The organism is Chryseobacterium sp. AC405b, assembly GCF_979258685.1.
On sequence record NZ_OZ409877.1, the window covers coordinates 2,998,039 to 3,113,381 of the forward strand.

A 115,343-nucleotide genomic window follows, 5' to 3' on the forward strand; every position below is an offset into this window, starting at 1 on the left:
AGGTCTGAATTCTCGCATATTCACGAACTGTAAAAGGTCTGGTTTCATCTGGATGACATCTTTCGGTTTGCTTCTGAGCAGGGCTGCATGTTAATGTCAAACTAGGCTCATCCCAACCAATTCTTCTTGCCATTCCTGTTTTTCCTCCGCCCAAAAAGAAACTTCCGCCCATATATTCTTTTTGAATTTCTAAAGGTAAATCTCTCCAATAGCCTTTGGGAGGAACTAAATCTAAAACAGCTTTTTTGCTTTGAGGATATTTTGCACCTCCGGAAATCGGGACATCGGTATCAAATAATTCTCCTTTTTTCAAAGCGTCTTTTAAATTATAAATTTTATTGAAAGGTTTTGGATAACTAAATTGAATATTGATGTCTTTTCTAATTCCGACCAAAATTAATCGTTCTCGTTTCTGAGGAACTTTAAAGTTAATAGCTTTCAGAACTTCTACTGGAACTACGTTATATCCAATTTCATCTAAAATAGAAATCATTCCTTTCAACGTGTTTCCATTTTCGTGGCTTAAAAGTCCTTTTACATTTTCACCGATACAAATTGGAGGATTGACTTCTTGCACAACTCTGGCAAATTCATAGAAAAGTGTTCCTCTGGCATCTTCCAAACCTAATCTTTTGCCTGCATAACTAAAAGCCTGACAAGGGAAACCACCAGTAACAACATCAATTTTATCTTTAAATTCTGAAAAACCAAAATTTTTAATATCGCCTTCAAAAACTTTCCAATGAGGTCTGTTTATTCTTAAAGTTTGACATGCGAATTTATCAATTTCATTCAATGCTTCACATTTCAAACCTGCTTTTTCAAGACCAATTGCCAAACCACCTGCACCAGCAAAAAGTTCTAAAACCTTATAATCATTATATGGTTTTACATAGTTACTCACTTCATTTTTCTTTTCAACTAATAAATCTGGAAATAAATTCTGAATATCATTTTTGTTGTACACACGGTAATTGCTCATTGGTTCTCGCACAGCAACCAATTTCCCATCTTCATCCCATCTTCTAAGTGTTTTTGTGCTTTTATTTAAAAGTTCAGCAGCTTCAGAAATTGTGTAATATTCTTTCATAACCAAGTTGTACAACATTAGACATTGGTTACAAATTTACATGAAATTTTATTATTTCGCAATGATTAATTCTGACATTTTTTTTGTATAATCATAGTAAAAATCATGATTATTATTAATATTTTAATTCAAACAAATTAATAATCAAAAACTTACGATTTTCTCAATTAAAAAGCCTAATTTTGCATCCCGTAAAAAGGATCATCCATTATGAAAAGAATAGGCGAACACAGAAAGCTTCTCGGCGTTGATAAAACGGCTACTTTAAAAGATTTAAAAACAATTTACAGAAATACAATGAAGGATACACATCCTGATAAATTTGTAAATGATGAAGAAGGGAAACTGGCGGCTGAAGAAAAAAGCAAATCAATCATTGAAGCCTATCACTTTTTGGTAAGCATCAACCCAGAAACGCAGGAAAAATATAAAGAAGAATACACGGAAACAATCACGAAATCTAATATTCAGGATTTTTATCTTGAAAAATCGATTTTGAAAGTTCAGCATCTGAACGGGAAAATGTTTGAATACATCGGAGTTCCAAGAAATACCTATATTAAAATGGTGAATGCAGATTCTCCAAGCCGTTTTGCAAGAAGACATATCTATGGAAATTTTATCTTTAGAAAGTCTGGTGAAGTGATGGCAGACTAATTTTTCCAAATAAAAATAAGTGAAAGCTTTCGGTTGATTCCGGAAGCTTTTTTTATTGATCTTTAGTTTTAATTTTTAAAGCATAGGCGTAAAGTTTATTTAAATTAATTGAATATATTTTCGTTCGAAAAGAGGGATCTAAACAATGTTTTTAGAGAATTGTTGGAAGATTCGTGTCTAGATACGGGATGATAGAGATCCTGCTTATCTTTGAGATTGCTTCTTCGCTTTGCTCATCGCAATGACAAAAAAAGCGCATCAATAAATCGATGCGCTTTGAGGTTAATTAAGGTTATTATCTTAGTCTGTGTGTTTCGGGGTGTAACCGTCTTCACTCAGTTCTTTTTCTTCATAATCGGCTCTCATTTCAGCGTCATAATCAACTGTTTCATGTTTACCCATTCTTCTCAACAGTGAGTCGAACAGTGAATAAACCGTGGGAACAATAATTAAGGTAAGGAATAACGATGAAGTTAAACCACCGATGATTACCCAAGCCAATCCGTTGTTCATCTCCGCTCCTGCCCCTTTTGCAATCGCAATCGGAATCATACCGAAGATCATCGCAATCGTTGTCATCAAAATCGGACGCAGACGGGCGTGGTTTGCCTGAATCAAAGCATCATGCGTACTTGCGCCGGCAGCTTTTCTCATATTGGCAAAATCGACAATCATAATCGCATTTTTCGCCACTAAACCAATCAGCATGATCATCCCCAACATTGTAAAGATATTAATCGTATTTCCTGTAATAGCAAGAATCAACATTACTCCGATCAATGCCAAAGGAATTGAGAACAATACTACAAAAGGATACACAAACGAATCATAAAGAGAAACCATTACCAGATAAACCAGTACAATAGCCGCCAGTAAAGCGATTCCTAACGTACCCATCCCTTCTGTCTGGTTTTCCATATCTCCACTCCAGAGGTAATTTACTCCGGCTGGTTTTGTTTTTTCGTTGTTCATAAACTGGTCTGCCCATTCGTTGGCAACATCAGCCATTGCACGTCCTACCACTTTAGATTTCACTTTTACTGAAGCTGTTTTATCTCTACGCTCAAGCAAACTTGGTCCTGATCCCATTTTCACATCAGCAAACTGACTTAGTCTTATTTGCTCGCCTGATGGGTTGGTGAACATTAAGTTTCTTACGTCATCAATCGACTGTCTGTTGGCATCTCCAAAACGGATGTTGATATCATATTCGTATTCTCCGGCTCTGAATTTTCCGTCCGTATTTCCTGAGAATGCAGTCTGCATGGTCTGACCTACACTTGAAAGATTTAAACCTAAAGAAGACATTTTATCTCTGTCGATATTCACCTGCACTTCAGGATTTCCTGAGTCGGAAGATAATTCTGCATCTACAGCTCCCGGAACTTTTTTAAGCAAAGCAAGAATTCTGTTGGCTTCTTTGTTTGCCGTTGCATTATCAGGAGCGGTAACTACCATTTCGATTGGTGCAGCATCTGCTCCCATTAATCCGATTGGTGCTGTTTTGAACTCAACTCCGGTGAATTTTTCTTCTAAAGCTCTTTTAATTTTCGCAGATTTAATATCTGTACTTTCGTTACGTTCAGATTTATCAACTAAAATAACCTGAATTTCTGATTGGTATAAAGTTGCCTGCGCTCCACCAAAACCTGATGACTGCTGACCAACCGTTGTAATCATATCGACTACATCTTTATCATTTCTCAGGTATTTCTCAACCTGTAAAGTCAATTGGTTTGTTTTTTCAACGGAAGCATCTTTAGGTAATTCCATCTGAACAAGGAACTGACCTCTGTCCATTTTCGGGAAGAATTCTCCACCGATAAATCCGCCCCCCATTAATCCCACTGATACTACAATCAGAAGTACAAACGTAAGAACGACCGTCATTACCCTTCTTAAACCAGTTTTTAAAACCCATTCCAGAATTCCCGTAATCCATTGAGTGAATTTATCTAATTGCTTTTCGAACCAAAGAATAAATTTCTCGAAAGGATTTTTACCCGTTAAATGCACCAATTTTCCAAATCTAGAAGACAGCCAAGGAATGATGGTAAATGATGCCAGTAATGAGAACAATGTTGCAATAACTACCGTGACACAGAACTGCGCCAAGATGTCTGAAACCAAACCTGAACTCATCGCAATCGGCAAGAATACCACCACGATTACCATTGTGATTGCTGTTACGGTAAAGCCAATTTCTGAAGCTCCATCGTAGGCTGCACGGATTCTGCTTTTTCCCATCTCCATGTGACGGTAAACGTTCTCCAATACCACAATTGCATCATCCACAAGAATACCTACAACCAGTGAAAGTCCCAGTAAACTCATCAGGTTTAAAGTATATCCCATCAAATACATTCCAATTACCGTTGCAATCAACGATACCGGAATGGAAACCATTACAATAAATGCGTTTCTGATGTTGTGAAGGAATAATAGCATAACTACAGCAACCAAAATAATCGCCAAGAATAAATCGAAAATTACGTGGTCTGCCGCTTCAAGCGTAAAGTCTGTATTGTCATCTACAATCGTAACTTTTAATCCCTGAACTGTATAATTGGTCTGAACCTGCTCGATTGTCTTCTTTACTGCTTCAGAAACTGATACTGCATTGGCATCAGACTGTTTTTTCACCTGAAGTAAAATGGTAGGATTTTGATTAAATCTCGCTACTTTTTCAATATCTTTCTGAGTATCGAAAACTGTTGCAATATCAGATAAACGAACCTGAGCTCCGTTTTTATTGGAAACTACAAGACTGTTCATTTCAGCAATATTTCTGTATTTCCCTGAAAGTCTGATGGTAGATCTTGAAGTTCTCGTCTTCAAAGCTCCTGTTGGGAAATCTAAGTTAGAAGAAAGAATTGCCTGCTGTACGTCTGCAATCGCAACACCATAACCCTGCATTTTCTTTTCATCTAAATTCACCTGAATTTCTCTCTCCTGTCCACCCACAAGGTCAACCTGAGCAACACCGTTTACACGGGAGAAAACCGGCTCTACTTTTTTATCTAAAAGATCGTAAAGTTCTTTATTATTTAACTTATTACTTGAAATACTCAACGTCATGATCGGTAAATCATCCAGCGAGAATTTCTGTAACGATGGCGGATCTGCATCCTCAGGAAGGTCTGCCAAAATAGCATTTACCTTTCTCTGTGCATCATTCAAAGCGTAGTTTACATCGGCACCGGTGTTCAGCTGAACCATGATTACCGATAAACTTTCATAAGAAGAGGACTCTACTTTTTTTACGTTTTCCAAAGAACCAACAGCGTCTTCAATCTTTCGGGTTACCGAAGTTTCCACCTCAGAAGGCGAAGCTCCCGGATAAACCGTAGAAATTGTTACCATATTGGTTTCAAATTTCGGAATCAACTCGTACCCCATCATGGAGTAACTTAATAAACCTCCCAACGTCAGGATCGTAAATAATACGATGACAAGGGACGGTCTTTTAATGGATATTTCTGCTAACTTCATTCTTCTGTTACTTTACGATGTTGATTTTTGAACCGTTATCAAGGTTGATCTGTCCGCTGGTAATTACCTGCTCACCACCGTTCAGTCCGCTGATGATCTGTACTTTGTCACCATATACTTTTCCTGTTTTCACAGTGATCATTTTTGCAGTACCATTCTGAACGATGAAGATTTGTCCTGAGCTCACTCCATTTGCGAAAGCTTCTGCAGGAACCGTCAGCATATTCTGAGTTTCAGCGCCGTTATTTGTTTTAAATAAAGCCGTTGCGTACATACCGGCTTTCAACTTTCCGTTATTTGAAACTTCGATTTCGACTGGGAAGTTTAAAGAAGAATCACTTTTTGGAGCGATAAAGGTAATTCTTCCGCTGAAAGATTCTTCTGGCAAAACATTTACATTGATAGAAACATTTTGACCCAATTGAATTCTTCCAATCTGGCTTTCGTCTACCAAAACTGAAAGTTTTAAGCTGTTGATATTAACGATTTCAAACAAGGCTGTTCCCGGTGCAACCACCATTCCCGGTTCTACCATTTTTTTGTTGATAATACCGCTGATTCCTGCTCTGATGCTTGTATCATTTACTTTTACACCTTGAGCTCTTACTGCAGCCTGCATATTTTTCAACTGTAATCTGGAATTGTCTAGCTGTTGTTTGGTAACACCTCCTGTTTTGAAAGCATTTTCGTAACGCTGGTTGTCTGCAATTGCATTCTGTAGATTGTTCCGAGCCTGAGTAACATCTACTTCAATCGCATCTCTTTTTATGGTTGCTAAAACCTGACCTGCTCCTACTCTAGAACCTTCTTTCACCAAAACGCTCACGATACGTCCTGAAATTTCAGAAGACTGATTGGATTCCTGTTTTGGGATAAAAGTTCCGTTTGCAGAATAATCTGTGTTAATATTTTCTCTTGAAACAGTCACTACATTCACATTGATCTTGTCAACCTGCTTCGCTACTTCTTTTACTTCGGTTTCCTGTTTCTTTTTGTTGTCCGTAATTTTCCAGGCTGCTAAACCAATAAGCACTGCAGCTACGATGATATATATTAAAGTTTTTTTCATTTGAAGTTATTTATTATTTTAAAAGTAAAATGCAATCGCCACATTTTCATAAGTTTTTGTACTGTAGTTCATAGCGATTTCATTTCTATTATGGGTTTTGTAAAGTATTAAGTTCTCCTTTAGCTTTAATTAATTTAATTTCAGCCTGTTTGTAATCTAATAATGCCGTTGTATAGTTTTGTTTTGCATCGGTTAAAGCATTTTCAGAATCTAAAACTTCCGTCAATGTTGCCAAACCATATTGATAATTAGCCTGTGTATCTCTCTGAACTTTTTCAGCCAATGTTACGTTATTTTTCATGCTTTCTATATTGATCAGAGAATTTTCAATATTGGTGATGGCATTTTTATAATCTAAGCTTAAAGTCAACTGAGTATTCTGAATATCCTGATCTAAATCTAAAATATCAATCTCAGCCTGCTGAATCTTTGATTTCGTAGCTCCACCCGTAAAAATCGGAATATTAATATTTAAACCAATCGCAGAATAATCGCTCCAAAGAACACCATTATTGATACCGTTTGTTAAAGGAAATTTAGAACCCTGACCGGCCCAACCGTAGTTTGCCTGCAAACCAACCGTAGGATATAAATAAGCTTCTGTTGCTTTTTTATTAAATTGCAGAAGTTCTCTGTTTTTCTGCAAAACTTTCACTTCAGTTCTTGTATCTAAGTCTACATTTCCTGCAATCAATTCAGGTTTTGGCTCAATTGTTTTTTCCTCCAGATCAATTGGTGTATCAATAGGAATTCCCATGTAGAACTTCAAAGAGTTTTTAGATAACTCAACAGCGTTCACCAATTGTTGTCTGTTTGCGCTGATATTGGTCAACTGTACATTGGTACGGTCAAGATCAATACCTTTTGCCAAACCGTTTTCAACTAAACTTTTGATTACGTTTCTTACTTTTTCAGTATTCGTATAGCTTACATTTAATGTTTTAAGATTTTCTTCCTGCACAAAAACCTGATAATAGGCAGTTGCCACATTTTCTATAATCTGCTCATTAGAAAGCTGAGCGTTCAAAACGTAAAATTCTCTTGTAGATTTCGCAGCTTTAAGACCTGTAAAAACTCTTTGGTCAAAAATAGCCTGATTCACTGTTACGACAGCGCTTGAGCTCCATGGCTGTCCCAATTGAGCACGAATTCTTTCTCCGCCGAATTCTAAAAGTGATTCCTGAATGATCGGGTTATACGTCAAACCCGCAGTAGCACTGATTTGTGGCAATGCACCCGCTCTCGCTTCGGCAATCTTGTATTCGGCTTTTTTGATCTGCAAAGCCGCTTTTTTGGCTTCAGCTTTATTTTGCAAAGCCTGTTTGATGGCTTCCTGTAAAGATACCTCTTGCTGGGCAAAGGCAGATGTAGAGCCGAAAATCATAAATGCTGCAGCTATCCCAATTTTTAGCTTTTTTGCAGTTACAAGTTTTCTATTCATAATATATTACTTCGTTTATTTTTTTTAATAGTTTTGATTATTTAGCTTTTATTGCTAAAGGACGATTCAGTTTTATAAATACTTTAACACTTTTTGATTAATTTTTAAAAAGAATATTCATAATGATTTCTTTTCTGTCAGCAATGAGTAAATCAAATTCCTCTTCACTGATCATCATATTTTCTAAGAACAAAGGACGAACAGCACTTGGAAAAACCAGCAATGAGATCATGTTGAGTACAAACTGCACAGGTGCCATTTTTTCTATATTCCCCAAATCCATTTCTATTTCTATCTCTCGATACATTTTTTTCAGATCTTCTTCTTCCACATCTTTTTTGTGGCAGCTTCCCTTATTGATTTGTGAAACAATATAAGTTTCCAGATAAGGATATTGAAGACTTGTTTGTAAACTTCCGTCTATGAAATTGGATATTTTCTCTTTAAAAGGCAGATCAGAATTCATAATCAATTCAGATTTTTCTTTTTCTACTCTGTGCGCTTCATCAAAAATAATCTGAATCAAGTTATCTCGAGAGCGAAAATAATAGTTGATGAGCGTTCTGTTGACGCCGGCTTCGTCTGCGATCTCCTGTGTTGTTGCATTAAATTTCCCCTGCACGAAAAACAAATTCTTCGCAGTCTCTTTGATTAATTCTTGTGTTTGATCTTTTTTTGTTTGATTTGACATTATTGTTAAACAATTTTGTGCAAATATAGATCAAACAATTGTTTTGACAAAATTGTTAAACAAAATAATTAAGAGAATTTTGATGATTTGTATCATATTATTTATCAGCTCACTTATGATATTTCAGAAATTTCTGTGATAAAACTACATCGAATACAATAATTAATTATATTTGACACAATAAAAACACATTTATGGAAAGCGAAAACCTCGACCCCTCTATATTCGGCACTTGCCGTTCTTTTCAAGACTGGCTTCACGACAAAACCAACTCTATGGTCTATTGTCTTTTGACCATAGACGGAAAAGAATTTCTGAGAAAAAACAGCTATGAAGTAGAGCTTCACCAGAAAACCAATGACCACGATACCTTTACCATTACTGTTCCGGATGATGCTTTAGACACGTTCAAAGGGTATGTGATGGAAAATTCCAGGAAATTACCCGGAAAAGAAATAGGAATTACCTATTGGCGTTTTGGCGAAGCCCGCTATTATTTTAGAGGCATCGTCGGGAAAATCCGCAACAAAAAAGACGAAGGTGGCGGTTACGGAGATTTGCACATTACAGGATTTGCACCAGGCATTTTGTTAGAAAGCGGTAAGGATTGTCAAAGTTTTGAAGACAAAACACTGGAGCAGATCATCAAACAAATTAACGAAGAATATCCGGAGGAAGCACAGGTAGAGATTACTGCCAATCACCTGAATGCTTACAACAAAAAATCCCTTCCCTACACCGTTCAATACAAAGAATCTGATTATCAGTTTATCCGGAGACTCGCCATTCGTCACGGAGAATATTTGTATTACAACGGTGAAAAACTGGTTTTTGGAGGTCAGGTACAGCCTGTTTTGAAGCTTAGGGAAAATATGGATCTGATCGATGTTGAATTTGAGATGCGGATGCAGGCACAGGAATTTACCTTCACTGGTTATGACTCGCAGAGCGGAGCCAAAATAGAGAAACACAGCAATGGTGTACAAAGCGAGTTCAAGGAAAGTCCTTTTCAGGCAATTGCGGTCATTGCTTCGAAAACCATTTTTAATAAAAAACCAAAAATGCACTTCAACCATACAGGAATCCAAAAAGGGTCAGAAGGGCAATTGGCAGAAGCTGTCCGTCTGGAAAAAGAAAAGCGGGAGAACCTGATGCAGGTAAAAGGCAGAAGTAAAACTCCCGAACTGAAAATAGGCGGGAGAACCCAGCTTTCGGATATCAACGGTAAAGCAATGGAAACCTACCGCATTATAGAAATCAAGCACGTTTATGAGCCGGGTGAATATTACAACGAGTTTGTCGGAATTCCCGATTTATTCAATGCCTCTCCTTACATCGATACCGAAGCCGTACCGAAAGGCGAAGAGCAGCCTGCAAGAGTGATGGATAACAACGACCCGATGGGAATGGGAAGAGTGCGGGTACAATTCCCGTGGCAGGAAGATAAAGGACAGAAAACCCCGTGGATAAGACTGATACAACCCCACTCAGGATCAGGCAAAGGTTTTCATTTTATTCCTGAGATTGGCGAGGAAGTTTTGGTAAGCCACGAATCTCAAAATGCAGAAAAGCCTTTTGTGATGGGAACTCATTATAATGGGAGTGAAACGAGTTCGTACCACACTTCTGGCAATGATAAGAAAGTAATTCACACAAGATCTGGAACCAAGATTATTCTGAATGATGCTGAAGGAAGTGTTTTCATTGAAGATCCGAGCGGGAATACGTATTTGATGGATGGACAGGGAAATATTAATGTGAATGCACCCAAGAATATGAGTTTTACGGCGGGTGAAAACGTAACAATTACGGCAGGCATGAATATTACATCCAATGCAGGGATGAACATTTCTGAAACTGCTGGTGTAAACCATTCTAGTTTTGCAGGAGCCATGATGATGCAGAATGCGGTTGCAGATTATTCTCTGATGGCGGCGAATATTATGGAAGTTGCGCAGGGAGAAAGGAAATCAAAAGCAAAAGAAGTTACAGATCAATCCCAAGAAAAGAAAGTTATTTCAGAAAATAAAAATGAAGTGCATACAAAAGGAACTTTTGACAATAACAGTGGAGAAAAATCTAAAATGCATTAATTATGGCAGGAGGAAAAATAACTCGCATTATTGGTGGAACCAATAGTATAGAGTGTGAAACCTGGAAGGTTTATACGGATCAATTTTCAGTCTTTGGAGAAAAAGGTAGTCATTTTACGGCAGATGAAGGAACTATTATCGGAGAGCCGAAGGAAGCTCCTCTTTCATATCGTTATTTTGAAAAAGGTTGGTGGACTGATAAAGATGATAAAGAAATAAAGGAAGCACAAATAGGAGATCGGGTAAAATTTCATTTAAAAATGAAGAACATAAAATCTCCTAAAGGAAAAAAAGTTAATCTTGAATTAAGAGAATGGGATGATTTTAATTTTCTAATGTATATTTTGGCACTTAGCAACAAAGAACTTATAGGGCATGATAATACTAAAGGATATGAAACGATAAACATCATAACCAACACACCGGATGGTAATCAAATATTAACCGACTGGGAGCTTAATGAAAACTCTGAAATAACAGTAAGTTTACTGCTGGATGATGATAGTTTATCAAAAATGATTGCCAATGATGATGCAAGAAATATAGAATTATACTTTCGTTGCAGATACATTGATGAAAATAATCAACCTGAAATTGCTGAATTTCCAGATGAATCATGGAATTATTTAAAAGTAAAACCAAAACCTGTAGTTGAGCCTATCATTTTTGTGCATGCTTCAAAAGAACATTTATTACCGGCAATTTACTCGGCGGTGGATGGAAGCCCTTGGTATATTTCAGCTTTTAAAAACGCAATGTATACCATAAAGATAGATGGTTTTATGAAACCATACGAACTGGCTGGAAAAAAAGAACTGACTTTTTTTGAGAAAAAAGCTTATAAAATAGCAATTAGGAAATTAGAAAAAGGAGAACTTATTTTTAATACAGGAAGAAAGGGTACAACTTCAAGGTTTCATGAATATGATATTGTGTATATTGATGGTAAATACAAAGACAAAATAAAGATGGGTGTCAACCGCGGAACAGGAATAGCAGGTGAAACTTCCAAAGGAATCAACCAAATCGAAGCACAATCTCAACGTGGAATTTCAGGTACCATAAAAACAGTAGGTGAAATCGCTGGTATTTTCGGTGTTCTTTCAGATTTAACTGCTCTATTACGAGGTGTTGCGGATCATCAAATTCCAATGCCGTCTATTGTACCGCCTTTTATAACAATGGAAGTTGATCGAATGATGAAAGAAAACGATGAGTTTATCATTGAAAATTGGAATATAGATCTTGAAAAAGCAATTAGAGAAGGTAGAGATTTTACTAAAGACTTTTTTGAAACAAATAATATAAATAAAGAAAAAAATCTAGGTTTCAAAATCATTGATATGTCAGAAGAAGGGATCAGAAAAGTTTTGAATAAAGAAATTAATGCTATTAATGATCCAACAAATTCTGATTCTCCAAAAATGTTAGAATCATTATGTAATATAGGAGAAGGTAACCGAGACTCAGGATTGTTAATTCAATCAATGGAAAGTTTAGATAAATATAACAGACTAACGGTTTTCCATTATATTCATGCCATATTTGTAAATGATTTAAAAATTTAACAATGAAGTTTTTGCAATACATATTTTTTATATTTCCACTACTTATATCATGTCAACAATATAATAAACAGCCCTATGACAAATCTGAAGAAACTTTAAGAGCGTTTCCTACTTCTACCACTCAAATTATTTTTGATAGTCTTTGGAAAAAGAGAGATTCGCTCACATATTTAAGACTTGAAAACGTTCGTAGTATATATCTTTCAGATACTGATTCTATTCCAATTTGGATTTCAAATTTTCAGCAATTAAAAAGTATCCAATCTTTTTCTGGAAGTAAAAAGATAACTGATATTCCGGAAGAGATTGGAAAAATTGTTAATTTAACTCATATTGAGCTCCCAAATAATAGTATCACTAAAATACCACAATCTTTATATAGCTTAAAAAAATTGGAAAGGCTAAACTTGAGTGATAATGATATTAAAAATATTGATGTACAAATAGGAAATTTAAAAACTCTAAAAATTGTTTTCCTCTCAAACAATCATTTTTTATTAAATCTTCCTAAAGAAATCTGTAACCTTTCAGGTTTAGTTAGTTTACCCATTAATGACACGAGTATATCAAATCTCCCTAAGTGTTTGAAAAACATGAAAAATCTTGAAAGGATAAATATATCAAACACTCGGATAAAAGAATTTCCTATCGAAATTTTAAATGCTCCAAAACTTGAAACCATTCATGCGAAAGGCCTAAAGCTTAAAAACTACAAAGAAGTAAAATCTATCTGCGAAAAAAGAAACATTGATTTTTATTATGATGAAGAATAATTTAAAGAGCTGGTATTTTCGGTGTTCTTTCAGATTTAACTGCTCTATTACGAGGTGTTGCGGATCATCAAATCCCAATGCCGTCTATTGTACCACCTTTTATAACAATGGAAGTTGATCGAATGATGAAAGAAAACGATGAGTTTATTAGTGAACAGTGGAATATACTTTTAAAAAAAGCTATTGCAGTAGGAAAAGATGAAGTAAAAAAAGCAATTGATAATCCAATTAACAAGGACTATAATTTAGGTTTTACCCTTACAGACATCTCTGAAAATTTACTTATAAAGTTATTAAAAAAAGAAATATCTGAATATGATAAGAAGTCTCTGAATTTTGAAACTTATTTGATAAATAAAAGCCAAGGAAAAAAAGATGCATCAATATTAATTCAAAGCATTGAAGAAAATGACAAATATAATCGTGTGACAATTAATCATTATATTCATGCATTGTATATAAAAGATTTGAAAATATGACAAACATTATAGCTATTTTATTATTAGTTCCATTATTATTTTCATGTCAAAAATATAATAAAGAGCCTTATGATAAATTTGAAGAAAATTATAGAAAGATATCTGCCTCAAATCCTAATAAGATTTACTTAGATAGTTTGTGGTCTAAAAGAGATTCTTTAACCTATTTAAACATGAAAAAAGTAGAGCTTGTTTTACTTAATGAAACGGATTCAATTCCCGATTGGCTATTTAGTTTTCGGAATCTTAGAATTGTATTTACAAATAATGAATTGAAAAAAATAAAAAAAATACCCAATAATATTGGTAATTCTCAAGGATTAGTACAATTTGACATTCCAAACAATGAAATAAATGATATACCAAAGTCATTTTATAAACTTAAAAATTTAGAAACAACAGATTTTTCACACAATCCAATAAAAGAGTTATCCCCGGATATTAAAAATTTGATTAAGCTTAGAAGTTTAACATTAAGAAATACTCTCATCCATAATTTGCCAAGAGAAATTTGTGAGTTAAGGTTGATGAAATTTCTTATTTTAGAAAATACTAAAATTTCAAAATTGCCAAAATGCTTAGGGAATTTACAAAATTTAGAATGGATAAATGTTTCAGGTACAAAACTTACAGAATTCCCCATTAAAATTTTAAATGCTCCAAAACTGGAAACCATTCATGCGAAAGGGCTAAAGCTTAAAAATTACAAAGAAGTAAAATCTATCTGCGAAAAAAGAAATATTGATTTTTATTATGATGAAGAATGAATGAAGGATATTATCGATTTTTTGCACGAGCAATTGATAGAATATGGCCAAGTACTGCGGTATGGGTCGCAAGTGTAGGAAGAAAAGATTTGGCAGTAAAAGATTATTTAATGATAGCAGACTCAACGTGGAGAAACTTAATTAGCCATGTGTCAGATTTTATAGTTAAAAACGGAGGTGCAACGACGATAATGACAACTGAAATGGATAGAATTACGTTCAAAAATTTCAATGATAAATACTATAAAACTACTGTTTGTCATGTAGGAAATATCCCTCAGTACAAAAAAATTAGTGAAGATGAAATATAGATTGCTCATAATTAATGTTTTGTCTTACATAGTTTTATTTCATTTAATATTTGAATCTTTGGTTACCTGTTATGATTTTGATGAAAAGAATAGAAATATACTCACGCCTATCGGCCGTGTTATTAGAAAATATCTTCTTTGTCAAAATAATATATTTTCAACATATTCCTTAGGTGACTTTTTATTTTTATTTTTTAATTTATTCATTAGTGCTATTTTATTTTATGTTGCAAATAGATGGTATGGTAAAGAAAATGTTATTAAAACCATTGTTAGATTAATAGTCTCTTTTATAATCATAAATATAATTATTATTGGATATACTTTTATAGATAACAGATTGGCATTAATTTTTGGATATGTCGTTTATTTCTTTTTCCAATGTCAATTATGTTAATATTATTGCTGCCTCTTTTTTGGTTAAATAAGAAAATTGCCGAGAAAATTTTCATTAAAAATAAAAATTCTAACATATGAAAATAACTAAACTTGTTATCCTTTTCAATTATCAAAAAATATTGCTTGGGATTTTTGTTTCTATAATTGTTTTTGTGGTTTCAACTCAAATAAACTCTACAACTTTTAGTCTTTTGCTGAAGACTTTAAGTGCATTAATATTAATAAATATAATGGCATCAATTTTAGCTTCGTACATTCTTTACGATAAGTCGGATTTGTATACGTTAAATAATTTAAGAGGGATTTTAGATTTTGAAAAAATCGAGAATGTAGTTTTAATTCATGCAAGTTTTGACCCATTGTCTAGACAATTAGAAGATGAATATCCAAATTTGAATTTAAGTGTTTGTGATATTTTTGAGAACAGACACGAACAAGACAGAGGAATTATAACATCTAAGAAAGTATTTCCACCAAATCCAAAAGAAATTAAGATAATTCCCAGCGAATTACCCTTTGAAGATAAATCTCAAGATGTAATCCTTGCAATTACAGCTCTTCATGAAATTTTAGACCATAAAGAAAGAGTTTTATTTTTTAAAGAAGCAAAAAGAATTGTGAAAAAGGGCGGTTTAATAATGGTTTCAGAACAATTTAGAGATATTACCAATTTTATTTTTTTCAATATTGGAGCATTTCATTTTTTAAGCCAAAAGAAATGGGAAAAAGCAATCTCAGAAGCAGGTTTAAAAATTGTTAAAAATGAAAAAATTACACCGTTTGCAAATATGTTAATTGTAAAAGAATAAACAGATAACAAAAAAGTTTGGGAGATTACCTTTTTAATTACTCAGGGAAAAGAAGATAAAACAGAGCAAGTGATTTTGGATGGAAAACAGGTCAAGTTTTGAAAAAGCTACAAGGGATTTATACAGGGACTTAGATATTCATGATCTATTTTACTCTGAAAATTTTAATTAAGAAATCATTTGAATGGGACGGAAAATACAACTCTGCTCCACTCGCCACAGGAAATTATTGGTATACGATAAAAGTTTCAGATGGAAGGGTTTATAATGGTTGGCTATTGATCAAAAACAGGAACTAAAAATAAAAGAGCAGAAATTTCTGCTCTTTTTTATTTTACACCAATCTTATCTTATTATCCAAAATATCAATAATTTTATCTTTGTACAAACCACCGAGTGCTTTTTTGAAATTCTTTTTACTCATCTGGAGTTCATCTTTGATTTCTTCAGGTGAAGATTTGTCTGATAAATGAAGTAAGCCAAAATTTTCTTCAAGCTTGTTAAGAATTTTTTGTCTGAACTCATCAATATTTTCAAAACCTTCCGGCTGAAGTGAAACATCTATTTTCCCGTCTTCCCGGATGGCTTTAATAAATCCTTCCTCTTCAGAAAGAGGATATAATTTTTTGTAAACATCTGAAACATAAATCAGCCCAATGTACTTTTTGTTGATCACCACATTCCACCCCAATTCACTTTCATTCATCATGATCAATTCTACTTTATCACCTTTTTTAAGCGGTAAATCTTCGTATTGTGGGTTTCTTTTAAATTTCGTAGTTCCTGTAATCAATCCCAAATCTTCATCTACATAAAGATTAACCAAATATCTTTTGCCTTCAAGGATTTTTGATTTCTGCTGTTTGTACGGAATAAAAAGATCTTTAATAATTCCCCAATCCATAAACGCTCCGCTTGGAAGACTTTGCACACAGCTCATCACAGCAAATTCACCTACTTCTGCCAAAGGAGTTTCTGTAGTCGCTTTCAGTTTGTGGTCATCCTGATAAACAAAAACTTCTATTTCGTCACCCAGTTCTTTTTCTTCATGAACGAAAACTTTAGACAAAAAAGCGGTTTCGCCGGTTTCTGATTCAAGCATCCAACCTGAACTATTTTTTTCTGAAATTTTTAAAGTCTGGGTTTTTCCGAGTTGCATGTAATGATAAATTTAATGGGCAAAGGTACGGAAATTAGTTGGAGAGTTTCAGGATTTGGAGGGTTGGAGTTTTATAATAAGTTACCAGAAGATGAGATTAGCTTTTCCTTTCTGTAATAATATCTGGATTCTGAAAGCTTTTTAGGAATTTTTAAAATAACCATTTCATCGATAATCTGATTTTTTTACAAAAAAAGAGAGACAAAAGCCTCTCTTCTATTTATATTAAGTTGATGATCTTACATATGCAATGCTCTCTTTCCTGTAGCATCCAAAGCAGCTTCTTTTATGGCTTCTGCATAAGTTGGGTGAGCATGTGAACTTCTTGCGATGTCTTCTGCACTTGCACGGAATTCCATAGCAATCACACCTTCAGCAATTAGATCTGCTGCTCTTGCACCAATCATGTGGAAACCTAGAACCTCATCAGTTTTTTCATCAGCGATAATTTTCACAAGACCGTCGATGTCACCACTTGCACGGCTTCTTCCTAATGCTCTCATTGGGAAAGTTCCGATTTTGTAAGCTACACCTTCTTCTTTTAACTGCTCTTCAGTTTTACCCACTCCTGCAACTTCAGGCCATGTATAAACTACTCCAGGAATTAAGTTATAAATGATGTGAGGTTTTTGTCCGGCTAAAGTTTCGGCAACGAAAACGCCTTCTTCTTCAGCTTTATGAGCCAACATTGCACCTTTGATTACATCACCGATTGCATAAATATTTGCAACATTAGTTTGTAAGTGGTCATTTGTTTTCACTCGTCCTCTTTCGTCAAGCTCTACACCTGCTTTTTCCAATCCAAGTCCGTCAGTAAAAGGTCTTCTTCCTACAGAAACCAAACAGTAATCACCTTCTACCGTAACTTCTTCTCCTTTTTTGTCTTTTGCAGTAATTTTTACAGTGTCTCCATTTCTTTCAACTGCTGAAACTGCTGTAGAAAGCATGAACTTCATCCCTTGCTTTTTAAGAACCTTAGTCAATTCTTTGCTTAAAGCTCCATCCATGGTAGGAATGATTTTATCCATAAATTCAACCACAGTAACCTGAGCTCCTAATCTTAGATAAACTGAGCCCAATTCCAGACCAATCACTCCACCACCGATTACCACTAAATGCTTAGGAATTTCTTTTAAATTCAAAGCTTCTGTAGAAGTGATCACTCTTTCTTTATCTAAAGTGATAAAAGGCAGAGATGAAGGTTTAGAACCTGTTGCAATGATTGTATATTTAGAATCGATCGTTTCCGTAGAACCGTCGTTTTTAGTTACTTTAACCTGAGTAGCAGATTCAAAACTTCCAAGACCTTCAAAAACAGTGATCTTGTTTTTGTCCATCAAAAAGTTGATTCCCTTTGTTGTCTGATCTACCACTTCATTTTTTCTCGCAATCATTCTTGCGATATCCGCTTTTGGCTCATTAATGATAATTCCGTGGTTTTCAAAATTGTGTTTTGCGTTTTCGAAATGCTCAGAACTGTCAAGAAGCGCTTTTGATGGAATACATCCCACGTTAAGACAAGTTCCGCCTAAAGTTGAATATTTTTCAATAATTGCTGTTTTGAAACCCAGTTGTGCAGCGCGAATTGCAGCTACATAACCTCCAGGACCAGAACCTATTACGGTAACATCGAATTGACTCATTTTATTATTATGATTTATTTATTATTCTGATTAATTAATTCTTACAAATTTACTGATTAATTGCTAAGCGACAAAGTGAGTTTTGTCAAGTTTAAATATGAATTTGAAGCTATAAAAATAATTTTACTAAGTGTTGTTTTGGTAAATTTTCAAGTGGAACTCTATAATCTTCAATATCTTTCCAATTAATTACATTCCTTTGTCCACTTTTTCTATTTTTAGTTAATGCTATGGTCCAAGGCAACTTATAAAATCTTTTTAACTTATAATCTTCATAAAATACAACAATTATTAATTCGTCTACATTTGCATCAACATTATTCTTTACTGCAGACCAACTTGCAGAATTTGTCGAAGCTTTTGAATGGCTTTTAACTTGTATTTTTTTCTCACCAATTTTAATATCCCAATCCTTTTCAATTCCATTTGTTGAACGTTGTCCGTTATATAAGTTTGCAATTAACCATTCTCCTATTTGACAGGTAAAATCCTTTTTATTAATCAAAACATCTAATTCTCTAAGATCCGTAAAAGATTTATATAAATTCTTCAATGCAATTTCTACATTCTTAAATTCATCCATATTTAAAATTGATTTTTTAACTGAAAACTTTTTTTTTTTATAAACTGAAGGAAAATAAATATTATAATTCTAAATTAAATTTGCCTTGCCCAAAGACTTCTTTGTTTCCGAAAAATTCTCCTCCGCAAATATACCATTCAAGATTTTCAAGATAATCTGCTGCGTTTTCAGATTTCATTCCTGCAACTTCTTTTTTTACAATAATTCCTTTAAACCACCTGTTTAAGTTTTGAGAATCTTCAGATTCAACAGAATATTTCAACCAGATTCTCTGACAAAGTCTGCATTGAATTATGCTTACTTCTGCATTTCTGCCATTGGTTTTGTCGGTTCCTATTTTTGAAGTTCTAAAGTCTGAGGAACTTTGGGAAGGTTGTTCGCAGCCACATCCTAACTTTGGGATTTTTTTCATGAATGAAAATTGATTTTAAAAGAATTTAAGGCTCAAATGTAAGGAAATATAAGCTATTTTTTAATGAAAGAAAAATGATTATCTCTTCATCAAATCCAACAAAATCTTTTCATATCTGTCTAAAATAATCTCTTTTGAAAATCTTGATTTAATAGAATTGATAATCCATTCTTCATCATAATTCTGTAATAAAAGTGTTTTGATTTTCTGAGCAAAATCTTCATGATTTTCAATATTTCCTATTTCTCCGTTGATGTCATTCTGAATGATTTCATTGATTCCTCCCGGACAATTATTGGCTAAAGAATACGTTCCGCACGCTCCGGCTTCAAGTAAAACGTTTGGAAATCCTTCGTATCTTGAAGAAAGTATAAACAAATCTGCATATTTTAAAAACTGATAAGGATTGTCTTGTCTTCCATGAAAAACTACATTTTTCAAGCCTAAAAAATCTTTCATCTGATGAAGAATTTCTTTGTCTCTGCCGTCTCCTAAAATATGAAGGATAATTTTCTCGTTTTTTAGTCTGGAAAAAACTTTCAGTAAATTATCAAATCCTTTTCTTGCAGATAAATTACCAATGGCAACCACGTTTTTGTAGTTGTATTTAAAGCAGTCAGGTTTTCGGGCAAAAAGTAATTTTTCATCAATAAATTCAAAATCAACAGGATTATTGATTTTAATAATTTTTGACCGGTCAATTTTAAAATTTGTAACCAGATCATTCATCATATCATCGCTTTGTGCAATAATCTGCTGGTAATTATTATAAAAATTATAGAAAAATTTAATTTCTTTTTTTGTAACGTGCTGTGAAACTACATTCGTTTCTCTTGCAATGAATTTAACCTTCGGAAAAAGCTTAATAAACATTGATAAATAGGCATTAACTTCTCCAAATCCGGAAAATACGATATCCGGTTTTCTTCTGTAAATTTCTTTTAAAATAGGCTTCAGAGAATGTCTTATTCTTTCAGTATTAATGTCTATAATTTCTACATCATCTTTCAATACATTGAGATAACCGCCTTGTTTGCGCAAAAGCAAAATCTTAGGCTCAAACCGATCACGGGAAAGATGATTTGCAATGGTGGTAATGATTCTTTCTGCACCTCCGGTTTCTAAATCCGGCAGAATAAACATGACAGAAATTTTCTTTTTCATGAGTAAAAAAATGCTAATCTATTCCTTCAGCACTAATAATTATTTTTTAATTGGCAACATCACTGATGAACTTAATTCTCAGCATTCTCACTTCTTCGTCTGAAAGTTCGTCTCCAAACTCATCAAGCAGAACTTTCATGCTGTCACTTTCAGATTCGGTCATAAATTCCATGAACTCATCAACCATATCTTCATCAAAATTTTCTTCAATATAATAATCGATATTCAGCTTGGTACCTTGGTAAACGATACGTTCCATTTCTTTTAACAAATCGTTCATTGAAAGGTTTTTGGCTCTTGCAATATCTTCAAGATCAATTTTTTTGTCGGTGCTTTGAATAATGAAAACCTTATGGCTGGATTTATTCGCCACATTTTTCAGCACCATATCCTGAGTACGTTCTATATGATTGTCATCAACATATTTTGAAATAAAATCTGCGAATTCTTTTCCGTATTTTTTAGCCTTTCCTTCTCCGACTCCATAGATTTTTGCAATTTCTTCAACGGTGATCGGATATTGGACGGTCATATCCTCCAAACTCGGATCCATAAAAACCGTATATGGGGGAATTCCGTATTTTTTGGCTACTTTTTTTCTTAATTCTTTAAGCTCACCAAACAAATTCTGATCTAGACATCCGCTTGCCTGCATCTGAACCTGATCACTGTCTGCTTTGGTTTGTGATAAATCAAATTCTCGGTCTTCGGCAATTAAAAAAGACTCTTTAAATTTACCGTTGATCATCTCATGACCTTTTGGAGAAATTTTTAAAACACCGTACGTCTCAATATCTTTCAGTAAAAAATTTTGTACCGTTGCCTGTCTTAGGATCGTTTTCCAGTAATTGTCTTTCTCATGTTTTCCAAAACCGAAAAATGAAGTCTGCTCAAGTTTGTAAGATTTTGTAACTGCATTTTCTTTTCCTGCAATGACGGAAATAAGATCTTTAGATTTGAATTTTTCTTTTGTTTCATTAATAAGCTCAAGCACTTTTTCCAGATCTTTTGTTGCATCTTTCAGCTTCGGCGGGTTCGATGCATTGTCGCACATATTGGCTCCTTCACCCGTGACAGGGTCAAAAATTTCACCAAAATAATATAAAATATATTGTCTGCGGCTCATAGAAGTTTCGGCATAACCCACGACTTCATTTAATAACTGTAATCCTATTTCTCTTTCTGATACAGGCTTCTGAGCTAAGAATTTTTCTAATTTTTCAATATCTTTCGGGTCATAAAATGCCAGACAGTGACCTTCTCCTCCATCACGACCTGCACGACCGGTCTCCTGGTAATAACTTTCCAGAGATTTGGGAAAATCGTAGTGAATGACAAAACGAACGTCCGGCTTATCAATTCCCATCCCAAATGCGATGGTAGCAACAATAACATCTGCTTCTTCCATCAGAAATTTATCCTGATTGGTTACTCTCACTTTCTGATCTAAACCAGCGTGATAAGGAAGTGCGTTAACGCCATTTACCTGTAAAAGCTGGGAGAACTCCTCCACTTTTCTTCTGCTGAGACAATAAACGATACCCGATTTTCCTTTGTGCTTGTTGATAAACTTTACAATTTCTTTATCTACATTCACTTTTGGACGGACTTCATAATACAAATTGGCTCTGTTAAAACTTTCTTTAAAAACCAAAGCATCCGTCATCCCAAGAGTTTTCTGAATATCATCCTGAACTTTCGGCGTTGCCGTTGCTGTAAGAGCAATAACAGGAACATCTGCAATCTTGTCGATAATTGATTTTAAGTTTCTGTATTCAGGTCTGAAATCATGACCCCATTCGGAAATACAATGCGCCTCGTCAATCGCAACAAATGAAATTTTTACCTCTCTGAAAAATTCAAGATAATCTTCCTTTATCAGAGATTCCGGAGCTACATAGAGAAGTTTTGTTTTTCCGCTTTTTATATCGTCAAATACCTGTTTGGTTTGAGTTTTGTTTAGAGATGAATTAAGAACATGGGCTACCCCGTTTTCAGATGAAAGACCGTTGACGGCATCTACCTGATTTTTCATTAAAGCAATCAATGGGGAAACCACAATAGCAGTTCCTTCTGAAATAAGGGCGGGAAGTTGGTAACACAAAGATTTTCCGCCTCCGGTAGGCATCAAGACAAATATGTCTTTCCCTTCTAACAGCTCTTGTATAATAAGCTCCTGCTGACCTTTAAAAGTAGAAAACCCGAAGTATTTCTTTAACTCGCCTGATAAATTGGCTTTTTTTGCGCTCATCTAATTTTGTATTGCTAAATTTGCATCCTACCCAAAGTTATAACAATTTTACTGAAAATAAAAGTAAACCGTTTTATAAAAAATAAAACCCGCATTAAAGATTCTTAAATAATGCAGTTTCACTTTGGAATATTTAAGATATAAATTATACCGGAAAAATGGAGTTATCAAATATTATTTCAATCGCTAAGAGTACGCTAGCCATAGAAATTGCTGAATTAGAAAAACTAAAAAACAGAATCGATGATGACTTTGTAAAGGCAGTAAAAATCATCAATTCTGCAAAAGGAAAATTAATTGTCGTAGGAATCGGAAAATCTGCTCATGTCGGGAATAAAATCGTTGCTACGTTAAATTCTACAGGAACCCCTTCTCAATTTTTACACGCTTCAGAAGCAATTCATGGTGATTTGGGAGTTATTCAGAAACAAGATGTTGTATTGTGTATTTCCAATTCAGGAAATTCTCCTGAAATCATTAATCTGGTTGCCTATCTTAAAGATTACTCTTCCGCTTTAATAGGAATGACCGGAAACAGGAAAAGCAAACTGGCAGAATATTCTGATGTGATTCTGGATACTCATGTAGACTTGGAGGCTTGTCCGAATAAATTGGCTCCAACAAGTTCTACCACTTTACAAATGGCATTGGGTGATGCTTTAGCGATTTGTTTAATGGAATTAAATGATTTTAGAGAAAATGATTTTGCAAAATTTCATCCCGGTGGAAGTTTAGGGAAAAATTTAACGGCGAGAGTTGAGCAGTTTGTTTCGTCCCAAAAACCACAGGTTGCTGAAGAATCTTCAATAAGAGATGTCATCATTTCTATCAGCGCATCAAGCCATGGAATTACGGTTGTCACCAACGAAGAAAAAATTCTTGGCGTGATTACGGACGGCGATTTGCGAAGAATGTTATTGAACGGTGACGACATTTCTAAAGTTCTGGCTAAAGATATCATGTCCGGAAATCCTAAAACTATCGAAAAAGATTCTTTGGCAAAAGAAGCCATGAAAATTTTGAAAGACAATAATATCGGGCAATTGATCGTCACTGAACACGGTCAGTATTTCGGTATTATTGATATTCATAAATTATTAGATGAGGGAATCAACTAAGAGATTCTGAAATTGAGAGAAGTGAAATGTTTTTGTAGCAATTTTTAATTTAGATTATTAATTTAATTAACTTTAAGTTTGATGCTAAACTTCGCTTTTCAGCTTCCAACTCCCCGCTTTTTTTCTTACATTTGAAACCATTAAAAAAAAATCTGTGAGTGAAGGTAAAGAAATGTCCTTTTTTGGGCATATTGGTGAACTGAGAGGTCATCTTATCCGTTCAATTATTGCTATCATTATTGCTGCTTTTGTAGTTGGATTCAATATCAACTGGATCATGGATCACGTTTTCTTCGGACCTACAAGAAATGATTTCCCCACTTTTAAAGCGGTTAATCACTTTTCGAGAATGATTTTGGGTGAAGACAGCATAACTTTGCCAGCAGAATTTCCTGTGCGTGTGCAGAGATTGTATCAGCAATTTAATGTGATGATGGCGGTTTCTATTTTTGGCGGTTTGGTGATTGGTTTTCCTTACATTGTTTGGGAGTTATGGCGTTTCATCGGTCCGGCTCTGCATCCTAACGAAAGAAAAAATTCTATATTCATCATCAATTCAGTATGGATTCTGTTTATAATGGGAGTTTTGTGCGGTTACTTTTTGATATTGCCGTTCGCCGTTAATTTTGGAGTTATTTTCAAAATTTCTGACATCATTATACCGCTATACGATTTAAGTGATTATACTACTTTATTTTTACAGGTAGTTTTGGGAATGGGAGTTGTATTTTTATTTCCGGTGCTTATTTATTTTCTTACAACAATCGGAATTCTGAATCCTGCTTTCATGAAAAAATACCGCAGACACGCCATTGTTTTGATTATGGTGATTGCAGCAATTATTACTCCAGCAGATGTTTTAAGTATGATGATGGCAGCTTTACCTTTGTTGTTCCTTTACGAAGTAAGTATTTTGATGTGCGGTTATACATTTAAAAAAGTACAGAAAAGAGAAGCTAAATTGCCGGTTGTACAGAAATAAATTAAGGTTAAGAGCAAAATAAAATAACCAAAAAAGAGGCGGGAAAATCTTCGATTTTCCCGCCTCTTTTTTCTTTAAATTGTAAAAAAAATACCCTAAAATCTATTTTAAATTACATTTTTCGCACACTTTTTCATACAATTCATATTAATTTTATATTTTTGGTAACATCAAATTTCACATAGTATATTATGAAAAGAATTTCATGTTCGATATTGTTGATATCCGGATTAGCTTTCGGACAATTTTTTGAAAAAAATAAATCGTTCACCAGACAAGATACCTTAAAAGGTTCTAATACCGAATTCCGAAATTTTTGGGATGTAAAAAAATATGAATTGTCTGTTGAACCCAATTTCGAACAAAAAAGCATTCAGGGAAATAATAAAATCAGTTTTGAAATTCTGAAAGACATTACAAACCCTGTTTTTCAGATTGACCTTCAAAATCCTATGAAAGCTGATAAAATTGAATGCAGTTTTCCCACAAAAAATAATTTTAAAAGAGACGGCGACTTTATATTTGTAACCGCTAATAAAACATTTAAAAAAGGAGAAAAATATACCATCGACATTTCATATTCCGGAAATCCGGTGATTGCAAAAAATGCACCTTGGGACGGCGGTTGGGTTTTCACGAAAGACGAAAAAGGAAATCCCTGGATGAGCGTTGCAGATGAAGGGATTGGCGCATCTGTTTGGCTTCCCACAAAAGATATCTGGAGTGATGAACCGGAAAGCGGAATTGTGATGAAGATTATTACTCCATCAGATTTAGTAGGTATCGGGAACGGAAAGTTAATTGATAAAAAGACTGAAAACGGAAAAAATATTTTCACATGGGAAGTAAAAAACCCTATTAATGCATATTCTATCATCCCAAATATCGGGAAATATATAAATTTTAAAGATTCTTATAATGGAGAAAAAGGAAAACTGGTGCTTGATTATTGGGTGCTTGATTATAATTTAAATAAAGCAAAAAAACAATTCCAGCAAGTAAAACCAATGCTTAAAGCCTTTGAATACTGGTTCGGACCGTATCCTTTTTACGAAGATTCTTATAAACTGGTTGATTCTCCTTATTTAGGAATGGAACATCAGAGTAATATTGCCTACGGAAATCAATACGTGAACGGATATTTGGGAAATGATCTCTCAGGAACCGGAGTTGGATTAAACTGGGATTACATTATCATTCACGAAAGTGGTCACGAATGGTTTGCCAACAATATCACAGCAAAAGACCAAGCGGATATGTGGATTCATGAGAGTTTTACGATGTATTCTGAAGTGCTTTTTACCGAAAATTACATAGATAAAAAATCTGCAGATATTTATGCTCAGGGAATTCAGAATAATATTGAAAATGATATTCCAATTATTGGAAAATATGGCGTGAGAAATGAAGGCAGTGGCGATATGTATCCGAAAGGTGCAAGCATGATTCACACAATGCGCCAAGTTATTAATGATGATGTGAAATTCAGACAGATTTTAAGAGGCTTAAATAAAGATTTTTACCATCAAACCGTTACTACCGAACAGATTGAGAAATACATTTCTGAGAAATCAGGAATTGATTTTTCAACAGTTTTTAATCAATATCTTAGAACCACAAACGTTCCGGTTTTAGAATATTCGCAGAATGGAACAGAGCTTAAATACCGTTTTGCAAACGTAGTTAAAAACCTAAATCTTCCTGTTAAATTTAATAACGAGACGATTTCTCCGACAGAATCTTGGCAGAAAATCACTTTAAAAAACGGAACTCCTGTTGAGTTTAATAAAAACTATTACATTCGATATAAAAAGGTTCAATAATCATAATTAAGACAAAACTATCCAGAAGTTTTGTCTTTTTAATTTCAAAATTAATTGCATATCAATTTTCAATTAATTTTTAATGAACCTGTAACAAAACCAATTTTCCATCAACTACTTATCTATAAAATAAACCTAATGAAAAAAACAGCACTTAGCTTAGGAATTCTTGCCGCAGCTTTTGTAAATGCACAGTCGATTAAAACTAATATCGACCTGGTGAATGTAAAAGACGATAAAGTAGCCGTAACCCTGGAATTCCCGAAAATGAAATCGGGAGATGTGAAATTTCACTTTCCGAAAACCGTTCCGGGAACATATTCTGTGGATGATTACGGAAGATTCATTGAAGGAATCAAGTTTTTAGACAACAAAGGAAAAGAATTGGCCTTCACAAAAGTCGGTGACAATACTTATTCTCTAAAAAATGCGCAGGCTTTAACTAAAGTCTCGTATTTGGTGAATGACAGTTTCGATGAAGAAAATGAAACAGGGAAACATAAAGCAGTATTTTCACCTTCAGGAACAGATATTGAGCAAGGCAAACTGTACTTAATCAATACTCACGGGTTCGTAGGATACATCGATAATATGCAGGATGTTCCTTATCAGTTGATTATTCAAAAACCAAACGATTTCTACGGAACAACAGCTTTGGTAGATCAGGATAAATCTGAAGCAACAGATACGTTCACTTTAGCCAACTATGCTAAACTGACAGATTCTCCGCTTATGTATTCAAAACCTGATTATATCACTTTCAACGCTGGCGGAATGGACTTGGTTTTAGGTGTTTATTCTCCGACAGGAAAATACAAAGCTGCAGATTTTAAAGAAAATTTAGAAAAAATGGTCGTTGCTCAGAAGAAATTCCTGGGCGATATGAATACCAATAAAAAATACGCCATCATGCTTTATCTTGGTGGAACTGAAGGTCCTCAGATCAAAGGTTTCGGTGCTTTGGAACACCATGAATCTACGAGCGTTGTGCTTCATGAGATGATGCCTAAAGAAGCGATTGATGAAGCGATTGTAGATGTAGTTTCTCATGAATTTTTCCATACAGTAAATCCTTTAAAGACGCATTCTGAAGAAATACATTATTTCGATTATGCTAATCCTAAAATGTCTCAGCATCTTTGGATGTATGAAGGCGGAACGGAATATTTTGCCAATTTATTCCAGATTCAGGAAGGTCTGATCACTAAAGATCAGTTTCTGCAGCGAATGAGTGACAAAATCAAAAACTCAAAAAGCTACAATGACACGATGCCATTCACAGTAATGAGTAAAAATATTCTCCTGGATGAGTACAAAGATCAGTACAGAAACGTTTATGAAAAAGGAACTCTTTTGACGATGTGTCTTGATATTGAACTGAGAAAATTGTCAAACGGTGAAATGGGTTACCGTGATATGATCAGAAAGCTCTCTCAAAGATTTGGAGAAAACAAACCTTTCAAAGATGACAAATTAATCGATGAACTTGTAACGATTACAGGATTTCCTCAGGTGAAAGATTTTTACAACAAATACATTGCAGGAAGCCAGCCAACACCTTATGCAGAATATCTGAACATGGCGGGTGTAGAGATCAACAAGCAGGAAACGCCGCCAATTTTCTGGATGATAAAAGATCCTAACCAGACAGGATATAATGATAAAAACAATACTTTTGTGTTTGACGAAAGCTCAGCTTTGTCACCATTCGCTAAAAGTATCGGATTTAAAATTACTGATGAGGTAGTTGCTTTGGATGGTAAAACTATTAACATTCAAAACGTGCAAGAATTCATCAATTATTCTAAAACCATCAAAGACGGACAAAACGTTACAGTAACGGTTCTGAGAAAAAATGGTGATAAAACTGATAAGATAGATCTTAAAGGAAAAGCGATTTTAGATAAAATGACGATTGAAACGCTTCAATTTAAGGCCAATCCTACACCAGCTGAACTGAAACTTCAAAGCCAATGGCTAACAGGTAAAAAGTAAAATTAAAAATGCGGGGAAAATTTTTCCTCGCATTTTTTTATGAATGTATCGAAAATTTCATCAAAATGAATTTCCCAATCCCTGAAAGATGTAATTTTTATTTATACAAATCCGGCTCGATCTGGTTGTTGTTCTTTTTAAATCCTTCTTTTGTTTTTTTCTCCATTTCTCTGAAAACCTGATTAGGATCTGAAATTTCCTTTCCGTCTGCAGTTCTTGTTCTGAAAGTAACTTTGTTTGACTCTGAATTTTTCATCATCATTTCACGCATATTTTTTGTGGGATCATTCACGTAAGATTTCCAGACCTTTTTAAATTGGTTTTTGTTCACTTCAATATCTTTTCCTCCCATTCCGAAAATCTGGATTCCCTGTGGAAGTTCGGTTTCTTTTTCAGATAAAATCTGAATTGTTTTATTGCCGACCAAAGTCATAGAATGCGAACCCGTTTTATCTTCTAATTTTACAATTAAACCGGGAAGTCCGTAGAATTTATACGGTCCGTCCTGAAACGGAAGATCTGTAGAAAACCAGGCCGTCCATTCTCTTCCACCGAAACTTGTTGTAGCCTTTTGAGTATTGTATTCTCCGATTTTTTGCTTCTCCTGAAGAATTTTCCATTCCGGTTTCTGATCTTCAGAAATTTTGTAACTATCTGTAGAAACCCGAGTGAAAAGATAGGTTGTAAAATCAGGATATTGTTTGGTTACTTTATAAGAAACTTGCCCGCTTTTCTCAGTCCTGTTGATACTGATATTGCCTGAGCTTGATTTAAGCTGCTTTTCTAAATCTGCTTTTGAGGTAGAATCTGAAACAAATTTATCATGACTGTAATAAGTAGAACCATTTTTATCAATATCCAAAAGCATCATTTCTTTGATCACTTTTGCTTTATCTGTAGAATCCGGGATGAATTTATATTCGTAGAAAAAACGGTTTTGTGCAGAAGCTCCAAATCCTGCTATTAAGAGAAAGGAAAGAAATATTTTTTTCATGCTATTTATTATTATTAATTTCTATTTTGTTGTTGTCTTTTTTCATTTTAGCTTTTATGCGTTCTTCCTGATCTTTCATGTGATTGTTTTGTCCGTCGATCATTTTCATGACGATACCACCCATTTGAATCTGCTTAAGACCTTTTGTGGGATCATTTTCATACTCTTTCAACAACCTGTTGTATTGTTTTAAACTGACTGATATTTCTTGAGCATCAAAAACATCTTCAGGAATAGCATTCATATTTTTAATTCCCTGTAAAGTAAAAGTATGAGATTTTGTTTTGTCCTCCAGTTTTACAATTAAGCCGGGAAGTCCGTGAAATTTATACGGACCGTCCTGAATGGGTATATCAGTGGTAAACCATGCAAACCAATGTCTTCCACCAAAATCGGTTTCTGCTTTTTGCGTTGACCATTCACCGATCTTCTGTTTTTCAGAAGATATTTTCCAGACAAACGGTCTTTCTTCTGCAACTTTATATTTGTCTGCTAAAATTCTGGAATGCAGATCAACTTCATACTTAGGATATTTTTTTGTAACCGAATATTTGACCAGACCTTTTTGCATATCAGATCGAATATTGATCGCACCCGTAGCAGCAAGTTGCTTATCTAAATCTACTTTCATCACAGAATCTGAATGATAAACGGCGTAGCTGTAAAATTTTGATCCAAATTCTGTAACATCCAGATTCATCATTTCGTTTTTCACATCAGAAATATTCGTAGAATCGGGAATGAATTGATAGTTATAGGTAAAACGTTTATTCTGCGCGTGAATAGAAATTGCAGATAAAAGAAAAGCCAGGATGAATATTTTCATTTTGTTTAGATATGATCTTTTTAAAAATGCTTTCTAGTTTTTTGTTTTGATGTGAATTTCCCCTGCTTCTTTCCCATCAGAATTCGATTTGTTGACATTTATTGATGCTATTTCGTTCGGATTCAGATCATTCATATCATTTTTAGAAGCAGATTTACCGTTGATGTAAATTTTTGTATTTTCATTAAAATCGGTTTTAACAAGATTTTTAAAAGCATCTTTTTGATAACTTTTGGCAATTGCAATAGCATTTTTATTACTTTTATCACTATTCCTATAAGTTCTTGTACCTATAATTTTAACATCGGGTTTCGCATGAGCATCAACTGAAATGATCCAAGGATTTCCCTGCACTTTGATCTGTTCTTTTGTAATTTCCGCTTTCTTTCTTGCAATTTCTGCTTGTTTTCTGGTAAGTTCAGCTTTTTCTTTGGCTAATTTTTCAAGCTTACGAATTTCTTTTTTAGAAAGTTTTGAAGTGTCTTTTAAGAAAGATTCAATTTCAACCTTTGGAAAATTACTATCTGCAAGCATGTCTTTTCCATTGAGATACAATTGATTGATTTTGCTTAATTCTTTCAAGTCAGTATTTTTAAATTTTTCCTTCAAAGCTTTTATTTTTTCTTCGCTCATTCCGGAATTATTTCTAAACTCTTTTGAATCGAATAATTTTTCAATATCCTTATTATTATTATTCATTCTGATTTTATATTGATCCCCATCAGGAAAAACTCTTCTCAGCTCCAGGTTTTCTAATTTTATTTTAGGATGATCAGAAAGGATATTAGATCTCAAATTTTCAAGACTTTCAAAATCAAGATGGTATGCCAGATCTTTATCGACAATTTTATCCATTTCACCTGAAAGCTGCTTCAGTTCTTTGGCTTTTAATTCAAACTCGTAGCTTTTATCACCTTTTTCCTGAGCAATTTTTCTCAGCTCTTCAGCTTTTTCCTTTGATTTTTCACTTAAAGTTTTTAGTTTTTCAGATTGAATCTTCAACTTTTCGTTAGCCTTCAAAATTTTAGCCTCCTGTTTTTCTACAATCTGATCAATATTATTTTTAGGACTGATGGTATCTTTTTTAATCTCAGAAACTGCGTTGGCAATTTCAATGTTGGTTTCTGCAATCTCTTTGTTTTTCGCATTCACCATATAGGCGAAAGCAACAGTAAATAAAACCGGTAATGCAAAAATTCTACGCATATATCCGAATTTGGTTTGTGGTTTTTGTAACATTTTGAGTCGTTTTTTGAGGTTTGAACTTAGAAACGGACTGGTTGCAGGCAACTGGTTTCCGGAAAAGTGGCTTGCTAGAAGCATCTGCGCAAATGCTTTTGTGTCCGATTGTTTGACGGCTTTTTTATCAGCCAGATATTCGTGAATTAAATTGATTTCTTTTTTGATGATATGAAAAAAAGGATTAAACCAAAAAACAGAGGTAATGATCTCAATAATAATCTTATCATATGAGTGTTTTTGCTCGATATGAACCATTTCATGCTTTAAAATCTGTTTTCCGATATCAGAATTGATGATGATAGAATTCTTCCAGAAAAGGTTTCTGAAATAAGAGAAAGGAGCTTCTGAAAGATCGGTCTGGTAAAAATTAACACCTTCAAAACTCTCCTTTTGAAACTGTCTTTTTAACTGATTGATTTTAAAAATTCCGTAGATTAATTTTCCTAAAAAATAGAAAGAAACCAATCCCAAAGCTGAAAAAATAACTCTAAAATAAGTGTAGTCATTGTGTATGTTTTTATCTGTATTTAAATTCTGAAATTTATTAATAAGCAAATAGATATCATTGCTCACCTCTATTGTAAAATATTCTATACTGATGAGTGGCAGCAAAATTGAAATCAACATCGCAGCCAGAAGATAAAATCTGTTGTAATGATGAAATGTCTTGTCCTTTAAAGACAACTGATAATACAAAAACATTACACCCGAACAGAGGATTACTTTTCCGAAATATAAAATCAGTGCTTCCATATCAGTCTTTATTTTTGAGTTCGTTTAATAGCATTTCCAGATCTTCTACCGTCATCTCATTTTTTTCCACTAAAAAAGAAACGGCGCTTTTGTAAGAACCTTTAAAGTAGTTTTTCACCAGGCTTTTCATCGTTTTGCCAGAATATTGCTCTTTAGAAACCAAAGGAAAATATTCGTGCTGTCTTCCATATAAAGTATAATCAACAAATTCTTTATCCTTCAAAACTTTTAAAATCGTAGAAACTGTATTGGTGTGAGGTTTCGGTTCCTGAAAAAGGTCAAGCACATCTTTTAGAAAACCTTTTTCTATTTTCCATAAATACTGCATCACCTGTTCTTCTGCTTTTGTTAGATTTTGAATCTTCATATTTTTCTATTCATTATTTTATCAGCAATCCTTATATCACTAATAAATTAGTTATACAAATGTAGAAATTAAATCCATTCCAACAACTAATTTTTTAGTGATAAATTATAAATACCTATAACAAATTGATTATCAACACAATAAATTTCATTAAAATATGTAAGATTATCAAAAATCTGTGTTTTATGTATCATTAACTCATATAATTTAACTTTAAAGTTGTAAAATCCATAAAACTTGTTAAAATTTATTAAATAAAATTAAAATCTACTTGCTTAAACTGAGAAAATATATTTATTTTAGTGCTTTAAAAATTTCTCATGAAAAGATATAATCTACTACCTGTTTTATTATTGTTTATTTTTGGCTTAACATCAGCTCAGATGTCATCAGTTTTCGGCTCAGTTACCGAGGCAAAATCTAAAATTGAAGCTACGGTTCCTATCGTATTAGAGCACTTGAAAAAAGTAAGTGACGCACAAGGAAATACGACGGTTTTAGATAACGGAAAAGTTGCTCTTAGAAACGAGTACAACAAAGTATCTCAGGAATTTGATCTTTATAAAGGAAATATGGCAAGCTGTGTTTTGGGCAAATCTAAAAAAGCAACAAAATGCATGAATTATCATACGCTATACTTCCGTAATACATTGGGCATTTATGAAAATTACATCACCTATGTTACTAAAAAAAATGGATACTTAGGAGTTGCTGATGACAGTGTAAAATTAGATTTTAAACCTACAGAGATTGCAACCAAAATCGACAAAGATTTCATGGGAGCTGTAGGTGCTGTAAAAAAGATGAAAGGAAACAACAAATCTACTTATTTCGATCAGTTAAAATCTGATGAGTATAAGCTTCAAAGTTTTGACACTTTAGTAAAATAATTAAAAAATCCCGTTTCTGTCAGAAGCGGGATTTTTTTGTTTAAAATTTTAGACAAAAAAAGAGAACTACTTTCGTAATTCTCCTGTTGGTAGCGGGAACCGGACTCGAACCGATGACCTCCGGGTTATGAGCCCGACGAGCTACCTACTGCTCTATCCCGCGGTGTATCTTTAGAGTGCTTACCGAAAGCACTTGACTTAGTAGCGGGAACCGGACTCGAACCGATGACCTCCGGGTTATGAGCCCGACGAGCTACCTACTGCTCTATCCCGCGGTGTATTTTTAGAGTGCTTACCGAAAGCACTAACTTAGTAGCGGGAACCGGACTCGAACCGATGACCTCCGGGTTATGAGCCCGACGAGCTACCTACTGCTCTATCCCGCGATATTGGATTGCAAATATACGAATATATTTTAATATTGCAAGTTTTTCTTTTAAATACGGTACTTTCAGAAAATAATTTAAATATTTGTATCTTTGTTTTATGGCAAAAATACTGAAAATTTACCCCGATAATCCACAGGAAAACCTTATCAATGAGGTTATTAAAACCCTGAATAATGGCGGACTGATCATTTATCCGTCTGATACTGTATATGCATTGGGCTGCAATATTTTCGATATTAAAGCGATGGAAAAACTCGCCCAGATCAAAAAGCTCAAACTTGAGAAATCAAAATTTTCAATTATATGTAACGACCTAAGCCATCTTTCGGATTTTACAAGACCTATTGATACATCTGTTTTCAGATTCCTGAAAAGCCATCTACCCGGTCCGTTTACATTTATACTTGAAGCCAATAAAGGCTTACCTTTAGCATACAAAAATCATAAAACAATCGGAATTCGTGTACCGGACCATCCCATTCCGCAATTGATTGTTGAAAAATTGGGACACCCTATCGCATCGACATCAATAAAAGATGATGATGAAATTATTGAATATTCTACAGACCCCGAATTGATTGCTGAAAAATACGATCATTTGGTTGATATCGTCATTGATTCCGGTTATGGTGATAATATTGCTTCTACAATCGTTGACTTGACATCAGGCGAGCCGGAAATCATAAGACAAGGGAAAGGAGAAATTTAGAAGTATTTTACGATATGAGTCTGAACGGAAGATACGCTGTCGGGATTGTACTTACTTTTGTATTGCTGGTCCTCTCAATGCTTTATTCAATTCCTGTAATTAATTTATATTTTAATTCAAAAATCTTAACAGCAGAACTTTTTTTCTACAACAGATTATCTCTCTGGCTGGTTTTGATTTTGATATTATTCTATAATTTTTTTATCGAAAACAGGTCATTCTTCGCTTGGGAAGACAGAAAATATCCACTATTGTTTTATATCGGATCTATAATCTCATTATATTTAATTTGTGTTTTTGGCGGAGCAATTCTGAATGCGATTATTATTCTTTTTACTGAAGAAAAAATTAGCAGAAGGCTTTTGGAATTTAAAATTTTATTCAAAAACAATTATTTGCTGATGATTTTCACTTGCTTAACAGCAGCGGTGACTGAAGAATTATTGATGAGAGCTTATATTCAGCCAAGAATTGAAAAAATTTACAACAGTCCGGTTTTAGGAATCTTAGTTTCTGCATTATTATTCGGAATTCTTCACAGCACGTACGGAACCATTGGTCAGGTTGTTATTCCGTTTTTTATTGGGATTATATTTGCTTTATTTTATAAAAAATATTCCAACATTAAAATATTAATAATCTGTCATTTTCTGATAGATTTTATATCCATTATGGCAATGAATTTCATTGATCCTAAACATCTATCACTATTCAACGTATGAAAATCATAACATCTCCTGCAAAATTAATGAATACTGAAATCTCAACAGATCTGTTGAGAAGCACTAGCCCCAAATTCATTGATGATGCAACATTTATACATTCATTTTTAAAAACTAAATCTCCAAAATATCTTTCTGATCTGATGGAAATTTCTTCAAAATTAGCAGACGAAAACTGGGAACGAAACCAAAAATGGAAGGCAAAACCTACTGCAAAAGAGTCTGCTCCTGCAATGTTTGCTTTCACAGGAGAAGTTTACCGGGGTTTGGATGCTAAAACTTTAGATAAAAAAGCTGTAGATTATTTACAGAAAAACTACAGAATAATATCCGGATTATACGGTTTACTGCGACCTTCGGATAAGGTCATGCTTTACAGACTCGAAATGGGACGACCATTTGAATTTGATGAATACAAAAATCTGTATAGTTTCTGGAGCGATAAAATCACAGAACACCTCAATTCTGAAATGAAAAAAAATGAAATCCTACTCCACCTTGCCAGTAATGAGTACGGAAAAGTGATTGACCGGAAAAAACTCAATCACAAAGTCATCGACTTTGAATTTTATGAATTGAGGGAAGGAAAGCTAAAAACCATTGTTGTTTATACCAAGCATGCACGAGGTTTGATGGTAAGATTTTGTGCTGAAAACAATGTGAAAACATTGAATGATGTAAAAGCTTTCAACTATGAAGGCTACAGGATTGATGAAGAAAAATCAACAGATGTTAAATTGGTTTTTACGAGATAAATGACAATTTCAGCATTAAAAAAATATTTCAAAAAAGAACTTTCAGAATTGTATACAGAATCTGAAAGTGACTTTCTCTATTCGGTTTTTATTGAGAAAATTTTAGAATTAAATCCGGTTCAGCAAAGAATATTTTTCGAAAATGAAATATCAGATGATCATCAAATTCAACTTCAAGATATTATTTTAGAGTTAAAAACAGGAAAGCCATATCAGCACATTTTAGGTGAAACAGAATTTTATGGGATGAGTTTTTTTGTTAATGAAAATGTTTTGATTCCGCGTCCTGAGACTGAAGAATTGCTTGAATTGGCGATCAGTAAAATTCAAACTTCAGGGTTTGATGTTCAGGGTTTAAAGATATTGGATATTGGAACAGGTAGCGGAATGATTCCTTTGGTTTTAAAAAAAAATTTTCCAAATGCAGAAATTACATCCATAGATTTTTCGGAAAAAGCTTTGGAAGTTGCCAAAAGAAACGCAGAATTTCATCAGCTTGACATCAAATTTATTCATGCAGATTATCTGAATTTGAATTTGAGCGAAATGTATGAGGTGATTATTTCAAATCCGCCTTACATCGGAATTGATGAAGAGAACGAAATTGCAGATTCAGTAAAAGAATTTGAGCCTAAAATGGCACTGTTTTCACCAACTGCAGACGCTTTAATTTTCTACAAAAAAATTGCTGAAGACTCAAAAAAATATTTAAACAAAAGCGGACTGTTATTCTTAGAAATTAATCAGAAATTAGGTCAGGAAACCTTGGAATTATATCAAACAAATTTCTCAAAAGCTGAATTAATCAAAGATCTGAGCGGAAATGACCGTTTTATTTTTGGAATAAAATAAGGTAATACAAGAAATAAATTTTTATAATATTTAAATCTTAAATTAAAAAGAGCCTTATGAAATAATTCACAAGGCTCTTTTTTTATTATTTTAAATTATCTAAGAGCAACTTTTACAGATTTTTCACCTGCCGCAGATTTTAAATGCACGAGGTAAAGACCACTTTCCAGATCAAAATTCATTTCTGAATTAGATTTTGCAGTTTTAACCAAACTTCCTGTTGCTGTATACACTTTCACTTCTGTGTTAGTGTTAGTTGGGTTAGATACAAATAGAGAATTTCCTTTTGTATAAACTGTTGCTTGCGCTTTTTTCACTCCGTCATGTATTCCTAAGGTTGCAAGTGTGGTTGTGCCTACATTGTTTGAAACCTCAATTTTGTAAATGTTCATCGCCTGATCGCCTGCCACATAAATAATTCCAGCACCACCAGTATAGTTAGCAGTTAATACCAAAGGATCTGAAGAGCTTGAACTTCCTAAAGAACCAATAACGCTGGTTCCATTAGTAACATATAAGGTTCTTGTACCTGAGCCTCCGCTTTTGAACCACACTTTTACCGTGCATGCGCCCGTTACTGCAAAATAAATGTATCTTTTAGTAGGCATTACAAAAGAAGTTGCCCCCGTATCCCAGCTACCGCCGTTTAGTTTGAAACGTTTTGTTGCAGTATATCCGTCAAGGAACGTAGCGCTGTTTGCTTCCACCGCACCCAGATTGGTAACACTTGATCCCGGAATCATCGCTAAATTATCCAGTAATGTATCTGTAGAGTAACCGGAAGAAATCGGCCAGGTAGCACTGTTTCCAAAATCCCAGGTTTTGCTTTGGGCGGTGAATAGGTTCGTAAAAAACAGACTGAACAGCATAAATAAAGTAAATGTGTTTTTCATAATTAAAGACTTTTAATGTTATTATTATATAAATTTAATGTTAACGCAATCGATTGCATAAAGTTAAATCTAATTTCGATATACGCAAGAAAAAATTTAAATAAATTTTAATACACCAATTAAAATCAACAAAAAATAAATTTTTGATAACAAATTTTGTTAAATTAAAAATATTGCTATATTTACGTGCAATCGATTACATTCTTAAAAACTATTATCAATCTATTTTAATAATAAATTCTATGAAGAAAATAATTATATTTTTTGTAATGTTTATGGGGTTTTTAAACATGCATGCACAAAACGTCACTATTACCCAAGCAGTCGGCTGGATGGAAACAGCTTATGTTAAATGGACACCTGTAAGTGGTGCCGATAGCTATAAAGTGTATTACACGGGAGGAAATTTAACCGATAAAATCATCGATACCCAATTAATCAGAAATTACGGTACCTACTATAGAGCTGACGTTCTTGGCCTGACTGCAGGTGTATATACCATAAAAGTGGTTCCCGTTACTGCTAATGTTGACGGACCGGCAACTGTATCTGCACCTATTACTGTAACTGCTCATGACAGATCGGGGTTTGCCCATAGCAATGGAAGAATACCTGGAGCTTATAATCTTGACGGAACTCTAAAAGCCAATGCAGTAGTTTTATATATTACTCAGGATACAAAAAATACTATTTCAATGAATGTTACGGGGGCCAATGCAAATCCCTGCGTAGGTTTACAGACGATCTTGGATGGTTTCAAAAAAGGATTTGACACCCGTCCATTAGACATCAGAATGATTGGAAATGTTACCGATCCTAATTATATGCTGAATGGTGATATCGTCATAGAAAACAAAAAAATTGCAGCAAGCTCTATCACATTCGAAGGTGTAGGATCTGATGCATTGGTAAATGGTTGGGGCATCAGAATAAAAACTGCGACCAATATTGAAGTTCGGAATTTAGGATTTATGCTGACAGACGCGTCTGAAGGTGATAACCTCAGTCTTCAACAAGACAATTCTTATGTGTGGGCTCATAATAATGATCTTTTTTATGGTGCTCCGGGATCTGATGCCGATCAGGCAAAAGGTGACGGCGCTCTCGATTCAAAAAAATCTACTTATGTAACATTTTCTTACAATCACTTTTGGGATAACGGAAAGAGTTGCCTTTTGGGTTTAAGTGAAGGAACTACAACGGATCTTTATATAACCTATCACCACAACTGGTTTGATCATTCAGATTCCAGACATCCACGTGTACGTTATTTTTCTGCACATGTTTACAACAATTATTATGACGGAAACTCAAAATATGGTGTAGGATCAACTTTAGGATCATCAATTTTTGTAGAAGGAAACTACTTCAGAAACTGTAAGTATCCAATGTTGATTTCTAAACAAGGAACTGATATTGCCGGAGGTTCACAGGGAACATTTTCTAATGAAGACGGTGGAATGATCAAAGCTCATAACAACTTCATGACGGGCCAAACCGCTTTTGTACCTTACAGTTCATCAGCACTAACTCAGTTTGATGCTTATGTTGCTACTAATAGAAATGAAGTATTAACCAGCAGTATTACAGCTGTTCAGGGAGGCGCAAACTATAATAATTTCGATACAAACGCAGCTTTATATATCAATTCTTTAGTGATTGATAATCCGGTGCAGGGAAGAGATAAAACAATGCAGTTTTCAGGTAGAGTTTCTGGCGGAGATATTAGCTGGACATTCAACAATGCAGTAGATGACACATCATCTTCTGTAAATACAGGACTAATGGCTCTATTACAAAACTATACTTCGCAGTTGGTTTCTGTACAAGGAATTACTTCACCTCCGGTTAGCTCTCAAACATTAACGATCCCAGCAAACAACGACCAAACAGTAATAACTGCAACTGCAATGGCACCTATGATATTTACTTGGGGCGGAACTGCAACCGACGTATCAGTAACAGGATTACCTGCTTCGGGAGTCAGCTTTGTAAAAAATACTACAAACAAAACAGTGACAGTCTCAGGAAACCCTACAGATGATGTAAGTTTTACTGTAAATACTGTTGGCTCAGCGGGAACACCAGTTTCAGGAACAGGAGCCATCAGTGTGATTGCGCCAGGAACTGCACAAGGAAACGAAATTCATAATTTCACAACATCAGCATTAAGCAGTTCATTCTATACATTTACATCAGCCAACATCAATTCAACTGACGGATCAGCTACTTATGATGGGCTTACTTTAACAAAACGTCTAAAATTAGAATCAGCAACTTCTATAGCTTATAACACTCTGCAGGCTTCAACGTTAACAATGGTTTTTGATCCTACATTCACCGGAACCGTAAAGTTTGATAATGTGAATTACACTGCGTCGGCTGGTCTCGTTACCATTCAGAATATTGCAGCAGGAGCACATACGATCACAAAAGGAAGTGTTGCCAACTTGTTCTACATTAAGACAGTTTTCAATTCGGGAACTTTGGGAACACAAGAGAATAGCAAAGGAAAACTGACTGTTTATCCGAATCCTGTGAGTTCAATACTTACTATTGCAACGCCTGGCAACAATTTGGCAGAGCAGGTGATTGTAACTAACTCTGCGGGACAAGTAGTTAAAAAAATAAACGAAACCACCACTAAGATTGATATGAGTAACTTGAGTAACGGGGTTTATTTCTTACAAATTAAAACCAAAGAAGGAATTTTCAATCAAAAAATTATTAAAAAGTAACCAGAAACATTTACCATGTTAATCGAGAGTCCGTCTTCACTGACAGTGAGACGGACTTTTATTTTTATTGACCTTTTGTAGAATTGATATTTCAATTTAAAAAAATCCACTTTTATTTATTACGCTGATTAATATCTGTTTTAAGTAAATCTAACTTTAAGCAAAATAAAAACCAATGAGATTCATTCATTGGTTTTGATATTTTAATCTTTAAATTTTATCCGATTTTTTTTCTGATAAATATTTCATAAGATAAGTACAGAAGAGGTAAAGACATTGCTCCCAGATAAATAATATTACTCATTGCTAATTGAGGATGTAATGCTACAGAATAAACCAATCCAAAAAAAGCACCACCTAAATGTGCAGCGTGTCCTAAATTATCCCATTGTTTAGGATTGAGCATCATATAAACAGAATATCCGAAATACAGTGTTCCGAAAAGCCATCCAGGCAAAAAATTGACACTAATATCATTGGGAGCCATTGCAATCGCTGCAAAAATAACTCCTGAAACAGCACCTGAAGCTCCAATTGCGGAGTACCATGGCTGGTTTTTGTAAATAAACAAACTAAATAAATTACCCAAAAACATAGATGCAAAATAAATAATCACAAATCCTATCTCACCAAAAAACTGAATCACAGCACCCTGAAATAGAAATAGTGAAAACATATTGAAAAACAAATGCATGAAATCAGCATGAAGAAAACCTGAACTGATCAATCTAACATATTCTTTTCTGTTATTTATTGCAGCTACATTAAATTTATATTTTTCAAATATTGCCATATTATTCAGTCCAAAATAACTGATAATACATGTAATAGCAATAATGATGATAACAATTATACTCATATTTTATTTTTTAATTTTAAGCAGTTCCATCTTCAAACAAATCACCAATTGTACCACCTTCATCATCTGCAGAAGGAGTAAAATCTAGTTCGTCATCAACTTCCGGTTCCTCTTCTTCCGGTTCGGGAACTGTGATATTGATTGTTTTTACTTTAAATTTTGTAAACTGATTTCCGATGGCTTTAATTCCTTTTACACCGATGAATTCGTCTATGTTTATAGTTTCAGGATCACGCTCTTTACCTTTATCTTTTGCAAAAATGATTTCGGCAGTCGATCCGTTTGATACTAAAATTCTTTCTATGAAAGACTTGGGATGTTCAGACGGCATAAATGTCTGCGGGTTAGTTGTATTTTCAAGCAAAAACCGTTTGATGAAATACATATCTTTTTCTCCGTCATAATAAATACAGGTGATCGGTTGTTGCGGTCTCCACTTTTCCAGAACAATATATTCATCATCAAAACGGTTTCCAAGGTCAAAACTGATCAATTTTGCTTCGCCGTGAGAATTGATGGTTAAAATTTTATCATCGCCTTTAAAGCTTCCCAGTAAAGTTCCTCTCACGTCTGCATTCAATCTTCTGACGGTATCATCAAACCAGATTTTTCGGGGTGCCAAAGTGGAAACACCTTCTTCTTTTAAATCAACTTTTTTCACAGAATACTTCGTGACCAAATTCCCTTTTGAGTCACGACCTTTGATTCCTATTTCAGAGAAATCAATATCCATTTTATTTTTTCTGATTCTTGGGTTTGGTTTTAAAAGAACCGTTACAGTTTCTGCTTCTCCGTTAGGATTTGCCGAAAAATAAAGGGTTTCTGAACCTCTTGCATCTGATGCCAAACGATAATCTGTATTTCTCGTCACGCCTGTTACCGAAAAACGTTTCATATAATAAGGACCTCTGCATTCCTTCACGGTAGATCATGTTGTAGACTGTGCGCTTATCGTTTTTCTTCCAGATAGCTACGTGCAGAATGTCTTTTCCGATGAATGTTTTGGCTTCCACCTTTACGACTTTCATGCTTCCGTCTTTTCGGAATGTAATGATGTCATCAATATCAGAACAATCAAATAAGAACTGATCTTTTCTTAATGAAGTTCCTACGAAACCTTCTTCAAAATTGGCATAGAATTTCTCATTCGCTACGGCAACTTTTGAAGCATCTATGGTATCAAAAATCCTCAGTTCGGTTTTTCGCTCTCTTCCTTTTCCGTATTTTTTCTGAATATTCAGATAATAATCAATGGCATACGCAATCAAGTTTGCTAAATGATGTCTTACCTGCTCTATTTTACCTTCGAGGGATGCAATATTTTCTTTAAATTTATCTAAATCGAATCTGGAAATTCTTTTAATTCTAATTTCTGTCAGTCTCAGAATATCTTCTTCCGTAACTTCTCTTAAAAGATGTTTAGTGTGAGGTTTTAAACCGTTTGCAATAGTTGTCAAAACATCTTCCCAGCTTTTTACTTCTTCAATATCGTGATAGATTCTGTTTTCGATAAAAATCCTTTCCAATGAAGAAAAATGCCAGCTTTCCTGTAATTCATTCAGTTCAATTTCCAGTTCTTTTTTTAGCAATGAAACCGTATGATCGGTATTCATTCTTAAAATCTCGGAAACATTCAGGAACATGGGTTTATCACCAACAATTACGCAGGCATTTGGCGAGATCGTTACCTGGCAATCGGTAAATGCGTACAAAGCATCAATCGTTTTGTCGGGCGAAACTTCGTTGTGAAGATAAATCAGAATTTCAACTTTATCTGATGTATTATCTTCAATTTTTTTAATTTTAATCTTTCCTTTTTCATTGGCTTTAATGATCGAATCAATCAGATCACCTGTATTTTTAGAAAAAGGAAGTTCAGAAATCATCAAAGTATGCTTGTCTACCTGAGAAATCTTGGCTCTGGCTCTTACTTTTCCGCCTCTGTGCCCGTCGTTGTATTCTGAAACATCAAGAAAACCTGCCGTAAGAAAATCAGGGAAAATTTCAAATTTTTTCCCTTTTAGATGAGCAACAGATGCATTAATTAATTCATTGAAATTATGCGGAAGAATTTTTGTAGAAAGCCCAACCCCGATTCCTTCAACACCCTGCGCCAGAAGCAACGGAAATTTCACCGGTAAATCAACCGGCTCATTATTTCTGCCGTCATATGATTTTGACCATACCGTAGTTTTTGGATTAAAAACTACTTCAAGAGCGAAAGGAGTTAATCTTGCTTCAATATATCTTGCCGCCGCCGCAGAATCTCCTGTGTAAATATTTCCCCAGTTTCCCTGAGTGTCGATCAGAAGTTCTCTCTGCCCTATTCCTACCATTGCATCGGTAATAGAAGCATCACCGTGAGGATGGTATTTCATCGTATTTCCGACGATATTGGCGACTTTGTTGTATCGGCCATCTTCCAATTCACGCATCGAATGCATAATTCTACGCTGAACAGGTTTGAAACCATCATAAACAGACGGAATGGCTCTATCTAAAATTACATAAGATGCATAATCCAGAAACCAGTCTTTGTACAGTCCTGAAACTTTTTTTAAGCTTTCGCCTTCGTGAGCGTTTTCTTCTATCATTAAGGTCTTCTTTCTTTATTTTCTTTGATCACTTTACTGAGTGAAAATTTCAAATCGTTGATTTCTTTTTTCGTTAAATATGCGATTTCATATTTCAAGATAGTAGCACCATTGTTTTTACTGGAAATATGAAGATACAATCTCTTGATAAATAAGATATTTATTATCTCATAGCTTATCAATTTATATTTCGGAAACTCGTCGCTGAGATCTTTATTCAAAAACGGAATGATATTTCGGTTTCTGAGATGAAGCACTTCACCATCACTGTCATACTCAAAAATATGCCGACCTGCGAGGTAGTAAAATATTAATAAAATAAATGGAACTATAATCAGTAAATAACTTTCTATTCCTAAAATATCAAACTTGTTTTTTTCTAATATAAATAGGGTAATACCCAGTAAAAACATCATTATCAGGAAGCTGTTAAAAAAATTATAAAAAGGCATTTTGGTTCGGTTACTTAATCTCATCTTTGTTTGTGTTTGTTTGTGTTTTTGTTTGTTGTGTTTATGTATTCTATCTAAATTTCTTTTTCTTCGCTCATTATTTCTTTTACATCTATATTTGTATCTTCCACAACCAGATTTTCCAAAATAAAAATCTGTCGGTCTGGTGTATTTTTTCCCATATAAAACTCAAGCAACTGCTCGATTGTCTGATCTTTCCCAAGAACTACAGGTTCTAAACGAATATCTTTTCCAATGAAATTTTTAAATTCATCAGGCGAAATCTCTCCCAAACCTTTAAAGCGTGTAATCTCAGGATTTTTGCCCAACTCATTCAATGCTTTCACTCTTTCTGCTTCAGTATAACAGTATCTCGTTTCTTTTTTATTTCTGACTCTAAATAGCGGAGTCTGAAGGATGTATAAATGACCATTTTTAATCACATCCGGGAAAAACTGCAGGAAAAAAGTAATCATCAATAATCTGATGTGCATTCCGTCTACATCGGCATCCGTAGCGATAATCACCTGATTGTACCTTAAATCTTCAAGACTTTCTTCAATATTCAAAGCGGCTTGCAGAAGATTAAATTCTTCATTTTCATACACCACTTTTTTAGTTAAACCATAGCAGTTCAGTGGTTTTCCTTTTAACGAAAACACAGCCTGAGTTTCTACATCTCTTGATTTTGTGATAGAGCCAGATGCAGAGTCTCCTTCGGTAATAAAAATCTGGGTTTCAGCTTTTCTTTCGGCTTTCTGATCGTTGTAATGTTGTCTGCAATCACGAAGTTTTTTGTTATGGAGCGAAACTTTTTTTGCTCTTTCTCTTGCCAGTTTCTGAATTCCTGAAAGCTCTTTTCTTTCTCTTTCTGAGATTAATATCTTCCTTTGAATGGCCTCAGCAATCTCTGGATTTTTATGCAGGAAATTATCTAGCTTACTTTTTAGGAAATCAATAATGAATATTCTCACCGTAGGGCCATTGGGGCCGATATCGTTGGAACCTAATTTTGTTTTCGTCTGAGATTCAAAAACCGGCTCTTCGACATTGATGGAAATTGCTGCAACAATAGATTTTCTTATATCGGAAGCGTCAAAATTCTTATTAAAAAACTCACGAATGGTTTTTACATACGCTTCACGGAAAGCATTCAAATGAGTTCCACCCTGCGTTGTATTTTGTCCGTTAACAAAAGAAAAATACGTTTCCGTCTGAGATTTATCGGTATGTGTGACTGCCAATTCAATATCTTCATCTCTTAAATGAATAATCGGATAAAGCACATCGCTTTCTAATTCTTCTTGCAACAAGTCTTTAAGACCATTTTCAGAAAAGAAAGTTTCACCATTGAAGAGAATTTTTAATCCCGGATTCAGATAAGAATAATTCCGGAGCATTCTCTCGATATATTCTTTTCTGTATTTAAAATGAAGAAAAATATCAGCATCAGGAATAAATGAAATCTCCGTTCCGTTTCGGTCTGAAGTTTCTTTTTCGGTATGATCTTCGGTAATGATTCCTCTTGAGAATTCTGCTATTTTCATCTTCCCTTCACGGAAAGAGCGTACGCGGAAATAATCTGAAAGTGCGTTCACTGCTTTAGTTCCTACACCATTCAGACCTACTGATTTTTTGAAGGCTTTGCTGTCGTATTTTCCACCCGTATTCATTTTAGAAACGGCATCAACCACTTTTCCCAAAGGAATTCCACGGCCAAAATCACGAATCGTAACTTTCCCGTCGTCAACTTTTATTTCAATTCTCTTACCAGATTTCATTCTGAACTCATCAATCGAGTTATCGAGAATTTCCTTCAGCAAAATATAGATACCGTCATCCGCAGACGAGCCATCGCCCAACTTCCCGATGTACATACCGGGACGTAAACGAATATGCTCCTGCCAATCGAGGGTTCTGATGTTATCTTCAGAATATACAGGGTTTATTTCTTGTGACATAAGTAATTTCAGCAAACATACAAAAGTACAAAATAGAACAAAAATATCCCAATAATTAGCTTCGTTTTTTACTATGTTGATATAAAACAAACTTTTAATTCTATTATAAAACAAATTTTAATAGTACACCTCATTAAATTTCAAAAAATAATGTACATTCGAATGAAGTAAAAATTTCCAGTTCATGATACACCTTCCTTTTTCTAAACTTTCAAATGTCGGAACCACTATTTTCAGTCAGATGACACAATTGGCAAACGAAAACGAAGCCATTAATTTATCTCAAGGCTTTCCTGATTTCATGCCAGATTCTGAATTATTGGATTTCGTGAATCATTATATTCAAAAAGGGTTTAATCAATATGCTCCAATGGGAGGAATGATGGGTTTAAAGGAAGAAATTGCAAGAAAAATTGAAAATTCTCATCAGGCGATTTACCATCCGGATTCAGAAATCACGATTACTGCCGGTGGAACTCAGGCCATTTTTACTACCATTGCCACATTTATAAAAAAGGATGATGAAGTCATCATTTTCGAACCTGCGTATGATTGTTATGAACCCACGGTTGAACTTTTTGGAGGAGTCGTAAAACGTTTTGAAATGAAAGCTCCGGATTATGAAATCGATTGGAATGCTGTGAAAAATCTGGTTTCGGAAAAAACGAAAATGATCATTTTAAATAATCCAAACAATCCATCAGGAAAGATTTTAAAAGAAACTGATATTCAGGAATTAATTAAAATTGTAAAAAACACTTCAATCCTGATCTTAAGCGATGAAGTGTATGAAAATATTATTTTTGACGGAAAAGAACATTTAAGCATCTGCAAATATCCGGAACTTAAAGAAAGAAGTCTTTTAATAGCATCTTTTGGAAAGCTTTTTCATGTTACAGGCTGGAAAATCGGATATTGTGCAGCTCCGAAAGCGCTGACAGACGAGTTTAGAAAAATCCATCAGTTTAATGTTTTCTCCGTCAACACACCGATTCAATTGGCATTGGCAGAATACATGAAAAATGATGAACATTATTTAGATTTACATAAATTCTTTCAGACAAAAAGAGATTTTCTGAGAGAAGGATTAGCTCAAACTTCATTTGAGCTGCTGGATTGTGAAGGAACCTATTTCCAGGCTTTGAAATATGATAAAATTTCAGATCAATCAGATTTTGATTTTGCCAAAGAATTAACGGTAACCCATAAAGTGGCAACAGTTCCGTTTTCTTCTTTTTACAAAAATAAAATGAATGAAAATGTGATCAGATTATGCTTTGCCAAAAAGCAGGAAACTTTGGAAAAAGCGATTGAGAATCTAGCTAAATTGTAATAAAAAATCTTTCACAGATTGAGTGGATTACGCAGATTAATTTCAAAATCTACTTCATTGCTCAATCTGTGAGAGAAAATAATTTATTTAAAAAAACATTCCGCCCGAAGCTTCAATTCTCTGTGCGGTAATCCAGCGAGCGTCTTCTGTACAAAGAAATGCTACTACTCCACCAATGTCATCCGGTAAACCCGCTCTGCCTAAAGCTGTATTTCCTGCGATCATGGAGTTTATGTTTTCATCATCTCTCGTTCTGCCACCGCCAAAATCGGTTTCAATTGCTCCGGGAGCAACGACATTGACTTTTATTTTTCTGGAACCTAATTCTTTCGCCATATATTTTGTCAGCATTTCAACCCCTGCTTTCATCGAACCGTAAACCGATGATCCCGGTAAAGCAAATCTGGCTAATCCTGAAGAAATATTAATGATTCCGCCACCATCATTGATGAACGGCAAAAACTTTTGTGTTAAAAAGAACACCCCTTTGAAGTGAATATTAAACATATCATCAAGCTGCTCTTCAGTTGTTTCCATGATGGGTGAATACAATGCCGTTCCTGCATTGTTGATCAGATAATCAATATTTGCATTACCGTTAGCTTCTTTTAAATGACTGGTTACATTTTGAATGAATGGCTCAAAACTTTTAATATCTCTTGTATCTAACTGAAAAGCTGCTGCATTTCTTCCCAGAGCTTTTATTTCGTTTACTACATTTTCAGCTTCTTCTTTGTTACTATGGTAAGTGATGATCACATCCAGACCTTTCTCAGCTATTTTCAATGCTGAATTTTTTCCTAATCCACGGCTTCCGCCCGTTATTAATGCTACTTTTGCTGTATTCATTGTATTAATATTTTTATTGAGACAAAGTTCTGCAATTTGATCATCCATTTATTTGCTTCAATCAATCTGAAATTTGCATAATTCAAATCATGAACGAAATTCCAAGGGTGCAAATGAAGTTTTTCGCTTAAAAAAATTGGAAAAATGAGCAATCTCTTCAAATCCCAAAGCGTATGAAATTTCAGAAACGTTCCATTTGGTTTGCTTTAAAAGAATTTTTGCTTCCTGAACGATGCGGTCTGCAATAAATTCAGTGGTTGTTTTTCCTGTACTTTCTTTTAAATTTTTGTTTAAATAATTTACATGAATTGCCAGTCTTTCCGCATAATCTTTGGCAACTTTCAGCTGAATTCTCTGGTCGGGAGATTCTATGGGGAACTGCCTTTCCAGCAATTCGATAAACAAAGAAACAACACGAAGCGAAGCATTGTGAGAGGTTGAAGTTTTTGTGGCGGGCTGTAATTTTTGTCCGTAATGAATCAATTCAAAAACATAATTTCGAATCAAATCATATTTGAAAGCATAATCAGAATCGATTTCTTTTTTGATTTTTGAAAACAGCATCTCGATTTCATCTGCCATTTCATCATCAATTTCAAAAACAGGGAAAGCTCCCGGTTGAAAAAGAGGAAGTTCCTCTAAAACATTCTGAGATTGGTTTTTATTAAAAAAATCATCGGTGAAAACACAAAAACTTCCCTTCTGATTTTCATCTTCAGGAACATAATGATACGGAACTTTCGGTGTTGCGAAAAGTAAAGCATTCTTTTTGATAGAAATCACTTTATCAGCATATTCAGCTCTGTTTTTCCCTCTGATCAGACTGATTTTATAATATTTTCTTCTGTTGTAAGGCATTTCAGAAGTTTTCTTAACATTGGCAATCGTTTGAGCAATATCAAAGACATTAAAATGACCGATATCTTTGTGAAGACCTTTTGGAAAGATAGTTTCCATATCTTTCCCCAGCATTTTTGCCATTTCACCGTAAAAATCTTCTAATGAAGCGTGAGCTATTTTTTCCATGATGCGGAATTTGTATAATTCAAATATACAGTGTTTAAGTAAAAAACAATTATTTTTAAATTATATATCCACCGCCAATTTTCAAAATCCATTTCCCATCTTTGTATTCCGCAGAATAATCGCTCATACTGCTGGTTCCCCAAGTTTTAATATAAAAAATATCAGGATTGTTTTTATTTTTCCTGATTTTATCGATTCTATGTCTGGACACATCAGTAATTTTCACATAGCTTGTTTGTGATTTTAAATCTTCCGGTGCAAACAAAACATGGTATTTAGGATTTATCTGATGAAAGTAATCGCAATCACTGATAAAAACTTCAAAAAAGTAACTGTGATCACGAAGGTTTTCATCCCCATAATCGGGGAGTAATTCTTCGTAAAGTTGGGTGAATTTATTTTTTTCAGATGCAAACATCGGGTTGAGATCTTTAAAATCAACAATTCCGTCGCCGTCTGAATCTTTATTATTCGGTTTTAAACCAAAACTGTTTTCAAAAATATCATTATAACCGTCTTTGTCAGAATCTTTCATTAAATCTTCCAATCTGATCTTAAACAATTTACCGTCTTCGATAGCAGAATAATCATCATATCCCGGAAGTCCTGCAACTTTCACGATTTTTACCAAGCTCCCTTCAAGTTCTAAAAAGCCATTATTAATAATTGGTTTTGTCTGGATTTTGTTAAGATAATAATGGCTGAAACTTAATCCTAAAAAATAAGCATCTGCTTTACTCTTATCTATTTTTAACAGCCAAAAACCTAGGTTATTTTTCCCTAAGCAATATTGAGTATTTCCGACACGCTGTTTATAAGAAAATGAAAACTGACCACTAAATTTCTCTTTAAAATATTGATACTCTTCCTTGTCCTTTTTCCATTGAATCTCATCTAATTTTTCGTCCTGAAAATTATATTCACTTTCGATACTGTCCTGCTTAAAAGGCCTATAAATTTTTAAACTTACCACCTCAAGATAATCTGGTTTACTTTCAAGTATTTGCTTAGACGTAAATGGCTTTTCTTCCTTGTAAATATTCTCTTCTTTCTTTTCAATAAAACAATTTTCTTCAGGAGTTTTTGAGCATGATACAAAAAATAAGATCAACAGTAAAAACATCGAATATTTCATTTAAAAATTTTTATAAATATAGCAAAAACGCTCCCAAATTCATGGAAGCGCTTTTTAAAATACTATAACTAACTTTTAATACTTTTAAACATTAAATCTGAAGTGCATAATATCACCGTCCTGTACGATGTATTCTTTTCCTTCAACAGAAAGCTTTCCGGCTTCCTTTACCTTGGCTTCAGTACCGTAATTCACGTAATCGTTGTACTTGATTACTTCTGCACGGATGAATCCTTTTTCAAAATCGGTGTGAATGACACCTGCAGCTTGAGGCGCCGTCCATCCTTGTCCGATAGTCCAAGCTCTTACCTCTTTTACTCCAGCCGTAAAATATGTTTGAAGCTTTAATAAATCATACGCTTTTCTGATCAGACGATTGACACCCGGCTCTGTTAAGCCCAATTCTTCCAAGAAAATTTCTCTTTCTTCGAAAGTATCTAATTCATTAATATCTGCTTCAATCTGAGCAGCTAAAACAACTAATTCAGCTTTTTCTTTCTGAGCCATCTCTTCGATCTTGGCAATCCATTCGTTTCCGTTTTTGATAGAATTTTCGTCTACATTACAAACGTAAAGTACAGGTTTGTTGGTCAACAACTGCACATCTGCTATAACGGATGCTGCAAAATCATCCATCGGGAATTCTCTTGCATTTTTACCGTCTTCGATAAATTTTTCAAGATTATGAAGCGTTTCATAAGTAAGAATATCTTCTTTCTTTCCGGATTTGATGAATTTTTTAGCTTTTTCGACTGCTTTTCCAACAGTTTCCAAATCTTTCAGCTGAAGCTCGATGTCGATAATTTCTTTATCTCTCAACGGATCTACAGAACCTTCAACATGGATAATATTTCCGTTTTCAAAACATCTTAAAACATGAATAATCGCCTCGCATTCTCTGATGTTGGCAAGGAATTGATTTCCCAGACCTTCACCTTTGCTCGCTCCTTTTACCAAACCTGCAATATCAACGATCTCTACAAAAGCAGGCAAAACTTTTTCAGGATTTACCAGTTTTTCAAGCTCAAATAATCTCTGATCCGGTACAGAAACCGTTCCTAAGTTTGGCTCAATTGTACAGAATGGATAATTGGCTGATTGCGCTTTAGCATTGCTTAAGCAGTTAAAAAGAGTTGATTTACCTACATTGGGTAAGCCTACGATTCCACATTTCATAACGAAATTTTATTTTAATTTATGGTTATGCAACCTTTCGGTTTCATATTTTAAATTGCTTTTGACAATCGGCTCATGGCTTTTTGCTTCTGACAATTAAAGGTGTGCAAAGATAGTAATTTTAAGCGATTTTCATCCGTAGATATTTATTGTTTTTAAAAATCATCTATAATCTACCATCGTCATTCGTATTTATATTTACCAATCATTGCGATTTCATAATAAAAAAATCTGCCAAGAAATGACAGATTTTCAAAAATAATAATTTATCGTTGTGCTTTTATGGGTTTGCACCGGTAGCATCTTGTGCCAGTTCGGCATCATCCGGAAGGGTTTCCAAAGTTTTATCCAGTGTGAATAAAGATTCGTCACTTGCTCTGTCTCCACCTGCAATTTTCAGTTTATCAATTAAATTCATGGCAAATGTTTCCTCTTCAATTTGTTCTTTTACGAACCACTGTAGAAAATTCCAGGAAGCCCAATCTTTTTCTTCAAAAGCAATATTGACTAAGTTATATATTGCCGTTGTATTATCTACTTCGTGTTGAAAAACAAGGTCGAAACAATGAGTAAGGCTTGTAGGTTCTTGACCTGGTGAGGGAAGTTCAGTTATTTTCGGCTTTCCGCCTCTGTTGAGAACGTACTGCATAAATTTCACGGCATGATCTCTTTCTTCCTGAGCATGACGGAAAAGAAAGTTTGAAATTCCACCATACCCTTTATCAGCAGCCCAAATTCCATAAGAAAAATAAACTCTTGATTGTAAATCTTCGGTATTCATCTGGTCGCTTAGAGCTTGTTCCAGTCTTGGTGAAAGTCTGTTTGTATTCATAATTGTATATATTAGTGTTTGCAGGATAACAGATACAAAAATGATTCCGAGACGACAGTTTTAAGTTATTATTAAAAATGATTGATTCATAAACAGTTATCAATCATTATTTTAAACAGATAATTTATAGTGAGTCTAAATGTAAAAGTCAGCTCAATGGAATGAACTGACTTCTGATACTATTTTTTAGCATAAAGAATTTTTTTTGAAGCAAAAACTCTAAAATCCTCAAACTCTACAATCTTATACCTCTAGTTTATTTTCTTCGCCATGTAATCACTTTCATTTCCCAAACGATCGATGGCTTTTATCGCAATGGCATTGAGAATTTTCCCGTCTTTGCTTTTTGGGATTTCTTTTGAAAGCATTTCTAAAGTTAAAATTTCGGTTTCCCAGACTCCGTTGTATTGGGTGAAAAGAACCCACTGAAATATACTTCCTATTTTTTTTGAGCTCCAGCTTGTCTGAATAAAACTTCCAATATCATTGGTAAATAAAGTCGGCTTTTCTAAAGGAATTGCTTTTATCCACGGACTTTTCGGAGTCAGTGCTTTTTCTTTGTAAGGTCCGTTTTTTAAAGTGGGAAGCATATTTTGGTTTTTAGTTAAACCCGCAATGCTCCAGTGAATTTCGCCTGTGGATTGAGGAAGTATTTGTCTTGTTAATTCAATCTGATTTTTAATTTCTGTCGGTCGGTCAGAAACTTTAATCTCTACGGTATTTAATCCCGGCCAAAGATGGCGGTTCATGGTATTTTCAGATTTCCACCAGTTTAATAATGAAGCAAAAGGTTGTCCCTTAGATTCAATCGGCCAGTATAATTGTGGTGAAAAATAATCTACCCAACCTTTATTTAACCATAACTTTGCATCAGCATACAATTCGTCATATTGAGATGAACCTACAATTCCTTCAGGAAAGCCCGGTTTCCAGATCCCAAACGGACTGATTCCAAATCGAACGTAGTTTTTTTCTGCGTGAATTTCTTTATAAATTCTTTCAACAAATTGATTGACCTGATCTCTTCTCCAATCTGCTCTCGAAAGTGTCCCTCCTGAGCTAAGGTAAGTGTTCCAGCTTGCGTTATCCGGGAAATCTGCGCCTCTGTTGTAGGTGGCATAAGGATAAAAATAATCATCAAAATGAATGGCATCAAGATCATATCTTTTCACTAGATCTTTCACAACATTAGAAACATGACCCTGAGTTTTCGGATTGGCAGGATCAAACCAGTACATTCCGTTTTTTAATCTAATGGTAAGATCAGAAAGTTTAGTCACCATCGATTGGCCGGAAACCGAACCTCCATTTGAATGATGCGCTCTGTAAGGATTTAACCAAACATGAAGCTCCATCCCTCGTTTGTGAGATTCTTCAATCCAAAACTGTAAAGGATCATAGTTTGGATAAGGCGGCTCACCTGTTTTTCCTGTTAAAAAATAAGACCAGGGTTCTAATTCACTTGTGTATAAAGCATCTGCGGACGGACGTGCCTGGAAAATCACCGCATTAAAATTGTTATCCTGAAGCATATTCAACATGCTAATGGCTTCAGCTTTTTGCTGCTCAACCGACAAATTATTTCTTGAGGGCCAATTGATATTTGCCACACTTGCAACCCATGCACCACGAAATTCTCTTTTGATTGCAGGAAGGTTGACTTTAAAATCTTCTTCGATTACAATATTTGGTGATGGTTTTACCGTAAGAATTGAATCTTTTACTTTTGGTTTGTAGTGGTTTTCTTTACCTGCATTTTTTGCTGTGGATGAATTTTTTTGTACAGAACACGAACTGCTGAATGAGGCAAAAAATCCTAACAACAGCATTATTTTTATTTTATCAATCTTCATTATTTGACAGATTATTTAATTTTAATTTAAAAAAATTCAAGATAATAAAAATTAAGCTCAGCATCAAAAAAAATTGATCATAACTAATTTGGTTCTAACCTGTTTTCTAATACAAAACCTTCTGCGCCGTCAGATGTTTTTACATGAAACCATTTATCTGTGACCGCTATGATCTTAACCTTTGTATTCTTCTCTATATTTTTTAAGATAGCATATTCTGTTCCCGCTCCGGCACGCAGATTTGATCCTGATTTAATCAACATCATTGATTTAAATTTCTTCTGTTTCTGTGTTTTCGGGATCTCTCTTGTACGAATATATGGATAAGGATCTACCGCTCCTCCTGTATAAATTCCGAAATGCAAATGAGTTGCTCCACCAGCGGCGTTCCCTGTATTTCCTACTAAACCTAATGTATCACCAGTCTTTACTCTATTTCCACTTTGAGTTAAAATACTGTCAAGATGAGCATAGTAATACGAATTTTCTGTAGCTGCATCACGTAGCCAAACTTGTTTTCCTCCCAAACCTTTATTATCTGTCCGTACCACAAATCCGTCTGAAACAGCAACAACCGGAGTTCCTTTCGCAGCAAAAATATCGACACCTTCATGACTTCTGCCACCTCCATCACGACTCGCACCCCAAAAACTCTGTACATCACGATTGCCTTTTCCTGCAACCGGAAATTCAAGAGACGGCTGCGTATAAATTTTTAGCTGAAGATTTCCTTTAAACTCGATTTCCGGCTGAATGATAACGGTATGTGAGCCATTATTTTTAATCAATCGTCTGAATTTATTATTCTGAATTAATTCACTTTGAGAATCATCAGTATTTACGTTTCCATTGATCACATCAACAAAAATTTTTGACTCCTGATCTTCTTTAAGAGTTTCAATAATTAGCAAATCCCCTTTTTTAAGTTCAAAAGAATAACCAAGTGCATTGAGATTAATACTATCCGAAAACACATTTAACGAATACCCATCTGTAATTTTAAGCGGTGTGTTTTTGGCATTGGAGTAATTGATCTTCCAATTGTTTATCAGACTATCTGCGCCTGAAAAGCTTTTTTCATATTTTGTACGGTCGGAAGTTTCAAATATATTCTTGGGTATTTTCAAGCCGTCACAAGAAATGATGATGAAGAATGATGATATAATTATTAAAAATGATTTTATTCTGATCATGTCAGATTTCCTGCAAAAATTTAGCCGTAACAATTTTAAAATAAAAAAGCCCCGAAAATTCGAGGCTTTGTATAATTGTCAGAATGAAATTAAGCTTTTGCTCCTCTTTCAATTCTTTTTCTTTCTTCTTCAGAAAGTACTTTCTTTCTCATACGGATGAAGTTAGGAGTTACCTCGATTGCTTCATCAGACTGAATATATTCCATACATTCTTCAAGTGAGAATAAGATTTTTGGTGCAACACCGGTATCTTTATCTTTACCTGAAGCTCTCATGTTATTCAACTGTTTTGCTTCAACGATGTTTACTACCAAATCTCCCGGCTTGTTTTGCTCACCGATCACCATACCAGCGTAGATTTCCTCGCCCGGATCTACATAGAACTTACCTCTATCCTGTAATTTTGCAATAGAATATTCTGTAGCACGGACCTTGAGTTTTACTGATTAGTACCCCGTTACTTCTTCCAGGAATTGCACCTTTGAAAGGCTTGTATTCTGTGAAACGGTGTGCCATAATAGCTTCACCAGCAGTAGCAGTTAACATCTGAGAACGCAATCCGATCAAACCTCTTGAAGGAATTTCGAATTCCATGTGCTGCATTTCACCTTTAGTTTCCATAATGTGAAGATCACCTTTTCTCTGAGTAGCTAAATCGATCACTTTAGAAGCATATTCTTCCGGAACGTCAACAACCAAAGATTCGTAAGGCTCACATTTTTCTCCGTCGATTTCTCTTAAGATAACCTGTGGCTGACCAATGGTCATTTCGTATCCTTCTCTTCTCATTGTTTCAATTAAAACCGATAAGTGAAGAATACCTCTACCGAATACCAGGAACGTATTTGCATCACCCGTCTGCTCAACTCTTAATGCTAAGTTTTTCTCTAATTCTTTAGTCAGTCTTTCTTTCAGGTGGTTTGAAGTTACATACTTACCATCTTTACCGAAGAACGGTGAATTGTTAATTGAGAACGTCATGTTCAGTGTAGGCTCATCAATTGAGGTTCTTGGCAATGGTTCAGGATTTTCTAGATCTACGAAAGAATCTCCGATCTGGAACGCATCAAAACCTACTACAGCACAGATATCTCCAGCTTTTACTTCAGTTACTTTTTTCTTTCCAAGACCTTCGAAAACGTATAGTTCTTTTACTTTTCCTTTTAAAATTTTTCCGTCTGCCTGAGCAAGACCAATCCATTGAGATTCTTTGATCTCACCTCTGATTACTTTTCCGATTGCGATTCTTCCTAAGAAAGAAGAGAAATCCAGAGAAACAATCTGCATCTGCAGGTTACCTTCCTCAACTTTAGGCTCAGGAACATATTGTAAAATACCGTCTAACAATGGGAAAATATCTTCAGTCTGCTCCAATGAAGTGTTGAACCAACCTTGTTTTGAAGAACCGTAGAATGTAGGGAAATCCAACTGAGCTTCAGTAGCTTCCAGGTTGAAGAACAAATCAAATACCTGATCGTGAACTTCTTCAGGACGACAGTTTGGTTTATCTACTTTATTGATAACAACTAAAGGTCTCAAACCTAATTCCAAAGCTTTCTGCAATACGAATCTAGTCTGTGGCATTGGTCCTTCAAAAGCATCTACCAACAAGATTACACCGTCTGCCATTTTAAGAACTCTCTCTACTTCACCACCAAAATCGGCGTGACCAGGAGTATCTATAACGTTGATTTTAACGTCTTTATAAGTAACAGAAATATTTTTTGATAAAATGGTAATCCCTCTTTCTCTTTCAAGATCGTTATTATCCATTATTAATTCTCCACTTTCCTGATTTTCTCTGAAAATGTTTGTAGCATGAATAATCTTATCAACCAAAGTAGTCTTACCGTGGTCAACGTGTGCGATAATCGCAATATTTCTAATGTTTTGCATGAATGATTTTTACGGGTGCGAAATTAGTGATTTTTAATGAATTAACCATAAAAAGATTTAAAAATTAACAAATTCATAATGAATAAGTTTCATCCAATTTTAAGTTTTGAATTATGAATTTAGAGTCTTCGAGAGGGTTTTTGCAATAAATAAGAAAATGATTTCTTTGATAAAAAAGTTAGATAAATTTCTCACACAACCTATTTATCTAAACATTGAATATTGATTTTCATAAAAAAAGACTCAGATACAATATCCAAGTCTTTTACATTTTCTAAATCAATTTATTTAATCTATAAATTTTGATCTTCATGTGGACCTTCATTAATTTCCTCAACCAGTTTGGCATTAAAGGCAGGAAGATCTTTCGGTGTTCTGCTTGTTACCAAGCCATTATCTACCACTACTTCACTGTCTTCCCATACTGCTCCGGCGTTTTTTAAATCTTGGCTGATCGAATTTACGGATGTTAAATTTCTGCCTTCGACAGCACCTGCATTGATTAAAATCTGCGGTCCGTGGCAAATTGCAGCAACGGGTTTGTGCTGTTTAAAGAAATCCTGCACAAAGCTCAAAGCTTTTTCGTTGGTTCTCAACTGATCCGGATTGATAACTCCGCCCGGTAAAACCAAAGCGTCATAATCTGATGCTGAAACTTCATCCAACGTTTTATCCACGTCATATTCTTTTCCCCAGTCTTTTTCTGCCCATGCTTTGATCGTCCCAGATTCCGGACTGATGATATGGGCTGTCCAGCCCTGCTGTTCTAAATGCTCTTTTGGAGATTTTAATTCACTTTCTTCAAAACCATGTGTAGAGAGAATTGCGATTTTCTTAGACATAATATATATTTTTGGTGTTAATTGCTTACTTAAAAGAAAATATGATGCCGCGCTGCTTAATGGAACTTATAAAAATTTGTTAAATGATTTGGCGGTGTTGGTTCTTGGGTGTTAGTTGTTAGTTGTTAGTTTTTGGTTTTATGGAAAATGATGATGATTAATATCTGTATTAAAATGATGAGTCCGATTTTGAGGAGAAAACTTTTCTTTGAGGTTTTATGTCTGAAAATGAGTATACCGAAAATGGCTCCAACAGTACCGCCTAAAAATGTCATTACATAAAGTGAACGTTCTGAGATTCTTCTTTTGTGTTGTATAGCTTTCCATTTATCCAATGCAAAGATTGTGAAAGTGATTAGATTGATTATTATAATTAAGTACAGCATAATAGCAAATCTAATCAAAAATAAATGTCATAAAAACACCTCATCCTGATCTCAGCAGGATAAAAGTTTCTACATTTGTTCCCCATAAAAATAAATCTATGACAGTACAGGATTTGGCAGGCAACTACTCTATTCAGGGCAGTAACCAGGAAGAAACGGATCACATTTCCTATCACGGCATCCTGACTCTTTCTCTTGACGAAAACAACCGCATCCTCGCCCAATGGATGATTGGTGATCACGAACAAAACGGAACAGGATTTTTTAAAGATGATATTTTAGTAATCAACTTTCAATATGAAGGTGATGAGCAGAAAATCTACAAAGGAACTGCTGTTTACCGTTGCCGTTCTAAAGATATTTTAGAAGGTTTCTGGTCTGAGAAGCATGGTGATCCGAGGTATTTGGGGAGTGAGGATTGTGTGAGGATTGGTACGGTCATTGCGAGCGCAGCGAAGCAATCTCATTAAATCGTTTTTCCCAATCTTAAAGGAAGCAGCTTCCGTTTTCGTGATTACTCACGGATTAGAAATCCGCGAGATCAGGGAAAAATCGTATTGAGAAGTTGGTGTTTTATGGAGTCTTGTTAATAATAACTTTATTTATGTGACTGGTTTTTTTTGAATTAATAATTTATTTAATCAATATTTACAGTATAATATTACCTTTGTTAATAGGTCTCTCATAAACGTATATTGGAAACAACATGAATAATAATGTTATCCTCAAAAAATGTATACATGATTATGAGCTTAAAAAAGTTAATTTTATAGATAAAGATATATCATAAGATTACTCTTATATAATTCCTAACATAATTTTATCAATTAAATCTACGATATGCCTTGCAGATTCTTGACTAAATTCGTCTTGAACAGTTCTGGTGTCATTTATTCTGTAGTTAGTTGCTTTAATCAATCTAAAATTATGCTTTTTCGCTTCTAAAGATAAATAGCTACTAACATCATTATATACTCTACTTGCAGCAATGATAATATCACATTGTAAAAAACAGTCGTTCAGATGAGAGCGTAGTTGTGTTTTTAATACATCACCCATTGATGATACACCTATCACAAAACCGTTGGAATTAAAAATTTCATAAATCTCACCATCTGGTAAAGGCAATAAATAGGTATGATTAAGATTGATGTATTTTTTTTCTAATTCTTGTCTAATAATTTTGATCGTTGTTGTTTTACCACTTCCTGCTTTACCCCATATTTGTAACAGTGTTTTTTGTTTCATGGTTTTTTAGTTTTTAATAACTATTTAGTTTTAGGTGGTTTCATATTAGTTGGAGCTATAGTTACTCTTCCAAGAGTGATCTTGTCACCTGAAATTATTGTTTTGGAAGGTTGCGGTTTTGATGGTAGTTTATCTTTATCACTCATATTATTTAGTTTTAGGAGGTTTTACAACTGCAGGTTGGGGAGCCACTCTGCCTTTTTGGTCTTGCGAACGTTGAGGATCACCTTGTGTTGTCTTAGGCGGGCTTTGAGGTTTTTGATTTTTATCAGACATAGTATTTAAGTTTAACGTTAAAAATAGTGTTACCAAAATAGTTCCTACTATGATAGAACCTAAAGAGGCTTTATTTAATATTCCTATATAGCGATTTCTTTTTTTAAAATTATTCCATAGATCCTTATTTTGAGTGTCAATTTCAGAGATTGTTTTTTCATTAATCTTAATTGCTATAAAATGAGAAATTAGGTTAGTAAGTAAGCATAGAACAAATAAAAAAATACCAGTTACAAGCATCCATTGATCATTATAAATTATATTTTTTTCAATTAAATTACTTAGTAAAGTAAGCCCAACTAATAATCCGCCACTACCAAAAATATTTAGGTATTTTTCGAAGTCATCCTCACTTTTCTCTATTACTTTGCATACATCATTTCTAAAATTATTCCAGTAATCATCAGAATCATCAGGATAGTTTATTTTCCCTATTTGGTTAGGATAGTAGTCATTGCTACCACTGTATTTTTCAGAATTCATACTAAAAGATATTTAAGTAATTATTTCAAAACGAGTTTATTCTTTTCACTTTCAAACTTATAGTTTATAATTCCTCCACTAATAAATAATTCAATAGCCTCATTCAAAACATCGATGGGAACAACAAACCACTCTCTTGGTATAAATCTTTTTCCATCTGCATTATATAAATCAACATCCAAACAAACAGATGCAAACAGTCGATGGAGAAGACTTTCAAAATACTGAGTGTTGATATTATAACAACTGTATTTTGCAACGATAATTACATCTTCATACAAATACGTTGCTTCCTTACTAGCATTTTTAATTCTAGTTTCTACTGGAACGGTTGAGAAACCAATTTTATAAAGATTTTCTATATTCTTTATTTTGGGATTCTCAGACCTAGATTTTAAAATATAAATCCAGCCACTTTCCACATCATCCTCTTTTACCATCCCTGCATTTACCGCTAAATCTTTCTCAACTTCATCAATTGGTTGAGTTATTAGTTTACCATTTTTTTGAATAGCTTTTGCCAACGAGCGGAACAATAAATTAGATACAGTTCCATTTTCAAAGATGGTAAATGTTCGGACCATCAATCCTTACTCTGTCTCCACTTCTATTTTCCTTTAACACTTTTTCTGCTTCAGAAGATTCTAAATATGCTAAAAGTCCATCTACTAAATAGAAATTTCCTTGTCTAAGATTGGTTTCTCCATCATTAAAAGGAAGCATTTTTCTTCTTCCTGATTTTAAATCCCGATGCACATTCTGAAACATTCTTTCATACTTTGCAAATTCATCATCTGATAATGATTTTCTTTGAGCAATAGATTCTGCTTTCGCTCTTTTATCAATCTGGGGCGTATGCTTGAACTCAAAAATAGAATTGTCTCCATCCGAATCAAGCAATCCCAATTCATCATCGTTTAAAATTTCATCAATTGATGGAGTTTCGTACTCTACTTCCCCAAGCAGATTAAACCTATCAAATGGTTTTACAATTCTTCTTTTGTTTTCATTACTTCTAAATTCTTTTAGCCTCGCTAATAGAGAATATTCGGCAATGGAAGAAGTAGACGGTTCTCTCTCGTTTTTTTCAAAGAAACTATTGATTTCTTCAAACGATTCTAAAAGACGGTCATCATCTGTTTTGAGGACAGATTTTTTCTCATTGGAATCTAACAATCCAAAGTCATCATCATTAAATATGTCATCTAAAGTCTTAGCCATTTTGCATCTTTTTTCTTTTGGCATCTTGAATGAACAGAAGTGCCTGAGCTAATCTCTGCTCAATTGGATTAGTAGATTGAATACTCGGTTTTTCGCCAGTTTCCTTTACCCAAGCATTTATTTTAGGCCAAAGAATAATGGCTTCCTGCTCAGTCATTTCAATTTTTGTGATATTTATTGTGTCTTGTATAGCACGCAAAACTGAAGTAGTAACACTTTTAGATAGAATTTCAAAAGCTTTCTGAAAAGGATTTACTCGGTCAATAAGTTCAATATTAATATCATCGATGTTCACAAAGCTTCCTGCCATCTTAATAAATTTCTTTGAGCCTTGTTCTTCAACGGTACTATTTTTTATCACCGAATCTACAACTACGTATTGTCTAACCGCTTCTACATCCTCTTCAGACAAATCAGGATAAATCTCCCTGATTATTTTAGGAATCAAAACCGTATTGATAACTTCGGGTTCTAAATTTCCTGGCAATGCTTTCAACATTGTATCATTTTGCAAAATTCGTGCTTTCAAATCATTTAAATCACTTTCTATAATATCTTTTGCACGTTGAGAAGTTGGAGTTTTAAATCCTCTTATTTTAATGGTTGGTTTCTCGTCATCATCTTCATCATTTTCCAAATCCTCATCGTTATTATCCATTGGCTTGAATTTGAAGTTAGGGGCAAGAACCTGTTCCATAAGCAATGATGCTGTAATGGCTTTCAGCATATTATTCACTGCCAATTTCACATCATCATCTACCGCATCTGGCTGAGCAATTAAATTAGTAAACTGAGCGTGTTTTTTATTATTACTATCACGTGTAGCACGGCCTATAATTTGAATAATTTCCGTTAATGAACCTCTGTAACCTATCGTAAGTGCGTGCTGACAAAAAGGCCAGTCAAAACCTTCTTTTGCCATTCCCAACGCAATAATCATATCGATATCATCCGGCGAACTTACGCCCCGGAGATACGCAACAATCTTATCCCTTTCCTTTGGATTGTCATTTACCAAATCAGCAATTTTCAAAATCCTTCCACTGCGTTTGCTCTTCACAAACAAAACTCCAGTTTCTGAATCCTGATATTCTAAATCGCCAATGCAGTCTATAACGTGATTTACTTCTTCATATTTTTCTTTAGATGATTCTGCCGAGTTTACGCTTGGAATGTGAATTATCGTTTTCAAATCTTCATCTAAAATCTCTTCCAATGCAGACATATTACGCTCTGGCTGAACTTTGTAATATCTACCTTGATAAAAATGATAACCGATTCCGAGAGACTTTAAATATTCGTAACCGTTGAGCTGGTCGTAATAGTTATAAGTAACTTTAACAAATTTCTCCTCATCTTCTGGCAAGAGTACAGGAACACTATCTCCACGGAAATACGAACCAGTCATTGCCACAATATGAGCGGTTGAATTTGCCATTATATTGCGCATTACATTCCCCAATTTGTTATCACCATCTGCAGAAACGTGGTGGAACTCATCAATAGTAATAAGGCAGTCATTCAAATCTTTTTCGTCTAATCCTTCAGCTGCAAAACGTAAAGTAGCATGAGTACAAATCAAAACTTTCTCATCACTTTGCAGAAATTGATGAAATGCTTTCACTTTCCCAGAGTCACTTCCCGGAGTACAAAGGTTGTATTTTTGATTAGGTTCCCAATTGGCATAGAAACCATATTTCTTTAATTCTGTAGGACTGAAGGAATTCCCAATTGAGCGTTCGGGAACAGCTACAATCACTTTTTTAATACCTTGATGATTTAATTTGTCTAATGCAATAAACATCAAAGCCCTCGATTTTCCCGAAGCTGGTGGAGCTTTGAGCAAAAGATATTTTGCAGTTCTCGCTTCATAAGCTTTTGCTTGCATTTCCCGCATTCCAAATTCGTTGGTCTTTTTGCTTTGACCTGTCTGGTCATATTCAACTTTTACCAAGTTGATGGGTTTTATGTAATCGGTGTTGTTATCTTTTTCCATTTCTTCTTTAAAGTTACTGATTGGCTATGATTTAACTAGGTCTTCGACAAGATCAGACTGACATCCTTAAACTAAGACAAATCTGATTTTTTCTTTCTCGTTTTCTTTTGCTTGGCAAACAAAGTATCCTTTTTAGTCATTTCATCATAGCGTTTAAACAAATGTTCCAAACGCTCTGCATCAGAAGTAAAAGGATTACCCATTCTGTATATTTCTTCTATGGCTTTATCCAGATTTTGATGTGCCTGTTTTAAATCCTTTGGCATTGTTTCGGGATTATAAAGCCAGGCCAATGTTTTTTCTGAATATTTGGAACGCTCATCTAAAATAGCAAATACATACTCATTAATGGTTAATTTTTGTTTCTCGCTGATTTCAGGAAACGGAAAAGTATTGTAACAAAGTTTTGCTGAATATCTATAATCTGTTTTAAGTTTTCCACCAATTGCATCTACCCAAACCATATGCATTTTGGAATGGAGAATACCGAAAAGCCAAGGCTGAGAAGTACAGATAATCATAGCAGAATCACTTGCCTTTTTTTGTGAGTCAAAAAAGCCCAATGGTATATATTCTCGTTCTTCTGAGGAATGTCTAGGTATGAAAATAAAATCTGAATTGGGTGGTTGTGTTATTTGAGCAAATAAATGAGGAATGTTCGCCAATTGAGGCCTTGAAGAAATTAATCTCTCATTGTAAACTTTGTTTACCCTTTCTTTGACGTTGGCTAAATCATTTAATTCTTCTTTATCTATATCTTCTAACCAAAGACAATATCTTTTTTTTCCATTCAAAAATTCGTGTGCAGAAATTAATTCTTTAAACCATTTTTCAGAACCTGGTTCATTTTTAATAAATGAAGCTTTTTCTTCTTCTGTAAATAGTAAATATCCTCCATCTGCGGGCATATTTCCAAAATTCATTGGAGGGAATTTAGATAATGGCTGATTTAAGCTATTGATGTAAATATCTTGAACATCCAACAAATAAGCATTTACATTTTTAGCCTCTCTGCGAATATTATTACTATAAAGGTATTTCGGTTTTGTAGATTTATTTCTCAAACCTAAGATAATTACTGTCACTCCTGCATTCCCAATTGCGCTATTCGTCCACTTGAATGATTGATGAGCGAAAGAGATTTCAATATTATCATTTAAAATTCTTGGCCAAGTAAGTGCAACTAATAATCCTTGGCAAACAGAATTGGTTGAAACCAATGCTAATTGCGCATTGAAGTTTTCAATAAACTTTGCACCTTTATAAAACCAAATGGAAACATAGTCTAAGCTTTTATAATCTTTTCGGAATACAAATTCCATGTCAGATTTTTGCTCAGCATCTTGGTTTCTACTTCCTAGATATGGCGGATTTCCAATAATGTAAATTTCGTCGCCTTCATTTTTGGGACAAACCTCTTCCCAATTTTTGCGTGCTGCATTTCCTGCCACAATATTCCCCGCTTCTTTTAAAGGTAAAATAGGTTCAGATTTGCCGAAGCCTTCCAAGATTTCATCAAAAACCAAATTCATTTGATGTTCTGCCAACCAAAGAGAAAGAATCGCCATTTCGTGAGCAAAATCTTTTATTTCTATTCCGTAGAATTGCGAGAGTTTGATATTGCTGACAAAGCTTTGCCCTCCAAACAAATTAGCTTTTTCCAAAGAAATGATTTGTTGGATGATTTTAATCTCAAGATTCCGTATTTCTTTGTAAGTAATAATGAGGAAATTTCCGCTTCCACAGGCAGGGTCAAAGAATTTTATTTTGGAAATTCTGTCAATCAACTTCCGTAAACCTTTGGCATTATCCATATTTTTATCAAACTCATCTTCGAGTTCATCTAAAAATAAAGGCTTAATCAATTTCAAGATATTCTCAACAGATGTGTAATGCATTCCCAAGTTGCTTCTCTGTTCAGGGTCTGCAACAGCCTGAATCATTGAACCAAAAATATCCGGATTGATTTCGCTCCAATTCAGTTCGCCAGATTCTACTAATATATTTCTCGCTTTTTTACTGAACTTCGGACTGATGATATTATCTTTAAAAAGTCCACCGTTTACATACGGAAATGAATTGAGATATTCTGGAAAATCACCAGTTTTGCTGTTTAGTTTTTTGAATAATATGTTCAAAAATTCATCTACATCAGAACCATCAGCATTGGTATTATTAACTAATGTTTCAGTAAAAATATTTTCTACTTTGAAAATTCCTGTATCTTCAGCAAAGAAACAAAATAATAATCGAGATAGAAACATATTAAGGTGATGACTTCCTGCTGCAACCCAATCCTCATTATCATTTACTAATATGTCATAAAGTTGCGCTAATCTATAAGCAGCTTTTCTATCTGCGTCATCATTTGGCGAAACTTTGTAGATTTCCGCACCAGAAAGCGGCAAAAAAAAATCGGCTTGCTCAGGAAGTTCGGCAAAAGAAAATCTTTTGTTTACTTTTAGTTTTACATCTGTTGCTACAAAACTTTTAAAATCTGTAACTACTATAAATCTTGGATTATGCTTTAAAATCTTATCGTCTTTAGCCGCTTCATCTACGATATGAAAAAGATTATCAGCATTTTCCTCTTTGAAGAAAATTTTATTTTTATACAAAAGTTCACCTTCCTTTTTTGAAAGATTAGAATCTCCTTTTCTTAATCTAGTAACTACATTCTTAGAAACACCAAAAGCCATCAGGAAATCATAAATGAAATTTTCCTTATCTGCGTTTGTTGCAATGGCTGATAGTTTTTCCTTAATCTCTTGTGGTTTCATTAGTTTTTAAAATTCAACCTCAAATATAACTAAAAAACCTATTCAACCCTCTACGGTAATCCGTAAAACAAAAAAAATCACCCTTTTCAGTGAGTTCTTTTTAACATCTGCACAGTCTGAATAATGCAAATCATTTCTCGGCGATTTTTGTACACCTTCAGCAAAAAACTGTATATGAATACTATTTATTTCTACACCGTAAGAAAAAAATGTATTTTTGAAAATCATTTCAAAAACGCAAATAAAGAATGAGTATTTATTTATTTAAAAGAATGGCTTTAGTGCTTACATTATCTGTCGCAACGTATGCCTACACCCAAAACAAACCGGAAGAAGCTTTAACCAAATTTCAGGAAAACTATCCACAAGAAAAAATCCATTTGATTTTTAATAAAGATCACTATGTAGCCGGAGATAACCTTTGGTTTAAGTCTTTTGTTTTTGAAGGGTACAACCGTTCAGATATTTCCACTTCCCTTTTTGTAGAACTTTATGATCGCAATAAGAAGTTAATAGACAAAAAAATGATTCCTCTCCTCAAAGGTGAAGGAAGCGGAAGTTTTTCTTTAGCACCCACATTACAGGAAGATGTTTATTTTATCAGAGCTTATACAACCTGGATGACCAATTTTAGTGAAAATTTTAATTATCTTCAGTCTGTTAAGGTTTATAATCCTGCATCTGCCCAAAAATTAGTAGCCGACACAGAAGCTTCATGGTCTGCAACAGTGCATCCTGAAAGCGGAACTTTTATTGAGGGGATTGATACAAAATTTTCGGTTAGATTACATTCAGATGGTTCAGCATCAAAAAACTGGAACGGCCATATTACAGATTCTGCCAATCCAGAAACTCCTTTGGTGAAATTTACAGATTATGATCAGAATGTAGCTTCATTTACGCTGAATCCTCAAAGTGGAAAGAAATATCAGCTGACTGTTCAGGACGATAAAGGAAAAAAATTCAATGTCGATCTTCCGCCCGCAACTTCATCCGGACTTCATCTTCAGGTTGAAAGTACCGAAGCCGCTGTAAAATACACCATTAAAACAAAAAATATTTCTTCAGAAAATCATCCTTATAAAATATTGGGAACGATTAATAATGTTTTGGTATACAAAGCTTTAATGCAGAAACTTTCTGATACACAATCTGCCTCAATCCCTACCAGTAAACTCATCAACGGAGTTTTAAGACTTACTGTTTTTGACAGTAAAGAAAATGTAGTGGCTGAACGTCTTTGCTTTGTGCAGCCTCAAAAATTAAACCTTAAAAAACCAAGCCTAACGCCTAACTTTAGTACGGGTTCAAAGATGAAAAATTCTTTGACTATAGGAAAAGATGATACTCTCAGTATGTATACTGTAACAGTAACAGACAGCGAAGGCAGTACTTCAGAAGAAGAAAACAGTCTTCTCAGCAGTCTTTGGCTGACCGGAGATTTAACTTCACCTATCGACCAACCCGCACAATACTTTACAAAAAACAGCAAACCTGAAGCTTTAGATGCTCTTCTGATTTCTGAAAAATGGAAACGTCTGGACTGGTTCAGTATTATTTCAGGAAATTATCCGTTCATAAAAAACAAACCTGAATCTTATATTTCCTACAAAGGAAAAGTTTTATCACAGGGAAAACCAGCTCCGAACTCAGATTTGAATTTAATTTTTAAAACGGCAGATTCAGGAACGAGGTTTCATCAGATAAAAACAGATGCCGCCGGACTTTTCAGCTTAAATAATTTGGTTTTTGAAGATACCATGACGTTTTCTTACCAACTCAATACCAGTGACAAGGCAATTGCAAACAGTACACAGGTATATTTTCAGCCGGATTTCAGTTTTGTACCTTACAGAAAAGAGCTTCCAAAAACAGGAATGAAATTAACAGACCGAATTCCTGGAGAAGTAATTCCTGAGAAAATAGCCAATTCAATATCAAATCTGACATCTGAAAAATTTATTAACGAAAAAATCACTGAAATTGAAGAGGTTAAAATAAAAGTCGACAAAAGAAATAAAACCAAAAAGCTGAATGATGAGTTAAGCAGCCCAATGTTTAAAAGTGCCAATGAAATGGTTTTTGATTTTGTTAATGAAAATAATATTATCGGCGGAACCAATATCCTTCAATGGCTGCAGGGAAGAGTTCCCGGTATTCAGGTCAGTTCGCAGGGATCAAATGCAACTGTCACAATGCGAGGAGCGACCTGTACAAATTTTTTTGGACGAAATGAGAACAGAAGCCTCACAGCTTTCTATGATTTCTGCCGCTGAAGTAGCTATGATTAAAGTATTCAGAGGTTCTTTTGCAGGAAGTTCAGGGGGAGGAAATGGTGCTGTAGCCATTTATACAAGACGTGGCGGAATCAGCGGAACAATCCCTGATAACGGACAAACAAAATCTTTAAAAGAAATGAAGCTGAAAGGGTATGACAAAGAAGAACCCTTCAAAAACGAAATATATGAAAATGTTGAAAAAGACGTTTTAGGAAAAGATACCCGAAGCACTTTATACTGGAATCCTAATTTGCTAAACGATCCTAAAGAACCAACAACGGTAAACTTTTATAACAATGATAATGCAAAAGCTTTCAAAGTTCTCATCATAGGATTCGATGAAGAAGATACTCCACTCTACTATTATGAAATTTTAAAATAACAAGATAAAAATTTTTGAAAAACCAATTGCATTTTGTAGTTGGTTTTTTTGTTTTAAATCAAAATCCATCATTAAATAATTTAAAAAAACAGTATTTTAGCACTTCTAAAAATGCAGAATGAACACTACTGAATACATCAGAACTTCTCTCAATATATCCGAAAAAAGCATCACCTCAACTTTAAAATTACTTTCTGAAGATTGTACGATTCCATTTATTTCCCGCTATCGAAAAGATGCTACTGGAAATTTGGATGAAGTTGTGATTGAGAATATTTTTAAATTAAATAAGCAGTTTGAAGAAATTGTAAAACGGAAAGAAAGTATCTTAAAATCAATTGATGAACAAAACGCTTTAAGCACAGAATTAAAAAATAAAATTGAAGGAAGTTTCGACATTCTGGAGTTAGAAGATTTGTATCTGCCATTTAAAAAACGCAGAAAAACAAAAGCTGATGCTGCCAAAGAAAAAGGTCTGGAACCTTTGGCGAAAATCATTATGAGTCAGAACGCAAATGATTTACAGCATTTGGTTTCAAAGTATCTCAATGATCAGGTAGTATCAGAAGACGAAGCTTTGCAAGGCGCAAGAGACATCATGGCAGAATGGATTAATGAAAATATGTACGTCCGAAAAAATCTTCGCCGCCTCTTTCAGCGTAAGGCAATCATCACTTCCAAAGTGGTAAAAGCAAAAAAAGATGATGAAGGCGCCCAGAAATTTTCGCAATATTTTGAATGGGAAGAAAGTTTAAACAGAACTCCTTCTCACCGACTTCTGGCAATGATGAGAGCAGAAAGTGAAGGTTTTGTGAAAACCAATATCGGAATTGATAAAGATGAAGCTATAGATTTTATAGAAAACGCCATCATTAAATCTAAAAATGAATGTTCTGAACAGATTGCTTTGGCGATAAAAGATTCTTACAAAAGACTTCTCGAACCTGCAATTTCTAACGAGACCCTGCAGGAAGCCAAAGAAAAAGCAGATAAAAAAGCCATTGAAATTTTCTCTGAAAACTTAAGCCAGCTTCTCCTGGCTCCGCCTTTGGGTGGAAAAAGGATTTTGGCGATTGACCCGGGGTATAAAAGTGGTTGCAAAATCGTTTGCTTAGACGAAAAAGGAGATTTACTTCACAACGAAACCATTTACCCTCATGCTCCGCAAAACGAGAGCGGAATGGCAATGAAAAAAATCCGTTCCATGGTGAATGCTTACCATATTCAGGCGATTTCTATCGGAAACGGAACAGCAAGCCGTGAAACTGAATTTTTCATTAAAAAAATTGCATTTGATAAGCCTTTACAGGTTTTTGTAGTTTCAGAAGCCGGTGCTTCGGTATATTCTGCGAGTAAAATTGCACGGGATGAATTTCCGAGTTTTGATGTGACGGTTCGTGGTGCAGTGTCTATCGGGAGAAGGCTGGCTGATCCGCTGGCTGAATTGGTAAAAATAGATGCTAAATCTATCGGTGTAGGACAATATCAACATGATGTAGACCAAACTCAATTGAAAAATGAACTGGATTCTACCGTGATGAAATGCGTGAATTCTGTCGGAATTAATTTAAACACCGCAAGCAAATCGCTTCTAAGTTATGTTTCCGGAATCGGTGAGAAAATGGCAGAAAACATCGTGAATTACCGTGCAGAAAACGGTGCTTTTGAAGATCGGAAACAGCTGAAAAAAGTTCCTAGACTGGGTGAGAAAGCATATCAACAAGCGGCAGCTTTCATCAGAATAACCAATGCAAAAAATCCTTTAGACAACTCAGCAGTGCATCCTGAAGCATACGGAATTGTTGAAAAAATGGCGAAAGAGCTAGGCATAAAAACGGATGAACTGATTGCCAATAAAGAGAAAATTAATTTAATTCAACCTGAAAAATACACTACAGAAACGATTGGTATTTTAGGCATAAAAGATATCCTGAAAGAACTTGAAAAACCGGGATTAGATCCTAGAAAAGCGGCAAAAGTTTTTGAATTTGATCCGAATGTGAAAAGCATTAAAAATTTAAATATCGGAATGATCCTTCCCGGAATCGTCAACAATATTACGGCTTTCGGATGTTTTGTAGATTTGGGAATCAAAGAAAGCGGGCTGGTTCATATTTCTCAACTGAAAGAAGGTTTTGTGTCTGACGTAAACGAAATTGTCAAACTGCACCAACACGTTCAGGTGAAAGTGACCGAAGTGGATGAAGCAAGGAAAAGAATTCAGCTGAGCATGATTCTGTAATAAAAAAATCATGAGAATTTCAGAATTAAAAGAAAGAAAAATAATTCGCAGAGCAACCCGAAATTTTGATACTGAAGGAAAGCGCATTTATAATGAAATCGAGTATGATTTACCATACAAAGCAGATTTTCATGGAAGTGACCCAAAAAGAAAAGTTGCAAAGTTGATTGATATGACAGTATTCTTTTTACTTTTATATTTTATTTTCCAACTGCCGGTAATTTATTCTTTCATGGTTGCGATCCCTTTGGTAATAGTATTTGGAAGTATTACCGAATCTCTTTGGGGAACAACTTTAGGAAAGAAAATATTTAAAATAAAAGTAATCGATGATCATGCAGATTATCCGGAATTCTCAAAATCTTTAAAGAGGAATTTTCTTTGTATAGCAAATTTTTATCCTGAGTTCTCAGAACAAACCATGAAAGATATTGCTTTTGGAACTCAAACACGTTTTAGAACGAATTTAAGTATGCATATCAATAATAAAATCTGTAATACTTATACCGTAAAGGAAAGTCAGGTTTGGAAATTTAAAAAACTGCTGGATCAATCAAGAATTAATCAGCTTCAATAAAAAAGCCGGCTTACGAGCCGGCTTTGTCTGTCTTATTTTTTAGATTCTTCTACAGAAACTTTTCTGAATTCTTTGAACAATTTGCTCAATTCCAGAGCAGATTTACGAGCTCTTGTACCCGCTGCTTTGTTTCCTTTTTCAGATTGTTGGTTTGCTTCAGTTGCAAATGCTTCAAATTCTGCGTTGATTTTTTCAATAAGTTCTTTCATGTGTATATAAATTTAGGCTGCAAATATATGTTTTCAGACGGTTCTAGCCTAACATTGGTGAAAAAATTTGACGCCAAACATGAATTATTTAATATTGACATCCTAATTTTTAAATTTAAAACTACAAAACGTGCTGAATTAAAGAATAATTGTTCTTTTAAAGTTCATTCAGTCGTTTTCCTTCCTGGTCTGAAAAACGTTCATGTTTGGGTTCTCCTATTACTTGTCGTCCGTAGATGCTATTGTGTCCTGAGATCAAATAAGAAATCACACAAGCAATGGAAACATACACACCACATTCCGCTCCAAACAGTTCAACAGCCATTATGATACAAGCAACAGGAGTATTGGTGGCACCTGCAAAAACAGCAACAAAACCCATCCCTGCTAAAAGACCTGTCGGTAAAGGAATAAATAAACTTAAAGCATTTCCTAAGGTAGCTCCGATAAAGAAAAGTGGAGTCACCTCACCGCCTTTAAAACCTGCAGAAAGCGTTATAATGGTTAAAATCATTTTTATTGCAAAATCATAAGCCGGTAATTGGTGGTCAAAAGACTGAACGATAGTAGGAATACCCAGTCCAATATATTTTGTTGTTCCCAATGTATACACTGCGATCATCACTATAGCTCCACCCACAAATGGACGCAATGGCGGATACGAAATTCCGGATCTGAAAACAGTATTTGTCTGATGCATTACTTTGCTAAAAGTTTTCGCACACAGACCAAAAAATATCCCGGCAAATAGGGCATAGATAATATTCAAAAAAGAAATATCCGGAATTGTATGTATATGATAATGCGTATGTGGTGTTTGCCAGAGTTTCGTAACTACGTCAGCAATGATCGCAGTAATGACTGCAGGAAAAAGTGCGCTATATCGAATACGGCCTATTAAAAAAAATTCCAGTGCAAAAATAGCTCCGGCTATAGGTGTTCCGAATACAGAACCAAAACCTCCTGCCACTGCTGCGATCATTAAAACTTTTCTTTCCGAAGGAGAAAGCCTGAATGGTTTACTGAACTGGTCGGCTATAGATGCTGCCATCTGCAAAGCAGTACCTTCACGCCCTGCAGAACCTCCAAAAAAATGCGTAGCAATAGTGCCGAGATAAACAAATATTGCCATTCTGAATGGAATAATCTGTTTAGGTTCGTGAATCGTATCAATCAATACATTGTTTCCTGCTTCAACGTCTCTGCCGAAATAATAATAAAGCAAGCCGATAAGAAAACCACCTATTGGCAGCAAAGCAAGTATCCACAGATTATTTTCCCTGAAATCAGTCGCCCAATTCAGCGATTGTAAAAATCCTGCCGAAGCAGAACCAATTAAAACGCCGATAAATGAACAAATTAAGGTCCATTTTATAATATAAGGAAACGAAGGATATTTTCTGATAAAAAGTTTTATTTGAAAAAGTAACTTTTTACTAACGGATTTTTGTTTATTTTTAGACATATTTTACCTGATTAAGTTATAGAACTTTCCATTAATCAGGCGTCATCAGCTCTTAAAAGCGGTTGGGTAAGGAAGAACACCATTTCCTTTTATCTGCCGCAAATATATACTTTTATTTTATTTTTCAGACAATCGATTGTATTTTTGATTTTGCTATTATTGATAAGGTGGCATATTGAGTCATTCATCTGTCAACTGATTTACTCGTTGCTCAAATGGAAGCTAAAAAACATTCAATAATTAATTTTTAATTAAAAAAAAAGTAAAAGATTTTAACTTAGGTTAAGATGAAATAAATTTCACTGGACTACATTTGCTAAAGAATTAAACCAAGATAAATTCTAAACAAAATATTAATCACAACATTTAAAAACAAAAAACAATGAGTACACTTCAATTAAAAGACGGAACAGAGATTTTTTACAAAGATCAGGGAGAAGGACCAACGTTGATGTTTCACCACGGATGGCCTTTGTCATCAGATGATTGGGACGCACAGGTAATTTTCTTCTTACAGAAAGGTTACAGAGTTGTAACACATGACAGAAGAGGTCACGGCCGTTCTAGCCAAAATATCTACGGTCACACCATTGAACAGTATGCGGCGGATGCTGCAGAATTGGTAGAATTTCTGGATCTGAAAGATGTTGTACACATCGGTCACTCAACGGGTGGTGGCGAAGTAATCCGTTATGTTAACAAATATGCGAACGGAAGAGCAAAAAAAGCAGTTTTAATTAGTGCTGTTCCGCCTATTATGGTAGCAAGTGACAGCAATCCGGATGGTGTTCCGATGTCTGTTTTTGATAATATCAGAGATCAGACTTTGAATAACAGACAGCAGTTTTATATAGACCTTACAATTCCTTTTTACGGATACAACAGAGAAGGCGCGGATGTAAAAGAAGGCGTGCAGAGAAACTGGTGGAGACAGGGAATGATGGGTGGTATCGTCGCTCATTATGACGGAATTAAAGCGTTTTCCGAAACTGATTTTAATGAAGATTTAAAGGCGGTTGAAATTCCTGTTCTGGTTCTTCATGGCGAAGATGATCAGATCGTTCCTTATCAAAATGCTGCTTTAAAATCTATTAAATTATTAAAAAACGGAAAATTGATCACGTATCCGGGTTTCCCTCACGGAATGCCCACTACGGAAGCTTCCACCATTAATAAAGATCTTTTGGAGTTTATTGAATCTTAAAGAATTTAAAATATTTCATGGAAAGAGCGAATTGTATGATTCGCTCTTTTATTGTATATCAATAATTGTTCTTTTCGGAATACTATCCAACCGCCAGTTTCTTGACCATCCCTTTAAAGATCACCCCGTGAAATGGCAAAACCGAATACCAGTATAACCTTCCCAACAATCCTTTCGGTCGGAAAACCGCTTTCTGCCATAGTTTTCCTTTGTATAATTTAAACATCAGCCAAGCTTCTCCGGGAAGTTTCATTTCGGCAAACAAAATCAATTTCCCTTCTTCCCTATTGGCATAAATCACGCGCCAAAAATCCAGTGCATCGCCTTCGTGAAGGAGTGCAGGATGCGTTCTGCCTCTTCTAAGTCCAGGACCACCAACCATAACATCCATATAACCTCTTATTTTCCAGAGACTTTGTCCGTACCATCCGTTGTTACCACCCAAACCAAAAACCCTGTCCAAGCATTTTTCACGGTCATCGTATTCATAGCTTCTTATATCTTTGAAGCATCCGAAATGCGGAACTTCGATATATTCTTTAAGCGAAGAATCATTTCTGCTGCTGATAAAACTGTCTTTCCAGCTGGATCGTATTTCATTGGCCTGAATTTTTGCCATCGTTCTCTGCAAAGCTTTTTCATAAGAAAATGGTTCTACTCCGGTTATTTTTTTAATTTCATCTAAACTTTCTTTTTTGCAGACCACTTCAATTTTCATACTTCCGACAAGTGAACTTGCCAAACTATACGTAGTCGAAGTAATAAAATACAGCCAATAAGATGACAGTTTTGGCGTCATAACCGGTAAAATGAAAATACTCCTTTTTAAACCCCGCACTTTGGCGTAACCTAAAAGAATTTCTTTGTAAGTTAAAACATCATCGCAGCCGATATCAAAACTTTTGCGATAGGTTTCTTTTTTGAATAAGGTAAAAATTAAAAAATCCAGAACATTGGCAATTCCGATGGGTTGACATTTTGTTTCAAGCCATTTTGGGGTGACCATCACCGGTAGTTTTTCCACAAGATCACGAACAATTTCAAATGAAGCACTCCCCGATCCAATGATAATTCCTGCACGCAGAACGGTAACCGGAACTTTACACTCTATCAGAATTTTTTCTACATTGAATCTTGAATTCAGGTGTTTTGATAATTCTTTCTGATTAACCAAACCGGACAAATAAATGATATGTTCGCATTGCGTTTTCTCGATTGCAGAAACAAAATTCTGTGCACATATTTTTTCAGATTCTTCGTAATCATCACTTGAACTCATTGAGTGCATCAGGTAATAGGCTCCCGAAATATCATCAGGAATATTCTTCAGAGTTTCTTCTTTCAGAAAATCTACTTCAATGACTTCTATCAGATCATCTTTAATTCCTGCAGGCTTTGAGAATCGGCTGACATCACGACTGCAGCAAACAGCTTTGTATCCTTGTTCGGTAATCACACTGATCATTCTTTTCCCGATGTATCCTGTAGCTCCTGTAAGAAGTATTTTTTTCATAATGAATGAATTTTGATGTTGGTCAGAAATTTTTCAGAACCCAATGAGAAAACTATACCTTTTCTAAAAGATGTCCGAAATAATCTTTCTTCTTGATGAGATAAGACTCGTTTGTCGCGTTAGAATCAATTTCCAGCGGAATTCTTTTATTTAATAAAATCCCGCTGTTTTCCAGAGATTTCAATTTCTCAGGATTATTGGTCAACAGATTTACGGTAGAAACATTGAGTATTTTCAAAATTTCTATGGCGACACCAAAATCTCTTCCGTCTGCCGGCAAACCTAATTTCAGATTCGCTTCTACGGTATCAAAACCTTGCTCCTGCAGTGCGTAAGCTTTCAGTTTATTGATAATTCCTATATTTCTTCCTTCCTGTCGCAGATAAATGATCATCCCTCCATTTTCAGACATAAACTTCATTGCCGCATCCAATTGTTGTCCGCATTCACATTTTCTGGAATGAAAGACTTCTCCGGTAATACATTCTGAATGGAAACGCACATTTACCGTTTTATTAAAATCAGTTTTCTCCGCAACCCAGACCAAATGAGGACTCCAGTCATTTTCATTTTCAGAAAATGCATATACTGTAAACATTCCAAAATCTGTCGGTATATTAGATTGAGCTTGTATTTTGAGCATTAGTTATAATTTAAATCATTTATATAGTACAAATTTATACTTTATTTATCTAATTAGTAAAATTAATTACTAAATTTGTTGTAAATAAAATTTAATAATGGAAAGAGATATTCTGATTACACAAGATAAGATATTTGAATTGTACGGCGATTACATTTTGAATCACGGTGAAAGACCGAAAAACATTTACCGTTTTGCCAAAGACAATGAATTTGAAGAAAAAGATTTTTACGATTATTTTTCGAGTTTTGAACAGATTGAAAAAATGATGCTGGTCAACCTATTTGATAAATCTGTAGAATTAGCTTCGGAAGTCAACAGTTCAGATGAGATGACTTCAAAAGAAAAATTATTGAACGTTTATTTTATCTTTTTCGAAAATATGACGATGAACAGATCTCTGGTTCTGATGATCCTCGGAAATGACAAATTGCATTCTGCAAAAATCTCAAATCATTTAAAAGAAGCGCATCGTGAATTTATCAAAACCTTAGATTTTAATGATTGGGAAATGATTAAAAAAGCTAAAGATGACGTCAAAAATTTTCACGAAAAAGCAAGAGAAGAAGCACTTTGGCTGCATCTGGTTTCTGCTGTAGAATTTTGGAAAAAAGATACTTCGCCATCATTTGAAAAGACAGACATTTTCATCGAAAAAACAATCGATACGGGCTTTGAACTGATGGATAATGAACCTTTGAGAAAAGTTGTGGATCTCGGCAAATTTTTATTTAAAGAAAAATTCAGAAAAAGTTAAAATGAAAACACTCGATAAAATACCAACCGGAAAATTAGAAAGAACGGGCAGTTTACTGAAAGCAGGGGCAAAAGTTGGCGTTAATTACATTAAATATTACGGAAATAAAATCACGAAAGACAAAAATGAAGAAGAAGCATTAAAGACTTTAAATGAAGATAATGCCTCTGACATTTACGATTCTTTAAAAGAACTGAAAGGTTCTGCCCTGAAAGTCGCCCAGATGTTAAGCATGGAGAAAAATATCCTTCCGCAGGCTTATGTTGAGAAATTTTCCCTGTCTCAATTTTCCGTTCCTCCACTTTCGGGAGCTTTGGTAAAGAAGATTTTCAGAAAATATTTCGGGAAAAATCCTGAAGAAATATTTGATGAATTTACAACAGAATCTGTGAATGCAGCAAGCATTGGTCAGGTTCATAAAGCTAAAAAAGGGGATCAAAATTTTGCGGTTAAAATTCAATATCCTGGTGTAAGAGAAAGCATTTCCAGCGATCTGAAAATGGTAAAACCGATTGCGATGAAAATGTTCAACATCAAAAAAGAAAGGTTCTGAATCTTATTTTCAGGAAGTGGAAAACAAACTGTTTGAGGAAACAGATTATGATCTTGAACTCAAAAGAAGTCAGGAAATCTCGGAAAAATGTAGCCATCTTTCCAATCTTGATTTTCCCAAATATTATCCTGAGTTTTCATGCGAAAGAATCATCACGATGGATTGGATGAACGGAAAACATTTTTCAGAATTCACAAAACTGGAAAACTCTCAGGAAGATCTCAACAAAATCGGACAAACGCTGTGGAATTTTTATATGTATCAAATGCATATACTGAAGCAGGTTCACGCAGATCCGCATCCGGGAAATTTCCTGATTTCGGACGATAAAAAATTATTGGTGATTGATTTTGGCTGTATCAAAGAAATTCCGGGCGATTTTTACAAGCCTTATTTTGAACTGGCTAAGAGAGAAAATCTAAACAATCCTGAAATCTTCAATGAAAAACTGTATCAGCTTGAGATTTTGCGTCACGATGATTCTGAGAAGGAAAAAGAATTTTTCACCAAATTGTTTTATGAACTTTTAGAATTATTCACAAGACCATTTAATGCTGAAAACTTTGATTTCTCCGACGAAACCTTCTTCCAGGAAATTGCAGATCTCGGACAACGGTATGCGAAACTCAGCGATATGAAAGGGATGAACACAAATAGAGGTTCGAAACATTTTATTTACCTGAACCGAACCTTCTTCGGATTGTACAATATGATGCACGATCTGAAAGCCAAAAATATCGCGATCAATCAGTATAAAAATTTCATTCAGTAAAATGCCCGCTGACTTACCCTCAAAAATTTGTGAAGTCTGCGGATTGCCTTTCAATTGGCGGAAAAAATGGAAAAAGAATTGGGACGACGTTAAATATTGCAGCGAAAGATGCCGGAAAAACAAAAAATCAACATCCTCTGGTTCGTTAATAGTTTAAGAACCAGAGATAACGAATCGCTTTACAAAGTGATGCACGAAGATTTACCTTTTCTTGCAGTGTATATTTTTGACGAAACTTTTTTCGGTTCAACTCAATATGGTTTCAGAAAAATCGGGAAGTTCAGAACGAAATTTTTGCTGGAATCGGTTGTAGATTTGGAAAATAGTTTAAAGCAAAAGAATATTCCATTCATTAAAAAACTTGGTAAAACACAGGATATTTTTAAGCAGATTTCTGAGCATTTTGAGATTCAAAAAATATTCTGTCAGAAAGAATGGACGAAGGAAGAAATTGAATTAGAAAATCAAATCAAACAAATTCTGCCTGAAGTAAAGTGGATAAAATCTTATTCTCAATTTTTGCTTGAACCTCATTTTACAGCTGAAAAATTAGAAAAAATCCCTTTGTTGTTTACGGCTTTCCGGCAAAAAATAGAGAAAGATTTCAGCATAAGAAATGAGTTTGATTCTGAACAGTTGATACATACACAAACAGTTTTAGATTTAAAAATAGAAAGTGACAACATTACATTAAAAACATTTGGATTCGAAGATTTTGAAATGCATAAATCCACGGCTTTTCCATTTTCGGGTGGAGAAACAGAAGGATTAAGACGATTGAATTCTTATTTTTTTGAAACTAAAAATCTCAGTCGTTATAAAGAGACAAGAAATGGTTTAATTGATAAAGATTACAGCAGCAAATTTTCTGCGTGGTTAGCAAATGGAAGTTTGTCTGCTGTATCTGTTTATCACGAAATTAAAAAATATGAAGCGGAACACGGAAGCAATGAATCAACCTATTGGCTGGTTTTTGAACTGCTTTGGCGTGACTTTTTTAAATATACTGCGATGCAATTCCGGAATAAGATATTTCATCAACACGGAATTTTAAACCAAAAATACGAGTTTAAAGCTGACCAAAATTTAATTGACCTTTGGATAAATGGTGAAACAGATTCAGACTTCATCAATGCAAATATGCTGGAAATTAAAAATACAGGCTGGATGAGCAATCGCGGGCGACAAAATGTTGCTTCATACTTTTGCAAAATTTTAAAGCAAGATTGGAGAACAGGTGCAGCTTATTTTGAGGAAATGCTCATCGATTATGATGTTCACAGCAATTGCGGAAACTGGATGTATCTCGCAGGCATAGGAAATGACCCGAGAAGCAGGACTTTTAATGCAGAAAAACAGGCAGAACAATACGATGCGGACCACAAATTCAGAAATTTATGGCTACAGTAAAATCATCGACGGCACAATTGATATTTCCGCACCAGCTTTTTAAAGACACGGATGATCTGGATAAAAATCAGCCGGTTTTTTTGGTGGAAGAATTTTTGTTTTTCAGACAGTACAAATTTCACAAGCAGAAAATTGCGCTTCACCGTGCAAGTATGAAATTCTATGAGGAATATTTAACCAAAGCAAAATTCAAGGTGGAGTATATTGAAAGCACTTCCCCACTTTCTGATGTTCGAAAATTGATTAAACATTTAGAAAAAGAAAAATTTGATAAAATTCTCATGATGGACGTTTGTGACAATTGGCTTGAAAAGAGAATTAAGAAAACCAAATTGGAGTTGGAAATCCTCGACAGCCCATTGTTCATCAACAACAGAGAAGATTTAAAAGATTATTTTGAAGATAAGAAATTGTATCATCAAACCGATTTTTACAAGCAGCAGAGAATTTCTCGAAATATTCTGATGAAAGCCGGAAAACCGATGGGTAGAAAATGGACTTTCGATACAGAAAACCGAAAAAAATATCCGAAAAATAAACAGGCGCCGTCCATTCATTTTCCGGAAAACAACAAATATTACGAAGAAGCTAAAAAATATACAGAGAAAAACTTCAGCGAAAACTACGGAAATCTTACTTCTTATCAGCTTTATCCGGTCACTTTTGAAGAAGCTGAAAATTGGTTCAATCAGTTTCTGGAACTGCGATTTGCTGACTTTGGCATTTATGAAGACACCATTGTTGAGCGTGAACATTTTCTGCATCACAGCGTACTGTCGCCTTTATTAAATATTGGACTTCTGACGGCAGAAAATGTTTTGAAGGAAGCCATTGATTATGCGGAAGAATATAAAATTCCAATCAATTCTTTGGAAGGATTTGTACGTCAAATATTAGGCTGGAGAGAATTTGTGAGAGGAATGTATTTGTACCAGGGAACTTATCAGCGAAATAAAAATTACTGGAAACATCACAACCCGCTTCCCGAATCTTTTTACACCGGAAAGACTACAATTAAACCGATTGACAGCACGATTCTGAAAGTTTTGGAAACCGGATATGCTCATCATATTGAACGACTGATGCTATTGGCCAACTTTATGAATCTGCTTACACTCAATCCTGATGAAGTTTATCAATGGTTTATGGAACTATTTATTGATTCTTACGACTGGGTAATGGTTCCGAATGTTTATGGAATGAGCAGTTTCTCGGATGGCGGAAAAATGAGTACAAAACCGTACATCAGCGGAAGTAATTATATCAGGAAAATGAGCGATTATGCTGATGGCGACTGGACCGAAAAATGGGATGCACTCTTCTGGAATTTTGTAAATGACAACAGAGATTTTTTTAAAACCAATCCAAGGCTTGGAATGATGCTCAGAACTCTGGATAAAATGCCGGAAGAAAAAAGATCCGATCACTTTAAAATCGCCAGACAAACGATTAAAAATTTAAAATAATGACGAAAAAATTTAATTTAATACAAAAAGACCGAATCATCGAAATGGCTTGGGAAGATCGAACGCCTTTTGAAGCCATAGAATTTCAATTCGGAATCAGTGAATCTGAAGTGATTGAAGTAATGAGAACCGAACTGAAACCTTCAAGCTTCAGACTTTGGAGAAAAAGAGTGAATTCTGGAGTCAGCCAGAAGCATTTGAAGAAAAGAAATCTGGAAATTGAAAGGTTTAAATGTACAAGACAACGGACAATAACTCATAATAAAATTTCAAAACGGTAAATTAAATACCGCGAATGCATCAATAGAATTTTAGATTTTTAAAAATAAATACAATTAAAAAAATGAAAAACATAGTCATCATCGGTTGCGGGCAAGGAATAGGATTTGCCACCGCAAAAATTTTATCAGAAAAGTATCACGTAATTGGTATTTCAAAAACTCAAAATCCTGAGGTTGAACAATTGAATATTGACTTTCATCAAATGGATATTCTCACCGGAAATCTGGATGAAATTAATTTTCCGGAAGTAATTGACGGATTGGTGTATGCTCCCGGAAGCATTAATCTGAAACCCTTTAACAGACTTTCTGCTGACGATTTTAAGAATGATTTTGAAATCAATGTTTTGGGTGCTGTAAAAACTATCCAGAAATTATTACCTCATTTAAAAAAATCAGAAAGTGCATCTGTCGTTCTTTTCAGTTCTGTAGCGGCAAAACTGGGAATGCCTTTTCACACTTCTGTTTCATCAAGTAAAAGTGCTGTTGAAGGTTTAACGAAAAGTCTGGCAGCAGAATTATCTGCTCAAACAATCAGAGTCAATGCTATTGCGCCATCTCTTACCGACACCAATCTCGCTTCGAATCTGCTTTCAAGCCCGGAAAAACGTGAAGCATCAGGAAAAAGACATCCTTTACAACGAATAGGAAATGCTGATGAAATTGCAAAAATGGCTGAGTTCTTATTATCAGAAAATTCATCCTGGATCACCGGACAAGTCATCGGAATTGATGGCGGAATGGGAAACGTAAAACTATAATTTGCCTTCAAAAAACAAAACCAATATCTTTACCTTAAATTAAAACTATGCAAACCGATTTTTTTATCAATCTCCTGCAACAAGTCAAAGAATTCGAAAATTCTGATGCTTACAAACCCAATTCTGACGTGGATGATTTCCGTGTGTGGATGAATGATAAAAAATATTCAGAAGAAAGTCCGACCAAGCTTTTTAAGAATGAAAATCATCAGGTTTCTTTTAAAGAAAACGAAATCTGTAAGCAGGTTCTTTTGCTGGGAAGATATTCAAAATTATTGATCAGAAAAGGTCTGGAAGATTTTCCTGAACTGGCAAATGAAGAATTTACTTATTTGTACCGTTTAAAAGATGAACCTTTTTTAACTAAAATTCAACTGATTGAAAAAAACGGACACGAAAAACAAACCGGAACTCAAATTATCAAAAGACTTTTGGAAGCAGGATTTTTAGAAGAAAAAAATGATGAAGAAGATAAGCGCAGCAAACGGCTGAATCTCACCGAAAAAGGAGAAAAAATATTCCACGAATCTGTAGCAAATGTCAACCGGACTTCCAAAATCTTATCAGGAAAACTTAAAGAAAACGAGAAAAACCAACTCTTGATAACATTAAAAAAATTGAATGATTTTCATGCTCATATTTATGCAGATTACAAAAATGCAGATATTCTTGAAATCAGCAAATCTTTAAATATTTAATTCGAGGCTAATATTTTTAAATCAATAATCAATTTTAAGAAGGGGCGAAATTTATTTTTTAATTCCAATTGACTTTAGAGTGGATTTACTCAGATAGATTTCTTCGAAAACTGTAAGCTCTTCAACATATTTTATTGTCTGACATTTTAAATCATTTTTATTAAATGACAATTCAATATTGGGATTATTGGATGCTACAATTCTTACGACAGAATAGCCGTTGTAAGCAATTTCAAACCCTTCAAAAAAACAGTTTTTCTCAGCCTTTTTATAGCGTTTATATTCTTCGAAACTCAAATTTTCCGGGTCGTCTGTATCTTCACTGTTGTGTGCAAGAGACTTCCAGGTTGTGTAATTCTTAGGCTCTTTTAAAATATTTCCGTCAGAATCCATGGCAATGAACATCCCCAGTGTAACCTCTTTTTTCAGGAATTGCGCATAATTGATCAACAGATTCAGTGTCTGAAGATCCGCATATCCTTCATTCGAATAATAATCGATAACGAAAGTGGTCATTGATATCAGCTTATAGGAAACATTACTTGGCATACTTAAAATTTAGGGGTTTCGAATAACGTTCAAATATACATTTTTACCGTATTACAGCCTATCATGAAGAGAATAAAAATGTTTTTAATGAGCGGTTTTCTTAATTACTCCTTATGATTTTTCACATAAAATACTGGTAATGAATAAGTGTCATTTCTGTTGATTCCCTTATATTTTCTATCTTTGAAAATTGCGCAATCGATTACAAAAAAAACTTTTGAAATTTTAAAATAAACAAAATACAAAAGTACCGACAGTGCAGGACAATTTTTTATCCCAATTATTTTAGATTGCGATAATTAAAGGAATTTATCAGACAATTATAATCTACCATTATATGAAAAAATATATCGTACTCATTCTCATATTCATCCTTTCAATGAAGTTGTCGGCTCAATATCAGCCTTGGACTTCAGCAAAACAACCTTTGAAAGAGATTAAAGCTTTAAAAAAACAAATTAAAAAGCCAAAATTCAGAAAGGTTGATTATTTGGTTACAGATTTTGGAGCAGTTGGTGATGGAAAAACAAAAAATACGGAAGCTTTCAAAAAAGCGATCGAAAAATGCAGTGCTGAAGGTGGCGGAAGAGTGGTCGTTCCAAATGGTGTTTTTTTAACCGGAGCCATCTATCTTGAGTCTAATGTCAATCTTCATTTAAATGATGGTTCTACTGTTCTGTTCAGTCAGGACAGCAACGACTACCCTATGGTTTTCACCCGTTGGGAGGGAATGGAGTGTATGAATTATTCATCTCTGATTTACGCTTACGAAGAAGAAAATATTGCGGTTACCGGAAAAGGAACTTTAGATGGAAATTCAGATTTAGACAATTGGTGGTTTTGGTGTGGCGCTACAAAATACGGTTACAACGCATCTCGCCCTGGAAGACAAAACCCTGCCCGTGCGAAACTTCACGAATATATGGCCAACAGAACTCCTGCCAGAGAAAGAATTTTTGGGGACGGATGGTATTTAAGACCGAATTTCGTTCAGCCTTACAAATCAAAAAACTTCTATATGGCGGATGTTTTGGTGAAAAATTCTCCGATGTGGAATTTGAATCCTGTTTTGTGCGAAAATGTTTTGATTGAAAGAGTAAAAGTGATCAGCCACGGACCAAATAACGATGGTTTCGACCCTGAAGCCTGTAAAAACGTATGGATTAAAGATTCGTATTTTGATACAGGAGATGACTGTATCGCCATCAAATCCGGAAGAGATGAGGACGGAAGAGACATCGGAAAACCAGCCGAAAACCATATCATCGAAAACTGCGAAATGAAAGACGGTCACGGCGGTGTTGTGATCGGAAGCGAAATTGCAGGCGGTGCAAAAAATATTTATGCCATCGGAAACGTAATGGATAGCAAAAATCTTGACAGAGCTTTAAGAATAAAAACCAGCTCAAGCCGTGGCGGAACGATTGAAAATGTGTTTTTTTACAACACAAAAGTGGGTGCGTATAAAGAAGCTGCCGTTCGTTTTAATATGCATTATGAAAAGCCGGGAAATCATATTCCGACCATCAGAAATATCTGGGTTGAAAATCTAACTGTAGAAAAAGGTGGAAAATATGCCGTACTTTCTGATGCTTATGAATCTTCGCCGGTAACCGATTTCACGATGATCAATGCTAAAATGACCGGCGTACAGATCCCTTACAAAGTAGATTATTTGAAAAATGTGACTTTAAAAAATGTAATCGTTAACGGACAACCTTTAACGGAGTTAAAAAAATAAGATGCGAAAAACATCCATTTTAGCCGGATTTCTGGTTTTGTCAGCTTTTTCACTTTCATACTCCCAGTCGAAACACTGGCAGAATAATGAGCGTGAACTGCATTACAAAGAAGACAAAGGTGATTTTTTATTGGTCAACGGAAAGTACAGATTCAACCGTGCTTTGTATGGAAACAATCGTGCTTCCAGGGTTGAAGCGGGCGATTTACCGGAATTTGCACTCTATCTTCCGGGAATGGGCGGCAATCTTCAGTTTATGATCCAAAAAGGAAATTCGATTAAAAAATTAATTCAGGCTGAAAAAATTGAAACCCGTTACCGTCCTGGTTCAATGTTGTATGAAATTAAAGACTCGATTCTTGGAACCGGAATTTTAAAACTGACCGTTTTAGCACAAACTAAAGAAGAAGGTTTGGTTTTAAAAATGGAAACTGCCAATGTAGATTCTTCCACAAAAATCTATGCGATTTACGGCGGTGCAAGCGGAACGACTTTCAGCAGAAACGGCGACATCGGCGCAGACCCAGAATCCGGATTTTATTTATTACCTGAATATTGTCTGAACAATCAGTTTCAATTGAATAAAAATCAATTTCAGCTCAATTATTTAAATAAGAAAAAAGAAACTCAAATCGTCAGCGGAAGTTTTTCGAATATCAATTCTTTACAACAAACTGATGCTGCAACTTTAGAAAAACTTTCTGAGTTTACTCAAAATAAAACAGTCAAATCTCCAATTGTTTACGCTTCGTATTCTTCACAAAAAAATCCGGTTTATATTCAAATTTCCAAAGGAAAATCAGATAAAAAATTTTCTGATGAAGATTTGAAAAACATCTTTGATGATGCTGAAAAATCCCGTTTAAGATTAACAAATCGGATTCAATTAAAAACTCCGGATGCTGATTTGAATAATTTCGGAGCCAATTTAGCCGTTGCTGCAGACGGAATTTGGGAAAGTCCAACCTTCCTTCACGGCGCAGTGGCGTGGAGAATGAGACTGAATGCGTGGCGTGGTGCTTACACAGCCGATGCTTTGAATTGGCACGACCGGGCGAAAGAACATTTTGAAAGTTATGCCAATTCACAGGTTTTGAAACCTGATTTTGCGCCTGTAGAAATGGACACGATGCGACATCTCGCCCGTCATGAAGAAAAAATGGGAACTTCTGTTTTTTCAAGCGGATATATTTCCAGAAATCCGAATGACAATACAAAACCGCATCATTACGACATGAATCTGGTATTTTTTGACCAGATGTTTTCGCATTTTAATTACACCGGAGACAAAGAATTTCTGAAGAAAATGTGGCCGACGATAGTTCGCCATATGGATTGGGAAAAACGAAATTTCAAACGTGGCGATTTATACGATGCATATGCTGCAATTTGGGCAAGTGATGCACTGCAATATTCGGGTGGAAAAGTGACGCATACATCGGCTTATAATTACAGAGCCAACCGTGAAATGGCGAAACTGGCAAAAATAATTGGCGAAAATCCCCAACCTTACGAACAGGAAGCGGATGCGATTTTAAACGCAATGAAAAACCAGCTTTGGATTAAAGACAAAGGCTATTTTGCAGAATATAAAGATGCTTTGGGTAATCAAATTGTTCACGATAAACCGGGAATCTGGTCGATTTATCACGTTGCCGATGCATTTATTCTGAACGAATTTGAGGATTATCAGAACTTACAATATATTAATAATTATACACCTAAAATTCCGGTAACGGTAAATGGTGAGAAAGATAAAAACTATTACACGCTTTCCACAACCAACTGGCAACCTTACGATTGGTCGATCAATAACGTTGCTTTGGCAGAGAATTTACAGACCGCTTTGGCATATTGGCAAGCTGGAAGAACTGAAGATGCCTACCGACTTTGGAAGGGAAATCTCGTTGAGTCGATGTATTATGGGATCAGTCCGGGGAATTTTGAGCAGCTTTCTCATTACGATGCTTTTCGTGGTGAATTGTATCGTGATTTTGCCGACCCGATTGGTGTGGCTTCAAGAACTTTGACCGAAGGACTTTTCGGGGTTTATCCAAATTTATTGGAAAATAAAATCAGCATCAAACCTGGTTTCCCGAAAGACTGGAATTTTGCCGAACTGAAACTTCCGGACTGGGAATATCACTTTACCAGAACTTCAAAAAAAACGGAGTATCTATTTCAATCAAAATATCAAAATCCGGTGGCACTGGAAATGCAGATTCCTGTGAATTATTCCAACATCAAATCGGTAAAAGTGAATGGCAAAAAAGTGGATTGGAAGATTAAAACGAACTCCATTTTTCAGCCAATTGTTCAGTTTGAAACGCCAAAAGGAAAAGATTTTAAAATTGAAATCAACTATTCTGGAGAAGAATTGAAAAATGAGCAAACCGATTATGTCAATTATATTTCTGAAAGCCTTCAATTGAATTTCGATCCAAAAAAGAAAATTAAAGATGTTCTTGATCCGCAGGAATTGATTAAAAATTCCCTTCCTCTGAAGGGGTGGATTCGACCAAAGAGCGAAGACGTGGTGGTTAACCAAAAAATTGATTTAGTTAAAGAGGAAAGAAAAGGAACTTTCTTCGTTCAGGTTGAGCAAAACGGAACAAGTTGGTGGCAACCTGTAAATATTGATATTCGTTTTCCTTTAGAGGCAAAATGGGTGAATAAAAAACTGCAGATACAGTCAAAATCATCCAATTCAATTAACGGAAAATTGACTGTTAATGGTTTAAACAAAACTTTTTCAGTTCAAAAAAATCAAAATATAACCATTGAAATTCCGGCTAATATTTTGAGCAAAGGAACCAATTCTATTGAACTCAGCTACAACGGAATCAAACAAAATATTGAAATCAGGGATTGGGAAATTGAAAATCAAGGTCATTTCAATACCATTTCTTTAGCTTCAAAATACAATGAAAAAGTAACTGAGATTTTTAATCAAAAGTACCTTTCGCCAAGACTGGAAGTTCCTACTCTACAACTTCCTTGGCAGGGAATCGGAAATTGGTGTTATCCGTTAATCAATTCACAAATCGATGACAGCGGATTGATGAATAAAAGAAAAAACGGCAAAGTGGATTTTCTTGAAATTCCTTTTTTAATTGATAAAACAGATAAAAATATTGCCTTTGTGAGTCAGTGGGACAATTATTCAGATTCTCTTGAAATTCCAATTTCAGGGAAAGGAAAGAAAATTTATTTTCTGATGGCAGGTTCTACGAATCCGATGCAATCTCAAATTATTAACGGGAGAATTACTGTTCAATATGCGGACGGTTCCACAACAAAATTAGAACTGAAAAACCCAACCAACTGGTGGCCGATTGAGCAGGATTTGTTTGATGATAATTTTGCTTTCGAAATTCCTGATGATAAAATTCCATATCGTATACACCTGAAGACAGGAGAACTGTACAAGGGCGGAACGTTGAGCAAATATTCAAGCATCAAAGGATTTACAGACCGACAAGTTGATGGCGGTGCTGCAACGATTTTGGATTTACCGATTGATGCGAATAAAGAATTAAAATCGATAAAACTAACGGCCGTGAGCAATGATGTTGTGATTGGAATGATGAGTGCGACGGTTTTGAAATAGAATTTAAAATCAATAGGGACGGGCTTTAGCCCGTCTTGAAAAAATAATTATTTATTGGCTTTAGCCAAAACTTAGTTTAGATTTTGGCTAAAGCCAATGAATATTTACCGTTAAGTAAATGGGCTAAAGCCCATTCCTATTGATAACTATTCGAAAATAACAATCGAAATAAGAATATGTATAGAATTGTTTAAAATATAATTTTCAAAACATTTTCTTTTCCCCAAACCCTAAAGGTGGAAAAATGCTTTGAAAACTTCATCAAAATTACTCCCTTTAGGGTTGGAGAAATAATTTTGATATTTGGAGAGGCTTTAAATGAATCATAAAATCATTGATGCATTCATAGTCAACAATATAGAAATATCAGCGCAAGACTTTGACAAACTCAGTCTGACAGCACTGTAGAACATATAATATTAGGATTGTCAGGCTGAGCTTGTCGAAGCCTAAGTCACAAGTTTATAAAGTATAAATTAAGATAAAATGAAAAAAATGACAATATATCTTGGGGTTTTCCTGATGGGATTTTCTTCAATGTATGCCCAAAAAATCGATCGAAAAAAAGTCGTTCAGCGTCATAATATAGTCAACACAAAAGCAGACACACTTTCTACCTTAACCGTAGGAAACGGAAAATTTGCATATACGGTCGACATCACCGGAATGCAGTCTTTTCCTGAATATTATAAGAAAGGCGTTTCTCTCGGAACCCAGTCTGAATGGGGATGGAACAGCTTTCCAAATACTAAAGATTATAAGTTTGAGGAAACTTTGAAAGCTTATGATTTTAACAATGACGGAAGAAAAGCTCTGTACAGTGTTCAGCTGAAAGAACCCGAAAGAAACAAAGGTGCAGTTGAATATTACCGTGTGAATCAACACCGTTTGCAGTTGGGAAATATCGGGATTGAACTGCTTAAGAAAGATGGTCAGAAAGCAAAAATTACGGATCTGAAGAACATCAGTCAAAAAATTGATTTGTGGACAGGAATTATTACCAGTGAATTTACTTTTGAAGGAATTCCTGTAAAAGTCTGGACGGCAAGTTTTCAAAATTCAGATAAAATAGGGGTAAAAATTGAATCTGGTTTGATTTCTCAAAATAAACTGAAAGTTTTTGCACGCTACCCTTCTCCGACCGGACAGTTTTTGGATGACGCCGCTTTTTATGGAAATGAAAATGACCACAAAACGAAAATGGTTTCGTCACAATCCACGCAAGGCTTGATTCAGCATACATTGCAAAGCACCGATTATTATACTCAATTTAATTTTACAGAAGGAAAACTTCGTGAAGCGGGAAAACATTATTTCGTTTACGAGCCATCTTCTAAAAACAAAACAATAGAATTAAGTGTTGAGTTTTCTGCTAAAAATCCAAAATCAAACAGAACATTATTCTCTGATGCTGAAAAAGAAAGTACTTCCGGCTGGAAAAACTTCTGGGAAAGCGGTGCAGCCGTTGATTTTGAAGGAAGTACAGATCCGAGAGCCAATGAATTGGAGCGAAGAGTTGTATTGTCAGAATATTTAACGAAAGTTCAATGCGGCGGAAGCAATCCTCCACAGGAAACTGGTTTGACTTTCAACAGCTGGTACGGAAAACCACACACTGAAATGCATTGGTGGCACGGCGTTCATTACGCATTATGGGGAAGACCAGAAATTTTGGAGAAACAATTGGATTATTATTTCAGAACCTTTGACAAAGCAAAAAAACTAGCGGAAAGACAAGGTTATAAAGGCGTTCGTTGGATTAAAATGTCGGATAATGAAGGAAATGAAAGTCCGTCTTCCGTTGCCGCATTTTTGATTTGGGAGCAGCCGCACATTATTTACATGACCGAACTTTTGTATCGCAGCAATCAGGATAAAAAAGTTTTGGAAAAGTATAAAGACTTGATTTTTGCTACAGCAGATTTTATGGCAGATTTTGCCACTTACGACAAAGGAAAAAACCGATATAATCTGGGTAAAGGAGTAATTCCGGCTCAGGAAGTTTTCCCTGCGAAAGATACTTACAACCCTACCTATGAGGTGGCATATTGGGATTGGGCGCTGAAAACTGCTCAAGAATGGAAAGAAAGACTGGGACAGCCAAGAGATAAAAAATGGGACGATGTCATCAATAAATTGGCACCGCTTCCTGTTCAGGATGGAGTTTATTTATCAACCGAATCTGCGAAAGATTCTTTCACATTTCCAAAATGGATGACCGATCATCCTGCTGTTTTGGGAGCTTTGGGAATGGTTCCTGAATCGCCGAAACTGGATAAAAAAATTATGAAGAATACCCTTGATATCGTTTGGGAAAGATGGAACTGGGAACATACTTGGGGATGGGATTTCCCGATGACGGCAATGAATGCTGCAAGATTAGGTCTTCCGAATAAAGCTTTGGATGCTTTGTTTATGAACATTCAAACCAATACATACCTGAAAAACGGACATAACTTTCAGGATGGCCGTTTGAGAATTTATCTTCCCGGAAATGGCGGAACCTTAGCAGCTGTTGCGATGATGCTTGAAGGTTGGGACAGTTCGACTGGCAAATTTCCCGGTTTCCCGAAAGATGGAACTTGGAAAATCAAAGCAGAAGGCTTTAAGAAAATGCCTTAAAAATTACATTCATATTAGTTTGAGTCTGTCAGAAATGGCAGGCTTTTTTGTTGGAGAGTTGAGGGTTGGAGAGTTGAAGAGTTGGAGAGTTGGAGAGATGGAGAGATAAATGTGCCGCTCCTACGGAGCTCAAACTGTTTAGTTTAATTTATTCTACAAACATATTGCTCCTACGGAGCATCTAATATGGAAAACTTGACCTTATAACAATTGATATTTTTAGATAATGTTTTACATTTCTTTACAAAAAGTTGTGCAAAAACCATTGATATAAATTATTTTGAAATTCTTAGAACGTTCTGAGTTTGCAAAATACGATTCAAAATTTGAATAACATCAATGAAACGAAATTTTAAATTAAATCTTTAAAATACTGATATTTAATAAAATAACAGCATAGTGCAGGATGATTTCAGCTTAATAAGATGATAAATTGTTACCTAATAATTGAATATGAAAAAAATTGTCGCAGCGTGTTTTTGTTCAGTGTTTGTACTATTTTGTCAAGCTCAGAAATCACAAAATATAAATACTGAAGCCTGTAATTCGGGAAAGACTCTGGCTTTTCCGGAAGCAGAGGGTTTTGGGAAATTTGCTAAAGGCGCAAGAGGCGCAGCAAAACCAGAAGTGTATACTGTAAATAATCTGAACGACAGCGGTGAAGGTTCTTTTCGAGACGCCGTCAGCAAACCGGGAAGATTTGTTGTTTTTTCGGTAAGCGGCATTATTAATCTGGAATCTGCAATGACCATTTCGGAAAACACAACGATTGCAGGACAAACCGCACCGGGAAAGGGAATTGTTCTGTATGGGCAAAAAGTTTCTTTCTCCGGCTCCAATAATACGATTGCAAGATATTTCAGAATCAGATTGGGAAATAAAAATAAAGTTTCTAAAAATACTGATGCTTCAGGATTGTCAAACGGGAAAAATATCATTCTTGATCATCTATCGATCTCGTGGGGAATGGATGAAGTTTTCTCGATCAATTGGGATCACCGAGGCATTGAACCCGACAGTATCACACTTCAAAACTCAATCATTGCTCAAGGTTTACATCTTTACAACCATTCTGCAGGCGGCCTGATTCAAACGAATGGCAGCGTAAGTATTATCAAATCTCTTTATGCAAGCAATAAAACGAGAAATCCGAAAGTAAAAGGCAAAAATGAATTCGTCAATAATGTTATCTATAATTTTGGAAACTTAGGGAATAAAAATGGACATTTAGTTTCCGGAGATGGTTATATAATGGGCGGTTCAGCACAAAAATCTGAGGTGAATATCATCAATAACTATTTTGTAGCCGGCCCGCTAAATATAGATCAAACAACACCGTTCAGCAGAGGAACAAAAACTTTATCTTTATTTGAATCGGGAAACTATGATGATTCTAATAAAAACGGTTTTTTAGATGGTACTTTAGTTCCCCATAACCCAAGTGGATATCCCGGAGAAACGCCGTTACAGTTTATGAATACGCCATTTGATTATCCTTACTCGAAACCCGATTTATCTGCGGTTGAGGCTTTCGATTTTGTTCTTAAAAATGCCGGAGCTAATTTCCCGAATCGGGATGATGTCGATAACTTAATTATTTCAGAAGTTAACTCAAAAGGTACCAAAGGCTTATACGTTTTCACGGAAAATGATCTTCCGCTTGCTAATAACGGATTGGGCGATTTTCCAACTTCTAAAAGCCCTGAAGACAGTGACAAAGACGGAATTCCGAATTCAACTGAACTGAAAATGGGTCTTAATCCGAACGATGCTTCAGATGCTCTGAGACCCAATAAAATGTGCAAAAATTATCTGAATATTGAAGTTTATATCAATAGCATCATGAAATAATTAAAAAAAACTTAAGTATAATTAATACAGATATTTTTTAATTTATTTTCAAACAATAACGTAATCATATATCTTTATAAGTATTAAAAAATGAATATAAACAGATATTAATCTTACGAGTTTGCATAGATTAACATAAATTTTGTAACTTGTATCAACCATTAAGCATTTTTTGGAAATCGATTTTTTTTAATTGGAAGCAGATCCATTAATCAACTATCATGTCAGACACGTTAGAAATCAATATCAACGAAAATTCCAGAGTTCCGAAATACAAACAGATTGTAGATTCTATTCTCAACGGAATTGACGGCGGACAAATCAAAATTGGAGAAAAAATTCCTTCTATTAATGAACTCAGCGAATCTTGTTTTCTCTCCAGAGATACGGTTGAAAAAGCCTATAAAGAGCTCAGAAAAAGACAAATTATAGAATCGGTAAAAGGAAAAGGTTACTACATTTCCCGTGTCAACAAGAACGACATCATTAATATTTTCTTCCTGATCAATAAACCGAGTACATATAAAATGATGATTTACAATTATTTCGTCAATGCAATCGGTACCAAAGGAAATGTAGAAATGTACATTTATCATTGTGATGAAACACTTTTTATTAATGCTTTGAAGAGAAATCTTGGTGGATTTGATTATTACGTGGTCATGCCCCACTTTCGTGACGAACAATCTAAACATACCAGTTCAACGCAGGAAGTTTTAGATATGATTGAAAAAATTCCGAAGAATAAACTCTTGTTACTGGACAATACTAAACCTAATATTTCTGGAGAATACGGTTCAATTTACCAGGATTTCGAACATGATATTTACAATGCCTTAAAAGAAGGTTTAGACAAAATAAAGAAATACGAAAAGATCATTCTGGTGTATCCTGACAAATCAATTCATCCTTATCCTTTCCGAATTGTACGAGGATTTAAGCAATTTTGCAGAGATTTTAAACTGGATTATGAAATTCTTGACGAAATTTATCCCGACATGGAACTGCAGGATAAAGATATATTCATTACGATCCGTGAGCGTGATCTGGTGAATCTGGTAAAACAGATCAGACAAAAAAACCTGCAGTTGGGCAAAGACATCGGAATTATTTCCTACAACGAAACTCCTCTAAAAGAATTGCTGGGAATTACGGTAATTACTACAGATTTCAAAGCCATGGGAGAATCTGCGGCCTACATGATCTTAAAAAACAAAAAAGAGTCGGTGAATAATGTATTTAAATTTATTCAGAGAGATTCTTTGTAAATGGTTGTTGGTTGTTGTTTTTTGGTTGATGGTTTTTGGTTGTTGGTGTTTGGGAATTACATTAATACTGGTAACTGATTCTTTTTTTTAGAGATAAATTAAAATTCACCTAAATATTTTTCTTAAATTTTTTCAGAATTATGATTAAGAAATTAATTTTTGTCATGAGCTTTTTTGTGGCAATTGCTGTTTTCGGACAGAAAAAAAATGACACACAGTCTGTAAAAGATGCAGCAGAAAAACTGAGACTTGCGATGATCAGTGGCGAAAAATTAGCTTTAGAATCATTAATTGTACCGGAACTGACTTACGGACATTCGGGAGGTCATATTGATGATGCCAAAGAATTTGTTGAAAAACTGGTCAGTAAAAAATCTGATTTTCTGACGATTGATATTACCAATCAAAACGTACAGATCGTTGGAAATACTGCGATCGTGCGTCACCATTTTTTTGCGACAACTGCTGATCTTGGAAAAGCTCCGGGCGACGTGACTCTGGATATTTTGCTGGTTTGGACGAAAGTGAAAAATGACTGGAAATTATTGGCGAGACAGGCTGTGAAATCGGAGAAGAAAAAATAAATTGTACTCTATAAAAACGATTCGTAAGTTTTACTTTATGAATCGTTTACTTTAAACATTAATCTTAATTGAATATGAAAAAACAAATACTACTTTTCCTAACTTTAATTTTAATTACCAATTGTATGAGCAAAAAGAATATTTCGCCAAAAGAAGATGAAAGACAATATGATGGAAAATTATATTTTGCGACCTATAACGAAGATAAATATACTAGAGATACAATTAATAATGGCCCAAATGATTCCCTTTCATTATTTAGAAACAAATGGTATTCAAAACATTTGAATTCACTAAACGAAGTATCTCTTTTTGATAAAAAGAACAAAAATTTAAAGATTGTTAGATATACAAATTTAGGAACGTGGTCAAATCCTTTTGTTTATAAAATGGAACTTCAAAACGACCAGACAATTTTAACTTATAGCCAAAGTGATGGCTTAGGCGGTTATCAAACAGGAAAAATAGTAAAAGAGTACACAAAGAAGATTAATATAGAAAAATGGAATAGATTTATTTCAAAAGCAAATGATATTAATTTTTGGAACATGGGAACACATGATCCCAATATCATTTTAGATGGACAAGAATGGATTTTGGAAATTCTGGTTGACGGAAGGTATCATTTAGTTACAAGAAATAGTCCTGAAAACAATGATAATCCAGAATTTGCAGAACTATGTAATCTAGTAATTAATTAATGTATAAAAATAGACCATCTTTTGGAACGTCATGTTTTTTATTAATTTCTCAGAATATTTTACATCAAAACAAAACTAATTCCATACTTCTACTTCACCCTAAAATTCTGCAACTCCTCCACCTTATCACAACAAACCTGCTCCATCACCTGTCTGAACTGCATTTTAAGCATTTCGATAATATGATCGCCACCTTTGTCGCCGAGAGCTCCAACTGCATACATAAACGTTCTTCCCATAAAAGTAAATTCTGCGCCACAGCTCAAAGCACGGGCAACATCCGGACCGGTTCTCACCCCACTGTCCATCATTATTTTGATCTGACCTTTGTATTTTTCGCTGATTTCTTTTACTACTGCAATGGTAGATTCACCTGCATCAAGCTGTCTTCCGCCGTGATTGGAAATAATCATTCCGTCGAATCCTAAACGTACAGATTCTGCAGCGTCTTCATCTGAAGCCACACCTTTGATGACCAATTTCCCCTTCCATTTATCACGGATGGCTTTGATTCTGTCAGAATTTAATCTTCCTGAAAAAGTAGAATTCATGAACTGTCCGAGCTGTTTTACGCCCATATTCTTGTCCATATATTTGTCCATCGTGGCAAAACTAGGAACACCATGTTTGAGCATTTCTAAACACCATTGAGGTTTTACCAAAGCCTGAGAAACCGTTCTCAGATTCAATTGAGGTGGCATTGCCAAGCCATTTCTGATTTCTTTTGCTCTGTAACCGAAAGTTGGAACATCTGCCAAAACCACCAGAACGTCATAACCTGAAGCTTCACAACGGTCAAGAATGTCATCACGCAACCACTCTTCTCTCGGATGGTATAATTGATACCAAGCTTTTCCTTCGGTTAATTCAGCAATTCTTTCGATACTGCTTGTTGTAACTGTGCTTAAAATGAATGGAATATTATGTTTAAAAGCTGCTTTTGCTAAAATTTCAGGTGAATTTGGCCACATCAATCCTTGTAAACCAACAGGAGAAATCCCGAAAGGTGCAGAATATTTTACACCAAACAATTCAGTTTCCATGCTAGCTTCACTGTAATTATTCAGATAACGTGGACGAAGCAGAACCTCTCTCAGTTCGTTTGTATTTCTGTCTCGGTTGATATTTTCGTTACATCCGCCATCCAAGTAATCGAATGCGAATTGTGGCATTTTTTTCTTTGCTCTTTCTATTAAAAGTTCAAGCGAGGCATAATTGGTATCGAATGGAAATGACATAGTTGGATGTTGGTTTTTGGTTGTCGGTTGATAGTTGTTGGTTAATGGTTTTGAGATTGTGCCATCAACTGACAACCGTCAACCAAAAACTATAATTTTCACAAATTAAGGATTAACGGCTGAAGCACTTTCATCTGATAATGCTGCTGTAAAAAAGTTTCGTCTATTTTTTTATTGGAAATAACCATTGAAGCTCCTAAAGCCGAACCCAGAGGAGAATGTGTTGACATCACATTGTAATGCTGAAAATGGTGCGACATCAGTTTCATAAAGACATCATTATCTGTGAATCCGCCGTCTATGTAAATATTTTTGATATCTGAATTTCCGATGGCATTTGTAATCGTGTGGATCTGCAAATCCATTAACTCGATCATTAATTGATGGTATGCTTCTTCAAAGGTTGCGAATGAATTTAAATCTGTAGCAGTAATCATTTTTCGTTTTAAAATAATTCCTTCAAAACGGAAGTAGATATTTTTATTTTTCATCAGACGCATATACAAATCCTGATCAAACTGCACTTCTCTGTGGAAACCGTATTCTTTTCCGTAGTAAGCACACAATTTTTCGACCTGAATTTTGTATTCATTTCCCATGAAAAAACGGGATGCTTTCACACGTTTGCCGTCAATTCTCATATAATTCAGACAGTTGTTTTCGATATCTTCATCTGTGAGACTTTCATCATTAAAGGGATTTAAAGAAATACTCCAGGTTCCCGTTGAAAGTAATAAAAAGGGTTCTTTCTTGCTTAAAATATACGGTAATAGCGCAGAAGAACTGTCATGAATTCCAACGCCGATCTTGATTTTTTGATTTTTATATGAAGTATTGATACTCGCCGAAGTGGGAACAATGGGACCTAATAAAGCATCGATTTCCTCCTCATACACCCAATCGTGATAATCTGCCTTATCGTAATCCCATAAATTGGTATGGCAACCGATTGAAGTAAATTCTGAAACGCAGATTCCTGTAAAAAGATAGGATAAATACTGAGGTAAGTGAAGGCTGTACCGGATTTTCCTGAATACTTCCGGCTGTTTGTATTTTAACCAAAATAATTGAAGACCAGAGTTCAGCATTCCTGTTTGCGGAGACGCTGTTTCCCTTGCAATCTTTAATTTATCTCCGTGTTTTTCGTAAAATAAATCAAGAATCTCCTGATCCATCGGCTTTGTGTAGTTGTACAAAGGGGTAAGGATATTTCCTTTATGATCCAAATGCACAAAACTCGCTCCGTAAGTGGAAAAATTGATGGCTTTAACTTCAAAATTTTCGTCTTCAAGAATGGCATTAAAGTTATCTTTGATCCAGTTTTGCAGAGCAACCAGATCTTCTGTAGGATAACCATCTTCATCCGTTGTGAGGGGCAGTTCGGTATATTCACGCACCACTTCTTTGTAATTTTTATCAAATAAAAAAAACTTTTTGTTGGTTTTCCCGATATCAAATACGATGGTTACCTTCTTTTTGGACATTCCTGAAATGAATTTAATGATTGATTATAAAATGGTTATTAGTCTTTATTATTTAAACTTTTTAGAAAAGAATATTCATGTAGTTTTTTCAAAAATTATTTAAAATCGCTTTAAATTTAATAATTTTAAAACCATCAAGAAGTGCTCAGCTCTTTAAGAATGTTAAGAAAAATCCACTGATTTCTTAATGAATAAAGCCTAAACTTAATGTACTGAACACTCTGATCTCAACGGTACTATATAAGGATATATAATTAAACTCTCAATTGCACCTGAAAGTAGAAATTATCAATTGAAAACGGATTTTACAATCCTGTTGCTTTCGCCCAGCCTCTTTCTGAAATCAAAGTTTCTCTTACTTTCAGATTTCTGTAAGCGGCAATTGGGTCTAATGCTGCACCTGTCTGCAATCTTGCAGCCTGTAACAAAGGACGAACATCTGTTCTGTACGCATTCTGTAAAATATCCTGTGCACCAACAACATCATTGTTTAGTTGTGCTGTTTTTAAAGCTTTCTGATCAACCAAAAGTGCCTGAGCATAAGCAATTAACATCGCTTCCAGAGATTGCAGTAAGTCTTCCAAAGGATCTTTGATATTATGACTTGCATCAATCATCCAAGCCGGATAAGGATTGTTCGGATTGTTTTCCATCCCGTACACCAACTCGTTGAAAATCAAGAACAAAGCATAAGGCTTGATAGAACCCACCGTTAAATCATCATCGCCATATTTACTATCGTTGAAATGGAAACCACCTAATTTACCTTTGTACATTAAGGTTGCAACAATCTGTTCAATATTGGTATTCGGTAAATGATGACCAAGATCTACTAATGTGAAAGCTCTTTCTCCACAGGCATTTGCCAGCATAAAAGAAGTTCCCCAATCCTGAATGGTAGTTGAGTAGAAATTCGGTTCGTACGGTTTGTATTCTATGAACAATTTCCAGTCTTCAGGCATATCTCCATAGATTTCTTTTAAGCTTTTTTCAGTGTTTGATAAAGCGGTCTGGAAATTTAGCTGTCCCGGGAAACTTGCTCCGTCTGCCAACCAAACGGTTAAACTTTTGGAGTCTAATTCTTTTCCGATTCTGATCACTTCTTTATTGTGTTCAACAGCGTAAGCTCTGGAATCTTCATTTACAGAATTTAAAGAACCGAATTTATAAGATTGCTTTGCATCTGGCTGATCCTGAAACGTATTGGAATTCATTGCATCGAAAACAAGTCCGTGAGAAGCTGCACTTTCTTTCAAAGCACTCACATCACTTGGAATGTCCCAAGGAATATGAAGAGAAACAGCTCCTGCAGAATGAGTTAAAGCATGAAGCAGACCAACATCATCTAATTTCTGTTCTAAAACTGAAGGTTCGCCCCCGTAAGAAAATCTTCCGAAACGAGTTCCGCCTGCACCTAAAGCCCAACTTGGAATGGCTACCTGGAAATCGGCAATTTTTTGGACGATCTCAGAAACGTTTGCTCCTGATCTCGTCAGTTTATTTTGCAGGAAATCGAAATCTGTATTAAAGTTTTCTACTCCTGCTTTATTGTATTGATCAATAATATCTTTACTTATAATCATAATTTATTTTTAATATTTTAAAATTAAAAGCTTACACGAAGCAAGCCTTCAATTTATTAAAATAAAAATCTTCTAAACAATTAAATTTATCTTGGGAACGCATTTGCCATTCCGCCATCTACGTTGATGATGTTTCCTGTCGTTTTATCCAAAATTGCAACACAAGCAAAAACGCCGTTTGCAATATCTTCAGGAAGAATAATCTCGTTTAATAAATTTCTTTTTGCGTAAAATGCCGGTAACTCTTCTACAGAAATTCCGTTGGCTTTAGCACGGCCTTCTGCCCAAGAACCTTCCCAGATTTTACTTCCAACGATCACACCGTCAGGATTTACAACATTCACTCTGATTTTATCCGTTGCCAATTCTGCTGCCAACAATCTCGTCATATGCTGTTGAGCTGCTTTTGCAGTTCCGTAAGCTACATTATTTGGACCCGCAACCAAGCCATTTTTACTGGCAATGTTCACGATATTTCCTCCTAAATTTTGTTTTTTCATAATTTCAGTTCCTTTCTTTGCGATCAGGAACTGACCTTTAACCAAAACATTTTCAAGAAGATCCCAATCTTTCGTGGTCGTATCTTCCAAAGATTTAGAAATTGCCAAACCTGCAGAATGCACCAAAATATCAACACCGCCAAAAGCTAAAACAGTTTCTTTGAAAGCATTTGCAATATCTTCTTCATTTGTAACATCACACTGAACTGCGATCGCCTGATCTTTGCTGTATCTCGCTGTAACGGCTTCCGCAGCTTCATAATTAAGATCTGTGAAAACAACTACCGCACCTTCTGCAACCATTTTGTCAGCAATTGCCTGTCCTATTCCGCCACCTGCACCTGTTACGATTGCAATTTTTCTTGAAAGAGGTTTTTCTTTCGGCATTCTCTGCAGTTTTGCTTCTTCAAGCAGCCAGTATTCGATGTCGAAAGCTTCCTGTCTTGGTAAAGACGTGTATTCAGAAATAGCTTCTGCACCACGCATTACGTTGATGGCATTCACATAAAATTCGTTGGCAACACGAGTTGTTTGCTTATCTTTTGAGAAACTGAACATTCCAACTCCCGGATAAATGATGATCACCGGATTGGGATCACGCATTGCCGGACTGTTTGGGTGTTTGCACGTTTCGTAATATTCTTTGTATTCTTTTCTGTATTGTTCGAAAAGAGGATTTAGTTTCTCCAAAATCGCTTTAGAATCGCTTACATCTTCATTTTTATCTAAAGTCAGCACCAAAGGTTGAATTTTTGTTCTTAAAAAATGATCCGGACAAGAAGTTCCGAGTGGCGCAAGACGCTCAAGATCATTACTATTAATAAATTCTAAAACCACATCGCTGTCTGTAAAATGACCAACCATTCTGTTTTCGGATGAAGCCAGACCTCTTAACAAAGGCATCAGTTGAGCAGCTTTATTTTTACGTTCTTCAGACGGAAGAGATTCTACTTTTTGTCCGCCAAAAACCTGTCCGTTTTCCTGTATTTTTTTAGCGATATATTCAGAAGCCATCTCGATTACTTCCAGACTGTTCATGTAAGATTCGTAAGAAGTTTCTCCCCAAGTGAATAAACCGTGGCTTCCTAAGATAATCCCACGAATTCCAGGATTGTCGGCAAGGCATTTTTCTAACTGTAAACCTAAATCAAAGCCAGGACGTTGCCAAGGCACCCATCCCATTGTGTCTCCCCAGATTTCTTTCGTAATCGCTTCGCTGTCTTTCGCTGCAGCAACTGCAATTAAAGCATCCGGATGAAGGTGATCGATATGTTTGAATGGAAGTAAACCGTGAAGCGGAGTATCAATAGAAGGCGCTTTGCTATCCAGATCAAAAATACAGTGATCGAATAAACCTACCATTCTGTCTTCATCTGATAAACCTCCGTAAACATTTTTCAGGTTTCTTAATCTTTCTGTATATAATCCTGCGATACCTTTTCTCGTCAAAGTTCCAATGTCGCCACCTGAACCTTTTACCCACATTACCTCAACTTCTTCGTTTGTTAAAGGATCTTTTTCAATGGTTTTGCAACTTGTATTTCCTCCTCCATAATTTGTAATTCTAAGATCTGCACCTAATATATTTGAACGGTATAAAAATAAAGCCACCTGATCATCTCCGAAAGATGCTGCTTTAGTTTCGTCCCATAAATAATCTACGTATTTGAATGTTTTCACGTTTTCCATTTGTTTTCTTTTGTTTCTGAATTTTAACTCAAATTTAGATTGTTTTATTTTTTTCAGCATCCCGTTCTATACTGCTAAATGCTTTAATTAAAGATAAATTAATGTTTGATTATTGTAAATCATCTATCTCTTACTACAATCTGATTAAGTTATTTTGATTAATATTTATGATATGGTGTTTTGATAAAATATAAACATTAAGAAAATTTAAAGATTCATTACGAAAACCATAATTCTTCAACTTTCTTAATGTTTAAAAAATATTAAAATATTGTTACGATTAATAACCTGGAAGCTGAGTCAGATTAGGATTATCAATCATTGGATGACCTGCAGAAGCTGCTGCAAAAGGAAGTAATTCTGTTTTGTTTGGTACAAATCCGTAGAAAAGACCATCACCGCCACCTTCTATCCAGTTCGGATATACTCCACCATTTTCGAAAGAACCTGTTGGTTTTGTATAGATAATATTTCCAATCTGAAGCACATTAAATCCTGCTGTAAATCCAACTGCTTTTCTCGCGTTACCGTTGAATGTACTTGTGTAAGCCTGGAACATATTCGCAGGATACCATTTGTCATCAGTGGTTGATGTTTGTCCGTTTGCTAATGCTATAGCCTTCAAAGTCGTTTGATAAGCAGCATAACCTGATGAGTTGGTAGGAACTGCCTGAACTTGTGCAATTTGCGTAGGGTTTGTTAAATCAATATACGTAATTGCTAAGAACGGATCTCCATATACCTGTGCATTTTTATGAAACTTGTACAAACGGTAAATTGGTGTTGTTGCAAACTGACCAGTACGGTTTGATAAGTTTTTCATTGCCTGTTTTGTAGCATCAATTTCGCTGGCAAGACGATTCATTCTGATCAAATCTGTACGAAGCATAAACTCGTCAGAAAATTCCCATTTACGTTCCTGAACAAGTGCTGATTCAAAAGCCTGTTGACCACTTGGTATTGGTAACGAGCCAACTCCTGCACGGTTTCTTACCTGCATTAAAGCAGCGATTCCTGCAGCTGTAGGTCCATTATTTAAATAATTCTGAGTTTCTGCATACATTAATAATACGTCAGCATATCTGATAATAGGAATATTCAAATTACGTGAATCTGCAGCCTGTGGCTCCACACACCAGGAAATTCTGAACTTACCCGGCATAATACAAGAATAGGTAGTACCTACATCCACCCATGTATCACTTGCACTACCCGTATTTAAGAAATAGATACTGTAAGAAGTTGTGGCAACATCTCTGCGCTTATCTGCCGCATTAAAAGACAGGTAATAACTTGGAAGTATAAACTGTAACGCTTTACGAGAACCGTAAGTACCACCCCTTGAACCAGGATGTGCATACACCCCAAATGCTGAATTGGTATTGGGTCCGTAAGAAGCGATATGCCAAAGCATTTCCTGGTTTACAGCTGCAAAATTTCTTCTGTCGAAATTGAACCATAAAGCTTCAAAACCGCTTTTTCCTCCCTGTGCCTGAACGAGACTGTTGGTACCAGCGTTAATAACTGCAGCCGCAGCCGCATCTGCAATCTGATACAATTGCTGAACTCTTGCATTATCCGGACGACGAGACATTGTACCTGGGGTAGCAGTATTGAGAGGCCAGCGAAGTGAATATCCTGCAGCATACAAAGCAATTTTTGCTAAAAGTGCATTGGTAGATTGCTTGTTTAATCTTTCCGGTGTTCCGTTAGACGCAGGCATATTATTTATCGACTCCTGAATATCACCTATCACCTTGTCATAAATCTCGTCACGTGAAGAACGTTTTGGATAAAATGTATTGGGATCATTGGGATCTGCTTCTTCTAAAGGAATCCAGATTGCAGGTACATCACCGTACACTCTGATCAAATTGTAATAGCAAAATGCACGAATAGCCTTCGCTTCTGCTATTAATGCATCACGTTTTGGGCTTGCTGGCATATCTGGTAATCTATCGATAGCAATATTGGTTCTTTCTATCACAGCATACATTGCTGCATAGATACCTGTTACCGTATTTGGAGTTTTTGAATCGTACTGATAATTACAGATGTTGTACTTAGAATTATTGGTTGAGCCATCTTCTGATGAATGGGTAACCGTATCTCCCGCACCTAACTGGTAAAACATTTCAGTAGGAACGAGACCTCTGTATAAACCCTGAACGAAAGCATCTGCAGTTTCTATATTTGTAAATACAGATTGTGTATCAGATGAATTAAATGATGGCTGATCTAAAAAATCGTGGTTACAAGAATTGATACTTAAACCGGCAATCAAAATAGCCGGAACAATGATTAGCTTCTTTATTAAATTGTGTTTATTAAATATATTTTTCATGATTGAAACATTTAAATATTAAAAAGTAAGATTGATACCCAAAACATAGCTTCTGGATCTTGGAAATGATGAACTATCATAACCAGGTGTAATAGTTACACCGCTCGCTGCTGAAACTTCCGGGTCAAAACCAGAATATCCGGTAATTGTAGCCAGATTATTAACCGTTGCATAAATACGTGCATTAGATAATCTAACAGTGCTTAAAAATTCTTTAGGGAAAGAATATCCCAAAGTGACCATAGCAATCCTTAAATATGAACCGTCTTCTACATAATATGATGAAGGATAAGTAATATAGCTTGAATTGGTAGTGCCTAAACTCCAAAGCCTTGATTCCTCATTAGGGTTAAGTTCTTTCAGTCTCACCAAACTTGTCGCAGCCTGCCCAGTATTCGGATCAACTACATGGTAATAATTATCGCCAAATTCTGAAGGCACGTTTTGGAATAAAGCATAAGGGCTCATACTGTGCTTGGTAGCATTGTAAACATCACCACCCACACTGAATTTCATAAATACTGCCAGATCAAAACCTTTGTAAGAGAAATTATTACTCAAACCACCAATAAAATCAGGTGTTCCGTTTCCTATTTTCACCAATTTTCTTGTAAACTGATCGCCGGCTTCATTATCAGCAGCAAATTTTATATCACCAGGTTTTGGAGTTCCTGTAGAAGGCTTTACAACTCCTGGTTTCAAAGTTAATGTTCCGTTTGAAGCCTGGATAAAGTCATCTGTGGTATAAATTCCCTGATAAACATATCCGTACATATCACCTAATTCTTCTCCGACGGTTGCATAATATGTTACCATACCTGCTCTGTTGCTTCCTGCATTGAAATTTCGGAAAGTTCTCCCTTCATCAAGAGATAAAACTTTAGACTTATTAAATCCTATATTGGCATCTGTAGACCATCTGAAGTTTTCAGAACTTAAATTCACTGAATTTAATGTGAATTCCATCCCGGTATTCTTCATAGATCCAATATTTTTAAACTGTCTTGAATATCCTGTTGACACAGGAAGTACAGTTTCCAGCAACATGCCGGTTACATTGTTATTATACCATTCAGAAGTCAGCTTGATTCTATTGTTAAATAAAGCCAAATCTACCCCAAAGTTAGTAGATTTCATCTCTTCCCACTGCACACCACGGTTACCCAGTACACTGCTTGTTACCAAAGCCAGATTCCCTACTGTATTATTAATAGGATAATCTGTTGCAACAACATTGGTTCTGAATACATTATTTGGTATGCTGTTGTTCCCTACGATCCCAAATTCATATCTGAACTTAAGATCATTGATTACATTTTCAATTTTAGAATTTTTCCAGAAACCTTCTTGAGAAACTCTCCACGCAGCAGCTACAGATGGAAAAACACCAAATTTTTCATCCGGACCGAATTTTGACGAACCGTCTCTACGAACAGTCCCGGTTAACAAATAGCGATTATCATAGTTATAATTTACACGTGCAAAGTATGAAATCAGCGCATTGCTAGATTTACCTGCATCCTTATCAGCAACTGTAGCATTTGAAATATCATCTAACCCGTAATTTAAAATAGAAGGAAACCTTATCAGTCTCATGCTGCTACTTTCATTTTCGTCATAGATTATTTCATTACCGATTAAACCTGTAATTTTATGTTTCTCACCTAAAGTTGTATTATAAGTCAATGTATTTGTAATCTGATATCTGTACGCTTCAGAATTCCCAATACTTCCGTTGATCCCAGTATTTACAGGATCTGTAAGAAATGCACGAGAGTTTTTATCTGAAAATGAAGTTGATTTACTATTCGTCCAGTTATAAGATCCTGCAGTTCTGAATGTGAAGTTTTTTAATAAATCAAATTCTAAACCTACATTCGCCAAAAATGTTCTTGCACGTCTGTTTGATGTGGACGCAGCAGTTTCTATATAAGGGTTTTCTGTATCAAAACCGGAATCTAATGAAGAGTAATCAGGAAATGTCTGGGTATTAAATAATTCATCCTGAGTAAATAATGTACCTCCTGTAATAGGCTGTAGCAATATTTTTTTCATTCCTGAATACGCACCTCCACCATTGGTAGAATTTGACGTAAACATTGAACTGAAATCTAAACGCACACCTTTGTATAATTCTGAGTTGATGTTGGCACGCAAAGAGTTTCTCGTCTCACTGAAATTTTGTAATAAACCTTCCTGCTTGTTGTAATTGTAGCTGATGAATGCCTGTGTTTTTTCATTACCAGCAGAGACACTTACGTTATGATTGGTAGTAATTCCTGTTCCGCCAAGCATTTTTTCCTGCCAGTCTAATGCAGGTTGTGATGCGTAACGATTACTGATCCTGTTAAAAGCTCCCGTATAAAAGCCAGGAGAATCTACACCTAAACTATTATCGAAAACATTACTCCATGTAGTTGTTTTCCCCTGAAGCTGTGCCATCTCATACTGATATTTCACATATTGCTCAGAGTTTGAAATCATATCCAGTTTCTTCGAAAGCATATCAAATGCCATGAAAGAATTATAATTGATCGTTATTCTTCCTTTTTTACCTGTTTTGGTTTTAATTACAATAATTCCGTTTGAACCACGCGCTCCGTAGATTGCGATTGCAGAAGCACCTTTCAGTACATCGATACTTTCAATATCATTGGGGTTGATAATATTCAGCGCATTATCCAGCTGAAAACCATCTACGATATAAAGAGGTTCTGTACCCTGAGTAATAGAAGCACCACCACGTACGGTAACGTTTGCACCAGCTCCCGGAGCTCCACCTGCGGTAACGATATTTAATCCGGCGGCCCTTCCCTGTAAAGCCTGCAAAGCATTCATTGCAGGTGTTGCCGCAAGATCTTTTGCAGATACAGATGATACAGATCCGGTAAGATCAGATTTCTTTACTTTTCCATAACCGATAATAACTACCTCATCGATATCTTTAGTATCTGTTTTTACAGTATCACTTGCTGCTTTTTGTCCGAACATAAAGCCAGACGCAAGCAAAAACAGCGGTGCGATAAGTGGCTTAAAATTCTTGTGTTTAATTATTAGAGACATATATTAATTTTTATTTACATTACTTATTTCTGTCACCAAAGTACAGCGTTGCGAAAGTTTTGGCATCCTGCAATATCCTGCATTATAAAATTCTTAATTTTTCTTAAATAATTATACAAATCCTTAACGATATATAAAAATGTTAGCGATTTAATTAATTAATCTTGGTTAATATTCAAAATATACAACAACTTCAAAATGTGTAATCCCTTATTTACTTAAAATCATGATTACAAAATAGTGCATTATTAACCAAAAAAAAGACACTGAGAAAAATCAGTGTCTTAAAAAATTAATATAAAATTTAACTATAATGAAGAAATATTTTATATAAATTATCTCAAAGAATTTCCGTACCCTACAATCAAAATAGAAATAAGCAAAACGAACATTCCCATTGAAATAGTTGTGATTGTTTTTTTGGAGACGCCTTTCCATTCTTTGATGACTACGCCCCAAAGATTGGCAATTAAAATAATAAATGCCATGTGTAAAATCCAGGAGCTTGCGCCGTTCCCCATTTTGCTTTCTCCCATTCCGTAGAAGAAAAACTGAAGATACCACATCGTTCCTGCCAATGCACAAAAAATGATGTTTTTTACTATCGGAACATTTGTTTTGGTATAATCGGTATAAGATTTATTTTTAAAAGCCAGATAAAGACAACCGATGAGATTAACTGCCATTCCGCCCCAAAGTACCACAACATAGGTTACGTTATTTTGAAAAAGGAACTCTCCCTGATTAGGATTGGCTAATTTCCAGGCTTCGTTGGCAACATTTGCCATTGGTTTTCCTGCTTCCAAACCGAAATTAAAACACGCACTCAAAACTCCGGAAATGATTGAAACCGTCAAACCCAATCCGAATTTATATTCAGTTTTCACTTCTGTACCGTGAGGATCTATAGAAATGGTTTTAAGTTCTTTTTCCTTCATCATTCCCGCTTTTCCGCTGATAATGATTCCGATGACGCAGACAAATAGTCCCAGCAAAACAAACTGTCCCCAAGAACTTGACATCATTAAACCGATATTATCTTTTCCCGATTGAGGAGAAAACTCGTAGTAAATAGAAGGAACCAGCGATCCGAAAACCATACAAAGCCCTAAAATAATGCTGCTTCCTAATGCAACACCCAAATATCGAACACCTAAACCATACGTAAAACCACCAATTCCCCATAAAGCACCGAACAAAAACGTCAGTCCTATAATAGATGAACTTTCATTCTGAATAATTTCCCAAAAACCAGGAATCGTAAGATATGCAGCAAGTGGTGGAACAATAATCCATGAGAAAACGCCTCCGATCAACCAATAAGTTTCCCAAGACCAACCTTTTACTTTTTTGTAAGGCAGGTAAAAACTTCCTGAAGAGAAACCGCCCAGAAAGTGAAATAATACTCCTAATAATGCATTCATAATTTATTTATATTGGTTGAATCTGAAAATTACTGATATGATGACAACTGCGCATCTTGTAGTGTCATGTATATTGGTTTTTCAAATTTAAACAGAAATTACTTCAATTTATACACCTCGCTTCCGGCAAGTAGTAAACAGCCCAAACCGTAATCTTCAAAATCCGGTTCTTTACTTACAGAAAGTGGCTGACCGTCTTTTGGTTCTTTTCCTGTTCCCTGTACCCAACCCAAAAATCCGTTTGGCTGTACAGAATCTTTTGCAATAGCATTCCAGGCTTTTACCAGAACCGGCAAGTAAGTCTCTCTGTCGATCAATCCATTGTTGACACCATACGCCATTCCGTAAACGAAAAGTGCAGTTCCTGTCATTTCTTTTCCACCAAAATTATTGGGATCGTGCAAGCTTACATTCCAGAAGCCATCTTCTCTCTGAATTGGTAGCAAAGCTGCCAGCAAATCTTTATAATCCTGTAAGTATTCCTGATAATGAGGGTCAGATTTTGGCGTATCTTCTAATGTTTTTGCCAATGCGGCAACTACCCAACCGTTTCCTCTGCTCCAATAACAATCTTCGCCGTTTGGCTCTTTATAAGGCGGCACAAAACTCTTGTCTCTCCACCAAATCTTATCAACCGGATTGTACAAACCGTTGCCTCCGTGCTTATATTTAGTGTACGCATACATTTCATAATTTTTATCGAAATACTTTTGCTCACCTGTAATTCTGCCCAATTTCGTAAAAATAGGCATCGACATCTGAAGTGCATCAATCCACCACCAGTCATCAACTTTTGACGTCGCAATCATACTGTCCATCGAGGCTTTTACATTTTTAATTCTCTCGGGATGTTTTTTTCCGTCTATTTCATACAGGTCGATGTAGGTTTGTCCGCAAGCCTGGTGATCGGCATTTCTGGTATAGGTTCCTCTCATCAAATCCCATTTATGGTTATTTGCCCATGACATTGCGTAATCATAATACTCTTTTTTCGGATCGACTTTGTATAAAGCTATCAATCCTTCATAATAGACTGCACGAGTCCAGAGATTACTTGGCCATACTTTTTTGCCCACAATTTCTTTGCCTGTATCTGGCCATTTGTTCATAAAATATTGGTTAGCAAGTCTGGAAACTTCCAGAACTTCTTTTTTAGCGGGGAGCTCAACCTTACTTGCAGAAGTCTGTTTCTGAACAGAACATGAAGACAATACTGCAATGATCAATGTAAAAGCACCATTTTTAATGAGTGATCTTTTCATATATTTTAATTTATTATTTTTCAATTTTATTTTAAGGTTTAACTGTTACAATATTCGGTTTGGGAACTTCTTTCAGCGATTCATCCAGATAATAATCCGTATGAGGAGGCTGATTATAACCTACATTCTGCCAAACAATGCTTAATCTGTATTGCGGATTGTGCATCAAAGTGTACAATCTGTGCTGCGTAGGAATAGTCGTAGAAAAAATTCTCAATTCCTGATTATCGGACGTTCTGTACATTACTTCTTCACGCCAATCGCCAAATAAATCTGCCACCAAAGCCGGATTTTTCTTGGTTCCGTTATTCGATTCACACTGGGAATCTTTAGCATCAAAAATGAGTTTTGATTTCTCATTCTTCCAATCCCATTTTGAAACTGATGTTCCGTCTAAAATTTCACTTAAAAAATCGCCGTCCCAATAAATTCCCATATTGGCAGGCGGATTTTTATCACTTATTTTTTTTCCTTTAGTATCATAAATGCCCTTCAAACCTGCTCCAGCTGCCCAAGATTCTGAACCGTCATAACGAGGGTCAATATTTAAAGACAAACCTCTTCCCGGTCCTTGATATTTTCCATTTTTACTGTAAATCAAAGACGGCAATTTCCACAGAACTTTCCCGGTTTTTCCGTCTCTGAAATGTGCTCCTGCATCATCAAACCTTTCCTGAATATCAAAAACTTCCAATCCGGGATTTGACGGATCAAGATCTCCAACGTGCAATGCATCACCGTGACCAAAACCTGTACTGTTTAATACTTTTCCGTCATCATCGACGGTCATTGCACCAAAAACAATCTCGTCTTTTCCATCGTTATCTACATCTGCGACAGAAAGATTGTGATTTCCCTGCCCACGGTATTGTTTATTTTCTTCTGAGCTTTCGGTATCAAAAAGCCATCTCAAACTGAGTTTTTTATCTTTATAATCCCAAGCTGCGATTGCAGTTCTCGTGTAATATCCTCTCGACATAATCACACTCGGTGTTTTAACATCCAGATAAGCGACGGCTCCCAGAAATCTGTCGAGACGGTTTCCTTTTGCATCGCCCCAGGTTGCTGTCATTTGTTCATCGGTTGGATTTAAACTGCCTGCAAATCTTGGAACTTCATAATTCACGGTATGAATTTCTGCTCCGGTTTGCCCATCAAAAACCGTCAGATATTCTGGTTCGTGAAAGGATATATCCGTTTTCGTTGACGTAATTTTTTGTCGAATCACCAATGTATTTTCCTTTCCCATCCTTGCTTCCGTCAGCAGTTTTCATTACGATTTCTGCTTTTCCGTCCTGGTCGAGATCATACACTAAAAACTGTGTGTAATGCGCTCCTTCACGTATATTTTTACCTAAATTAATTTCCCACAAAAGCTTTCCATTCATTTTATAAGCCTGAATGATTGGCGGATCTGTGATTCCTTTCTGGCTGTTGTCTTTGGATTTCCCGGTCTGATGAAGAATGATTTCGTAGTCGCCGTCTCCGTCCAAATCTGCAACAGAAGCGTCATTCGGAATATATCCGGCTGGTGTTTTTAAAGGGATTGAAAAATAAGGTTTTTGATTTGCAACATAGTTCGCAGAATCAGTATCCATCGTTTTATCCTGAGTATTTGATTTTACGAAGTAGCTATAATTCTTTGTCTTGTCGGCTGTTTTATCTAAAAAACTTGTTTCATTCAACAGCGTCTTTGCGTTGAGTTTTTTGGTTGAGTTATTTTCAACACGATACAAATCAAACTGAATATTCTGAGCTTCAGTACCCAGCAAACGCCAACTCACAAAAACACCGGAATCTGAAGGTATAGCAACAATTCCTCTCTTCAGATATTCCATTTGTCTTTGGGCAAATAGAGTTTGTGAAAATAGAATCGGAACTAAAATATATTTCAATTTAAAAATCATAATTCTTCTTTTTAAGCTTGATTAATCGATTGCATTATTATATATTCAAATATTTATTTTGAATAATGTATTGGAACCAATTGAATTTCGCCATCCAAACCGGAAGGCTGCACTTTCCAATTGGATGCGTCAAATGGTTTGTAATCGATATTTACAAAGTTAATTTCGTGGTAATTTCTCCACTGTATTTTCTTTTTATCCATATCTCTAATTCTGTTAGCCATAAGATTACAAACCTCGATTTGAATGGTATTTTTGCCTTTCTTTACATACTTTCCGATGTTAATTTCAAACGGAATGCTCCAGACAATTCCTGCTTCATGACCGTTGACAATCACTTTTGCACTTTCGTAAAGTTTGTCAAATTTCAAGAGATAATCGTCTGCATTTTTTTTCCTTACATTTAATGTAGTTGTGTAAACTCCTGTTCCTGAAAAACTTTGTGTGGAAGCATCATCTGTAAAGTTGGTCCAAGGTTGAAGCTTTTCTAAAGTTCTGGATTTCGGAAGTTCGGGACCGCCTTCTTTAAAAGACAATTGCCAAGGTTGGTTTAAAACTATTGGTGCATCGTTTTTTTCAGTGTAATTCCATTTTTGAAGTAAAGTGTCTGTATTTTGAGAAGCTTTTATAATTAAAGATTCTCCCGATTTCAGCTGAATTCTAACAGAATTATTATGAGTTTGAGCGATTCCGAAATCTCCATTTTCGGGATTCATTAAAGTGACTTGTTTTCCGACGAAATTCAACGGAATATTTTGAATGATTTCTTTTGAAGTATGATTGACGATGTAATAATATTTTCCACCATCAAACTGTCTTCTCACAAATTTCAATCCTGTGTCGGTCAATTTTTCTCTTTCAATTTTTAAATACTCTAAGCCTTTTGCAACATCAGCACTCAAGATAATTTTTCCTTTTCCGAAACTTGCTGTCTTTACATTTCCCGCTTGATTTTGAAATTGAATTTGATTCCATAAATATTTTAACTGATTTCTTCTTTTCTCCACTTCAAAATTTCCGGGAATATCTTTCGGCTCATTTTGAAAAATAACTAATGCTCCGTTTTGAGCCAAATCTAAGATATTTTTTAAAGTAGATTCGGGCAAATAAGTGAGTTCAGGAATGATTAAAACCTGATATGCAGATCCTGTTTTTGATACCTTAATATTCTGATTTTCCATCATCGATTCTCCAATCATTTTGTCGGAAATCATATCCAGAGAATAACCCATTTTGTTGAGTTTCGTCAAATTTTCATACATCGGAGTGGGTTGTAACCATTTTTCCACGTTATGAACTTTGAACGCCATATCTTTCCCTTTCGGACTTGCCCATTGATCATAAATTGGCCAGTACATCAACAGCTCATTATCTGATTTTCCGCTTTGTAAAACAGATTGCGTACGTTCGATATAAGAATT

Annotated in this window: 90 protein-coding genes, 3 tRNA genes, 3 pseudogenes and 1 riboswitch (2 of these 97 only partly in view); of the genes and pseudogenes, 41 read left to right on the top strand and 55 right to left on the bottom strand. The window is 35.0% G+C overall.

Features of this window, described 5'->3' with window-relative positions:
• Nucleotides 1–1,096: the 5' portion of a DNA (cytosine-5-)-methyltransferase gene (gene dcm / locus ACZZZA_RS14405; RefSeq protein WP_463433790.1), read on the bottom strand. It extends 146 nt beyond the left edge of the window; only the first 1,096 of its 1,242 coding nucleotides appear in the window; it begins with the start codon at nucleotides 1,094–1,096; the stop codon falls past the left edge of the window.
• Between the two features lie 204 nt (nucleotides 1,097–1,300).
• Here dcm and ACZZZA_RS14410 point away from each other — a divergent pair, with 204 nt between their 5' ends.
• Nucleotides 1,301–1,747, top strand: a complete 447-nt coding sequence (locus ACZZZA_RS14410; RefSeq protein WP_267599277.1) for a KTSC domain-containing protein — start codon at nucleotides 1,301–1,303, stop codon at nucleotides 1,745–1,747.
• A gap of 300 nt (nucleotides 1,748–2,047) precedes the next feature.
• On the opposite strand, the gene ACZZZA_RS14415 is transcribed toward ACZZZA_RS14410, so the two are convergent.
• The 4 genes from ACZZZA_RS14415 to ACZZZA_RS14430 form a co-directional block, all read right to left on the bottom strand.
• A complete protein-coding gene (locus ACZZZA_RS14415; RefSeq protein WP_463432898.1) occupies nucleotides 2,048–5,239 on the bottom strand; it encodes an efflux RND transporter permease subunit in 3,192 nt (1,063 codons plus the stop codon).
• A 7-nt stretch (nucleotides 5,240–5,246) separates the two neighbouring features.
• On the bottom strand, nucleotides 5,247–6,308 hold the full coding sequence (locus ACZZZA_RS14420; protein WP_463432900.1) for an efflux RND transporter periplasmic adaptor subunit: 1,062 nt from the start codon (nucleotides 6,306–6,308) through the stop codon (nucleotides 5,247–5,249).
• 88 nt (nucleotides 6,309–6,396) lie between these two features.
• The gene (locus ACZZZA_RS14425) at nucleotides 6,397–7,749 is read right to left on the bottom strand and encodes a TolC family protein (RefSeq protein WP_463432902.1); all 1,353 of its coding nucleotides are present in this window, start codon (nucleotides 7,747–7,749) and stop codon (nucleotides 6,397–6,399) included.
• A gap of 97 nt (nucleotides 7,750–7,846) precedes the next feature.
• Entirely contained in the window at nucleotides 7,847–8,440 is a 594-nt protein-coding gene (locus ACZZZA_RS14430; protein ID WP_463432904.1) for a TetR/AcrR family transcriptional regulator, read from the bottom strand.
• Between the two features lie 194 nt (nucleotides 8,441–8,634).
• Here ACZZZA_RS14430 and ACZZZA_RS14435 point away from each other — a divergent pair, with 194 nt between their 5' ends.
• From ACZZZA_RS14435 to ACZZZA_RS14470, 8 genes are all read left to right on the top strand, one after another.
• Nucleotides 8,635–10,533 (top strand): type VI secretion system Vgr family protein, encoded by a 1,899-nt coding sequence (locus ACZZZA_RS14435; RefSeq protein ID WP_463432906.1) that lies wholly within the window; start codon nucleotides 8,635–8,637, stop codon nucleotides 10,531–10,533.
• 2 nt (nucleotides 10,534–10,535) lie between these two features.
• On the top strand, nucleotides 10,536–12,101 hold the full coding sequence (locus ACZZZA_RS14440) for a hypothetical protein (RefSeq protein WP_463432908.1): 1,566 nt from the start codon (nucleotides 10,536–10,538) through the stop codon (nucleotides 12,099–12,101).
• Between the two features lie 2 nt (nucleotides 12,102–12,103).
• Nucleotides 12,104–12,874 (top strand): leucine-rich repeat domain-containing protein, encoded by a 771-nt coding sequence (locus ACZZZA_RS14445; RefSeq protein ID WP_463432910.1) that lies wholly within the window; start codon nucleotides 12,104–12,106, stop codon nucleotides 12,872–12,874.
• A gap of 77 nt (nucleotides 12,875–12,951) precedes the next feature.
• Nucleotides 12,952–13,353, top strand: a complete 402-nt coding sequence (locus ACZZZA_RS14450) for a hypothetical protein (protein ID WP_463432912.1) — start codon at nucleotides 12,952–12,954, stop codon at nucleotides 13,351–13,353.
• A complete protein-coding gene (locus ACZZZA_RS14455) occupies nucleotides 13,350–14,120 on the top strand; it encodes a leucine-rich repeat domain-containing protein (protein ID WP_463432913.1) in 771 nt (256 codons plus the stop codon). Before ACZZZA_RS14450 ends, ACZZZA_RS14455 begins: the two co-directional genes overlap by 4 nt.
• Entirely contained in the window at nucleotides 14,117–14,431 is a 315-nt protein-coding gene (locus ACZZZA_RS14460) for a hypothetical protein (RefSeq protein WP_463432914.1), read from the top strand. The genes ACZZZA_RS14455 and ACZZZA_RS14460 overlap by 4 nt, the downstream gene beginning before the upstream one ends.
• A 473-nt stretch (nucleotides 14,432–14,904) precedes the next feature.
• Nucleotides 14,905–15,639 (top strand): class I SAM-dependent methyltransferase, encoded by a 735-nt coding sequence (locus ACZZZA_RS14465; protein ID WP_463432916.1) that lies wholly within the window; start codon nucleotides 14,905–14,907, stop codon nucleotides 15,637–15,639.
• Between the two features lie 140 nt (nucleotides 15,640–15,779).
• The gene (locus ACZZZA_RS14470) at nucleotides 15,780–15,938 is read left to right on the top strand and encodes a T9SS type B sorting domain-containing protein (protein WP_463432918.1); all 159 of its coding nucleotides are present in this window, start codon (nucleotides 15,780–15,782) and stop codon (nucleotides 15,936–15,938) included.
• Between the two features lie 35 nt (nucleotides 15,939–15,973).
• On the opposite strand, the gene ACZZZA_RS14475 is transcribed toward ACZZZA_RS14470, so the two are convergent.
• The 6 genes from ACZZZA_RS14475 to recQ form a co-directional block, all read right to left on the bottom strand.
• On the bottom strand, nucleotides 15,974–16,798 hold the full coding sequence (locus ACZZZA_RS14475) for a CvfB family protein (protein WP_463432920.1): 825 nt from the start codon (nucleotides 16,796–16,798) through the stop codon (nucleotides 15,974–15,976).
• A gap of 239 nt (nucleotides 16,799–17,037) precedes the next feature.
• Nucleotides 17,038–18,441, bottom strand: a complete 1,404-nt coding sequence (gene lpdA, locus ACZZZA_RS14480; protein WP_463432922.1) for a dihydrolipoyl dehydrogenase — start codon at nucleotides 18,439–18,441, stop codon at nucleotides 17,038–17,040.
• Nucleotides 18,442–18,550: 109 nt separating this feature from the next.
• On the bottom strand, nucleotides 18,551–19,024 hold the full coding sequence (locus ACZZZA_RS14485) for a hypothetical protein (RefSeq protein WP_463432924.1): 474 nt from the start codon (nucleotides 19,022–19,024) through the stop codon (nucleotides 18,551–18,553).
• Between the two features lie 61 nt (nucleotides 19,025–19,085).
• Nucleotides 19,086–19,436 (bottom strand): hypothetical protein, encoded by a 351-nt coding sequence (locus tag ACZZZA_RS14490; RefSeq protein ID WP_463432926.1) that lies wholly within the window; start codon nucleotides 19,434–19,436, stop codon nucleotides 19,086–19,088.
• A gap of 78 nt (nucleotides 19,437–19,514) precedes the next feature.
• Nucleotides 19,515–20,600 (bottom strand): glycosyltransferase, encoded by a 1,086-nt coding sequence (locus ACZZZA_RS14495; RefSeq protein WP_463432928.1) that lies wholly within the window; start codon nucleotides 20,598–20,600, stop codon nucleotides 19,515–19,517.
• Between the two features lie 46 nt (nucleotides 20,601–20,646).
• Nucleotides 20,647–22,851 (bottom strand): DNA helicase RecQ, encoded by a 2,205-nt coding sequence (gene recQ, locus ACZZZA_RS14500; protein WP_463432930.1) that lies wholly within the window; start codon nucleotides 22,849–22,851, stop codon nucleotides 20,647–20,649.
• A gap of 158 nt (nucleotides 22,852–23,009) precedes the next feature.
• On the opposite strand from recQ, the gene ACZZZA_RS14505 reads away from it, so the two are divergent.
• From ACZZZA_RS14505 to ACZZZA_RS14520, 4 genes are all read left to right on the top strand, one after another.
• Nucleotides 23,010–23,969, top strand: coding sequence for a KpsF/GutQ family sugar-phosphate isomerase (locus ACZZZA_RS14505; protein ID WP_463432932.1), 960 nt, complete (start codon nucleotides 23,010–23,012; stop codon nucleotides 23,967–23,969).
• Between the two features lie 154 nt (nucleotides 23,970–24,123).
• The gene (tatC, locus tag ACZZZA_RS14510) at nucleotides 24,124–24,951 is read left to right on the top strand and encodes a twin-arginine translocase subunit TatC (protein ID WP_463432934.1); all 828 of its coding nucleotides are present in this window, start codon (nucleotides 24,124–24,126) and stop codon (nucleotides 24,949–24,951) included.
• A 191-nt stretch (nucleotides 24,952–25,142) separates the two neighbouring features.
• Complete coding sequence (locus ACZZZA_RS14515) at nucleotides 25,143–26,774, top strand: M1 family metallopeptidase (protein WP_463432936.1); 1,632 nt, start codon at nucleotides 25,143–25,145, stop codon at nucleotides 26,772–26,774.
• 138 nt (nucleotides 26,775–26,912) lie between these two features.
• Nucleotides 26,913–28,769 (top strand): M61 family metallopeptidase, encoded by a 1,857-nt coding sequence (locus ACZZZA_RS14520; RefSeq protein WP_463432938.1) that lies wholly within the window; start codon nucleotides 26,913–26,915, stop codon nucleotides 28,767–28,769.
• A gap of 97 nt (nucleotides 28,770–28,866) precedes the next feature.
• On the opposite strand, the gene ACZZZA_RS14525 is transcribed toward ACZZZA_RS14520, so the two are convergent.
• From ACZZZA_RS14525 to ACZZZA_RS14540, 4 genes are read right to left on the bottom strand one after another with little or no spacing between them, the layout of a single operon-like run.
• Nucleotides 28,867–29,763: a GLPGLI family protein gene (locus ACZZZA_RS14525; RefSeq protein WP_463432940.1), complete on the bottom strand. Its 897-nt coding sequence runs from the start codon at nucleotides 29,761–29,763 to the stop codon at nucleotides 28,867–28,869.
• 1 nt (nucleotide 29,764) lies between these two features.
• Complete coding sequence (locus ACZZZA_RS14530) at nucleotides 29,765–30,589, bottom strand: GLPGLI family protein (RefSeq protein WP_463432942.1); 825 nt, start codon at nucleotides 30,587–30,589, stop codon at nucleotides 29,765–29,767.
• A 33-nt stretch (nucleotides 30,590–30,622) separates the two neighbouring features.
• The gene (locus ACZZZA_RS14535) at nucleotides 30,623–32,584 is read right to left on the bottom strand and encodes a M56 family metallopeptidase (protein ID WP_463432944.1); all 1,962 of its coding nucleotides are present in this window, start codon (nucleotides 32,582–32,584) and stop codon (nucleotides 30,623–30,625) included.
• 1 nt (nucleotide 32,585) lies between these two features.
• Complete coding sequence (locus tag ACZZZA_RS14540; protein ID WP_463432946.1) at nucleotides 32,586–32,951, bottom strand: BlaI/MecI/CopY family transcriptional regulator; 366 nt, start codon at nucleotides 32,949–32,951, stop codon at nucleotides 32,586–32,588.
• A 320-nt stretch (nucleotides 32,952–33,271) separates the two neighbouring features.
• Between ACZZZA_RS14540 and ACZZZA_RS14545 the strand changes: the two genes are divergently transcribed.
• Nucleotides 33,272–33,841 (top strand): hypothetical protein, encoded by a 570-nt coding sequence (locus ACZZZA_RS14545; protein ID WP_463432948.1) that lies wholly within the window; start codon nucleotides 33,272–33,274, stop codon nucleotides 33,839–33,841.
• 87 nt (nucleotides 33,842–33,928) lie between these two features.
• On the opposite strand, the gene ACZZZA_RS14550 is transcribed toward ACZZZA_RS14545, so the two are convergent.
• From ACZZZA_RS14550 to ACZZZA_RS14560, 3 genes are all read right to left on the bottom strand, one after another.
• Nucleotides 33,929–34,004, bottom strand: a tRNA-Met gene (locus ACZZZA_RS14550).
• Between the two features lie 39 nt (nucleotides 34,005–34,043).
• Nucleotides 34,044–34,116 (bottom strand) — tRNA-Met (locus ACZZZA_RS14555).
• A gap of 38 nt (nucleotides 34,117–34,154) precedes the next feature.
• Nucleotides 34,155–34,227: transfer RNA gene (locus ACZZZA_RS14560), tRNA-Met, on the bottom strand.
• Nucleotides 34,228–34,327: 100 nt separating this feature from the next.
• Here ACZZZA_RS14560 and ACZZZA_RS14565 point away from each other — a divergent pair.
• From ACZZZA_RS14565 to prmC, 4 genes are read left to right on the top strand one after another with little or no spacing between them, the layout of a single operon-like run.
• Nucleotides 34,328–34,939, top strand: coding sequence for an L-threonylcarbamoyladenylate synthase (locus ACZZZA_RS14565; RefSeq protein WP_463432950.1), 612 nt, complete (start codon nucleotides 34,328–34,330; stop codon nucleotides 34,937–34,939).
• A gap of 14 nt (nucleotides 34,940–34,953) precedes the next feature.
• Nucleotides 34,954–35,661 carry a lysostaphin resistance A-like protein gene (locus ACZZZA_RS14570; protein WP_463432952.1) on the top strand — a complete coding sequence of 236 codons (708 nt, stop codon included), beginning with the start codon at nucleotides 34,954–34,956 and terminating at the stop codon, nucleotides 35,659–35,661.
• On the top strand, nucleotides 35,658–36,416 hold the full coding sequence (yaaA, locus tag ACZZZA_RS14575; protein WP_463432954.1) for a peroxide stress protein YaaA: 759 nt from the start codon (nucleotides 35,658–35,660) through the stop codon (nucleotides 36,414–36,416). The genes ACZZZA_RS14570 and yaaA overlap by 4 nt, the downstream gene beginning before the upstream one ends.
• A complete protein-coding gene (prmC, locus tag ACZZZA_RS14580) occupies nucleotides 36,417–37,268 on the top strand; it encodes a peptide chain release factor N(5)-glutamine methyltransferase (protein WP_463432956.1) in 852 nt (283 codons plus the stop codon).
• A 95-nt stretch (nucleotides 37,269–37,363) separates the two neighbouring features.
• Here prmC and ACZZZA_RS14585 read toward each other — a convergent pair whose 3' ends face one another.
• Nucleotides 37,364–38,161, bottom strand: coding sequence for a T9SS type A sorting domain-containing protein (locus ACZZZA_RS14585; protein WP_463432958.1), 798 nt, complete (start codon nucleotides 38,159–38,161; stop codon nucleotides 37,364–37,366).
• Nucleotides 38,162–38,403: 242 nt separating this feature from the next.
• Here ACZZZA_RS14585 and ACZZZA_RS14590 point away from each other — a divergent pair, with 242 nt between their 5' ends.
• Nucleotides 38,404–40,899, top strand: a complete 2,496-nt coding sequence (locus ACZZZA_RS14590) for a pectate lyase family protein (protein WP_463432960.1) — start codon at nucleotides 38,404–38,406, stop codon at nucleotides 40,897–40,899.
• A gap of 217 nt (nucleotides 40,900–41,116) precedes the next feature.
• Here ACZZZA_RS14590 and ACZZZA_RS14595 read toward each other — a convergent pair whose 3' ends face one another.
• From ACZZZA_RS14595 to ACZZZA_RS14610, 4 genes and pseudogenes are all read right to left on the bottom strand, one after another.
• Entirely contained in the window at nucleotides 41,117–41,758 is a 642-nt protein-coding gene (locus ACZZZA_RS14595; RefSeq protein ID WP_463432962.1) for a rhomboid family intramembrane serine protease, read from the bottom strand.
• Between the two features lie 16 nt (nucleotides 41,759–41,774).
• Nucleotides 41,775–44,352: pseudogene (locus ACZZZA_RS14600) on the bottom strand (DNA gyrase/topoisomerase IV subunit A).
• The gene (locus ACZZZA_RS14605; RefSeq protein ID WP_463432964.1) at nucleotides 44,352–44,828 is read right to left on the bottom strand and encodes a hypothetical protein; all 477 of its coding nucleotides are present in this window, start codon (nucleotides 44,826–44,828) and stop codon (nucleotides 44,352–44,354) included. Before ACZZZA_RS14605 ends, ACZZZA_RS14600 begins: the two are co-directional and overlap by 1 nt.
• A gap of 50 nt (nucleotides 44,829–44,878) precedes the next feature.
• Nucleotides 44,879–46,765 (bottom strand): DNA topoisomerase IV subunit B, encoded by a 1,887-nt coding sequence (locus tag ACZZZA_RS14610; protein WP_463432966.1) that lies wholly within the window; start codon nucleotides 46,763–46,765, stop codon nucleotides 44,879–44,881.
• 184 nt (nucleotides 46,766–46,949) lie between these two features.
• On the opposite strand from ACZZZA_RS14610, the gene ACZZZA_RS14615 reads away from it, so the two are divergent.
• Nucleotides 46,950–48,098 (top strand): methionine aminotransferase, encoded by a 1,149-nt coding sequence (locus ACZZZA_RS14615; protein ID WP_463432968.1) that lies wholly within the window; start codon nucleotides 46,950–46,952, stop codon nucleotides 48,096–48,098.
• Nucleotides 48,099–48,185: 87 nt separating this feature from the next.
• Here the strand turns inward: ACZZZA_RS14615 and ACZZZA_RS14620 are convergent, their stop codons facing one another.
• From ACZZZA_RS14620 to ACZZZA_RS14665, 10 genes and pseudogenes are all read right to left on the bottom strand, one after another.
• Entirely contained in the window at nucleotides 48,186–48,947 is a 762-nt protein-coding gene (locus ACZZZA_RS14620) for an SDR family NAD(P)-dependent oxidoreductase (protein ID WP_463433792.1), read from the bottom strand.
• 87 nt (nucleotides 48,948–49,034) lie between these two features.
• Nucleotides 49,035–49,973 carry a helix-turn-helix domain-containing protein gene (locus ACZZZA_RS14625; protein ID WP_463432970.1) on the bottom strand — a complete coding sequence of 313 codons (939 nt, stop codon included), beginning with the start codon at nucleotides 49,971–49,973 and terminating at the stop codon, nucleotides 49,035–49,037.
• 55 nt (nucleotides 49,974–50,028) lie between these two features.
• Nucleotides 50,029–51,108 carry a hypothetical protein gene (locus ACZZZA_RS14630; RefSeq protein ID WP_463432972.1) on the bottom strand — a complete coding sequence of 360 codons (1,080 nt, stop codon included), beginning with the start codon at nucleotides 51,106–51,108 and terminating at the stop codon, nucleotides 50,029–50,031.
• Between the two features lie 84 nt (nucleotides 51,109–51,192).
• Nucleotides 51,193–52,284 (bottom strand): redox-regulated ATPase YchF, encoded by a 1,092-nt coding sequence (gene ychF / locus ACZZZA_RS14635; protein WP_463432974.1) that lies wholly within the window; start codon nucleotides 52,282–52,284, stop codon nucleotides 51,193–51,195.
• A gap of 280 nt (nucleotides 52,285–52,564) precedes the next feature.
• A complete protein-coding gene (locus ACZZZA_RS14640) occupies nucleotides 52,565–53,116 on the bottom strand; it encodes a ferritin (RefSeq protein WP_463432976.1) in 552 nt (183 codons plus the stop codon).
• Nucleotides 53,117–53,367: 251 nt separating this feature from the next.
• Nucleotides 53,368–54,969 (bottom strand): glycoside hydrolase family 10 protein, encoded by a 1,602-nt coding sequence (locus tag ACZZZA_RS14645; protein WP_463432978.1) that lies wholly within the window; start codon nucleotides 54,967–54,969, stop codon nucleotides 53,368–53,370.
• An 83-nt stretch (nucleotides 54,970–55,052) separates the two neighbouring features.
• Entirely contained in the window at nucleotides 55,053–56,162 is a 1,110-nt protein-coding gene (locus tag ACZZZA_RS14650) for a peptidoglycan DD-metalloendopeptidase family protein (protein ID WP_463432980.1), read from the bottom strand.
• Between the two features lie 89 nt (nucleotides 56,163–56,251).
• Nucleotides 56,252–58,058, bottom strand: a pseudogene (gene typA / locus ACZZZA_RS14655) (translational GTPase TypA).
• Between the two features lie 293 nt (nucleotides 58,059–58,351).
• Nucleotides 58,352–58,900, bottom strand: coding sequence for a type 1 glutamine amidotransferase domain-containing protein (locus ACZZZA_RS14660; protein ID WP_463432982.1), 549 nt, complete (start codon nucleotides 58,898–58,900; stop codon nucleotides 58,352–58,354).
• A 125-nt stretch (nucleotides 58,901–59,025) separates the two neighbouring features.
• On the bottom strand, nucleotides 59,026–59,286 hold the full coding sequence (locus tag ACZZZA_RS14665) for a DUF1294 domain-containing protein (protein ID WP_463432984.1): 261 nt from the start codon (nucleotides 59,284–59,286) through the stop codon (nucleotides 59,026–59,028).
• 98 nt (nucleotides 59,287–59,384) lie between these two features.
• On the opposite strand from ACZZZA_RS14665, the gene ACZZZA_RS14670 reads away from it, so the two are divergent.
• A complete protein-coding gene (locus ACZZZA_RS14670; RefSeq protein ID WP_463432986.1) occupies nucleotides 59,385–59,756 on the top strand; it encodes a hypothetical protein in 372 nt (123 codons plus the stop codon).
• A 328-nt stretch (nucleotides 59,757–60,084) separates the two neighbouring features.
• Here ACZZZA_RS14670 and ACZZZA_RS14675 read toward each other — a convergent pair whose 3' ends face one another.
• From ACZZZA_RS14675 to ACZZZA_RS14700, 6 genes are all read right to left on the bottom strand, one after another.
• Complete coding sequence (locus ACZZZA_RS14675) at nucleotides 60,085–60,534, bottom strand: hypothetical protein (protein ID WP_463432988.1); 450 nt, start codon at nucleotides 60,532–60,534, stop codon at nucleotides 60,085–60,087.
• 147 nt (nucleotides 60,535–60,681) lie between these two features.
• Nucleotides 60,682–61,293, bottom strand: a complete 612-nt coding sequence (locus ACZZZA_RS14680) for a hypothetical protein (RefSeq protein WP_463432990.1) — start codon at nucleotides 61,291–61,293, stop codon at nucleotides 60,682–60,684.
• 20 nt (nucleotides 61,294–61,313) lie between these two features.
• Complete coding sequence (locus ACZZZA_RS14685; RefSeq protein WP_463432992.1) at nucleotides 61,314–61,877, bottom strand: GIY-YIG nuclease family protein; 564 nt, start codon at nucleotides 61,875–61,877, stop codon at nucleotides 61,314–61,316.
• Nucleotides 61,852–62,514, bottom strand: a complete 663-nt coding sequence (locus tag ACZZZA_RS14690; RefSeq protein ID WP_463432994.1) for a hypothetical protein — start codon at nucleotides 62,512–62,514, stop codon at nucleotides 61,852–61,854. The genes ACZZZA_RS14685 and ACZZZA_RS14690 overlap by 26 nt, the downstream gene beginning before the upstream one ends.
• Complete coding sequence (locus ACZZZA_RS14695; protein ID WP_463432996.1) at nucleotides 62,507–64,510, bottom strand: DEAD/DEAH box helicase; 2,004 nt, start codon at nucleotides 64,508–64,510, stop codon at nucleotides 62,507–62,509. Before ACZZZA_RS14695 ends, ACZZZA_RS14690 begins: the two co-directional genes overlap by 8 nt.
• A 71-nt stretch (nucleotides 64,511–64,581) precedes the next feature.
• The gene (locus ACZZZA_RS14700; RefSeq protein WP_463432998.1) at nucleotides 64,582–67,290 is read right to left on the bottom strand and encodes a class I SAM-dependent DNA methyltransferase; all 2,709 of its coding nucleotides are present in this window, start codon (nucleotides 67,288–67,290) and stop codon (nucleotides 64,582–64,584) included.
• A 248-nt stretch (nucleotides 67,291–67,538) separates the two neighbouring features.
• Here ACZZZA_RS14700 and ACZZZA_RS14705 point away from each other — a divergent pair, with 248 nt between their 5' ends.
• The 4 genes from ACZZZA_RS14705 to ACZZZA_RS14720 all read left to right on the top strand — a co-directional run bounded on the left by ACZZZA_RS14705 (nucleotide 67,539) and on the right by ACZZZA_RS14720 (nucleotide 72,770).
• Nucleotides 67,539–69,566 (top strand): hypothetical protein, encoded by a 2,028-nt coding sequence (locus tag ACZZZA_RS14705; RefSeq protein WP_463433000.1) that lies wholly within the window; start codon nucleotides 67,539–67,541, stop codon nucleotides 69,564–69,566.
• On the top strand, nucleotides 69,523–69,951 hold the full coding sequence (locus ACZZZA_RS14710) for a hypothetical protein (RefSeq protein ID WP_463433002.1): 429 nt from the start codon (nucleotides 69,523–69,525) through the stop codon (nucleotides 69,949–69,951). The genes ACZZZA_RS14705 and ACZZZA_RS14710 overlap by 44 nt, the downstream gene beginning before the upstream one ends.
• Nucleotides 69,952–70,069: 118 nt before the next feature.
• The gene (locus tag ACZZZA_RS14715) at nucleotides 70,070–72,193 is read left to right on the top strand and encodes a Tex family protein (protein WP_463433004.1); all 2,124 of its coding nucleotides are present in this window, start codon (nucleotides 70,070–70,072) and stop codon (nucleotides 72,191–72,193) included.
• Between the two features lie 10 nt (nucleotides 72,194–72,203).
• Nucleotides 72,204–72,770, top strand: coding sequence for an RDD family protein (locus tag ACZZZA_RS14720; protein WP_463433006.1), 567 nt, complete (start codon nucleotides 72,204–72,206; stop codon nucleotides 72,768–72,770).
• A 32-nt stretch (nucleotides 72,771–72,802) separates the two neighbouring features.
• On the opposite strand, the gene ACZZZA_RS14725 is transcribed toward ACZZZA_RS14720, so the two are convergent.
• Both ACZZZA_RS14725 and ACZZZA_RS14730 read right to left on the bottom strand, forming a co-directional pair.
• The gene (locus tag ACZZZA_RS14725; protein ID WP_047446385.1) at nucleotides 72,803–72,979 is read right to left on the bottom strand and encodes a histone H1; all 177 of its coding nucleotides are present in this window, start codon (nucleotides 72,977–72,979) and stop codon (nucleotides 72,803–72,805) included.
• 157 nt (nucleotides 72,980–73,136) lie between these two features.
• Nucleotides 73,137–74,444 carry a voltage-gated chloride channel family protein gene (locus ACZZZA_RS14730; RefSeq protein WP_463433009.1) on the bottom strand — a complete coding sequence of 436 codons (1,308 nt, stop codon included), beginning with the start codon at nucleotides 74,442–74,444 and terminating at the stop codon, nucleotides 73,137–73,139.
• A 29-nt stretch (nucleotides 74,445–74,473) separates the two neighbouring features.
• Nucleotides 74,474–74,540: riboswitch (Fluoride riboswitch) on the bottom strand.
• 286 nt (nucleotides 74,541–74,826) lie between these two features.
• Between ACZZZA_RS14730 and ACZZZA_RS14735 the strand changes: the two genes are divergently transcribed.
• Nucleotides 74,827–75,648, top strand: coding sequence for an alpha/beta fold hydrolase (locus ACZZZA_RS14735; RefSeq protein WP_463433011.1), 822 nt, complete (start codon nucleotides 74,827–74,829; stop codon nucleotides 75,646–75,648).
• Between the two features lie 82 nt (nucleotides 75,649–75,730).
• Here the strand turns inward: ACZZZA_RS14735 and ACZZZA_RS14740 are convergent, their stop codons facing one another.
• Both ACZZZA_RS14740 and ribA read right to left on the bottom strand, forming a co-directional pair.
• Nucleotides 75,731–77,161 (bottom strand): SDR family oxidoreductase, encoded by a 1,431-nt coding sequence (locus tag ACZZZA_RS14740; protein WP_463433013.1) that lies wholly within the window; start codon nucleotides 77,159–77,161, stop codon nucleotides 75,731–75,733.
• A gap of 52 nt (nucleotides 77,162–77,213) precedes the next feature.
• Nucleotides 77,214–77,804 carry a GTP cyclohydrolase II gene (gene ribA / locus ACZZZA_RS14745; RefSeq protein WP_463433015.1) on the bottom strand — a complete coding sequence of 197 codons (591 nt, stop codon included), beginning with the start codon at nucleotides 77,802–77,804 and terminating at the stop codon, nucleotides 77,214–77,216.
• A 97-nt stretch (nucleotides 77,805–77,901) separates the two neighbouring features.
• Between ribA and ACZZZA_RS14750 the strand changes: the two genes are divergently transcribed.
• From ACZZZA_RS14750 to ACZZZA_RS14785, 8 genes and pseudogenes are all read left to right on the top strand, one after another.
• Nucleotides 77,902–78,561 carry a TetR family transcriptional regulator C-terminal domain-containing protein gene (locus ACZZZA_RS14750; RefSeq protein WP_463433017.1) on the top strand — a complete coding sequence of 220 codons (660 nt, stop codon included), beginning with the start codon at nucleotides 77,902–77,904 and terminating at the stop codon, nucleotides 78,559–78,561.
• Nucleotide 78,562: 1 nt separating this feature from the next.
• Nucleotides 78,563–79,886, top strand: a pseudogene (locus ACZZZA_RS14755) (ABC1 kinase family protein).
• 1 nt (nucleotide 79,887) lies between these two features.
• The gene (locus tag ACZZZA_RS14760; protein WP_463433019.1) at nucleotides 79,888–80,043 is read left to right on the top strand and encodes a DUF2256 domain-containing protein; all 156 of its coding nucleotides are present in this window, start codon (nucleotides 79,888–79,890) and stop codon (nucleotides 80,041–80,043) included.
• Nucleotides 79,995–81,296, top strand: a complete 1,302-nt coding sequence (locus ACZZZA_RS14765) for a DASH family cryptochrome (RefSeq protein WP_463433021.1) — start codon at nucleotides 79,995–79,997, stop codon at nucleotides 81,294–81,296. The genes ACZZZA_RS14760 and ACZZZA_RS14765 overlap by 49 nt, the downstream gene beginning before the upstream one ends.
• Nucleotides 81,284–82,762, top strand: a complete 1,479-nt coding sequence (locus ACZZZA_RS14770) for a cryptochrome/photolyase family protein (RefSeq protein ID WP_463433023.1) — start codon at nucleotides 81,284–81,286, stop codon at nucleotides 82,760–82,762. Before ACZZZA_RS14765 ends, ACZZZA_RS14770 begins: the two co-directional genes overlap by 13 nt.
• Nucleotides 82,762–83,043 (top strand): TIGR03643 family protein, encoded by a 282-nt coding sequence (locus tag ACZZZA_RS14775; protein ID WP_463433025.1) that lies wholly within the window; start codon nucleotides 82,762–82,764, stop codon nucleotides 83,041–83,043. The genes ACZZZA_RS14770 and ACZZZA_RS14775 overlap by 1 nt, the downstream gene beginning before the upstream one ends.
• A gap of 62 nt (nucleotides 83,044–83,105) precedes the next feature.
• Entirely contained in the window at nucleotides 83,106–83,804 is a 699-nt protein-coding gene (locus ACZZZA_RS14780) for an SDR family NAD(P)-dependent oxidoreductase (RefSeq protein ID WP_463433027.1), read from the top strand.
• A 47-nt stretch (nucleotides 83,805–83,851) separates the two neighbouring features.
• Nucleotides 83,852–84,502, top strand: coding sequence for a MarR family winged helix-turn-helix transcriptional regulator (locus tag ACZZZA_RS14785; RefSeq protein ID WP_463433029.1), 651 nt, complete (start codon nucleotides 83,852–83,854; stop codon nucleotides 84,500–84,502).
• Nucleotides 84,503–84,553: 51 nt separating this feature from the next.
• On the opposite strand, the gene ACZZZA_RS14790 is transcribed toward ACZZZA_RS14785, so the two are convergent.
• On the bottom strand, nucleotides 84,554–85,051 hold the full coding sequence (locus tag ACZZZA_RS14790) for a hypothetical protein (protein WP_463433031.1): 498 nt from the start codon (nucleotides 85,049–85,051) through the stop codon (nucleotides 84,554–84,556).
• A gap of 337 nt (nucleotides 85,052–85,388) precedes the next feature.
• Between ACZZZA_RS14790 and ACZZZA_RS14795 the strand changes: the two genes are divergently transcribed.
• From ACZZZA_RS14795 to ACZZZA_RS14825, 7 genes are all read left to right on the top strand, one after another.
• Nucleotides 85,389–86,792: a glycoside hydrolase family 28 protein gene (locus tag ACZZZA_RS14795; RefSeq protein ID WP_463433033.1), complete on the top strand. Its 1,404-nt coding sequence runs from the start codon at nucleotides 85,389–85,391 to the stop codon at nucleotides 86,790–86,792.
• A gap of 1 nt (nucleotide 86,793) precedes the next feature.
• Nucleotides 86,794–90,402, top strand: coding sequence for a DUF4450 domain-containing protein (locus ACZZZA_RS14800; protein ID WP_463433035.1), 3,609 nt, complete (start codon nucleotides 86,794–86,796; stop codon nucleotides 90,400–90,402).
• Nucleotides 90,403–90,888: 486 nt separating this feature from the next.
• On the top strand, nucleotides 90,889–93,024 hold the full coding sequence (locus ACZZZA_RS14805) for a hypothetical protein (RefSeq protein ID WP_463433037.1): 2,136 nt from the start codon (nucleotides 90,889–90,891) through the stop codon (nucleotides 93,022–93,024).
• Nucleotides 93,025–93,477: 453 nt separating this feature from the next.
• Complete coding sequence (locus tag ACZZZA_RS14810; RefSeq protein WP_463433039.1) at nucleotides 93,478–94,875, top strand: pectate lyase family protein; 1,398 nt, start codon at nucleotides 93,478–93,480, stop codon at nucleotides 94,873–94,875.
• Between the two features lie 221 nt (nucleotides 94,876–95,096).
• Nucleotides 95,097–96,143: a GntR family transcriptional regulator gene (locus ACZZZA_RS14815; protein ID WP_463433041.1), complete on the top strand. Its 1,047-nt coding sequence runs from the start codon at nucleotides 95,097–95,099 to the stop codon at nucleotides 96,141–96,143.
• Between the two features lie 140 nt (nucleotides 96,144–96,283).
• Entirely contained in the window at nucleotides 96,284–96,727 is a 444-nt protein-coding gene (locus ACZZZA_RS14820) for a nuclear transport factor 2 family protein (protein WP_463433043.1), read from the top strand.
• Nucleotides 96,728–96,801: 74 nt separating this feature from the next.
• On the top strand, nucleotides 96,802–97,428 hold the full coding sequence (locus tag ACZZZA_RS14825; protein ID WP_463433045.1) for a hypothetical protein: 627 nt from the start codon (nucleotides 96,802–96,804) through the stop codon (nucleotides 97,426–97,428).
• An 89-nt stretch (nucleotides 97,429–97,517) separates the two neighbouring features.
• Here ACZZZA_RS14825 and ACZZZA_RS14830 read toward each other — a convergent pair whose 3' ends face one another.
• The 11 genes from ACZZZA_RS14830 to ACZZZA_RS14880 form a co-directional block, all read right to left on the bottom strand.
• Nucleotides 97,518–98,666, bottom strand: a complete 1,149-nt coding sequence (locus ACZZZA_RS14830) for an alpha-hydroxy acid oxidase (RefSeq protein WP_463433047.1) — start codon at nucleotides 98,664–98,666, stop codon at nucleotides 97,518–97,520.
• Between the two features lie 98 nt (nucleotides 98,667–98,764).
• Nucleotides 98,765–100,150, bottom strand: coding sequence for an FGGY-family carbohydrate kinase (locus ACZZZA_RS14835; protein WP_463433049.1), 1,386 nt, complete (start codon nucleotides 100,148–100,150; stop codon nucleotides 98,765–98,767).
• Nucleotides 100,151–100,455: 305 nt separating this feature from the next.
• Nucleotides 100,456–101,733, bottom strand: a complete 1,278-nt coding sequence (locus tag ACZZZA_RS14840; protein WP_463433051.1) for a sugar isomerase — start codon at nucleotides 101,731–101,733, stop codon at nucleotides 100,456–100,458.
• 86 nt (nucleotides 101,734–101,819) lie between these two features.
• Nucleotides 101,820–103,922 carry a bifunctional aldolase/short-chain dehydrogenase gene (locus ACZZZA_RS14845; RefSeq protein ID WP_463433053.1) on the bottom strand — a complete coding sequence of 701 codons (2,103 nt, stop codon included), beginning with the start codon at nucleotides 103,920–103,922 and terminating at the stop codon, nucleotides 101,820–101,822.
• Between the two features lie 280 nt (nucleotides 103,923–104,202).
• A complete protein-coding gene (locus ACZZZA_RS14850) occupies nucleotides 104,203–106,266 on the bottom strand; it encodes a RagB/SusD family nutrient uptake outer membrane protein (RefSeq protein ID WP_463433055.1) in 2,064 nt (687 codons plus the stop codon).
• A gap of 18 nt (nucleotides 106,267–106,284) precedes the next feature.
• Nucleotides 106,285–109,329: a SusC/RagA family TonB-linked outer membrane protein gene (locus ACZZZA_RS14855; RefSeq protein ID WP_463433057.1), complete on the bottom strand. Its 3,045-nt coding sequence runs from the start codon at nucleotides 109,327–109,329 to the stop codon at nucleotides 106,285–106,287.
• A 335-nt stretch (nucleotides 109,330–109,664) separates the two neighbouring features.
• Nucleotides 109,665–110,753 (bottom strand): L-rhamnose/proton symporter RhaT, encoded by a 1,089-nt coding sequence (gene rhaT / locus ACZZZA_RS14860; protein ID WP_463433059.1) that lies wholly within the window; start codon nucleotides 110,751–110,753, stop codon nucleotides 109,665–109,667.
• Between the two features lie 98 nt (nucleotides 110,754–110,851).
• The gene (locus ACZZZA_RS14865) at nucleotides 110,852–112,015 is read right to left on the bottom strand and encodes a glycoside hydrolase family 88/105 protein (protein WP_463433061.1); all 1,164 of its coding nucleotides are present in this window, start codon (nucleotides 112,013–112,015) and stop codon (nucleotides 110,852–110,854) included.
• Between the two features lie 31 nt (nucleotides 112,016–112,046).
• Nucleotides 112,047–113,243 (bottom strand): rhamnogalacturonan lyase family protein, encoded by a 1,197-nt coding sequence (locus tag ACZZZA_RS14870; protein WP_463433063.1) that lies wholly within the window; start codon nucleotides 113,241–113,243, stop codon nucleotides 112,047–112,049.
• On the bottom strand, nucleotides 113,170–113,922 hold the full coding sequence (locus tag ACZZZA_RS14875; protein ID WP_463433065.1) for a rhamnogalacturonan lyase family protein: 753 nt from the start codon (nucleotides 113,920–113,922) through the stop codon (nucleotides 113,170–113,172). Before ACZZZA_RS14875 ends, ACZZZA_RS14870 begins: the two co-directional genes overlap by 74 nt.
• 53 nt (nucleotides 113,923–113,975) lie before the next feature.
• Nucleotides 113,976–115,343, bottom strand: partial view of a glycosyl hydrolase gene (locus ACZZZA_RS14880; RefSeq protein ID WP_463433067.1) — the 3' portion only. It continues 1,410 nt past the right edge of the window; only the last 1,368 of its 2,778 coding nucleotides appear in the window; its start codon lies off the right edge, out of view; it ends in the stop codon at nucleotides 113,976–113,978.

Excerpts from the sequence above, each read along its gene's own strand:
- ACZZZA_RS14410 (WP_267599277.1), top strand. The coding sequence starts at position 1,301 with ATGAAAAGAATAGGCGAACACAGAAAGCTTCTCGGCGTTGATAAAACG.
- ACZZZA_RS14415 (WP_463432898.1), bottom strand. The coding sequence starts at position 5,239 with ATGAAGTTAGCAGAAATATCCATTAAAAGACCGTCCCTTGTCATCGTA.
- ACZZZA_RS14420 (WP_463432900.1), bottom strand. The coding sequence starts at position 6,308 with ATGAAAAAAACTTTAATATATATCATCGTAGCTGCAGTGCTTATTGGT.
- ACZZZA_RS14425 (WP_463432902.1), bottom strand. The coding sequence starts at position 7,749 with ATGAATAGAAAACTTGTAACTGCAAAAAAGCTAAAAATTGGGATAGCT.
- ACZZZA_RS14430 (WP_463432904.1), bottom strand. The coding sequence starts at position 8,440 with ATGTCAAATCAAACAAAAAAAGATCAAACACAAGAATTAATCAAAGAG.
- ACZZZA_RS14435 (WP_463432906.1), top strand. The coding sequence starts at position 8,635 with ATGGAAAGCGAAAACCTCGACCCCTCTATATTCGGCACTTGCCGTTCT.
- ACZZZA_RS14440 (WP_463432908.1), top strand. The coding sequence starts at position 10,536 with ATGGCAGGAGGAAAAATAACTCGCATTATTGGTGGAACCAATAGTATA.
- ACZZZA_RS14445 (WP_463432910.1), top strand. The coding sequence starts at position 12,104 with ATGAAGTTTTTGCAATACATATTTTTTATATTTCCACTACTTATATCA.
- ACZZZA_RS14450 (WP_463432912.1), top strand. The coding sequence starts at position 12,952 with ATGCCGTCTATTGTACCACCTTTTATAACAATGGAAGTTGATCGAATG.
- ACZZZA_RS14455 (WP_463432913.1), top strand. The coding sequence starts at position 13,350 with ATGACAAACATTATAGCTATTTTATTATTAGTTCCATTATTATTTTCA.
- ACZZZA_RS14460 (WP_463432914.1), top strand. The coding sequence starts at position 14,117 with ATGAATGAAGGATATTATCGATTTTTTGCACGAGCAATTGATAGAATA.
- ACZZZA_RS14465 (WP_463432916.1), top strand. The coding sequence starts at position 14,905 with ATGAAAATAACTAAACTTGTTATCCTTTTCAATTATCAAAAAATATTG.
- ACZZZA_RS14470 (WP_463432918.1), top strand. The coding sequence starts at position 15,780 with ATGATCTATTTTACTCTGAAAATTTTAATTAAGAAATCATTTGAATGG.
- ACZZZA_RS14475 (WP_463432920.1), bottom strand. The coding sequence starts at position 16,798 with ATGCAACTCGGAAAAACCCAGACTTTAAAAATTTCAGAAAAAAATAGT.
- lpdA (WP_463432922.1), bottom strand. The coding sequence starts at position 18,441 with ATGAGTCAATTCGATGTTACCGTAATAGGTTCTGGTCCTGGAGGTTAT.
- ACZZZA_RS14485 (WP_463432924.1), bottom strand. The coding sequence starts at position 19,024 with ATGGATGAATTTAAGAATGTAGAAATTGCATTGAAGAATTTATATAAA.
- ACZZZA_RS14490 (WP_463432926.1), bottom strand. The coding sequence starts at position 19,436 with ATGAAAAAAATCCCAAAGTTAGGATGTGGCTGCGAACAACCTTCCCAA.
- ACZZZA_RS14495 (WP_463432928.1), bottom strand. The coding sequence starts at position 20,600 with ATGAAAAAGAAAATTTCTGTCATGTTTATTCTGCCGGATTTAGAAACC.
- recQ (WP_463432930.1), bottom strand. The coding sequence starts at position 22,851 with ATGAGCGCAAAAAAAGCCAATTTATCAGGCGAGTTAAAGAAATACTTC.
- ACZZZA_RS14505 (WP_463432932.1), top strand. The coding sequence starts at position 23,010 with ATGGAGTTATCAAATATTATTTCAATCGCTAAGAGTACGCTAGCCATA.
- ACZZZA_RS14515 (WP_463432936.1), top strand. The coding sequence starts at position 25,143 with ATGAAAAGAATTTCATGTTCGATATTGTTGATATCCGGATTAGCTTTC.
- ACZZZA_RS14520 (WP_463432938.1), top strand. The coding sequence starts at position 26,913 with ATGAAAAAAACAGCACTTAGCTTAGGAATTCTTGCCGCAGCTTTTGTA.
- ACZZZA_RS14525 (WP_463432940.1), bottom strand. The coding sequence starts at position 29,763 with ATGAAAAAAATATTTCTTTCCTTTCTCTTAATAGCAGGATTTGGAGCT.
- ACZZZA_RS14530 (WP_463432942.1), bottom strand. The coding sequence starts at position 30,589 with ATGAAAATATTCATCCTGGCTTTTCTTTTATCTGCAATTTCTATTCAC.
- ACZZZA_RS14535 (WP_463432944.1), bottom strand. The coding sequence starts at position 32,584 with ATGGAAGCACTGATTTTATATTTCGGAAAAGTAATCCTCTGTTCGGGT.
- ACZZZA_RS14540 (WP_463432946.1), bottom strand. The coding sequence starts at position 32,951 with ATGAAGATTCAAAATCTAACAAAAGCAGAAGAACAGGTGATGCAGTAT.
- ACZZZA_RS14545 (WP_463432948.1), top strand. The coding sequence starts at position 33,272 with ATGAAAAGATATAATCTACTACCTGTTTTATTATTGTTTATTTTTGGC.
- ACZZZA_RS14565 (WP_463432950.1), top strand. The coding sequence starts at position 34,328 with ATGGCAAAAATACTGAAAATTTACCCCGATAATCCACAGGAAAACCTT.
- ACZZZA_RS14570 (WP_463432952.1), top strand. The coding sequence starts at position 34,954 with ATGAGTCTGAACGGAAGATACGCTGTCGGGATTGTACTTACTTTTGTA.
- yaaA (WP_463432954.1), top strand. The coding sequence starts at position 35,658 with ATGAAAATCATAACATCTCCTGCAAAATTAATGAATACTGAAATCTCA.
- prmC (WP_463432956.1), top strand. The coding sequence starts at position 36,417 with ATGACAATTTCAGCATTAAAAAAATATTTCAAAAAAGAACTTTCAGAA.
- ACZZZA_RS14585 (WP_463432958.1), bottom strand. The coding sequence starts at position 38,161 with ATGAAAAACACATTTACTTTATTTATGCTGTTCAGTCTGTTTTTTACG.
- ACZZZA_RS14590 (WP_463432960.1), top strand. The coding sequence starts at position 38,404 with ATGAAGAAAATAATTATATTTTTTGTAATGTTTATGGGGTTTTTAAAC.
- ACZZZA_RS14595 (WP_463432962.1), bottom strand. The coding sequence starts at position 41,758 with ATGAGTATAATTGTTATCATCATTATTGCTATTACATGTATTATCAGT.
- ACZZZA_RS14605 (WP_463432964.1), bottom strand. The coding sequence starts at position 44,828 with ATGAGATTAAGTAACCGAACCAAAATGCCTTTTTATAATTTTTTTAAC.
- ACZZZA_RS14610 (WP_463432966.1), bottom strand. The coding sequence starts at position 46,765 with ATGTCACAAGAAATAAACCCTGTATATTCTGAAGATAACATCAGAACC.
- ACZZZA_RS14615 (WP_463432968.1), top strand. The coding sequence starts at position 46,950 with ATGATACACCTTCCTTTTTCTAAACTTTCAAATGTCGGAACCACTATT.
- ACZZZA_RS14620 (WP_463433792.1), bottom strand. The coding sequence starts at position 48,947 with ATGAATACAGCAAAAGTAGCATTAATAACGGGCGGAAGCCGTGGATTA.
- ACZZZA_RS14625 (WP_463432970.1), bottom strand. The coding sequence starts at position 49,973 with ATGGAAAAAATAGCTCACGCTTCATTAGAAGATTTTTACGGTGAAATG.
- ACZZZA_RS14630 (WP_463432972.1), bottom strand. The coding sequence starts at position 51,108 with ATGAAATATTCGATGTTTTTACTGTTGATCTTATTTTTTGTATCATGC.
- ychF (WP_463432974.1), bottom strand. The coding sequence starts at position 52,284 with ATGAAATGTGGAATCGTAGGCTTACCCAATGTAGGTAAATCAACTCTT.
- ACZZZA_RS14640 (WP_463432976.1), bottom strand. The coding sequence starts at position 53,116 with ATGAATACAAACAGACTTTCACCAAGACTGGAACAAGCTCTAAGCGAC.
- ACZZZA_RS14645 (WP_463432978.1), bottom strand. The coding sequence starts at position 54,969 with ATGAAGATTGATAAAATAAAAATAATGCTGTTGTTAGGATTTTTTGCC.
- ACZZZA_RS14650 (WP_463432980.1), bottom strand. The coding sequence starts at position 56,162 with ATGATCAGAATAAAATCATTTTTAATAATTATATCATCATTCTTCATC.
- ACZZZA_RS14660 (WP_463432982.1), bottom strand. The coding sequence starts at position 58,900 with ATGTCTAAGAAAATCGCAATTCTCTCTACACATGGTTTTGAAGAAAGT.
- ACZZZA_RS14665 (WP_463432984.1), bottom strand. The coding sequence starts at position 59,286 with ATGCTGTACTTAATTATAATAATCAATCTAATCACTTTCACAATCTTT.
- ACZZZA_RS14670 (WP_463432986.1), top strand. The coding sequence starts at position 59,385 with ATGACAGTACAGGATTTGGCAGGCAACTACTCTATTCAGGGCAGTAAC.
- ACZZZA_RS14675 (WP_463432988.1), bottom strand. The coding sequence starts at position 60,534 with ATGAAACAAAAAACACTGTTACAAATATGGGGTAAAGCAGGAAGTGGT.
- ACZZZA_RS14680 (WP_463432990.1), bottom strand. The coding sequence starts at position 61,293 with ATGAATTCTGAAAAATACAGTGGTAGCAATGACTACTATCCTAACCAA.
- ACZZZA_RS14685 (WP_463432992.1), bottom strand. The coding sequence starts at position 61,877 with ATGGTCCGAACATTTACCATCTTTGAAAATGGAACTGTATCTAATTTA.
- ACZZZA_RS14690 (WP_463432994.1), bottom strand. The coding sequence starts at position 62,514 with ATGGCTAAGACTTTAGATGACATATTTAATGATGATGACTTTGGATTG.
- ACZZZA_RS14695 (WP_463432996.1), bottom strand. The coding sequence starts at position 64,510 with ATGGAAAAAGATAACAACACCGATTACATAAAACCCATCAACTTGGTA.
- ACZZZA_RS14700 (WP_463432998.1), bottom strand. The coding sequence starts at position 67,290 with ATGAAACCACAAGAGATTAAGGAAAAACTATCAGCCATTGCAACAAAC.
- ACZZZA_RS14705 (WP_463433000.1), top strand. The coding sequence starts at position 67,539 with ATGAGTATTTATTTATTTAAAAGAATGGCTTTAGTGCTTACATTATCT.
- ACZZZA_RS14710 (WP_463433002.1), top strand. The coding sequence starts at position 69,523 with ATGAGAACAGAAGCCTCACAGCTTTCTATGATTTCTGCCGCTGAAGTA.
- ACZZZA_RS14715 (WP_463433004.1), top strand. The coding sequence starts at position 70,070 with ATGAACACTACTGAATACATCAGAACTTCTCTCAATATATCCGAAAAA.
- ACZZZA_RS14720 (WP_463433006.1), top strand. The coding sequence starts at position 72,204 with ATGAGAATTTCAGAATTAAAAGAAAGAAAAATAATTCGCAGAGCAACC.
- ACZZZA_RS14725 (WP_047446385.1), bottom strand. The coding sequence starts at position 72,979 with ATGAAAGAACTTATTGAAAAAATCAACGCAGAATTTGAAGCATTTGCA.
- ACZZZA_RS14730 (WP_463433009.1), bottom strand. The coding sequence starts at position 74,444 with ATGTCTAAAAATAAACAAAAATCCGTTAGTAAAAAGTTACTTTTTCAA.
- ACZZZA_RS14735 (WP_463433011.1), top strand. The coding sequence starts at position 74,827 with ATGAGTACACTTCAATTAAAAGACGGAACAGAGATTTTTTACAAAGAT.
- ACZZZA_RS14740 (WP_463433013.1), bottom strand. The coding sequence starts at position 77,161 with ATGAAAAAAATACTTCTTACAGGAGCTACAGGATACATCGGGAAAAGA.
- ribA (WP_463433015.1), bottom strand. The coding sequence starts at position 77,804 with ATGCTCAAAATACAAGCTCAATCTAATATACCGACAGATTTTGGAATG.
- ACZZZA_RS14750 (WP_463433017.1), top strand. The coding sequence starts at position 77,902 with ATGGAAAGAGATATTCTGATTACACAAGATAAGATATTTGAATTGTAC.
- ACZZZA_RS14760 (WP_463433019.1), top strand. The coding sequence starts at position 79,888 with ATGCCCGCTGACTTACCCTCAAAAATTTGTGAAGTCTGCGGATTGCCT.
- ACZZZA_RS14765 (WP_463433021.1), top strand. The coding sequence starts at position 79,995 with ATGCCGGAAAAACAAAAAATCAACATCCTCTGGTTCGTTAATAGTTTA.
- ACZZZA_RS14770 (WP_463433023.1), top strand. The coding sequence starts at position 81,284 with ATGGCTACAGTAAAATCATCGACGGCACAATTGATATTTCCGCACCAG.
- ACZZZA_RS14775 (WP_463433025.1), top strand. The coding sequence starts at position 82,762 with ATGACGAAAAAATTTAATTTAATACAAAAAGACCGAATCATCGAAATG.
- ACZZZA_RS14780 (WP_463433027.1), top strand. The coding sequence starts at position 83,106 with ATGAAAAACATAGTCATCATCGGTTGCGGGCAAGGAATAGGATTTGCC.
- ACZZZA_RS14785 (WP_463433029.1), top strand. The coding sequence starts at position 83,852 with ATGCAAACCGATTTTTTTATCAATCTCCTGCAACAAGTCAAAGAATTC.
- ACZZZA_RS14790 (WP_463433031.1), bottom strand. The coding sequence starts at position 85,051 with ATGCCAAGTAATGTTTCCTATAAGCTGATATCAATGACCACTTTCGTT.
- ACZZZA_RS14795 (WP_463433033.1), top strand. The coding sequence starts at position 85,389 with ATGAAAAAATATATCGTACTCATTCTCATATTCATCCTTTCAATGAAG.
- ACZZZA_RS14800 (WP_463433035.1), top strand. The coding sequence starts at position 86,794 with ATGCGAAAAACATCCATTTTAGCCGGATTTCTGGTTTTGTCAGCTTTT.
- ACZZZA_RS14805 (WP_463433037.1), top strand. The coding sequence starts at position 90,889 with ATGAAAAAAATGACAATATATCTTGGGGTTTTCCTGATGGGATTTTCT.
- ACZZZA_RS14810 (WP_463433039.1), top strand. The coding sequence starts at position 93,478 with ATGAAAAAAATTGTCGCAGCGTGTTTTTGTTCAGTGTTTGTACTATTT.
- ACZZZA_RS14815 (WP_463433041.1), top strand. The coding sequence starts at position 95,097 with ATGTCAGACACGTTAGAAATCAATATCAACGAAAATTCCAGAGTTCCG.
- ACZZZA_RS14820 (WP_463433043.1), top strand. The coding sequence starts at position 96,284 with ATGATTAAGAAATTAATTTTTGTCATGAGCTTTTTTGTGGCAATTGCT.
- ACZZZA_RS14825 (WP_463433045.1), top strand. The coding sequence starts at position 96,802 with ATGAAAAAACAAATACTACTTTTCCTAACTTTAATTTTAATTACCAAT.
- ACZZZA_RS14830 (WP_463433047.1), bottom strand. The coding sequence starts at position 98,666 with ATGTCATTTCCATTCGATACCAATTATGCCTCGCTTGAACTTTTAATA.
- ACZZZA_RS14835 (WP_463433049.1), bottom strand. The coding sequence starts at position 100,150 with ATGTCCAAAAAGAAGGTAACCATCGTATTTGATATCGGGAAAACCAAC.
- ACZZZA_RS14840 (WP_463433051.1), bottom strand. The coding sequence starts at position 101,733 with ATGATTATAAGTAAAGATATTATTGATCAATACAATAAAGCAGGAGTA.
- ACZZZA_RS14845 (WP_463433053.1), bottom strand. The coding sequence starts at position 103,922 with ATGGAAAACGTGAAAACATTCAAATACGTAGATTATTTATGGGACGAA.
- ACZZZA_RS14850 (WP_463433055.1), bottom strand. The coding sequence starts at position 106,266 with ATGAAAAATATATTTAATAAACACAATTTAATAAAGAAGCTAATCATT.
- ACZZZA_RS14855 (WP_463433057.1), bottom strand. The coding sequence starts at position 109,329 with ATGTCTCTAATAATTAAACACAAGAATTTTAAGCCACTTATCGCACCG.
- rhaT (WP_463433059.1), bottom strand. The coding sequence starts at position 110,753 with ATGAATGCATTATTAGGAGTATTATTTCACTTTCTGGGCGGTTTCTCT.
- ACZZZA_RS14865 (WP_463433061.1), bottom strand. The coding sequence starts at position 112,015 with ATGAAAAGATCACTCATTAAAAATGGTGCTTTTACATTGATCATTGCA.
- ACZZZA_RS14875 (WP_463433065.1), bottom strand. The coding sequence starts at position 113,922 with ATGATTTTTAAATTGAAATATATTTTAGTTCCGATTCTATTTTCACAA.